This is a genomic window from Maribacter sp. PR1, from assembly GCF_028464145.1.
In the GTDB taxonomy this organism is placed as follows: Bacteria; Bacteroidota; Bacteroidia; order Flavobacteriales; family Flavobacteriaceae; genus Maribacter.
The window spans coordinates 288,356-390,344 of sequence record NZ_JAQPCG010000007.1 but is presented as its reverse complement, the minus strand read 5'-3'; the positions used below and the strand labels follow the sequence as shown (position 1 = coordinate 390,344).

At 39.3% G+C, this 101,989-nt stretch carries 89 protein-coding genes and 3 pseudogenes (1 of these 92 only partly in view); 38 read left to right on the top strand and 54 right to left on the bottom strand.

What is annotated here, in order from left to right; all coding sequences use genetic code 11:
* Positions 1-390 precede the first annotated feature (390 nt).
* Entirely contained in the window at positions 391-1,203 is an 813-nt protein-coding gene (locus tag PP182_RS16305) for a sialate O-acetylesterase (RefSeq protein WP_036379427.1), read from the top strand.
* Positions 1,204-1,323: 120 nt separating this feature from the next.
* On the opposite strand, the gene PP182_RS16300 is transcribed toward PP182_RS16305, so the two are convergent.
* On the bottom strand, positions 1,324-1,917 hold the full coding sequence (locus PP182_RS16300) for an RNA polymerase sigma factor (protein ID WP_036379429.1): 594 nt from the start codon (positions 1,915-1,917) through the stop codon (positions 1,324-1,326).
* Between the two features lie 125 nt (positions 1,918-2,042).
* Between PP182_RS16300 and PP182_RS16295 the strand changes: the two genes are divergently transcribed.
* From PP182_RS16295 to PP182_RS16285, 3 genes are all read left to right on the top strand, one after another.
* Positions 2,043-3,194: a FecR family protein gene (locus PP182_RS16295; protein ID WP_036379431.1), complete on the top strand. Its 1,152-nt coding sequence runs from the start codon at positions 2,043-2,045 to the stop codon at positions 3,192-3,194.
* A gap of 122 nt (positions 3,195-3,316) precedes the next feature.
* Positions 3,317-6,739 carry a SusC/RagA family TonB-linked outer membrane protein gene (locus PP182_RS16290; protein WP_051947145.1) on the top strand — a complete coding sequence of 1,141 codons (3,423 nt, stop codon included), beginning with the start codon at positions 3,317-3,319 and terminating at the stop codon, positions 6,737-6,739.
* Positions 6,740-6,755: 16 nt separating this feature from the next.
* The gene (locus PP182_RS16285) at positions 6,756-8,177 is read left to right on the top strand and encodes a RagB/SusD family nutrient uptake outer membrane protein (protein WP_036386028.1); all 1,422 of its coding nucleotides are present in this window, start codon (positions 6,756-6,758) and stop codon (positions 8,175-8,177) included.
* 300 nt (positions 8,178-8,477) lie between these two features.
* On the opposite strand, the pseudogene PP182_RS16280 reads toward PP182_RS16285, so the two are convergent.
* A pseudogene (locus tag PP182_RS16280) lies at positions 8,478-8,618 on the bottom strand (ATP-binding protein); the annotation flags it as partial.
* A 286-nt stretch (positions 8,619-8,904) separates the two neighbouring features.
* On the opposite strand from PP182_RS16280, the gene PP182_RS16275 reads away from it, so the two are divergent.
* Positions 8,905-9,210, top strand: coding sequence for a transposase (locus PP182_RS16275; RefSeq protein ID WP_394297317.1), 306 nt, complete (start codon positions 8,905-8,907; stop codon positions 9,208-9,210).
* A gap of 52 nt (positions 9,211-9,262) precedes the next feature.
* Here the strand turns inward: PP182_RS16275 and PP182_RS16270 are convergent, their stop codons facing one another.
* From PP182_RS16270 to PP182_RS16215, 12 genes and pseudogenes are all read right to left on the bottom strand, one after another.
* Entirely contained in the window at positions 9,263-10,108 is an 846-nt protein-coding gene (locus tag PP182_RS16270; RefSeq protein WP_394297318.1) for a glycoside hydrolase family 3 N-terminal domain-containing protein, read from the bottom strand.
* Between the two features lie 283 nt (positions 10,109-10,391).
* Positions 10,392-11,501 carry a formylglycine-generating enzyme family protein gene (locus tag PP182_RS16265; RefSeq protein WP_036379437.1) on the bottom strand — a complete coding sequence of 370 codons (1,110 nt, stop codon included), beginning with the start codon at positions 11,499-11,501 and terminating at the stop codon, positions 10,392-10,394.
* A gap of 54 nt (positions 11,502-11,555) precedes the next feature.
* The gene (locus PP182_RS16260) at positions 11,556-13,199 is read right to left on the bottom strand and encodes a sulfatase family protein (protein ID WP_036379439.1); all 1,644 of its coding nucleotides are present in this window, start codon (positions 13,197-13,199) and stop codon (positions 11,556-11,558) included.
* A gap of 6 nt (positions 13,200-13,205) precedes the next feature.
* On the bottom strand, positions 13,206-14,945 hold the full coding sequence (locus PP182_RS16255) for a sulfatase family protein (protein WP_272652315.1): 1,740 nt from the start codon (positions 14,943-14,945) through the stop codon (positions 13,206-13,208).
* 108 nt (positions 14,946-15,053) lie between these two features.
* Positions 15,054-15,936: pseudogene (locus PP182_RS16250) on the bottom strand (IS481 family transposase).
* Positions 15,937-17,146: 1,210 nt separating this feature from the next.
* On the bottom strand, positions 17,147-19,405 hold the full coding sequence (locus tag PP182_RS16245) for a xanthine dehydrogenase family protein molybdopterin-binding subunit (RefSeq protein WP_272652314.1): 2,259 nt from the start codon (positions 19,403-19,405) through the stop codon (positions 17,147-17,149).
* Between the two features lie 17 nt (positions 19,406-19,422).
* Positions 19,423-19,887, bottom strand: coding sequence for a (2Fe-2S)-binding protein (locus tag PP182_RS16240; protein ID WP_272652313.1), 465 nt, complete (start codon positions 19,885-19,887; stop codon positions 19,423-19,425).
* A gap of 112 nt (positions 19,888-19,999) precedes the next feature.
* Positions 20,000-20,899, bottom strand: coding sequence for an alpha/beta hydrolase (locus tag PP182_RS16235; RefSeq protein WP_272652312.1), 900 nt, complete (start codon positions 20,897-20,899; stop codon positions 20,000-20,002).
* A 68-nt stretch (positions 20,900-20,967) separates the two neighbouring features.
* A complete protein-coding gene (locus PP182_RS16230) occupies positions 20,968-21,432 on the bottom strand; it encodes a cyclophilin-like fold protein (protein WP_272652311.1) in 465 nt (154 codons plus the stop codon).
* A 120-nt stretch (positions 21,433-21,552) separates the two neighbouring features.
* Positions 21,553-22,047, bottom strand: coding sequence for a cupin domain-containing protein (locus PP182_RS16225; protein ID WP_272652310.1), 495 nt, complete (start codon positions 22,045-22,047; stop codon positions 21,553-21,555).
* A gap of 10 nt (positions 22,048-22,057) precedes the next feature.
* Entirely contained in the window at positions 22,058-22,654 is a 597-nt protein-coding gene (locus PP182_RS16220; protein ID WP_272652309.1) for a sugar O-acetyltransferase, read from the bottom strand.
* A 28-nt stretch (positions 22,655-22,682) separates the two neighbouring features.
* Positions 22,683-23,474, bottom strand: coding sequence for a hypothetical protein (locus PP182_RS16215; protein WP_272652308.1), 792 nt, complete (start codon positions 23,472-23,474; stop codon positions 22,683-22,685).
* Positions 23,475-23,576: 102 nt separating this feature from the next.
* On the opposite strand from PP182_RS16215, the gene PP182_RS16210 reads away from it, so the two are divergent.
* The 5 genes from PP182_RS16210 (at position 23,577) to PP182_RS16190 (ending at position 31,266) form a co-directional block, all read left to right on the top strand.
* Positions 23,577-24,419: a helix-turn-helix domain-containing protein gene (locus PP182_RS16210; protein ID WP_272652307.1), complete on the top strand. Its 843-nt coding sequence runs from the start codon at positions 23,577-23,579 to the stop codon at positions 24,417-24,419.
* 637 nt (positions 24,420-25,056) lie between these two features.
* A complete protein-coding gene (locus PP182_RS16205) occupies positions 25,057-25,542 on the top strand; it encodes a GbsR/MarR family transcriptional regulator (RefSeq protein ID WP_272652306.1) in 486 nt (161 codons plus the stop codon).
* Positions 25,543-25,561: 19 nt separating this feature from the next.
* Positions 25,562-26,683: an efflux RND transporter periplasmic adaptor subunit gene (locus tag PP182_RS16200; RefSeq protein ID WP_272652305.1), complete on the top strand. Its 1,122-nt coding sequence runs from the start codon at positions 25,562-25,564 to the stop codon at positions 26,681-26,683.
* A 28-nt stretch (positions 26,684-26,711) separates the two neighbouring features.
* Positions 26,712-29,852, top strand: a complete 3,141-nt coding sequence (locus tag PP182_RS16195) for an efflux RND transporter permease subunit (RefSeq protein WP_272652304.1) — start codon at positions 26,712-26,714, stop codon at positions 29,850-29,852.
* A gap of 10 nt (positions 29,853-29,862) precedes the next feature.
* Entirely contained in the window at positions 29,863-31,266 is a 1,404-nt protein-coding gene (locus tag PP182_RS16190; protein WP_272652303.1) for a TolC family protein, read from the top strand.
* A gap of 17 nt (positions 31,267-31,283) precedes the next feature.
* On the opposite strand, the gene PP182_RS16185 is transcribed toward PP182_RS16190, so the two are convergent.
* The gene (locus PP182_RS16185; protein ID WP_272652302.1) at positions 31,284-32,252 is read right to left on the bottom strand and encodes a YpdA family putative bacillithiol disulfide reductase; all 969 of its coding nucleotides are present in this window, start codon (positions 32,250-32,252) and stop codon (positions 31,284-31,286) included.
* Between the two features lie 173 nt (positions 32,253-32,425).
* Here PP182_RS16185 and PP182_RS16180 point away from each other — a divergent pair, with 173 nt between their 5' ends.
* Positions 32,426-32,851 (top strand): CBS domain-containing protein, encoded by a 426-nt coding sequence (locus PP182_RS16180; RefSeq protein ID WP_272652301.1) that lies wholly within the window; start codon positions 32,426-32,428, stop codon positions 32,849-32,851.
* Positions 32,852-32,914: 63 nt separating this feature from the next.
* Here the strand turns inward: PP182_RS16180 and rpe are convergent, their stop codons facing one another.
* The 12 genes from rpe to tamL all read right to left on the bottom strand — a co-directional run bounded on the left by rpe (position 32,915) and on the right by tamL (position 50,966).
* Positions 32,915-33,580: a ribulose-phosphate 3-epimerase gene (rpe, locus tag PP182_RS16175; protein ID WP_272652300.1), complete on the bottom strand. Its 666-nt coding sequence runs from the start codon at positions 33,578-33,580 to the stop codon at positions 32,915-32,917.
* A 71-nt stretch (positions 33,581-33,651) separates the two neighbouring features.
* On the bottom strand, positions 33,652-36,747 hold the full coding sequence (locus PP182_RS16170; RefSeq protein WP_272652299.1) for a VPS10 domain-containing protein: 3,096 nt from the start codon (positions 36,745-36,747) through the stop codon (positions 33,652-33,654).
* 192 nt (positions 36,748-36,939) lie between these two features.
* Positions 36,940-39,558, bottom strand: a complete 2,619-nt coding sequence (locus PP182_RS16165; RefSeq protein WP_272652298.1) for a c-type cytochrome — start codon at positions 39,556-39,558, stop codon at positions 36,940-36,942.
* 67 nt (positions 39,559-39,625) lie between these two features.
* On the bottom strand, positions 39,626-40,084 hold the full coding sequence (locus PP182_RS16160) for a tRNA (cytidine(34)-2'-O)-methyltransferase (protein ID WP_272652297.1): 459 nt from the start codon (positions 40,082-40,084) through the stop codon (positions 39,626-39,628).
* A 2-nt stretch (positions 40,085-40,086) separates the two neighbouring features.
* Complete coding sequence (locus PP182_RS16155; protein ID WP_272652296.1) at positions 40,087-40,299, bottom strand: VF530 family protein; 213 nt, start codon at positions 40,297-40,299, stop codon at positions 40,087-40,089.
* An 8-nt stretch (positions 40,300-40,307) separates the two neighbouring features.
* Positions 40,308-42,290 carry a type I pullulanase gene (gene pulA, locus PP182_RS16150; protein WP_272652295.1) on the bottom strand — a complete coding sequence of 661 codons (1,983 nt, stop codon included), beginning with the start codon at positions 42,288-42,290 and terminating at the stop codon, positions 40,308-40,310.
* A gap of 237 nt (positions 42,291-42,527) precedes the next feature.
* Positions 42,528-43,391, bottom strand: coding sequence for a sigma-70 family RNA polymerase sigma factor (locus PP182_RS16145; RefSeq protein ID WP_272652294.1), 864 nt, complete (start codon positions 43,389-43,391; stop codon positions 42,528-42,530).
* A 160-nt stretch (positions 43,392-43,551) separates the two neighbouring features.
* Positions 43,552-45,768: a polyribonucleotide nucleotidyltransferase gene (locus PP182_RS16140; RefSeq protein ID WP_272652293.1), complete on the bottom strand. Its 2,217-nt coding sequence runs from the start codon at positions 45,766-45,768 to the stop codon at positions 43,552-43,554.
* Between the two features lie 197 nt (positions 45,769-45,965).
* Positions 45,966-46,235, bottom strand: a complete 270-nt coding sequence (rpsO, locus tag PP182_RS16135) for a 30S ribosomal protein S15 (RefSeq protein WP_272652292.1) — start codon at positions 46,233-46,235, stop codon at positions 45,966-45,968.
* Positions 46,236-46,332: 97 nt separating this feature from the next.
* Positions 46,333-47,208, bottom strand: coding sequence for an acetyl-CoA carboxylase, carboxyltransferase subunit beta (accD, locus tag PP182_RS16130; RefSeq protein ID WP_272652291.1), 876 nt, complete (start codon positions 47,206-47,208; stop codon positions 46,333-46,335).
* Positions 47,209-47,237: 29 nt separating this feature from the next.
* Positions 47,238-48,305, bottom strand: a complete 1,068-nt coding sequence (gene fbaA / locus PP182_RS16125) for a class II fructose-bisphosphate aldolase (protein ID WP_272652290.1) — start codon at positions 48,303-48,305, stop codon at positions 47,238-47,240.
* 60 nt (positions 48,306-48,365) lie between these two features.
* Positions 48,366-50,966, bottom strand: a complete 2,601-nt coding sequence (gene tamL, locus PP182_RS16120) for a translocation and assembly module lipoprotein TamL (protein ID WP_330098002.1) — start codon at positions 50,964-50,966, stop codon at positions 48,366-48,368.
* A gap of 75 nt (positions 50,967-51,041) precedes the next feature.
* On the opposite strand from tamL, the gene PP182_RS16115 reads away from it, so the two are divergent.
* The gene (locus PP182_RS16115) at positions 51,042-51,764 is read left to right on the top strand and encodes a TrmH family RNA methyltransferase (RefSeq protein WP_272652288.1); all 723 of its coding nucleotides are present in this window, start codon (positions 51,042-51,044) and stop codon (positions 51,762-51,764) included.
* Positions 51,765-51,778: 14 nt separating this feature from the next.
* Here PP182_RS16115 and porT read toward each other — a convergent pair whose 3' ends face one another.
* Together porT and ubiE are read right to left on the bottom strand one after the other, a co-directional pair.
* Entirely contained in the window at positions 51,779-52,498 is a 720-nt protein-coding gene (gene porT, locus PP182_RS16110; RefSeq protein ID WP_272652287.1) for a type IX secretion/gliding motility protein PorT/SprT, read from the bottom strand.
* A 22-nt stretch (positions 52,499-52,520) separates the two neighbouring features.
* Complete coding sequence (ubiE, locus tag PP182_RS16105) at positions 52,521-53,255, bottom strand: bifunctional demethylmenaquinone methyltransferase/2-methoxy-6-polyprenyl-1,4-benzoquinol methylase UbiE (protein ID WP_272652286.1); 735 nt, start codon at positions 53,253-53,255, stop codon at positions 52,521-52,523.
* 228 nt (positions 53,256-53,483) lie between these two features.
* Between ubiE and trkA the strand changes: the two genes are divergently transcribed.
* Together trkA and PP182_RS16095 are read left to right on the top strand one after the other, a co-directional pair.
* Positions 53,484-54,833, top strand: a complete 1,350-nt coding sequence (gene trkA / locus PP182_RS16100) for a Trk system potassium transporter TrkA (protein ID WP_272652285.1) — start codon at positions 53,484-53,486, stop codon at positions 54,831-54,833.
* Position 54,834: 1 nt separating this feature from the next.
* A complete protein-coding gene (locus tag PP182_RS16095; protein ID WP_272652329.1) occupies positions 54,835-56,328 on the top strand; it encodes a TrkH family potassium uptake protein in 1,494 nt (497 codons plus the stop codon).
* 76 nt (positions 56,329-56,404) lie between these two features.
* On the opposite strand, the gene PP182_RS16090 is transcribed toward PP182_RS16095, so the two are convergent.
* Positions 56,405-57,595, bottom strand: coding sequence for a pyridoxal phosphate-dependent aminotransferase (locus PP182_RS16090; protein WP_272652284.1), 1,191 nt, complete (start codon positions 57,593-57,595; stop codon positions 56,405-56,407).
* A 13-nt stretch (positions 57,596-57,608) separates the two neighbouring features.
* Positions 57,609-58,709 (bottom strand): fatty acid desaturase family protein, encoded by a 1,101-nt coding sequence (locus PP182_RS16085; protein WP_272652283.1) that lies wholly within the window; start codon positions 58,707-58,709, stop codon positions 57,609-57,611.
* 123 nt (positions 58,710-58,832) lie between these two features.
* Between PP182_RS16085 and rsmG the strand changes: the two genes are divergently transcribed.
* Positions 58,833-59,468, top strand: a complete 636-nt coding sequence (rsmG, locus tag PP182_RS16080; RefSeq protein ID WP_272652282.1) for a 16S rRNA (guanine(527)-N(7))-methyltransferase RsmG — start codon at positions 58,833-58,835, stop codon at positions 59,466-59,468.
* Positions 59,469-59,656: 188 nt separating this feature from the next.
* Here the strand turns inward: rsmG and PP182_RS16075 are convergent, their stop codons facing one another.
* The 7 genes from PP182_RS16075 to PP182_RS16045 all read right to left on the bottom strand — a co-directional run bounded on the left by PP182_RS16075 (position 59,657) and on the right by PP182_RS16045 (position 66,163).
* The gene (locus PP182_RS16075) at positions 59,657-60,034 is read right to left on the bottom strand and encodes a hypothetical protein (RefSeq protein ID WP_272652281.1); all 378 of its coding nucleotides are present in this window, start codon (positions 60,032-60,034) and stop codon (positions 59,657-59,659) included.
* A gap of 147 nt (positions 60,035-60,181) precedes the next feature.
* Positions 60,182-60,313 carry a hypothetical protein gene (locus PP182_RS16070; RefSeq protein ID WP_272652280.1) on the bottom strand — a complete coding sequence of 44 codons (132 nt, stop codon included), beginning with the start codon at positions 60,311-60,313 and terminating at the stop codon, positions 60,182-60,184.
* Between the two features lie 713 nt (positions 60,314-61,026).
* Positions 61,027-61,542, bottom strand: a complete 516-nt coding sequence (locus PP182_RS16065; RefSeq protein WP_272652279.1) for a DinB family protein — start codon at positions 61,540-61,542, stop codon at positions 61,027-61,029.
* Positions 61,543-61,653: 111 nt separating this feature from the next.
* Positions 61,654-63,282: an L-glutamate gamma-semialdehyde dehydrogenase gene (pruA, locus tag PP182_RS16060; RefSeq protein WP_272652278.1), complete on the bottom strand. Its 1,629-nt coding sequence runs from the start codon at positions 63,280-63,282 to the stop codon at positions 61,654-61,656.
* A gap of 85 nt (positions 63,283-63,367) precedes the next feature.
* Positions 63,368-63,754, bottom strand: a complete 387-nt coding sequence (apaG, locus tag PP182_RS16055) for a Co2+/Mg2+ efflux protein ApaG (RefSeq protein ID WP_272652277.1) — start codon at positions 63,752-63,754, stop codon at positions 63,368-63,370.
* Between the two features lie 4 nt (positions 63,755-63,758).
* The gene (locus PP182_RS16050; protein WP_272652276.1) at positions 63,759-64,889 is read right to left on the bottom strand and encodes a DUF3667 domain-containing protein; all 1,131 of its coding nucleotides are present in this window, start codon (positions 64,887-64,889) and stop codon (positions 63,759-63,761) included.
* Between the two features lie 26 nt (positions 64,890-64,915).
* Positions 64,916-66,163: a type IX secretion system plug protein gene (locus PP182_RS16045; protein WP_272652275.1), complete on the bottom strand. Its 1,248-nt coding sequence runs from the start codon at positions 66,161-66,163 to the stop codon at positions 64,916-64,918.
* Positions 66,164-66,315: 152 nt separating this feature from the next.
* On the opposite strand from PP182_RS16045, the gene PP182_RS16040 reads away from it, so the two are divergent.
* From PP182_RS16040 to PP182_RS16005, 8 genes are all read left to right on the top strand, one after another.
* Positions 66,316-67,668: a Na(+)-translocating NADH-quinone reductase subunit A gene (locus PP182_RS16040; RefSeq protein WP_272652274.1), complete on the top strand. Its 1,353-nt coding sequence runs from the start codon at positions 66,316-66,318 to the stop codon at positions 67,666-67,668.
* 3 nt (positions 67,669-67,671) lie between these two features.
* Positions 67,672-68,937 (top strand): NADH:ubiquinone reductase (Na(+)-transporting) subunit B, encoded by a 1,266-nt coding sequence (locus tag PP182_RS16035; RefSeq protein WP_272652273.1) that lies wholly within the window; start codon positions 67,672-67,674, stop codon positions 68,935-68,937.
* 2 nt (positions 68,938-68,939) lie between these two features.
* Positions 68,940-69,689 (top strand): Na(+)-translocating NADH-quinone reductase subunit C, encoded by a 750-nt coding sequence (locus PP182_RS16030; RefSeq protein ID WP_272652272.1) that lies wholly within the window; start codon positions 68,940-68,942, stop codon positions 69,687-69,689.
* 1 nt (position 69,690) lies between these two features.
* On the top strand, positions 69,691-70,338 hold the full coding sequence (locus PP182_RS16025) for an NADH:ubiquinone reductase (Na(+)-transporting) subunit D (RefSeq protein WP_272652271.1): 648 nt from the start codon (positions 69,691-69,693) through the stop codon (positions 70,336-70,338).
* 21 nt (positions 70,339-70,359) lie between these two features.
* Positions 70,360-71,124 carry an NADH:ubiquinone reductase (Na(+)-transporting) subunit E gene (gene nqrE / locus PP182_RS16020; protein ID WP_272652270.1) on the top strand — a complete coding sequence of 255 codons (765 nt, stop codon included), beginning with the start codon at positions 70,360-70,362 and terminating at the stop codon, positions 71,122-71,124.
* A 2-nt stretch (positions 71,125-71,126) separates the two neighbouring features.
* Positions 71,127-72,434: an NADH:ubiquinone reductase (Na(+)-transporting) subunit F gene (gene nqrF / locus PP182_RS16015; protein WP_272652269.1), complete on the top strand. Its 1,308-nt coding sequence runs from the start codon at positions 71,127-71,129 to the stop codon at positions 72,432-72,434.
* A 72-nt stretch (positions 72,435-72,506) separates the two neighbouring features.
* On the top strand, positions 72,507-72,872 hold the full coding sequence (locus PP182_RS16010) for a Na(+)-translocating NADH-quinone reductase subunit F (protein ID WP_272652268.1): 366 nt from the start codon (positions 72,507-72,509) through the stop codon (positions 72,870-72,872).
* Complete coding sequence (locus tag PP182_RS16005) at positions 72,872-73,876, top strand: FAD:protein FMN transferase (RefSeq protein WP_272652267.1); 1,005 nt, start codon at positions 72,872-72,874, stop codon at positions 73,874-73,876. The genes PP182_RS16010 and PP182_RS16005 overlap by 1 nt, the downstream gene beginning before the upstream one ends.
* Here PP182_RS16005 and PP182_RS16000 read toward each other — a convergent pair whose 3' ends face one another.
* The 3 genes from PP182_RS16000 to gpmI all read right to left on the bottom strand — a co-directional run bounded on the left by PP182_RS16000 (position 73,877) and on the right by gpmI (position 77,116).
* A complete protein-coding gene (locus tag PP182_RS16000; protein WP_272652266.1) occupies positions 73,877-74,641 on the bottom strand; it encodes a class I SAM-dependent methyltransferase in 765 nt (254 codons plus the stop codon). It lies immediately after the preceding gene.
* Positions 74,642-74,745: 104 nt separating this feature from the next.
* A complete protein-coding gene (gene map / locus PP182_RS15995; protein WP_272652265.1) occupies positions 74,746-75,564 on the bottom strand; it encodes a type I methionyl aminopeptidase in 819 nt (272 codons plus the stop codon).
* A gap of 31 nt (positions 75,565-75,595) precedes the next feature.
* Positions 75,596-77,116, bottom strand: coding sequence for a 2,3-bisphosphoglycerate-independent phosphoglycerate mutase (gene gpmI / locus PP182_RS15990; RefSeq protein ID WP_272652328.1), 1,521 nt, complete (start codon positions 77,114-77,116; stop codon positions 75,596-75,598).
* Between the two features lie 226 nt (positions 77,117-77,342).
* Here gpmI and PP182_RS15985 point away from each other — a divergent pair, with 226 nt between their 5' ends.
* Both PP182_RS15985 and PP182_RS15980 read left to right on the top strand, forming a co-directional pair.
* Positions 77,343-77,735 (top strand): ankyrin repeat domain-containing protein, encoded by a 393-nt coding sequence (locus PP182_RS15985; protein WP_272652264.1) that lies wholly within the window; start codon positions 77,343-77,345, stop codon positions 77,733-77,735.
* Between the two features lie 293 nt (positions 77,736-78,028).
* On the top strand, positions 78,029-78,415 hold the full coding sequence (locus PP182_RS15980; protein WP_272652263.1) for an ankyrin repeat domain-containing protein: 387 nt from the start codon (positions 78,029-78,031) through the stop codon (positions 78,413-78,415).
* 96 nt (positions 78,416-78,511) lie between these two features.
* On the opposite strand, the gene PP182_RS15975 is transcribed toward PP182_RS15980, so the two are convergent.
* The 10 genes and pseudogenes from PP182_RS15975 to PP182_RS15930 all read right to left on the bottom strand — a co-directional run bounded on the left by PP182_RS15975 (position 78,512) and on the right by PP182_RS15930 (position 89,071).
* Entirely contained in the window at positions 78,512-78,679 is a 168-nt protein-coding gene (locus PP182_RS15975; RefSeq protein ID WP_272652262.1) for a DUF6747 family protein, read from the bottom strand.
* Between the two features lie 159 nt (positions 78,680-78,838).
* A pseudogene (locus PP182_RS15970) lies at positions 78,839-79,602 on the bottom strand (M48 family metalloprotease).
* A 42-nt stretch (positions 79,603-79,644) separates the two neighbouring features.
* The gene (locus PP182_RS15965; RefSeq protein WP_272652261.1) at positions 79,645-80,373 is read right to left on the bottom strand and encodes a M15 family metallopeptidase; all 729 of its coding nucleotides are present in this window, start codon (positions 80,371-80,373) and stop codon (positions 79,645-79,647) included.
* A gap of 88 nt (positions 80,374-80,461) precedes the next feature.
* Complete coding sequence (locus PP182_RS15960) at positions 80,462-81,637, bottom strand: gliding motility-associated C-terminal domain-containing protein (protein ID WP_272652260.1); 1,176 nt, start codon at positions 81,635-81,637, stop codon at positions 80,462-80,464.
* On the bottom strand, positions 81,637-82,173 hold the full coding sequence (locus PP182_RS15955; RefSeq protein WP_272652259.1) for a hypothetical protein: 537 nt from the start codon (positions 82,171-82,173) through the stop codon (positions 81,637-81,639). Before PP182_RS15955 ends, PP182_RS15960 begins: the two co-directional genes overlap by 1 nt.
* Entirely contained in the window at positions 82,167-82,418 is a 252-nt protein-coding gene (locus tag PP182_RS15950) for a hypothetical protein (protein ID WP_272652258.1), read from the bottom strand. Before PP182_RS15950 ends, PP182_RS15955 begins: the two co-directional genes overlap by 7 nt.
* 219 nt (positions 82,419-82,637) lie before the next feature.
* The gene (locus PP182_RS15945) at positions 82,638-82,904 is read right to left on the bottom strand and encodes a hypothetical protein (RefSeq protein ID WP_272652257.1); all 267 of its coding nucleotides are present in this window, start codon (positions 82,902-82,904) and stop codon (positions 82,638-82,640) included.
* Positions 82,905-83,019: 115 nt separating this feature from the next.
* Positions 83,020-84,591 (bottom strand): exosporium protein, encoded by a 1,572-nt coding sequence (locus PP182_RS15940; protein WP_272652256.1) that lies wholly within the window; start codon positions 84,589-84,591, stop codon positions 83,020-83,022.
* Positions 84,592-84,819: 228 nt separating this feature from the next.
* Complete coding sequence (locus PP182_RS15935; RefSeq protein WP_272652255.1) at positions 84,820-85,980, bottom strand: gliding motility-associated C-terminal domain-containing protein; 1,161 nt, start codon at positions 85,978-85,980, stop codon at positions 84,820-84,822.
* On the bottom strand, positions 85,973-89,071 hold the full coding sequence (locus PP182_RS15930) for a hypothetical protein (protein WP_272652254.1): 3,099 nt from the start codon (positions 89,069-89,071) through the stop codon (positions 85,973-85,975). Before PP182_RS15930 ends, PP182_RS15935 begins: the two co-directional genes overlap by 8 nt.
* A 293-nt stretch (positions 89,072-89,364) precedes the next feature.
* Here PP182_RS15930 and PP182_RS15925 point away from each other — a divergent pair, with 293 nt between their 5' ends.
* From PP182_RS15925 to PP182_RS15900, 6 genes are all read left to right on the top strand, one after another.
* Complete coding sequence (locus tag PP182_RS15925) at positions 89,365-90,108, top strand: hypothetical protein (RefSeq protein WP_272652253.1); 744 nt, start codon at positions 89,365-89,367, stop codon at positions 90,106-90,108.
* Complete coding sequence (locus PP182_RS15920) at positions 90,098-90,871, top strand: hypothetical protein (RefSeq protein ID WP_272652252.1); 774 nt, start codon at positions 90,098-90,100, stop codon at positions 90,869-90,871. The genes PP182_RS15925 and PP182_RS15920 overlap by 11 nt, the downstream gene beginning before the upstream one ends.
* Before the next feature lie 47 nt (positions 90,872-90,918).
* The gene (locus PP182_RS15915; protein ID WP_272652251.1) at positions 90,919-91,425 is read left to right on the top strand and encodes a DUF6702 family protein; all 507 of its coding nucleotides are present in this window, start codon (positions 90,919-90,921) and stop codon (positions 91,423-91,425) included.
* A 62-nt stretch (positions 91,426-91,487) separates the two neighbouring features.
* A complete protein-coding gene (locus tag PP182_RS15910) occupies positions 91,488-93,797 on the top strand; it encodes a M1 family metallopeptidase (RefSeq protein ID WP_272652327.1) in 2,310 nt (769 codons plus the stop codon).
* Between the two features lie 82 nt (positions 93,798-93,879).
* On the top strand, positions 93,880-94,218 hold the full coding sequence (locus PP182_RS15905) for a Sec-independent protein translocase subunit TatA/TatB (RefSeq protein ID WP_272652250.1): 339 nt from the start codon (positions 93,880-93,882) through the stop codon (positions 94,216-94,218).
* A gap of 11 nt (positions 94,219-94,229) precedes the next feature.
* The gene (locus tag PP182_RS15900) at positions 94,230-94,805 is read left to right on the top strand and encodes a phosphatase PAP2 family protein (RefSeq protein WP_272652249.1); all 576 of its coding nucleotides are present in this window, start codon (positions 94,230-94,232) and stop codon (positions 94,803-94,805) included.
* On the opposite strand, the gene PP182_RS15895 is transcribed toward PP182_RS15900, so the two are convergent.
* Entirely contained in the window at positions 94,768-95,409 is a 642-nt protein-coding gene (locus tag PP182_RS15895; protein WP_272652248.1) for an O-methyltransferase, read from the bottom strand. The genes PP182_RS15900 and PP182_RS15895 overlap by 38 nt on opposite strands.
* Positions 95,410-95,470: 61 nt before the next feature.
* Here PP182_RS15895 and PP182_RS15890 point away from each other — a divergent pair, with 61 nt between their 5' ends.
* The 3 genes from PP182_RS15890 to PP182_RS15880 all read left to right on the top strand — a co-directional run bounded on the left by PP182_RS15890 (position 95,471) and on the right by PP182_RS15880 (position 98,503).
* On the top strand, positions 95,471-95,953 hold the full coding sequence (locus PP182_RS15890) for a GNAT family N-acetyltransferase (RefSeq protein WP_272652247.1): 483 nt from the start codon (positions 95,471-95,473) through the stop codon (positions 95,951-95,953).
* Between the two features lie 120 nt (positions 95,954-96,073).
* Positions 96,074-97,342: a kynureninase gene (kynU, locus tag PP182_RS15885; protein ID WP_272652246.1), complete on the top strand. Its 1,269-nt coding sequence runs from the start codon at positions 96,074-96,076 to the stop codon at positions 97,340-97,342.
* Positions 97,343-97,351: 9 nt separating this feature from the next.
* Positions 97,352-98,503 (top strand): MFS transporter, encoded by a 1,152-nt coding sequence (locus PP182_RS15880; RefSeq protein WP_272652245.1) that lies wholly within the window; start codon positions 97,352-97,354, stop codon positions 98,501-98,503.
* Between the two features lie 9 nt (positions 98,504-98,512).
* On the opposite strand, the gene PP182_RS15875 is transcribed toward PP182_RS15880, so the two are convergent.
* Positions 98,513-99,193: a hypothetical protein gene (locus tag PP182_RS15875; RefSeq protein ID WP_272652244.1), complete on the bottom strand. Its 681-nt coding sequence runs from the start codon at positions 99,191-99,193 to the stop codon at positions 98,513-98,515.
* A 74-nt stretch (positions 99,194-99,267) separates the two neighbouring features.
* On the opposite strand from PP182_RS15875, the gene PP182_RS15870 reads away from it, so the two are divergent.
* The 4 genes from PP182_RS15870 to PP182_RS15855 all read left to right on the top strand — a co-directional run bounded on the left by PP182_RS15870 (position 99,268) and on the right by PP182_RS15855 (position 101,588).
* On the top strand, positions 99,268-99,900 hold the full coding sequence (locus PP182_RS15870; protein WP_272652243.1) for an RNA polymerase sigma factor: 633 nt from the start codon (positions 99,268-99,270) through the stop codon (positions 99,898-99,900).
* Entirely contained in the window at positions 99,900-100,082 is a 183-nt protein-coding gene (locus tag PP182_RS15865; RefSeq protein ID WP_272652242.1) for a hypothetical protein, read from the top strand. The genes PP182_RS15870 and PP182_RS15865 overlap by 1 nt, the downstream gene beginning before the upstream one ends.
* Positions 100,083-100,096: 14 nt before the next feature.
* The gene (locus tag PP182_RS15860; RefSeq protein WP_272652241.1) at positions 100,097-100,927 is read left to right on the top strand and encodes a mechanosensitive ion channel family protein; all 831 of its coding nucleotides are present in this window, start codon (positions 100,097-100,099) and stop codon (positions 100,925-100,927) included.
* A gap of 112 nt (positions 100,928-101,039) precedes the next feature.
* Positions 101,040-101,588 (top strand): ClpP family protease, encoded by a 549-nt coding sequence (locus PP182_RS15855; RefSeq protein WP_272652240.1) that lies wholly within the window; start codon positions 101,040-101,042, stop codon positions 101,586-101,588.
* A gap of 208 nt (positions 101,589-101,796) precedes the next feature.
* On the opposite strand, the gene PP182_RS15850 is transcribed toward PP182_RS15855, so the two are convergent.
* On the bottom strand, positions 101,797-101,989 hold the 3' end of the coding sequence (locus PP182_RS15850; RefSeq protein WP_272652239.1) for a cryptochrome/photolyase family protein. It continues 1,340 nt past the right edge of the window; the window shows 193 of its 1,533 coding nt (coding positions 1,341-1,533); the start codon falls outside the window, past its right edge; its stop codon occupies positions 101,797-101,799.

Here is a 101,989-nt window from a genome sequence, read left to right as displayed (position 1 = left end):
CATTGGACTATAAAACAATAGAGGAATTTGAAAACGAAATGTATAACCAAAAATCAGAGGCATCAGAGGCATGACTCTTAACTGGTTGTCCATTTTTTTGTTGCAAGTCCAAGTTCAAATCTGCTTAAGACATACAGGGAGTAATAGAGATTAACAAAATAAAGTAGCATCCTCTTTGAAAACTCTTTCATATATTTCTTTTGGTAACTTCTTCAGAATCAATAAAAAGACGGGCTTCTATCTTAGGAAGGTTGTAGCTTTTCTGATTCTTTATTTGATTACGGTGCATGAAGAAATATTTACTTCATCTTAAATGAAAGATTCTGCTATATTTGTCAGAAATCAAAACAATACATTTATTATGATTACATGTAATAAACAAACTATGCTATGATGGCATTAAGACTATTTATTATTTTGACATTGTTACCAGTTTTGTATGGCTATTCTCAAGATTTAAAGGTTAAGTACGCTGAGAATTTATCCAAAGATGAACAATACTGTGTTATATTGATGGGTGGCCAATCAAATATGGTTGGGAGAGGAAAACAAATTGATTTGGATGAAATGATGTTTTCCAATATTTCTTTTTTCGATTTTGGTCTAAGTCCCGGCTTGATAAACCCAAAAGATAATTTTGGACCAGAAATTGGAATTTCTATGCAATTGAGCAAAAACAATCCGAACAAAAAATTTATTTTGATCAAATATGCAATTGGCGGAGCTTCATTATTGGACTGGGCACCCAACTACAGTAAAGATAAGGCTGAAATAACGGGGAATCCTCAATTCGGTAGCATGTACAATAGGTTGATAAAACTCACAGATAGTCTCACTGAGGGGCTCAATGCAAAAGTCAAAGCTCTAATTTGGATGCAGGGAGAACGTGATGCTCGAATTCCTGAGGCTGGTAAAGATTATTATGGCAACTTTGAAAAATTAATCAATTCGGTTAGAATAGATTATGAAAACCAAGAGATGCCTATAATTTTTGGGAAGATTAATCCACCCAAAGCTTGGTTCCCAGCATTAGACAATGTCGTTGATGCACAAATTCGCATTAGTGAAGAAATACCAAATACTTACTTCATTGATACGGATAGTCTCGAAAAACTGAACGATGACATTCATTATTCTTCAAACGGACAAATTAATTTAGGCATTAAATTTGGAGAAAAAATATCAGAGTTATTGAAAAATTAGAATATGCAAACAAGTCATAAATTTTGTTGTCACTCAATTGATATTCATTGTACTTTTCTGTTATTCTGTTCAAACTTTGAAAGTGTTTCTTTCTTTGAACCTAATCAACTTAGGGTATTTTTAGTTCAACGGCAATTTTAAACGTTTTCCCAATATGAGAACAAGAATCCCAGAATATTTTTCTCCAAGGTTTTTTCGAAGTATACCAAATGCTTTGGTAATCTGTGCTTCCACAGTTTTTACCGATATATTGAGATGGTTCGATATTTCTAAATTTGTCAGACCTTCTCTTCGGCTCAAATTAAAAACCTCTTGACATTTCGGGGGTAATTTCTCAATTTCTCTGATTACTAATACGATTAATTTTTCCAGCCTACTATAGTCCTCCGTTCTGGCAGCCTTTTCAAGGTTTTCGTAATATTTCTGTTCCAACAACAAGTTGGACTGCCGTTTTTTGTATTGGTTTATAAATTCATTGTGGATAGATCGGAATAGATAATTCTGCAGAGAGGTCGTAACATTCAATTTCCGTCTTTTCTCCCATGTACGCAAGAATACATTTTGTAATATATCCTCGGCCATTGCATGGTCGTTGGCCAACGTAAGTGAATATCCGAATAGCCTTCTACTATATCTATCTACTAAACAGATGTAGGCATCCTCGGTTCCTGCCTTCAAGCCTTCGATTAGCAGTCTCTCATCTGAATACTTCATAAAAAATCAAAGAATTTATTTCCTTTAATAAAGGATGTGAAATATTACAAATATGAAAAAAATATTGATATTAAGTTAGGGTTTTATCAAATGGATTTGTCTTCATTACATAAATGTGAATTGTTGTGGTAAGTTCCAAGATTGAAAATCATATTGTTAAATACCTCCTCAACGAGTCAACATCAGGAGAATTGGATCAACTGTCTCAATGGATTATGGAGCCTAAAAATCAAAAAAAATTTCAAAAATATATACAATCCCATTATAAAATTACTATTTCCTTGAACAAACCTGATGTCGAAAAAATAAAGAAGAACCTTTTAAGTGAGATTAAAAAGGATAAAACAAGATTAATGAAACAAACGGCCAGGAAACTTATGGCATATGCATCCGTGGGCATACTGTTATTAGGTCTTGGATATAATATTCTAAAAGATCATCTAGATAGGAGTGGACATCAGGAACCCCTAAATATAGGACAATCAGTGATCATTGAAACTAGTAACGGGGATGTTCAACCATTATCGGAGGAAGGAAGTAAAATAATCCGTAGTAAAGATGGTAAGGTACTTGGTAAGCAAAATGGTGCACAGCTGGTCTATTTACATACGCATAATTTAAAATCATTATCCTACAATACTATCCGTGTTCCCTACGGCAAGCGGTTTAATGTGGTTCTTTCAGACGGTACCCGTGTTTATTTGAATTCAGGCACTTCTTTAAAATATCCTGTCGAATTTTTAAAGGGGCAAGATAGACAGGTGTTCCTATCTGGGGAGGCCTACTTTGATGTCGCCGAAGATTCCGCCCGCCCCTTTAAAGTTCATGCCGATGAAATTGAGCTGGTTGTATTGGGTACTATGTTCAATATATCTTATTATCCAGAGAATCCCGAAATCCAAACAGTTCTTGTAGAAGGGTCAGTTGAAATCAAGAACCGTAAAATGATAGACTATCAGTCAATTAAGCTCAAACCAGGGAAAATGGGTAAATGGAACAAGAAAACCCAAAAAATGTCTATCGAAAGTGTAGATACCTATATTCATACGGCATGGATGCAGGATAAATTGATCTTCAGGTTTGCCACTTTCAAGAGTATTAGACATGCTTTGGAGAGAAAGTATAACGTAACCATTAAAAATCTGAACGGTGATTTAGACCAACAGCGTTTTGATGCCTCTTTTGATATAGAATCTATTGATGAAGTGTTGCAATCATTCAGTAGGAGCTATGATATGGATTACAAAATTGTAAACAACGAAATAATTATTGAATAATCCAAAAAAAAGACGTTATGCAAAACAATAAATAGCCTCTTCAAATAAAAAACCGAAAAATGTGCCAGCATTTTCCGGTTCGGTAAAAAGATTTATAAAAATTAAATAACTAACTCGAAATTATGAAAAAATTCATAGAACCAAACAATTTGCGTAAGCATATTTCGCTATCAAAGTTGAAAATGAAACTAACCATACTTTTCTTAATTCTTACCCTATTCCAAATCAATGCGAATTCTTATTCACAGAACAAAAAGATTTCCTTGAATATGCAAAATGTCACTATTGCCGATGTGATTCAGGAAATAGAGGCTATATCTGATTTTAAGTTCTTATTGAACCGACGAGATGTGGACCTTGATCGCAAGGTTTCAATTGAGGCAATAAAAGAACCCTTGCCATCGGTTTTAACAAAATTGTTTGAAGGTGAAGGGTTGGGTTTTAAAGTGTTTAAGAAACAAATAATCCTACATGGGGTAGCAAATAAGTTGGAATCAACACCCAAAATGCCATTACCTATGAAGACAAGTATTCTTCTGTTCCAGGAATTGGTTTCTGGATCGGTCAAAGATGGTAATGGACAACCATTGCCGGGTGCTAGCATTGTAGAAAAGGGTACCGCGAATGGAACGCAATCTGACTTTGATGGTAATTTTTCGTTGGAGGTCACCAATGAAAATGCCACCTTGGTGATTTCTTATATAGGGTTTGCAAAAAAAGAAATCGAGGTAAATGGAAGAACCAGTTTCGATATCATATTAGAGGAGAGTGCCGCAGGCCTTGATGAAGTGGTTGTTGTCGGCTATGGTACCCAACGTAAGAGTGATTTTACCGGTGCCTTGAGTTCTTTGAAGAGTGATGACCTTAATCCCGGTACCAATGTGTCCGTTGATCAGTTGCTGGTGGGCAGAGCAGCAGGAGTACAGATAAGCCAGACAAGTGCGGAACCTGGAGGAGGAATTTCCATTAGGGTGCGAGGTGCAAGTTCTATATCAGCTGGCAATGAGCCATTGTACGTCATCGATGGTTTTCCAATCGACAATTCACAAGGGCTTTCTGGATCTGACCCCAATACGGGTATGGGCACCAACGTAAACCCTAGGAACCCCTTAAATACCTTGAACCCCCAAGATGTAGAATCTATTGAAATTCTAAAAGACGCATCAGCAACAGCAATCTATGGGTCTAGGGGCGCCAATGGAGTTGTCTTGATTACAACCAAAAAGGGGTCAGCACAAAGACTGACCGTAAATTATGATGAATCGGTAGGGTTTCAGCAAGTTCACAATAGAATAAATCTTCTCTCTGCATCAGAATATATTGATGTTATCAACGGTATTGCTGTAGACAATGGCAATGAGCCTGTGTTCACCCAAGTAGACATCCAACAAATAGGTGCCGGTACTGATTGGCAGGACCAAATTTTCAGAACAGCCATTATACAAAATAGAAATTTATCAATTTCAGGAGGAAGTGAAAATTCCAAGTTTTTTGTCTCTTTAAACCAATACAATCAAGATGGGGTGGTCAAAAATACCGGTATTAAAAAATATATCGGCCGAGTAAATTACGAGAGCACACTTGGCAACAAGGTCAGAATGGGCCTCAATCTTAATACAAGCCATATCAAGGACAAAAATAGTGTTGATGGCGTTGGATTCAATTACAGTTCGGGGCCCATTTTTTCAGCACTTTCATATGACCCCACTGAACAGGTATTTGATGAGAATGGCAATTTCAGCGAATCTTCCCAATTGACCGTGAACAACCCTTTGAGCTTAGTTGAGGGTGTGTTGAGCGAAAACCTCACAAACCGCACACTCGGGAATATATACTTTCAGTATGAAATCAGTAATTTATTGAATGCCAAACTAAGTTTTGGGTCAGATAGGTCGAACTCCCGAAGAGATGTTTATAACTCTACTTTGACCGTGAACGGAAGGGCACAGGGCGGGGTTGCCAATGTCTCGACATTAGAACGCAACAGCAACCTCGTTGAATTTACCATGAATTATAATAAGAAGTTTGGTTCTGAAAGTAATTTGAGCGTTTTGGCCGGTGCTACCTATCAAGATTTCAGTGTGAGGGAATTTTCGGGAACCATTGGAGGTTTTCCTGATGATATAATAGAAACCAACAATCTATCATTGGGGGACACTGGAAATGACAACCTAAGAAGCCTGAAAGAAGAAAATGTGCTAACCTCGTACCTAGCAAGATTTAACTATAATCTTATGGATCGCTATCTCTTTACGGCAACGGTTCGAACTGACGGTTCTTCTCGTTTTGGAGAGAATAACAAATTCGGTTATTTTCCTTCGGCAGCTTTTGGTTGGAAACTTTCAAATGAAGTCTTTGTACCTGATTTTTTTGAGGAACTGAAACTTAGGGCGAGTTGGGGTCAGACGGGCAATCAAGAAATAGGCAACTACAGTTCCTTACTTACTTTCAGCAGTAGTACAAACGCCGTTTTTGATAATCAACCTATTACCACCACAAGACCTTCAAGGATTTCAAATCCCGATTTGAAGTGGGAGACTACAGAACAGCTCAATATTGGTTTGGATATGTCTATACTAAAAGGAAGGCTACGTACCTCGGTAGACTTTTTTGTCAAAAACACAAGAGATTTACTCTTTGACTTGCCTTTACCTTCGGCATCCGGCTTTAATTCTATCTTATCGAATGTCGGAAAAATACAGAACAAAGGTTTCGAGGCATTGATCAACAGCATAAATGTATCTTCACCCGACTTTATGTGGACTACCGCAGTAAATTTTTCTATGATCAAAAATGAAGTATCCGATTTGGGCAGAATAGATGAGATTCCCACGGGAAACATAGCTGATATTGGAAACAATGCCATAATCAGGAGAGGTGAGCCGTTGGCATCCTATTTCGGCTATGAGGTAACGGGCATTTTTCAAGAAGGCGATGACATTGCCAATTCGCCGCAACCTACAGCACAACCTGGATTTCCAATCTTTAGAGATGCTGATCAAGATGGCACAATCGACCCCGATGACCAAATCATTTTAGGGGATCCATTTCCTGATTTTACATATGGGATAAACAACAGTTTCAGTTATAAGGGCTTGACCCTGGATATTTTCATACAAGGTCAAGAGGGGGTTGAGCTCTTAAATGTCAATGCCATTCAAAGCCTCTATCCTGGTACGTTTAGGTTGAACAGATATGCACATCAATACTTGGATAGATGGACTCCCCAAAACACAAACACTATATGGCCTTCGGGTACCAATCCTTCATCATACGGTGGAGGAAGGGTCAATTCACTGGTTGTCGAAGACGCGTCCTATATAAGGTTAAAAAGCATAAACATCAGCTATCAAGTACCTGTTGACAACATAAAGTTCTTGTCTTCTTTAAAGCTCTATTTGACAGGACAAAACTTGTTGACCATAACAGATTATTCAGGTTTCGATCCAGAGGCCAATTCCTTTGGAAGAAATAACACCAAGGTTGACTATAGCAGCTACCCCTTGGCAAGCAGCTGGATTTTGGGTGTAAACATTGGATTATAAAATTAAATTTACTAATATGAAATCACTATATAAATACTATGGAATTGCGGTGCTGGCCCTATCGGCATCGTGCACTGATATCTTGGAGGAAGAAACATTCTCCGAACTGGAACCCGAAACATTTTTGGCCACTGAGAAAGGAATTAGGTCGTTGCTTGGTTCCGCATACAGTTCAATACAAGTGCAACCCGGCATACCCCAGCAAGGTATTTATGCATTATCGGGACTTTCTTCGGGAGAAGTGTCAAGCTTAAACGGGAGCATTGAAATATTTTATAGGCAGCTTTCCGATTTCACATGGGACAGCAATAATAGACATATTTTAGGGCAGTGGGACCTATATTATGCAGCTATCAGAGATGCAAACGTGGTGTTGAGCAATATTGACAATGGCCCATTTAGTGAAGATTTCAAAACTCTGATTACCGCCGAGGCTCGCTTTATTAGAGGGTATAGCTATTCTAAGCTATATAACCTTTTTGGCCCAGTGCCCTTGTATAAGGATTTATTTAACGAAGACCTTTTACTACCCAGAAGTACAGAGGCCGAAATAGAATCGTTCATCGAACAAGAATTGATTTTTGCGTCAACAAACCTTCCAATTAGAGCAATTGAAGAAGGTAGGGCGACCAAAGGAGCTGCGCTTGGCACCTTATGCAAACATTATTTGAATACCAAAGAATGGCAGAAAAGTGCGGAAAAGGCAAACGAAATCATCTCTTTGGGGGTTTATGAACTTTTGCCCGATTACGAAGAAGTTTTCAGTTTGGACAATGAAATCAATGATGAAATGGTATGGGCACTGCCTCACGTAGCTCCTGATGCTGGCAACCAAATAAATGCGCTCACTTACCCAAGTGATTTTCCTAGACCGGGAGACCTTAGGCTGTATCCGGTCATCATATTTTTTGAAGATGAATTTGTATTATCGTTCGAGGATAATGATGCTAGGAAAAACTTGATTGTTACTGAATACACCAATACGGCCGGGGATGAGATTCAGCTTTTTGGCAACGACCGTTCTTTTCCTGCTAAATATCCCATGGATCCCAATGGATCGGGAGATGGGCAAGGAAACGACATCCCTGATATTCGTTACTCAGATATTTTGTTATCGAGAGCTGAGGCTTTGAACGAACTCAACGGACCTGTTCAAGAATCAATCGATTTGATAAATCAGGTTCGCAGCAGAGCCGGAGCAAGTGAAATCTCACTTGCTGATTTTTCAAAACAAAGTTTGAAGAGTTTCATATTGGATGAAAGAAAAAGAGAATTTTTCTGGGAAGGCAAAGGAAGGGAAGACCAGCTTAGACAAGATGTATTCATATCTAAAGCTGTTGAAAGAGGTAAGCTTGCCCAAACGTTTCATGTATTGTTCCCAATTCCTCAGATCAATTTAGATGCAAATCCAAAATTGGTGCAAAACGAGGGTTATTGATTTTTGTAGAACATTTTTATTTCGAGCACAGTGGAAAAGGAAAATTCGTTGCATTTAGAGAAGAATTAACAATCTTTAAGGACGGAATGATTGAAATGGTTTCCAAAAAATAGATGCTGAGCTACAAGCTTAAATTGTGTGATTCGCACACATAGCTTCAATAAATCCCCCCACGGATTTAGAACAAAGGAAGGGTTTGAAATGGGTCTGGATAAGCCCGCGTAAACTGACCCACCTTCGCCGGATGAAACCGACCAGGGCAAATGGACTGCCCAGATTTGATCTATCCGTGGGTTAAACTTAGTTTTTATTTTTCAATTTTCTTCTCATTGATTCTCCTTTTATATCTATTCTGTAGGCTGTATGCACCAAACGATCGAGGATGGCATCGGCTAGTGTTCTCTCCCCGATGATGTCGTGCCATTTTGATACGGGCAATTGTGGACTATAATTCTGTGTTTTTATCTCAGAATAACCGTACATGGTACCATTCACATTTTTTAGTAAAATAGGCTCTACCCATCATAAAATAAAGGGTTTGATAGAACTTGTAATCAGAAAACCTTTATAGGAAAAATACTTTCAAAACAATCCTTTCTACTTATTTTATCATATAACTTCTTAATGAGAAGTGATTTAAACTTTTTTTGGATCGAAAGATAGGGCTACGGACATTTGTGTCGCCAAACATAAATACCATAGCCCATGTACAAAAGATACCATAGAAATGGAGATAGTTCCGCACATACCTTTACCGAAAAGGGGTTTTGCCCCAACGGCTCCCTTGTACGAGATTGTCAATGCGATACTCTACAAGTTGAAGACGGGCGTGCAATGGGAGTACCTGCCCACGAGCTCGCTGTTCTCCCAAAAGGTCCTGAGTTGGCAATCGGTCTACCACCATTATCGCAAATGGTGCCGTTCAGGGACATTTCTGGATTGTTGGATCGGTATTTTAAAACGGTACAGGGACATGTTCGACCTCTCCAGTGTCGATCTTGACGGCAGCCACACTGCCATCAGGGGAGGCTAGGCCGTGGAATACCAAGGCCGCAAAAAGGGCAGGACCACCAATGCCCTCTTCCTTACCGATAGGCAGGGACTGCCCTTGGCCATCTCGGAACCGGTATCCGGTAACCACAATGACCTTTTTGACATCGAGGTACTGCGTAGGCTCCATAACCAAAATGGGCGTCATGCCCTCCTTCTTCGGGACCACCCCCAGGCCAGTGTTTCACCATCGCATTCACGCTTTGGTAGCCCCAACCGCCATCACCGGAAGATTGAAATCCATCCACATAGGCCCTGGCCATATCGGTGGCCAATTTAGGGTCCTCACCCATGGTACCATCAAAACGGGACCAACGGGGTTCCGTGGCCAAATCAATTTGGGAGGAGAGTGCCGTGGCAATGCACAAGGCACGATATTCCTTGGAAGCAATCTCCCCAAATTGCTTCATCAATCCAGGATCAAAACTGGCCGCAATGCCCAAGCTACTGGGCCACATGGAAATCTGTCCGCCCGATCCTGCATTGAATTCCGCATAGGAATCGCTGCCATGCCTTGGATACGAACTCGTGTTCACCGGAATGCCCATGCCGATACCTTCCACAAAGGCTTGCGCATTGTTGTTCCATTGCGCAGCAACTCCGGGAGATTCCACGCTGGTAATCAATACATGCCGTAAGTTGTCATACTTTAAAAAAACTTGTTGGGCATCGGAAAGGTCACTTGCCTTTGCCCCACTTTCCGCAAAAGGCTTTACATTGTAGGTCGCCGGACCAAAAAAACGGTTCCCACCTCCTGGAATGGATTGGTGGGCACTGTACAACATCAATCCGGCAATTCGCTCAATGCTCATCTTGGAAGCCAAGTCCTGGGCTCGTTCCTCAACGGGCAATCGCCAATCCTCATAGGAATCCAGTCCCATTTTGATTTAGATCCTTGAAGGCCAATTGATCTACTTCAAGGATGAGAACCCCGGATTTAGAGCAATACCCTAAACTTTTCCCAACTTGTTGGTGTACAAGATTGAATTCTCCTTTATTCTCTTCGGTAAATTTTGGACCACTGCAGCCCGTCAAGAGTATAACTGAAACAGCAATGCTAAAATAGAATGGGCGCTTTTAGGATTTCATATTGGTGTATTTTGTGTTCAAAGACTGTTTTTTGGCTTTCCGTTTTTAGGATTTTTGGGAGGAATCATATAGATGCTATTTGTTTCTGGGCATTTTTACCGGCATTACTGTCCTAAACCCTAAATGCTCCATTCCCGAATCAGGACTGGTGGCCATACGGGCACTTATCCGGTAGCTGGCACAATAGGAGGCACTGCATAGGAAAGACCCGCCCTTGATCACTTTTTCCTTGGCATATGGGTTCGAGGGATTATAGGCCTCAAAAGCCCCTTTAGGGTTTTGGGTAACCTCGTTTTTGTCCGCAAGTTCCTTATAATAATTCGTGTTGTACCAGTCGCTAGTCCATTCCCAGACATTTCCGGCCATATCGTAAAGGCCAAAGTCGTTCTTGGGATAGCTCATCACGGGGGCCCTACGCTCAAATCCATCCTCTTTGGTATTGTTCAACGGAAATTCCCCTTCCCACGAATTGGCATGGGAACTCAACTGCGAGACATCGCTTCCCCAAAAGAACAGCTCGTCCTTTTTGCCTGCCCGTGCGGCATATTCCCACTCGGCCTCGGTGGGTAATCTCCTTCCCGCCCACTTACAATAGGCCAGGGCATCCTCAAGGGCAATGTGCACCACAGGCTCATTTTCCTTGTCCTTAATAGTGCTTTCCGGCCCGTTGGGATGTTTCCAATTGGCACCTATCTTCCATTCCCACCATTGCGAATAATCATATAGGTTAGTCACACTGGATTTGGTTTTTTTGAACACAAGGGACCCTGGCTGCAAAATGGAGTCATGGGGTTTGGGAGTGCCCTCTGGCAATTGTTTCTTCATTTCCTCCCAATCAATTTCCCGTTCTGCGACAGTTACGTAACCGGTCTCATCCACAAATTTGACGAACTGTTCATTGGTGACCTCATGGATGTCCATAAAAAAACCGTCAACGTGCACCTGGTGCGCCGGCTTTTCATGCATCATGGCCATTTTGTCCTTAGCGACGGCACCCTCCATAAATTCTCCACCTGGTATCCAAACCATACCTTCTGGTGCTTCGGTCGGTGAATCTGTTAATTTTGGAGGCCCCTCTATTTCTGTTATGCCAATGGATTCATTTGCTCCATCTGTTTTGGTCCTGCACCCTATCAGGAAGACAAACAGGATAATAAAAAGTGCCGATTTATGCTTTAATACCATTGTTCTTGGTTCTATGAAGATGTTTTGACCTGGACTATATGGTTAATTTCGTGTTTATAAATATTCTTGGTACAACCTTTTTCTTTTTTCGGGGGAAAGTTTCCAATATTCAACCAATGGGTTGGCTTTGACCTTTTCATAATATTCCTCAATGAATTGCCGGTTTTGGGCATCGTTGTCCCCGTATTTCACCCTTAATTGTTCAAGTTCCTTGTGAAGCTCTTTTTGGATGCTTGCATAGGATAGATCTCCATATACATTGTTCAGTTCATTAGGATCCTTTTGGAAGTCGTATAATTCCCATTTATCCAAATCATAGTAGAAATGGATCAACATGTATCTATCGGTGGTAATTCCGTAATGCCTTCTTACATCGTGCTCGGAAGGATGTTCGTAGTAGTGGTAGTAATGGGCTTTTCTCCAATCCTTAGGTGTGTTTCCCTCTAAAATGGGCAGCATGCTTTTCCCTTGCATGTCCGCTGAAATTTCGGTTTGTGCGATATCCAAAAAGGTTTCGGCAAAATCCAGATTGGAAACCAGGTCCTTATTGGTCGTTCCTGGGCTGACCTTACCGGGCAACTTTACCAGTAATGGAGTTTGCAAAGATTCCTTATACATCCATCTTTTATCAAACCAGCCGTGTTCCCCCAAATAGAATCCTTGGTCGGAGGTATAAATAACAATAGTGTTCTCATCGAGCCCAGCTTCCTTTAAATAATCCAATACTTGGCCAACCCCTTTGTCCACGCCGGCAATACAGGCCAAATAATCCCGCATGTAACGTTGATACTTAAAACGGGTCAGATTGTCTCCCTTAAGATTAGCTTTCTTGACCTTTTCGTTGATAGGCCCATAGATAGAATCCCATTTTTTCTGTTGTTCCTCTGTAAAACCAGCTTGGGGTTGGTCCGTTATTTTAATATCCTGTGCCATTTTCATGGCTTCGGAAATGGACATATAGTTCATGGCGGCTACCTCCCTGTTTCCTGAGTAATCATCGAACAAAGTCTTTGGTTCTGGAATCTCTACATTTTCATACATGCCCAACTCATTTGGTCCCGGCTGCCATGGTCTGTGTGAGGATTTGTGTCCCAAAAACAGCATAAAGGGCTGGTCATCGGATTTGATGGCGTCAATCCATTTGATGGCTTTCTCCGTAATGATTTCCGTAGTGTATCCTTCCAATTGATATTGTCCCTCATTATTGATGAAAAGGGGATTGTAATAGGATCCCTGACCTGGTAGAATGTCGATATAATCGAATCCTTTGGTCGGTTTATCGCCCAGATGTAGTTTACCGAGCACCCCGGTTTTGTATCCCGCCTGTTGGAGCAATTCACCAAAGGTTTGTTGGTCAAAGTCGAATTTGGTACCGAACCTATTGTCGATAAATCCATTTTTATGACTGTACTTGCCCGTGAGTATGGTAGCCCTTGATGGCCCACAAATAGAATTGGCAACCAGACAATTCTCAAAGAGCATGCCTTCCTTGGCAATCCGATCAATATTGGGAGTTGGTGCTACTTGGGCCAATCTACCGCCATAGGCACTGATGGCCTGATAGGCATGGTCATCACTGATAATGAAGACAATATTGGGCCTTTTTTGGTTTTCATCTTTTTGTTGGGCCTGTATTTTGGTAATGCTGAACGACCACAACATTACGAATACCAGTATGATTTGAAAAGGATTCTTCATGTTATTTTATTTAAACTTATAGATGATTTCTGTTGGCTTATATCCTATACGATGCGCATTGACTTGAATGGTCTGCCCTTTTTTGAGTGATATGTTACCACCGGTGTAAACATTCCACGGCTTGGGCACGGTCACTGTTTTTTTGTTGTTATGTGGCATTAGGTAGAAAAAGTCCCAAGTTTTTATGTCCCGTACCAAGGTGGAATCCGCTACATTGTCCTTGAATATTCGATAACCTATGGAGGCACCATCGGTGGCACATGAAAGTGTTACACCTTCCTTGCTTTTTTTTATGACTGGTTTTTCGGTCATAGGGGCATCATCCTTACCTTTCCACCACATGTTCCTGACCATTTCTTTTTCTGGAATTTTACCGGTGTCCCCAACAACTTCCAGCCAGTTAAAAAGTACTTCTTTCAACTCGTTTTTCTTGTCTTGGTATGCGGGGTCGTCTGCTAGATTGTGTACTTCGTCCGGATCTTTGGTGGTATAATAGAATTCTTCTTGCGGTTTTGGCGTATTGAACCAGTCCGAAAGGTATGGATTGGTAATCTTGCCTGCATCCCTCATATCAATGATTTCCTGCATGCTGACCATTTGTCTTCTGTAGGCCAAATCCTGGTATTTGGGCAATTCGGGATGAAAATTATAAACGTACCTAAAGGTCCCATCGGTCACAGAGCGAACTCTATCATATTTATCCGCCATTCTATCCCTGCCGGCAAATACATATTGGTTCTTTTCACTTCCCGATTTTGGGCCCAAAAATGGCTTGCCCTGCAAGTAGTCTGGAATATCAGCCCTGGCAATGGATAACATACTGGGGGCGAAATCAACGGAACTGATCAAGTCATTGTTCACGGTACCGGCCATTTCAGATCCTGGATGTTTCACAACAAATGGGATATGGGTGCCTCTCTCCAAGATTTCACGTTTCATCCAGGGCAAATTGCCTCCATGATCACTATAAAAGATCACATAACTATCATCATAGACCCCATCTTTTTTTAGTTGTTGGATCAATTCTCCCACATCACTGTCCATTTGCTCAATCCGAGTATACAAGGCAGCCTTGTCGTGCCTCATTTGTTCCGTATTCTGGTAATAAAGGGGCAGCACCATTTTAGATGGATCGTAGTAGAGGGAATCTGGAGGAGAAATGATTTGGGACTCATGCGAAATGGCAAAGTTAAAGACACTGAAGAAAGGTGGCCCAGCCTTCCTGTTTTGGTAGGAGGCACCAATACTGCTTTCGTCCCAAACGGTCACGGGCTCCTCAAATTGATAATCTTCTTTTGCGTTGTTCGATGTGTAATACCCAACTTTTCTCAGATACTCGGGAAAAGCCTTGACTTTTGGTGGTAACACGGCCGAATAGCTGGGGACCCCTTCGGGCATCAATTTTGAGTTGTTATGAGTAGTTCTCATATGGGAAGTCCCGATGGAGATCTGGTTCATTCCCGTAATGATAGAGGACCTACTTGGGGCACAGACCCCAGCAGTCGTATATACCCGCGTATACCTAACGCCATCCCTTGCCAGTGCGTCAATATTGGGAGTCCGCACAGTGGCATCCCCATAAACCCCGATATAGGGGGAAATATCTTCACAAACGATCCAAACAATATTAGATTTGGTCTGGGAAAATGTGTGCGCGGTGAAAATAAATATAAGAAGAATCGTAAATCGTTTGGTAATCGTTCTTAAAAATAATGTTACAGTATGCGAAAAAGAATCAAAAATCATGTTGTACAAGATTGGCTTCACTAATTAGAGCGATCCATTTTCCTTTTATAGACAAGATTTTGATTTTTTTTTCTAGTGTGCTACTTCAGCTAAAATGGCAATAAACTCTCATTCTTTTAAGTGAAACATTAAAATCTCATAGGGTGTCTTTCCCTTAAATGCACCTTGTGTTCTATAAAGTTATAAAAGTCTTCCCATTGTTTTATTTTCTTGTTCAAATCAACATCATCAGAATAATCTAGTAGTTGATAAAACTCTTTCTTGTCCGTGAGGTGTGATCGTTCCACCTTTCCGTGAGCTGTGGTCTTCCTGGCTCTATGTAACGGTGCTCCATGCCAAGGTCCTTCACGTGCCAATTGAACCTAGATTGGAACTCATGTCAATTGTCTGTCTGGACTGCATGGATTCGGAAAGGGAACTTATTGGCAACATAATCCATAAAGTCAATGGAACTTGACTGGTTGTGACTTTCATATACTTTCAATGCCCTGATACGCGTGTAATCATCAATGGCCGTGTACTGATATCGTTTTATCTTTTTTCCTTCGTTGGTGTGGAAAATCAAGAATTTAACATCCACTTGGACATGGTGTCCCGGAGTTTCCTTGGCGTAACGTTTAGGTCCCATCGCTTTTCTGGTAACTGCTCGTTTGAGCGGTTTGATACCGTTTCTTTTAAGGGTCCTATAAACACTTGATTCAGAAATATTGATGTCATGGTATCTTTCCAAGTACCATTTGATACGCCATGCGCCAAGTTTGTATTTCCTTCTAAGGTCCAATATCAGATCAACCGTTTTTTGATTGATTCTATTGGGGTAGGTATCCGCTTCCCTTTTTTTCCTTAAAAGACCCTCTGTCCCATACTAATCATACTTTCTTTTCCAGCTAAAGAAAGTGCTCCTGCTCACATTGAACATCTCACAGGTTTCCTTGACCTTTCCATAATCTATTGCAAAGTCCAATACCCTCAGTTTGAACTTCCATCTCAAAAGTGTCTCTTTAAATATTATCAAAATAGTACACTTTTAGTTGACGTAGTCACATACATGAACAAGTAACAGGGAGCCTTCAGGAGGTCCTACATTCTACATAAATAATATACAACCTAAAGTCTCACTTAAAGGGGAGGGATTTTCCCTGGATAAATATAATAAAATCGAGCACTTATGTATATTAGTTAATACTTAATCTGACAATCTCAATATATTAGTTTAACCCTTGAATTAGTGGAAACGCCAGACATAGTATATCATCTTCGTCGGGTCAAAGTGAGTGTAGCTGGCCAGTGAAAGTGAGCCACTTTTGATTTGTGCTGTTTGTAAAGTCCCAAAGGTCTTTTTTTGCCAAAGAGGACCATGGCGAACAAGCAGGTAGACGTGCAAAAATAAATAGATATTCAAATTCTACACCTGGGGTGTGAGCAAGCGGCGGATAAGCCAGAAGTTAGGCATCTTCCGAACACGGTGGACAAGCACATCGATTTCTCTAAGCTTTACCGCTTGACGACATATGAGGTGGAGAATATTTATACTCCTTGATGGGCTAAAATCAAGCTCTTCTGATATGAAATGACTTATTTAAAATGATTTCAATATCTTTCTTTAAAAAGTTCGAATTCTGTCCTGCCGAGGTCACTACAATCAGAAACCACGCCTTTTTGGCGTGGTTCTTTGTTTTTCGAATAAACTGAAGCTTTTGCTACAAGTTTTGGAGAGAAACAAAGAATTAGGACGATAGTCCGTAGTTTTTATTTGCAAAGGGGAGCTCACTAGGGATATGCAATCCCTCCGGGGTCACATTTTTTGTAAAGCTCTTTAAACCAAGTGTTTAAAGAGCTTTTTCTTTTACCTAAATATTGAGTTTTACTAGTATCCTTCTTGTTTTCAGTACTTTAAAGGTTAGAACTTTTAATGAATCTATCTTTCATATCACTGCCAGAAATTAATTGATGCTTCGAGGACTGTTAATGTAGTATTCCCTAAAAACAGGAAAGGCTACAAATTGGTTAAGATTGTATATCGTCTAGCGTAGTATCGTGAAAAAGCAGTTAAAAGCAATAAATGAAAAAAACTCAAATAGAGTGCCTTAAATAGTTCAATTCTTGAGGCCATTTTTTGAAATTTGAATCCGCAAATAAATGAACGCCTTACAATCGCCGTTTTTAAAGGGTCACCCTCTTCTACGTGTGATGTAATCCCATTATCCCACTACTTCCTTTTTCGTTATAAATGGCTGACTATAATGCCGTTGCCCCGTGGCTTTATACAAGGCATTGGCCACCGCTCCAAAAACAGGGGGAAACGGAGGTTCACCCATTCCGGTTGGGTCAATTTCATTCTGCACAAAATGCACGTCGATTTCTTTTGGTGCTTCTTTCATACGGATCATCTGATATTGGTGGAAATTGTTTTTCTGAGGTACTCCGTCCTTAAAGGTCAATTCTCCAAAAAAAGCGTTACCGACACCATCGGTTATGGCACCTTCCGCCATGTTCGTGGCCGCATCGGGATTTACCACTACCCCGCAATCAATGGCGCAAACTACTTTTTCAACCACTGGTTTACCGTTTTCCATCTTTAAATCCAGCACATGCGCTGCATATGAGTTATGACAAAAATAGGCCGCGACCCCACGATGTTTCGACTCGTCTTTTTGTTTCCAAGCCGATTTTTCCTGTACCAATTCCAAAACTCCCGCATAGCGCTGGGCGTCGTACTGATTATCTTCCCCAACCGGGTTTTCCTTGGCACGTTTTAGCAGGTCTAAGCGAAATTGGATAGCATCCTTGTTCATGGTTTCCGCCACTTCATCCAAAAATGCCTGTTCGGCACCGGCCATGAAATTGGAACGGGGAGCTCGAAAAGCACCTACTGTAATATTGGAATCAATGGACCATTCTTCGGCCAAATAATTATCAATGGCCCCTGCTGGAAAACGATTGGCGAACAATGGGCTTTCTGGTATACCGCCCGCCTTTATATGCAAGGCAGTTAAATTGTTGTTTTCATCAAAAGCCGCGCGATAGGTTGCGTGATAGGTTGGGCGATAAATACCGGTCGTCATGTCATCCTCACGAGAATACACTAACTTAATAGGAGCATTTACTTTTTGGGATATGAGGGCAGCTTCCACCACAAAGTGGGCATAGCCCTTTCTTCCAAAACCACCTCCCATTCTTGGTAGTTCCATTTCAATATTTTCCTTCGGTATTCCCAAACTGCTCTCTAGCGTAGGAATGATAAAGGATGGAATCTGGATGGGTGCCGCAATTTTTACTTTATTACCTTCCACATGCGCAAAAGCATTTATAGGCTCCATACTATTATGGGCAAGAAATGGCGCCGAATAGCTTCTTTCCAAAATCTTTGCCGCTTTTTTGAAGGCTGCTTCAGGATTTCCATCCTTTCTGACAATATTTCCAGGTATGGATGCAAGGGCTTCCATCTGTGCTTTGTGGCCCTGTGTGGATTCCAGTCCCGCAGGGGTATTTCTTGTTTCCTTTCCAAAAAAACCATTGACAATTTCAGTAGTTGCAGTGATCGGCTTCCATTCTGCATTTAATTTCTTTTTGGCCTGCATCACTTCCCAAGTCGAGTTACCTACTATTGCCACCAATTCAGGAAAAGCGTTGGTGTCAAAACCGTGTTTTTTAAATCCCTCCTTGAAACTTTTGATAGTTATTACATCCTTGATTCCTGGCATGGCTTTGACCGCCTCGTCATCAACCGATTTCAAGGTCATTCCAAAAGCCGGAGGATGTACGATCATAGCAATCAGCATGCCGTCCTTTTGATAATCCATCCCAAACATGGGTTCACCGGTTATAATCTTTTTCGCATCCACATTTTTATGGGAACGGCCTATGAGCTTAAAGTCTTTAACTTCTTTTAATTGCACTTCTACAGGCACGTCAAGCGTTGCAGCAACCGAAGCCATTTCGCCGTAACCGGCCGATTTTTCTGAAGCTGCGTGTTGTAACACTCCTCCTTTAGTAGTGATTTCTTCTGCGGGAACCTGCCATGTTTTTGCAGCCGCGGCCATCAACATCTGTTTTGCTGTTGCACCTGCCATTCGAAGAGGTATCCATCTTGCTTTTATTCCCGTGCTGCCTCCTGTAAGTTGAAAGCCATATTTTTCTGCATGATAGGGTGCCTGCTCTACCACCACGTTTTTCCAATCCACATCCAACTCTTCCGCCACCAACATGGGCATCGATGTTCTAATATTTTGACCGAATTCGGGATTTGGTGTGTATACGGTCACCATCCCGTTATCCCCAATTTTGAGATACGAATTCATCTCGAACCATTCGTTGGGCATTTCTGTACCGGACATCTCTTTTGCCTGTTCCGGCTTACAGGAATTTAAAAAACTGAATCCGAGTACCAATCCCCCACTTGCCAAACTTGTATTCCTAATAAAAGCCCTACGTCCAATATGCGTGTTTATCTTTGTCATCTTCTGATTTTTTCTAATTAAACGTTTTCGGCATTTACGGCCGTTTTAATTGCCTTTTTTATTCTGGTATACGTTCCGCAGCGACAGATGTTGCCGTTCATGGCCGATTCGATTTCTTCATCTGAAGGATTTGGAGTTCTTTTTAACAAGGCGGAAGCTGACATTATCTGTCCCGCCTGACAATAGCCACATTGTGGCACATCAATTTCCAACCAAGCTTGTTGAACTGGATGATTGCCATTCTCGCTCAAACCTTCAATAGTAGTAATCTCTTGCTCACCTACCGCGGAAACAGGCAGTTGGCATGAACGAACGGCATTATTACCTAAATGCACAGTACATGCCCCACATTGGGCGATACCGCAACCATATTTAGTCCCTACCAATTTTACGTGGTCCCTTAGTACCCAAAGCATAGGTGTTGTTGGGTCCACATCAACTTCCTGTGTTTGCCCGTTAATTTTTAGATTGAATTTTGCCATGATTTTAGTGTAAGTGGATGAATAGACTCAAATTACGAAAAATATGTAGTTCATATTATGTATTGTTTATTAGAACAATCTGAAATCAAAAGAATTAAGCTAGTTCCTATTTTCATTTCAAATGCCTTTCCAGAAACGCCATAACTTTAGTACGAATGTTTTCTACATCGAACATTTCTCCGAAATGCGGCGCGTTAGGGACGATTATCAATTCGTTTTCCACACCTTTTACCGTTAGCCAAGCACTTAATAATTGGGACTGTCTCGGGGAAACCAAATCGTCCTTTTCACCATGTATAATTAAAAAAGGAGGGTCGTTCTCGTCTACATAGGTTACCGGACTAGCAACTTTTGCAAGGTCAGGTCGGTCAAGCGGTGCTGCACCTATCAGCAATGCCTCAGGTGATTTGGGGTCAATGGCTCCGGGAAATAGGATCAGTTCCGATGGTCCGTAAAAATCTACAACCGCTTTAAATGAAAAATCATGGGATGTGCCGGGCATAAAGAAGTCATCAACTTGGTCATTGTTCGATAGGCCTTGAAACGAAGCCAAATGTCCTCCAGCGGAAAAACCCATCAAGGCAAATCGTTCTGTGTCAAAACCATACTTTTCAGCATTATCGAATAAAAAGGAAACCGCGCGGTTACAGTCCTGAATCTGGGCCGGAAAAATGGCCTGTGTTGCAAAACGGTAATCTATGGATGCCAGGGCATATCCCTTATTTATGATTTCTGCAACGGTATTTTTCATATAACCGATGTCGGCATACTTGTCGTTACCGATCCAGCCTCCACCGTGAATAAATACAATCAAAGGAACTTTACCCTCTACATTGGATGGCAAATAAATATCCAAAAGATGCTTCGGCAAGGTATCATTGTTGTAGGCTAAGTTGCTATGCAAAATGGTACCTTCAGGAAAAATAGAAATTACCGGATTGGCAGTTTGGCCCAATGCTAATTGAAATACCTGTAAGGCCAATAGGAAAATTATGCGTTTTGTTATTTTCATTGTAATTACATTTTCAGTTCGTTGGGTAATTTAATTGAGTTTAATCATACTATGCTTTCCATTGAACTCTAATTTTTATCTATGGTAACGCTTACGTTACCAGCACCAAGAACTTTTTGAAGTCCTACTGTATCATCGATGCTTCCAAGCCTGGTATAACTATACGAAGTTGAAAATGATTTGTAAAACAGTACTAGAGTGTTTGAACCATATAACATCAAGTCACCATTATGTATAGTCCCTGGATTTGAGGATTTGGTTGGAAGTTTAGTGGGCAAATCATAATATTTTTCGTTGGCGTTCAGGTCGGTCATAGTTATGGTCATTGGTAGCATGTCCTTAAATGCTTTTGCCGAAGAATTATCCCAAAGTATGGCGGTAAAAGTCTTTGAATTTACCGTTATTGTGATTGTTTCGTTTATCATTGTGTCCTTGTTTTCCGTATTAATAGGGGCATTTGCTTTTTCGCAAGGTGATGGATTGCCCATTATAAATGAAGTAAATATTAAAACCATCAAAAGGTTAGATTTCATGATATCTATTATTTTTAAATTCCTAATCGCCCAGTCATCCTTTCTCCAGCTTCGGTATATCTTGCGCCTTATGGGACTTTAACTTATGAATGAGCACCTAACTGATAATCTCCATTTGTTTCAGTTGTTAGATGTATACTGCTCATCCGTCACAGGCTCAAGCCATGTAACGAATCCATTTTCTGTTTTTGGCAAGATATACATCTGTGTAAGACTGTTGTTTTCAGTAGCGCCATGCCAGTGCCTTGTATTTGCGGGAACCTTAATTACATCTCCCTTTTTCATGGTTTCCCTTGGCTGTCCTTCCAGTTGATGATATCCCAGACCATCGAGCACGATAAGGATTTGTCCGCTTGGATGTAAGTGCCAATTTGATCTTGCGCTTTTCTCGAAATAAACATTCCCCACGAGGGTGTTGTAGATAGAATCATTTGCAACTAAACCATAATTATAAGCGTTGCCTGTGAAGTTAGCAGCATTCCCCGCTTCACCCTTAGGAAAAATTGCTTGTTCCGAAGAACTCGATTCAGTGTTTTCTGATTTTTCAACTTTTGTTTTGCAGGCCTGACCTATAAATAATAGTAGGAAAACTGCGAGTGCCAGTATTCTTCTCATTTTATCTTTTTTAAATTTTCTTAATGATTTTTGCGGGAGTACCGCCTACAACTACATTATCGGGTACGTCTTTAGAAACGACCGAACCTGCTGCAACCACCGAATTCTCCCCTATGGTTACGCCCTGTAAAATGGTGGCATTGGCACCGATCCACGCATTCTTCTTTATATGAATGGATCTAGGAACAAGCCCATGTCTTTCGCTGGGCGAAATCGAATGTCCTTCAGTAAGTAAACTCACTTTCGGCGCTATGAGCACACCATCTTCAATGGTTATTCCTCCTAAGTCCAAAAAGACACAATCAAAATTGATGAAGACGTTTTTGCCAATTTTCGTGTGCTTGCCGTAATTGATATACAAAGGGGTAAAAACCGCAACGCTTTCGTCAATTTGGCTCCCAGTAATCTTAGTCAACAAATCTTTGATTTCTTTTGGGTCTGTCGCGTTATTCATCTGTACGAGCAACTTTTTGGTCAGGTAAGACTCTTCACGCAATCTATAGGCTTCAGGATCGCTGGGGAGAATGATCTCTCCATTTTTTAATCGTTCAAAAATATCTTTAGCTGCCTGCTTTGGACATTCTTTTTTGTTAGCTTCCTTTTGCATTTTTTTAGTTTTGACTATGACGTTAGTCTTAAATTTTTCGTCTCGGTTTTCGCCTATTTTCACCGCCGAAACTATGTACCAATGAAATATTCCAATTAAAATCATCTTCGGGAACTATTTCGGTATCTATTGCCTTATTCAATATGGCCGAAACCGAAAGTGGGAAATCCCTTTTGATAAAAGAAATAAAACCCACTACATAAAAACCCTTTAAATCTTCCGTAAGTAGATAATAGGCTTGGGGCGACACGTTAAAATACAACTTTTCTGAAATATTGAGATTGTTGAAAGATGTATTCAATGCCATATAATGGGTGTTTTTAACTCCTGCATCAAAGCCGTGGCCATACAGATAGTAAACCCCTAGACCCACTTTGTCCGAAATCTTATAGTTTGGTGCCACCTCGGCGGCAAGGTACCGCCGCGACTCCAAAATGTCCTCGGACCGACCATCCCTAATAGCATTGGCCGTTCCAAAAATCAGGGCAGGGTGGGCCCCTAGACGCAATGAAAACCTTTCTTTTTCAATCGCCTTATACCGTAACCAGAAAATAAAGGTCCAAGGCTTACCTTCTAAGTCAAAACGCATATCCGGTTCAAAGCTTAATTTTCCTTTCGTAAATTTTAAATCGATTAGAAGAGCAGGTTCTCCCAAAGAAAAAGAGGGTACCAACGAAATTCCATTATGGGTAACACTTGCCGTTCCTCTGAAATCATCTAGGAACGGTTCTTTTTTCTCTTGCGCCCATGTATTCATACTGCAAAGCAAAACTAGCAACGGTACCAATGGATTTTTCAGAATACCAAAATCTCTCGTCATAATTAGTTTTGTTTCTTTACTCACAAAGTTAAAAATCCTGAACCCTTATTTGTTACACCAATTGCTCACATAATATCAAATATTGCTTATTTTAGAAAAATTATGAATGAATTGAAGGAGCAAGAAAATAATAGGCCACGCATTGTACATTTGGAACTTTCGCAGGAAACAGGATTTCCCTTAGATTTCAATACTTATTACCACACCCATTTGTATTGTCACCAAGGAGGCATATCCTTTTTGTTTAACAACACACAGATGAAATGCAAGGGAGGTGAATTTTTATTTTGGTTCGCAGAAAGTCAATTGAAAGATTTGGAATTTTCAAGAGCGTTTAAAGCAACAATTTTGTTGGTAGAAAAAGATTTTTTGAACCAAAATATTCCTGATCAAAGTTGGAGTATCGATGCCGTCCTTCATTCCCGTCAATATCCCATAAAACAGTTGAACGATAAGAGTGACAGAAAAAGGGTATTATCGAATTTTAAATGGTTGCACGATAAATTTCAAGATAGGGAACATCGCTTTTATGACGAAGTATTGAATCTGCAAATGCGATTGTTCATTCTTGATATGTGGCATACCTTTGCAAACGAATATGAGCGCAGAAAACGCACCTTGCAAAGTGGTTCATTATACGAGCGTTTTGTTCACTTGGTCCAAGAGCACTGCATGGCCGAAAGGGAAGTACAGTTTTATGCCAGTTTGCTTAGTGTTACCCCTAAATATTTGAACTTTGTCTGTAAGCAGAATTCCGGTGTCACAGCTTCCGAATGGATTCAACGATACACAAAGGAGCGCATTGTACTATTGTTAAATAACAAAAATCTCAACATAGCAGAAATTGCAGAAAAAATGATGTTTTCAAGTCGTTCGTTTTTCACGCGTTATGTAAAAAAGGTTTTGGGTATTACGCCAACCGAGTATAGAAATCGATTGGAGTAAAATTAAAATGTTTTTTAGGTTTGTACCTAATTTTGAAGATGGTTTGGACTGGTTAACCACTACAATTATTATAAACCAATTTAATTATTCTAGCCTTTTAAACGGCCGTTTCGTAGGACTATCTCATGAAACCACTTAACTCATTCTCAGTGTGTCCCAGTCGTGGTCTCTTTTAGTAGATTCGTTAATTGATCTTTTGCGGGAACAAGAAAGTATATTTAAGCGGTCCTTTAGACTTACTGTTAATAGGCTTTTTATCTTTTCAAAAAATACGGGTCACACTATCCAAATTATTTGTAACAAAAGTCGAGAAAGTTAGTTACAAAATAATTGACTTTATATGTCAGTAAAATATCGACGACCAGTTTTAATTACTCATATTGAAAAGCTCAACTTATGAGATTTTGAAATAATCAGATCGATATCTTTATTCAAAAAGTTAGAATTCTGTCCAGTCGAGGTCACTAAGTTAAATCCCAGTTCATATTTATGAATTGGGATTTTTTATGCGATAAAATCTTTGATTGTTTATTATTTAGGCTTTCTTCTTACGAGTAATCCAATTAACTCAATTTTAAGATAGTTGGTTCGGAACAAACCGAACTGATCATTTAATTTTGGTACTTAACCTGCATGAATGGACCTTTGTTCGAAACATAAAAAGAATTTAATTGAGGAGGCCGGTCTCTATTTTGAAAAGCGGCACAATTTACCACCCTTGTCTGCCAGGGTATATGGTATAATGGTTTTGTCCTCCTTGGAGGGTTATACCTTTGAAGAGCTTATGGAAATTACGCAGGCAAGTAAGAGTTCTGTTTCTACCAGCCTTAACCTTTTACAACAGTTAAAATTTGTAGAGTACTATACAAAGCCGGGGGAACGAAAAAGATATTTTAGGAGTTCCGGTAGCTTTATACAGAATATGCTTAAGGAACAGTATGGGACTATCAAAGCTGATCTTGAACTTACTGAAAAAATAAATGATTTTAATAAAAAAAATAATCCAGAGAATTATAGAAAAAAGGGATATCTAGGAAGCATTTTTCATGTTTTTCTGGAGCAGGAGAAAAAAAACATTGAACAGACCCTTGAAAGGATTAAGGATTTTAAAGAACAGAACTAAAAATTAATACCCGATCTAAATGAAAAAAAAATACTTTCTAATTCTATTATTTCCGGTAATTCTGCTGATTTCTTGCGGCGGGGAGTCTTCTGGAAACAATAATAGTCAAGCAGCAGCTCCATCTTTTCAGGTCATTGAAATACCCACAAAGGATATTACTTCTTTTACTACTTACCCAGCAAGTGTAGAAGGAATAATTAATAGTGAAGTACGTGCTAAAATCTCCGGATACATAATCGATGTACTTGTAGATGAAGGCCAAAAAGTACGAAAAGGGGAAACCTTGTTTAAATTGGAAACACAATCCCTAAGCCAAGACGCTGCAGCGGCCGCGGCCAATGTGAACGCTGCCCAAGTGGAGGTTGATAAATTGATGCCTTTAGTAGAGAAAAACATCATTAGCAATGTGCAATTGGAAACTGCAAAAGCCAAATTACAGCAGGCCAAAAGCAGCTATAATTCTATTAATGCTAACATCAATTATGGAAGCATTAAAAGCCCTGTAGATGGTTTTGTGGGTTCTATACGTTTTAGGCGTGGAGCACTTGTCAGTCCAACCAACACCCAACCTTTGACTATTGTTGCGGATATAAGTGAAGTATTTGCATACTTTTCGATGAATGAGAAGGATTATCTTGATTTTATTCAGGATACCAAGGGGAACAATATCGATGAAAAAATAAAAAATCTGCCGGAAGTGGAGTTGATTTTGGCTAATGGAAGGGTTTATAATGAAAAAGGAAGAATAGAAACTATAAATTCTCAAGTTGATCAAGCAACTGGAGCGATAACGTTTAGGGCCAAGTTTGATAATCCCTCTCGAATCCTAACCAACGGGAACAGTGCCAGAATAAGAATACCTAAAAAGTATCGGGATATTATAGTAGTACCCAAGGAAAGTACTTTTGAACGACAGGGCAATGTCTATGTTTACCAAGTTAATCCGGATAGTACTGCCGTCGCCAAGAGTATTGATGTGCTTAATGAGGTAGAAAATCTATACTTAGTTGAAAGTGGTATACATAAAGGAGACCAAATTATAGGGTTGGGCATTGATAAATTAAGGGGCGATTCCAAGATTATTCCTCGTCAAATTCCTTTTGATAGTGTGGCAAAGCCAATTAGAAAATTATTTAGATAAGAATTGAATCACCGAAAATAGTTAAAGTATGCTAGAGAAGTTTATTGAACGACCAGTGCTTTCAACGGTAATTTCAATTATTATCGTCATTTTAGGATTACTTGGATTAACGACTTTACCCATAACACAATACCCCGATATTGCTCCCCCAACAATTAGTGTAAGCGCAAATTACCCAGGAGCCAATGCTGAGACCATTTTGGAAAGTGTTATTATTCCGTTGGAAGAACAAATCAATGGAGTAGAGGGGATGACCTATTTAACATCCACGGCAACCAATAGTGGAACGGCGACTATTGACGTTTTCTTTGATCAGGAAGTAGACCCGGATATTGCTGCCGTTAACGTACAGAACCGGGTGGCAAGAGCAAATTCACTTTTACCTCAGGCTGTAATCCAGACCGGTGTCACAACGCAAAAACAACAGACAAGTGCGCTTATGTTCATGTCGTTTTATAGTACAAATCCTGATTACGATGAAACCTTTGTCCAGAATTACTTAAAAATTAACGTTATCCCTGAAATACAAAGAGTAGATGGTGTAGGTAACGTAAATGTATTTGGGTCAAAGGACTACGCGATGCGAATATGGTTACAACCCGAAAAGTTGGCTGCCTATAGTTTAATTCCATCTGATGTTGTTGCCGTACTTAGTGAGCAAAGTTTGGAAGCAGCAGCCGGTTCTCTTGGTGAAAATGATGGAGAAGCTTTTAGTTATGTGATTAAATATGGTGGACGATTTAAAACACAAGAGCAGTACAGCAATATAGTAGTTAAAGCTTTGGACAATGGTCGATTTCTACGACTTTCCGATATCGCCGAAATCGAACTGGGAGCACAGTCTTATTCCGCTAGCTCCATGACAGCTGGGTACCCTGCGGTTAACATGGGTATTTATCAGACGAAGGGTTCCAACGCCCGTGATATAATTCTTGAAATTGAAAATAGGCTGGAACAAGTTAGACAGGATCTACCCGCTGGTATTAATATTTTTGTGCCTTACAATACCAATAATTTCTTGAACGCTTCCATTGAAAAAGTGGTTAGTACTTTAGTCGAAGCCTTTTTATTGGTTTTCTTGGTCGTATTCATATTTCTACAGGATTTCAGGTCGACTTTAATTCCCGCAATAGCGGTCCCCGTGTCAATCATTGGAACATTTTTCTTTCTTAACCTTTTTGGATATTCTATTAATTTATTGACACTTTTTGCCTTGGTATTGGCCATTGGTATCGTAGTGGATGATGCAATAGTTGTCGTAGAAGCTGTTCATGCCAAACTCGATGGGGGAGCTAAGGATGCAAAGAAGGCAACCGTAACTGCGATGAGCGAAATATCCGGAGCTATTATCTCCATTACTTTGGTGATGGCCGCTGTTTTTATTCCTGTAACCTTTGTACAGGGACCTACCGGGGTGTTTTACGAACAGTTTGGGGTTACTTTAATCGTAGCGATAATAATTTCAGCCGTTAATGCCCTTACCTTAAGTCCTGCATTGTGTGCATTGTTTTTAAAGCCACATACTGAAGAAAAGGATGCTAAGAAGAATTTTATGCAGCGTTTCTTTGATGCCTTTAATTCAGGCTTTAAAGCAACGACGCAGAAATATGGACGTTCGGTCCATTTCCTATATACCCATAAATGGGTTACCGTCTTAATTTTGGTATTGGCACTTGCAGGTATTTGGTGGTCGTCCAGTGTGGTGAAAACCGGTTTTGTTCCAGATGAAGATCGGGGAATCGTATTTATGAATATTGAGTTACCTCCGGGCTCCTCTATAGATAGAACGCATGAGGTAAACGAGGAACTGTATTCAAAAATAAAGCAAATTCCTGGTGTACTGGATGGTTCAGTTATTGAAGGGAGAAGCTTTCTTGGAGGAGCAGGGAGTAATTATGGATTAGGATTTGTTCGATTAAAAGATTGGGATGAAAGAGGTGCTGACTCCTTGTCCATGGAAGCAATCACTGCGAAAATGTTCGGGGTTGCCGCCACAATTCCAGAAGCCAATATTGTATTTTTTTCTCCCCCTAGTATCCCTGGTTTTGGCCGTTCATCTGGTGTAGAGGTAAACCTTTTGGATCGTACCAGTGGAAGTTTTACCGATTTGGACAACATAAACAAAGAGTTTATTGCCAATCTATCACAGAGACCTGAAATACAGTATGCGCAATCATCATTTGATACCGGATATCCCCAATATGAACTTGAAATTAATGTCCCTAGGGCGAAGGAACTTGGGGTATCGGTGAGTAGTATTTTCGCTACCCTTCAAGGGTACATCGGGAGTATATTTGCGGCGGACTTCTCCAGATTTGGAAAGCAATATCGTGTGTATGTACAAGCATTGCCCGAAGATAGATCAGATCGGGATAATCTTGATCAGATGTTCGTTAGAACAAATGCAGGAGTAATGACCCCCATTACCGAATTCATCAGTTTAGAACGGGTTTATGGACCTCAATCGGTTACTAGGTTTAACCTATTTAATTCGACCAAGATAACCGCTGCCACCAATCCAGGTTATAGTTCAGGTGACGCGATTAAAGCCGTAGAGGAAGTCGCAAAGTCCTTGCCTACTACCTTTTCGGTTGCCTATTCCGGATTGACAAGGGAAGAAGTGAATGCCGGTAATCAGACCACAACCATCTTTTTGCTATCTCTCGTTTTTGTATATTTTCTTCTCGCCGCACAGTACGAAAGCTATTTGATACCGTTCTCAGTGCTTTTTTCTTTACCACTGGGTGTCTTTGGAGCTTATTTTACCACTCAATTGGCCGGACTTCAAAATAATATTTATTTTCAGATTGCTCTGATAATGCTCCTTGGCTTACTAGCCAAAAATGCGATTCTAATTGTTGAGTTTGCCCTACAGCGGCGAAAGCATGGCCTTAGTATTTTAGATGCGGCTGTAGAAGGAGCTGAATCAAGATTACGACCTATTTTAATGACCTCATTTGCCTTTATTCTTGGTTTGATGCCATTAGCTTTAGCCAATGGGGTAGGTGCGGAAGGAAACAGGTCTATTGGAACGGGAGCTGTAGGTGGTTTATTGATCGGTACCGTAATTGGTGTTTTTGTGATACCGACCCTGTTTATTTTCTTCCAATGGTTACAGGAAAAAGTGTCAGGGACACCAAAATTTGAAAAAGTCCAAGAAGCCGAATAATAAGATGTATATGGGATTATCAAAATATATGAAAGTTGGTTTTATTGCTATATTGCCTTTGTTCTTAGTGTCATGCTTTTCGGCCAAAACCTATGAAAGACCGGAAGATATAATTTTGGATGCACAATACTTTAGAACGGACTCTTTACAAAAGGACAGTATTTCCTTGGCAACAATTTCATGGAAAGAATTATTTACGGATTCATATCTTCAAGGATATATTGAGGAAGGCCTAGAGAATAATATTGATATTAGAAAGGCCATTCAACGCATACTTATTTCCGACGCTTATTTAAGACAAGGTAAACAGGGATATTTTCCAACATTGAATGCTACAGCCCAATATTCTCATAATGAGCTATCATCCAATAGCCAATTTGGAGGGCAGTTTGATGCTTTGGACCAGTATCAAGTGAGTGGAGGCCTATCTTGGGAGGCGGATGTTTGGGGAAAAATAAGGAGTAATAAAAGAGCTTTCGAAGCCAGTTATTTACAATCCGTAGCCGCTCATAAAGCCGTTAAAAGTACTTTAGTGGGCAATATTGCCACTTTGTACTACCAACTTCTATCGTTGGATGAACAGATACGAATAACGAAGCTGACCATTGAAACCCGATCTAGCGGTTTAGAAACTACCAAAGCTTTGAAGGAGTCCGGAAATGTTACAGAGGTAGCCGTTAAACAAACTGAGGCCCAGTTATATACTGCTGAAGCTCTTCTAATTGATTTGGAAAACTCAGTCCAACTTATAGAAAATAGTTTGTCCTTGATTTTGGGGAGTGAACCTAAAGAAATAATAAGAAGTTCCTTGGAAGAACAGGTCATTAGTACTCCTTTAAAAGTCGGGGTACCCACTCAATTACTAGCCAATAGACCCGATGTTCTGTCCGCGGAATATGCATTGATAAACTCTTTTGAGCTAACTAATGTTGCGAGAAGTAATTTCTATCCTTCCTTAACGCTAACTGCCAATGGAGGACTTCAAAGTCTGGATTTTAACAAATTGTTCGATTCTAGCTCTTTGTTTGCCAGTATAGTGGGGGGACTTACACAACCTATTTTTAATGGGCGAAGAATTAGAACGCAGTACGAGGTTAGCAAAGCCCAACAGGAACAAGCGAAATTGGATTTTGAATACGTATTATTAAAGGCATCAAAAGAGGTTTCAGATGCTTTGTATTCCTATAGAGCAGCTATGAACAAGATACGGGTGAAGGAAAAAGAATATGAAGCTTATATGTTGGCTCGTGATTACTCCCAAGAATTATTGGATAACGGATTGGCCAATTATTTAGAAGTTTTAAATGCAAGACAAAATGCATTAAATACCAATCTGGACCTTATCGCAACAAAAAACAACAAATTACAGTCTATTGTAGATTTGTATTTAGCCTTGGGAGGTGGGTGGAACTAAGTCATAAATGGCAACTTCTATTTTTTGTCCAATATAGCTTCAATAATCATTTTCGCATGGATTCTTGAGTTTTCAATAAACCACTTATGGGTTTCCATACCCCCACAGATTACTCCTGCCAAATAAAGATTTTTGACATTGGTCTCCATGGTTTCCTGATTGTATTCCGGCAGTTTTTTTTCGTCATTGGAAAGGTTTACGCCTAATTTTTTCAAGAACTTAAAATTGGGTTTGTAGCCAGTAAGGGCAAGAACAAAATCGTTTGGAATACTTGTCGTTTCTCCTTTCGAATTGATAATTTCGATTGAATCTTCTTTAATGGACTTCACGGTGCTGTTAAAGTAAGCTTCGATACTCTCTTCCTCTATTCTATTAATAATATCAGGTCTTACCCAATATTTTACCCTTTGACCTACTTCAGGCCCTCTTACAATTAGTGTAACCTCTGCGCCTTTTCTCCAACATTCCAATGCTGCATCGATAGCACTGTTGCTCGCTCCTATGACTGCAATTTTTTGACCGGCATAATAATGAGGGTTGTCATAATAATGAGACACTTTTTCCAATTCTTCCCCTGGAATATTCAGTAAATTGGGTAGGTCATAAAAGCCAGTAGCTACAATGACGTTCTTACCCGTATACTCGGCCTTGTTGGTTTTTACAATAAAGGAACTATCAATTTTATTTACATTTAGTACTTTCTCAAAAAGATGGATATCCAATTTATTGGAGGTTACAATTCTTCTGTAATATTCCAAGGCTTCGTCTTTTTTAGGTTTCGCCTCTTTGCTGATAAATGGAATTTCATCTATTTCTAGTTTTTCGGAAGAGGAGAAGAACTGCATGTTCGAAGGATAGTGGAATAAGGAATTTACTATGGGACCTTTTTCCAGAATCACATAGGAAAGCCCTTTCTTCTTTGCCTCTAGGCCACAAGCTATGCCTATGGGCCCTCCTCCAACAACTACAATATCCAATAAACTCATTTATGCTTTTTTAATCTGTAGAATCATAACTTTTCCAAATACAAAACTAGGTATTTTTAATAAGAATAATTTCGGTGATTAAGGGGTCGATAAAAAGTTTTTTGAACATGATTTTTATCATGCTTTAAGGGCTTTATTTAAACGAAATTTAGATAACATTTAAAACCAATACGATGAGCTTAAGACACAGAGTACCCGTTTCAACGATAATGACCCAAAAAATCGTCACATTAAATTGTAATGACGACTTGGAAACTGCCGAACGTTTGTTCAAAGAAAATAATATTCGTCATATTCCTGTGGTAGAAGGAGAAAACATCAAAGGAATGCTGAGCCTAACTGATTTGTTACGTATCAGTTTTGCCGATGGCGCTTACGAGGATGATTCTGATGTGGAAACCGTTGTTTATAATATGTTTAACATATCCCAGGTAATGGCAAAAAATCTGAAGAGTATTTCTTCAGGTACGACAATTAAGGAAGTCGCCGAAATATTGGCACATAATGAGTTTCATGCACTACCGGTAGTAGACGAAGATAAACTAGTAGGTATTGTTACAACAACAGATTTAATTAAATATTTATTGGAACAATATTAAAAATATAGAGCTATTTTTAAGAAGTGACTAGGCCATTTATAAGTGGTTTAGTCACTTTTTCAATTAATGGATATCCGTAGCTTTTATAAGATCTAAAATTGTCTGCGTAGGATTATCACTTTTAAAAACAAAACTTCCTGCCACCAGAACATCGGCTCCCGCTTCTACCAACTTTTTTGCATTCGCGGAGGTAACACCACCATCTATCTCTATTTCTGTTTTTGCACCCTTTCTCGTTATTAATTCTTTTAAGGCCTTTATCTTATTATAGGTGTTCTCTATAAAAGATTGTCCACCAAACCCAGGGTTTACGCTCATGATCAATACAATATCAATGTCATTGATGATATCTTCAAGTAGCTTTATATTGGTATGTGGATTCAAGGCCACACCCGTCTTCATTCCATTAGCTTTAATAGTTTGTAATGTTCGGTGCAAATGGGTACAAGCTTCATAATGTACGGTTAGGATTTTAGCACCCAAAGCGGCAAAAGTTTCAATATATCGATTGGGATCAACAATCATCAAGTGAACATCCAAAGGTTTCGTAGCATATTTCTGAATAGCCTTAATTACGGGCATCCCATAGGAAATGTTTGGAACAAAAACACCGTCCATCACATCAATATGATGCCAATCCGCTTCGCTTTTATTGACCATTTCAACATCACGTTGTAAATTTCCGAAGTCAGCTGCTAACAGTGATGGGGCAATCTTGGTCTTGGTCATTTTTCAGGTATTAACGAGTTCTCAACAAAAATAAGTATTTGTTCGCCGAACATGGGCAAATGTATAACTTCTTACTCCAAGGTGGGTACGCCCTTACTTTTTAAAAGTATGTTTACTTTGCTTATGTTTTGGTCCAATATACTTTGTAATTTGTTCAATTGTACCTCTAAATCATTAGATAACTCATTGAATACTTTATATGCTCCATCAGTAGGCTTTGCTTCGCCAGATTCTACACTTCTTCGCAGTGATGCCAACCTATTATTCAATTTAATAGGGAAGTTCAATGGATCTTGATTAGACTGGTTTTTTACTTGGTACAAATCTTCCTCTACGTCCTTAAGGGCTTCAATAAAAGGTGCGATTGTTTTGTTGTACTCCTTTGCAGTGAATTTTGATTTTTTTTCCTCAAAAACTGATTTAATCTCTCGAATTTTAATTACCGCTGCATTTGCCGCACTTGTTTTGTTCATTATCTTATTGGCCAACTCAAATTGTTCGTCTAAATCTGCCTTTGTAATGCCCTTTAGATTAGGGTTCATTTCAATTTCAAATTCATACGTTTTTGCAAAAGCTCCGGTTTTCATTTTTACCTTATACGTCCCAAGCGGGGCTTTTGGTCCTCTTGCCGGTCTTGCGCTCCAAATAATCATACCTTCAAAAGTAGTTGCTCCCGGATATCTCAAATCCCAGGTGAATGTATTTATGCCTTTGGCCGTAGTCGGTTTAGAGGATCCTCCCCTTAACCAATAGGGTAAATCGGGGTCAACTTCATATTCAGGTTGGCTTCCTGAAAAGCTATCTATTAATGAATCCTTGGAATCATATATTTCAATGGTAATCGTATCTAACTGCTCTTTTAAGTAATATTGAATGGTAGCATCGGTTATGCCTCTGATAGCATTTTCTGGTTGAAAAAGAACGGCTTTCTGTTCTTTCATGTCCGGAGCATACTGTCTTAGTGGTTGTATATCGTCCAATATCCAAAAACCCCGGCCGTGGGTGCCAAGAACTACATCATTATCCTTTATGACCAAATCCCTTACAGGAGTATCCGGCAACTCTAATTGTAGGCTTTGCCATAAGTCTCCATCGTTCATGGAAAAATAAACGCCATGTTCCGTTGCTAGAAAAAGTAGACCTTCTCTTTCAGGGTCTTCCCTAACCGCTCTTGCAAAATGTCCATCGGATATTCCATTTATGATTTTTGTCCAGGTCTTACCATAGTCATGAGTTTTGAACACATATGGTTGTCTATCATCTACTTGATATCTATTAGCGGCTACGTATAGCGTACCTGGATTATGTTTTGATTCGTCTATAATACTTACCCTAGAAAATTTAGGTAGTTCCTTTGGGGTTATATCTTTCCAGTTCTTACCACCATCACGGGTTATGTGAATTTTACCATCGTCAGAACCGGCCCAAATGGTATTGATATCATGAAAGGATGGAGCTAATGCAAATACCGTAGCATAAATTTCTGGTCCGTTCATATCCATGGTAATAACGCCACCGGTTTTACCCAAGGTTGTGGGGTCCGCATACGTTAAGTCGGGACTAATTTTTTCCCACGACTGTCCATCATCAGTAGTTTTCCACACGTGTTGTGAACAGGTGTACATGACATTTGGATCTTGAGGGGCAAACATTATGGGGAAAGTCCACTGCCAGCGTTCTGGCAAAGCACTTGCTGGCTCTCCGGAGAAAAATCTTGGATATACCTGTATATCACGAGTTTGTCCATTACTTCTATCGTATCGTGTTAGTAATGCTCCTTGGCTACCGGCATAAAAAATATCCGGTTTCGTAGGGTGTTGTGTTATCCAACCACTTTCACCGCCCCCAACGGCATAATACCAACCATGATTGGGGCCTCTGGCTTGCATGTGTTCCCAATCATCACTCGGAATGGCCAAGGTACTATTGTCCTGTTGTGCACCTGCGACGTGATAGGGCACATCACTGGTTGCCATGACGTGATATAATTGTGTGGTAATATAATTTTCCTCTGTCCAAGTTTCACCTCCGTTCACACTTACAATACCTCCACCATCGTTAGAAGAAATCATACGTTTTGGATTGTTAGGGTCGATCCAAAGGTCATGGTTGTCGCCATGGGGAACCTTTATTTCTTTATCAAAGGTTTTACCGCCATCGGTCGATTTCCAAAAATCTACATTGAGGCCATATACGGTCTCTTTATCCAGGGGATCAGCATAAATTCTGGAATAATAAAAAGCGCGTTGTCTTAATTTACGTTCGTTATTGGTCATTTCCCAGGTTTTTCCACCATCGTCCGAGCGAAAAACACCGCCTTCATTGGCTTCGACTATGGCCCAAACCCGATTGGAATCTACAGGCGAAACCGTTACTCCAATTTTTCCCAACGGGCCTTTTGGCATACCCGGATTTTCCGTCAAATCGGTCCAGGTTTGACCTCCATCTATCGACTTCCATAATTTACAGTCGGGTCCTCCTCCCCACATTTTCCATGCCTTTCTTTGTACCTGCCAAGTACTTGCGTAAAGTACGCTAGGGTTGTTTCTGTCAATAATCAAATCTACCGCACCTGCTTTGTCACTTACATATAAAACCTTTTCCCATGTAGTTCCTCCATCAATACTTTTAAAAACACCTCTTTCTTCATTGTCTCCATATGGATGACCAAGGGCGGCAACATAGACAATGTCAGGATTCGTCGGGTGAATTCTAATTCTTGATACGGCCTGGGTTTCTTCGAGACCTAAATGTTTCCATGTTTTTCCGCCATCCGTTGTTTTGTAAACCCCATCGCCTTGGGTTATACTTCCCCTCAGCTGAACTTCTCCCATACCAATATAAATGATGTCAGGATTCGTTTCAGCAATAGCGACAGCTCCTACGGACGAGCTCGTAATTTGCCCATCTGTAACCGGTTTCCATTCATTACCGCCATCCGTTGTTTTCCATAAACCTCCTCCAGTTGCACCAAAATAGTATTCGTTAGGCCTACTTGGACTACCTGCCGAACCTAATGAACGTCCGCCACGTTCTGGGCCAATGTTACGCCATTCCAATTTTTCATAGAAGGAACTATCGATAGGAGGATTATTATCTTGGGTCCATCCCAATGTGAAACAAAAAACTAAAGTGAAAAACAAGGTAAGTTTTGATATTGAGTACATGAAAATTGAATATTATATTTTATATGAAAAGTAATAAATGTCCAACTAAAAATAGGTATTTAGGTACTAGATAGGAAGAAAATACAAGTGTATTGAAAGTTTCTTTTTCAATTTTTAGGAACTTGATAATATTCACCTGTGTTTTCTAGTACATTCTATTAAACTGAAAAGCAAATTATAGGTTTGACAACGCTATTTATAGCTTTCATGATTTTCATCACCACCAGATTCTAAATATTTGAACAGGTCTTTGACTTCTTGTCTGTTTAGTCGGTTTAACAAGCCCCCTGGCATAGGTGAAATAGGGGATGGCCCTCTTTCTTGGACTTCTTCTTTTTTTATGATTACCGTATACGTCTCGTTGTATGGGTTAGGCATTAAAATTATTTCCTCCTCGTTTTCAGACTTTACCCTTCCCGCTAAATTTTTACCATCTTTAAGTTGAAATAAAGTATGTGCATATTGATCAGAGATTTCATCATTTGGACTAGCAATGGCGTTAATCAGGTCATAAGTACCAAACTTGCTGTATGCCTGGGTAAGGTCCGGTCCAGCAGCTCCACCTTCGCCACGCATTCTATGGCAAAGTATGCACAAAGCCGCTTCAAAAGCTCTTTTTCCATCTTCGTAGGAACCACCCTTCAAATCTTCGTTGTATACGATATCCTGTAAATCTCCAGCTGTATATATTTGTCCTGGTCCCTTTGGTTGTGGTAAACCTGCTACTGCATCAGAAGGGGAATATTCCCCGGAAATCTGTTTGAAGTATTCCTTATCAGCGTCGGGCACATGCGACATCGCTCTTTGCCGTACATTTTCCATATAGGCTTTAAAACTCATTCCTCCTTTACTGCCCAAAACATCATAAAACCATGAAAAATATTTTTCCCTAAGCGCTTTAGTCCATCCTTTTTCCGCATTACTTAACAACATACCGTAGTATATCGCCTCACTTGGAGGCATCTTGGCAATCACTTCCCTTATGACCTCTCCATATTGTTCGCTGCGCAAAGTAGTTTCCTCATCCAATAATTCTACGCTTTCAGAAACTGTTTTTTCCTCAGTATGTTTTAATAACTGGTTAACGAGACCCTCTGTTATGCCATCGGCTTTCAAATACAGCAGAATTTGGCTCAACTCTTTATTCACACTGTTGTCGGCATGGGGAAAATATCGATTTAGTTTTTTTGCAATCCTAGTAGAGACCGAAGGGTTTGGTTCTCCCATTCTTATAAAGGAAAGGGAATAGGCCCTTAGAAGTGCCAACTGGTTTTCCTTTCCAAGGTTTTCCAAGTTAATGGGATTTAATTTTTGATAAATAAGTTGTTGGTTGTTTGGGTCGTCCGTTCTAGCTACCGCTATGCTGGCATTAATAAGCTTTGTTTGGTCGGTTTCTGAAGTAAATCGGTTTTCCCACATATTAAAAGGGGAATTTTCCAGGACCATTCGGGCTGCGTACCGTATAAAACGATCTTCATTGCTTAAATTATCCCATGCCATTTCTATTCCTTCTTCACTTGGGTTTTTCTGAAAAGACTCCAAGGTATGACGAAGCTCCCGAAGTTCTTTGTTTTCATCATTTGATATAGTTTCGGATGAGGTTTCACCTTCATAGGACAATCGATAAAGGTGCGAATCTAAATTCCTTCCACCGGTGGCAAAGTATAAGTTTCCATCTTGTCCGGCAATCATATCCGTTAAGGGTAATGGAGTACCTGAGAAAAACTCCTCTCTTTTGGCTTCATAACTACTTCCTTTTGGAATTAAATCGATGAAATATACCGTGCCAAAACTCCAATCCATAACTAAGAGGCCATTTTTATACTTGGCAGGAAATTTTAAGGATGACGCTGAAAGGACTGCGGTGGGCGAACCTTGCTCAAGATTATGTACGGCGGGCAGGTTATCTGGGTAGTAGGCGGGCCATTTTCCGGAACCCGTTCTCCAACCGTATTCGCTACCTGGCGTAACATGACAAATGCGTGTAGGCCTGTACCATGGCATTCCGATATCCCATTCCATGTCCGAGTCGTAAGTAAATAATTCTCCATCATTATTAAATGCGATATCAAATGGGTTTCTATACCCAGCTGATAATAATTCCCATGCTGTGCCTTCCGGATTGAACTTTGCAACCCAACCGCCAGGTGCCTTAATGTCATTTGCGTGTCCTCGGGCATCCAAATAGGGAGTAATTAGGTTGTCTTCGTTCCAGTTGTTGGGTAATCTACTGTTTTGCTTTAGCTTTTCCGGTACCAATGTGTGGTTTCCGGCAATAAAATAAATTTCTTTTTCATCCGGTGATAAGACCAAACTATGAGGGCCATGCTCACCATTTCCCTGCAATTTTAAAAGCATTTTACTTTGATCTAAAATGCCGTCACCATCCGTGTCCTGAATTCTATAAATACCACTGCCATATTCGGTATCGTCCTCCCATCTTTTATTTACCGAAACGTATAAACTATTGAACGCCCAAAGCAATCCATGGGCTTGACCAATTTCAATGTTTAAAGGGGTTACCTCTTTTTTGGAAAGGTCTCCTCCTTTTTCGGGAGGAGTAAAGGAATATATTTTACCGTATTGATCGCAAGAATATATTAAACCTTCCGGACCTTTTGCCAGTGCCACCCAAGACCCTTGCTCATTGGCACTTGGATGATATATTTCTTCAAGAGAAAAACCTTCGGGGATATTGAATTTGATTTCGGAGTCCTCTTTTGAAATGTCCTGATTGGACTCATTTTTACATGCGTTATTTAACACAATTGCGATAACAATTGCGATTATCTGAAGTACCTTTTTGTTCATGGAAAATTAAGTTGGTCTGTTAACACCTAAAAGATACAAAACTTACCAAGAATATTTTTAGCGGTTTTTATAAATTCTGAATTTGTCGCACTCCTTCATAAGTGGTTACAGCAACGGCATTGGATAAATTTAAACTCCTGATTTGGGGACTAAAAAGCGGAATTTTATAGGTTTGGCTCTGGTATTTGGTAAGAATTTCTTCGGAGAGACCGGAAGATTCCTTACCAAATATCAAAAAGGTTTCATCTTCATATTTTGCATTCCAATAGTTTTTGGTTCCATGTGAAGAAAAAAACATTAGTTTTTTGTCGGCATTCGCTTTAAAAAAATCAGAAACATTATCGTAGAAAATTTTATCTAGATGTACCCAATAGTCCAAACCGGCCCTTCTTAGCCTTTTATCCGAAATTTCAAAGCCAAAAGGTTTAACCAAGTGTAGTGTGCACCCCGTTGCTAAGGCAAGTCTTCCGATATTTCCTGTGTTATTCGGTATCTCTGGCTCAATTAAAACTATATGAAGGCCCATATTTAATTCAAGGTTTTTAAATAGAGGTTTTCGACTTTTCGCCTTGCCCATGGTGTTCGCCTGAGAAACTTTAGGCTGGATTTAATAGAAGGATCTTTTTTAAAACAATTTATGTTTATTTCATTTGATAACTCTTCCCATGTATAAACTTGGGTAAGATGTTCTAAGATGGTAACCAATTTTATACCATGTAAGGGATTGTTTTTTTGGGTCATGAGCGATCTTATTTTGTAAAAGCTACTAGCATGGATATAGGAGGCACATCTATATAGTCCTTAATCACTTTTGAACCTTTAAAATCAAATTCCTCTTTGTATACAGCTAACTGATAGGGTTTGTTTAATTGATATCGATAGGGCGATTTATTAGCATTGTAAACTACCAAGATTTCTTTCCAATCATCTTGGTTTGCATGGTTGCCAATTGTATAGGAAACTAGGGCATCCTCGACTATTTGAAATTTCAGATTATTCTGAACTTCCTCAGCACTGGACATGTGGAAGGCCGGATGGCTTTTACGAAGAGATATTAGATTTTTAAAGTATTGAAATACAGCCTTATTTTTTACTTTCAAGCCCCAGTCTATGCGATTAATACGGTCAGGTAAATTATAAGAGTTATGTTCTCTATCCTTAGACCTTAAAAATTCGACTCCGGCATGCAGAAATGGAATTCCTTGAGATGTCAATACAACGGCATTGGCCAATTTATGCATGGCTTTAAGTTCAACTTCACTAGACTCGGGTTTTGAAATCATTAATTTGTCAAACAAGGTATGATTATCGTGGCAAGATGTATAAGAAATAGATTGCCAAGGGGTCAAAGTCCAAGGCGCATGCGAATAATTAACACTGTCATAGTTAATTTGGGAATGTTGGATGCCACCAACAATTCCGAATTTAATCGATTCTTCTTTGTTTTCGCCTCCATTTACAAATCCTGTATCCATATCCTTAAAAACAGAACCTTTTAATCCGTCTCTGATATCGTCGCTAAAGGCAGCTATTTTTGGAAGTCTTTGCATATTTTTTTTCAAGGCTCTATTATTTTGAGGTAGGGGAGAACCCTTTGCTGTCCATCCCTCACCGTATAAAAGGGTATTAGGATTAATTTTAGTAATCTTTTCGGCAATTTCGTTCATGGTTTCAATATCGTGAATACCCATGAGATCGAACCGGAAACCATCGATATGATATTCTTTGGTCCAATATGTGAGCGATTCTAGCATGAATTTTTTCATCATCACCCTTTCCGATGCCGTTTCGTTCCCACAGGCAGCGGCATCCGAGTAACTGCCATCTTCCATATGGCGATAATAGTAACCGGGAACTTCCTGATTGAATAATGATTCTTCCGTTTTCCCAGTATGATTGTATACTACATCCATCACTACCCCTATTCCATTATCGTGAAATGTTTTTATCATTTGTTTATATTCCTTGATTCTTACTTCAGCATTAAAGGGGTCAGTTGAGTAGGAGCCCTCAGGAACATTATAATTTTTGGGGTCATAGCCCCAGTTGAATTGTGGAGTATCCAAGTTTGCTTCGTCAATGGAATAATGGTCAAACGATGGAAGTAGATGTATATGAGTAATACCTAAGACTTTTAAATGATCAATTCCCGTTTTTATATTTTCAGGTCCTACTGTACCACCTTCCGCCAAACCAATAAATGTTCCCTTTTTTTTTGCCCCCGAATTGGGGTGAATCGTCATATCCCTTATATGTAATTCGTAGATTATGGCTTCATTGGGTGATTTCAATACAGGTCCCATATCATTTTTCCATCCTTTTGGATTTGTGGTGTTCATATCCAAAACCATGGCTCTAATTCCATTTACCCCAGTAGCCTTTGCATAAATGCCTGGAGTTTTATCCAACCATTTATCTTTTGTTTTTGTTTGAAATGTATAATAAGTCCCATTTAAATCTCCAGTAATAGTTCTATTCCATACACCATTTTTAAGAGGCTTCATAAGATGGGTTGCTATAGGCTCAGAATTGTTCCCTTTGTCAAATAAATCAATCCTGACCTTAACTGCTGTCGGGGCCCATAGGTTAAAAGAAGTTTCGGTTTTGCTGTATTGTACCCATAAATTGCTATTTTCTGCGGTGGGGTAGTTGTCGTAGTTTTTTAAATTGATTTTGGGATTACAGGAGATAATCAATAGTGTAGTGATTAGGAGAATTGAAAATAACTTCATTAGTAGCTTACTTACGGTCAAGATAAGAAAGTTATCCAAATCGGCGATGCGAAGAAATTACTGTTTTATATTCAAAATGTGGATGAAAGATTTAAAATGAAAAAACTCCGGTAATCAGCCGGAGTTTATTCATCAATCAAAAAACGAACAGTCATGATAAACTGTTGTTACCGTTAAAATTACAACTAATATGCCAATATTCCAATTTAAGGAATCTTTAACGTGTAATTTTTCTAGTTAGCCAAGATAAGTCTTTAGTATCTTACTTCTAGATGTATGTTTTAGCCTACGTATGGCCTTTTCTTTAATTTGTCTCACCCTTTCCCTTGTAAGGTCAAAAGTCTCTCCAATCTCCTCCAGGGTCATAGAATGCTGACCTGCAAGACCAAAATACAATCGAATAACGTCAGCCTCTCTTGGGGTTAACGTTTCAAGGGCACGCTCAATTTCCGTACGTAAGGATTCGTGCAACAATTCCTTATCGGGATTTGGCGATTCACCACTACGCAATACATCGTAAAGGTTAGAATCCTCACCATCAATTAATGGAGCATCCATAGAAACGTGACGACCAGAGTTCTTCAAAGATTGTTTTACGTCATCTACGGTCATGTCCAATTCTTTTGCAATTTCTTCAGCAGAAGGCATACGTTCGTGCGCTTGTTCCAAGAAAGCAAAAGTTTTATTGATCTTGTTAATAGATCCAATTTTGTTCAAAGGCAGTCGTACAATACGGGACTGTTCTGCCAATGCTTGTAAAATAGATTGACGGATCCACCATACGGCGTAGGAGATAAACTTAAATCCCCGCGTTTCGTCAAAACGCTGTGCAGCTTTGATTAGGCCAAGGTTTCCCTCGTTAATCAAATCCGGTAAAGTAAGACCTTGGTTTTGATACTGTTTTGCAACGGATACCACGAATCTAAGGTTGGCTTTAGTTAGTTTTTCAAGAGCGATCTGGTCGCCTGCCTTGATGCGTTGTGCCAACTCTACTTCTTCATCAGCGGTAATCAAGTCAACTTTTCCAATTTCTTGTAAGTACTTGTCCAAGGATGCGGTCTCCCTATTGGTGACCTGTTTTGTAATCTTAAGCTGTCTCATGAATAAAAATTAAGTTCAATTTGCATAGACTGCATATACTTATACGTAAAAATCTTTCGAATGTTACAATTCGAGGTAAAAAACTTTCTTTTTCCGTTGAAATACAAAAAAGCCCCAACGATATAAGTTGAGGCTTTTCTTCTGTATAAGAATTAAAAACTTAATCCCTTTTTGGTTTTCTATCACGGTTTCTGTCGTTACCACGACGATCGTCCCTACGCTTGTTATCACGGGGTGGTCTTTCCTTAAAACCTTCTGGTTTTGGCAAAAGTGCCTTTCTCGATACTTTGTCCTTGCGTGTTCTGGAATCTATCCCAAAGTATTTTACATCAAAGACATCACCCATGTTTACTACATCGGAAACATTCTCCGTTCGCTCCCATGCCAATTCTGAAACATGCAGTAGTACTTCGTTACCAGGAGCATCCATATATTCAACAACGGCACCAAAATCCAACATTTTAATGACTTTTACTTCGTAAACGCTACCTACTTCTGGTTTGAACATTAAAGAGTCAATTTTGGCAAGTACAGCATCTATACCTTCTTGGTCCGTTCCAAGAATTTCAACGATACCTTCTTCGGTAACAGGATCTTCATTGATTACGATAGTCGTATCTGTTTCTTTCTGAAGTTCTTGTATCACTTTTCCTCCTGGTCCGATCAACGCTCCAATAAATTCATTTGGAATGATACGTGTAACCATTTTTGGTGCGTGCGCTTTAACGTCTTCGTTTGGCGCTGCAATAGTGTCAGTAAGTTTTTCGAGTATATGTAAACGACCGTCACGAGCTTGTTTCAATGCTTTGACCAAAATCTCATAGGACAATCCTTTCACCTTAATGTCCATTTGGCAAGCTGTTATACCATCCGCAGTCCCTGTTACTTTAAAGTCCATATCTCCTAAGTGATCTTCGTCACCCAAAATATCGGATAGTACCGCATATTTACCAGATTCGGTATCCGTAATCAATCCCATAGCGATACCGGAAACAGGTTTTTTTAATTGAACACCTGCATCCATTAGAGCCATTGTACCGGAACAAACCGTCGCCATTGAAGAAGAACCGTTAGACTCCAAAACTTCGGATACAACCCGTACCGTATAAGGACAGTCCTCAGGCACCATTCCTTTCAATGCTCTTTGCGCCAAGTTTCCGTGACCAACTTCCCTTCTGGATGTTCCACGAATAGGTCTTGCTTCCCCCGTTGAAAAAGGAGGAAAGTTATAGTGTAGGTAGAAGCGCTCTTCACCTTCGTAGGAGGGCATATCTATCTGATTGGAATCTCTAGAGGTTCCAAGTGTTACTGTTGCAAGAGCCTGAGTTTCTCCACGAGTGAAAATTGCAGAACCGTGTGTGGAAGGAAGGTAATCTACTTCGCACCAAATTGGCCTTATTTCATCTGTTTTACGGCCATCCAAACGTAAACCTTCATTTAGGGTAAGGTCCCGTACAGCGGCTTTTTCAGCTTTGTAGAAGTACTTGGAAATCATTCCGCCATATTCCTCTTGCTCTTCTTCCGAAAACGATGCTTTTACTTCTTCCTTGATTTCGCTAAAGGCCGCGCTTCTTTCATGTTTGGCAGAACCTGCTTGTGCAATTGCGTAGACCTTATCATAAGCCATGTCATGAATTTTTTTGGCTAATTCTTCATCCTCGCTTTCTGGCTCATATTCCCGAACTTCTTTTCTGCCAAATGATTCGGCCAATTTCATTTGAGCGGCACATTGTACTTTAATGGCTTCATGGGCAAACTTGATAGCTTCGGTCATTTCCTCCTCGGAAATCTCATCCATTTCACCTTCTACCATCATCACGGAATCCGCAGAAGCACCGATCATCATATCGATATCCGATTCCGCCAGTTGAGCTCTCGTAGGGTTAATGACGAACTCACCATTTACACGACCTACCCTGGCCTCGGAAATAGCACATTCAAATGGGAAATCTGATAACTGTATAGCTGCTGACGCTGCCAAACCTGCCATAGCATCGGGCATTACTTCATCATCATGTGACATGAGTTGAATCATTACCTGTGTTTCGGAATGATAATCTTTTGGGAAAAGAGGACGCAATACACGATCCACTAAACGCATGGTCAATACTTCACCGTCGCTTGGTCTCGCCTCTCTTTTGAAAAACCCTCCTGGGTAACGACCTGCAGCAGCAAATTTTTCGCGGTAGTCTACCGTCAACGGAAGAAAATCCACATCACTTTGTTTGTAGTTGGAAACAACTGTACATAATAACATACATTTTCCAGATTGCACAACAACAGAACCATGGGCCTGTTTTGCCAATTTTCCGGTTTCGATAGAAATTTCCCTACCGTCACCAAGGTCTATGACCTCTTTAAATACTTTTGGAATCATAAAATTTGATTAAAACCTGAATCTATTTTCAGGTTCGTTAAACAATGGTCTTTCCGACATGTCTTATGGTCGGAGTTGTTGTGTTGTTGTATGGACCAATGAAAAACTATGTGTAGCTTTTTGTGTTTGTCTATTTTTACTCCTTAGACTTGGAGCATATTTGAAAAAAGGGGATGGCTAGCCATCCCCTTTTTTATTTATTTTCTAATACCAAGCTCTTTAATAAGCTCTCTGTATTTTACGATATCTTTCTTTTTAAGATAATCCAGTAAGCTTCTACGCTTACCTACCAATCTTACCAAAGATCGCTCTGTATTGTAATCTTTGTGGTTGTTTTTAAGGTGACCGGTCAAGTGATTGATTCGGTGTGTGAACAAAGCTATTTGTCCCTCTGTAGAACCTGTGTTCTCTGCTTTACCGCCATGTTTCTTAAATATGTCGGCTTTTACTTCTTTGGTTAAATACATTCCAATATTATTTTAAATGATTTTTATGTATCCGATTGATTTTCAATCAGGGCGCAAAGATATATCTTTTTTTATAATCTTTAATGAATTTTTCGAATTAAGCCTCTGCCTCTATTTTTCGAATGGGATTATTCTGGATGAGGTCTATATATAGGTTGATGTTCTTTTTTAAATTCTTTCTGTGGGAAATAAAATCCAAAAATCCATGTTCCAATAAAAATTCTGAAGATTGAAAACCTTCCGGTAATTCTTTACCCGTGGTATCCTTTACAATTCTTGGACCTGCAAAGCCTATCAATGCACCAGGTTCTGCAATATTGATATCTCCCAACATAGCATAGGAAGCCGTGGTACCTCCGGTTGTAGGATCAGTACATAAAGAGATATATGGTAAACCAGCTTCTGCAAGTTGTGCTAATTTAACCGAGGTTTTTGCCAATTGCATCAGGGACAAAGCCGCTTCCATCATTCTTGCTCCTCCAGATTTGGAAATCATTACAAAAGGAACTTTTTTCTTAATGGCATGGTCGATTCCCCTAGCTATTTTTTCACCGACCACACTACCCATGGATCCCCCAATAAAAGCAAAATCCATACAACAGATAACGATATCCTTTCCCAAGGATTTTCCATATCCAGTACGAACGGCATCTTTTAAACCCGTTTTTTTCTGGGCGGCCTTTAATCTGTCACCGTACTTTTTAGTATCCTCAAACTTTAGAGGGTCTTTAGAGGAAAGTTTGGCATCTAATTCAGTAAACTTGTTATTGTCAAATAGAATCTGAAAATATTCCTTACTTCCTATACGGACGTGATAATCATCCTCCGGACTTACATAAAAGTTTTTGGCAAGGTCTTCCGATTCTACAATTTTTCCGGTGGGAGACTTGTACCAAAGACCCTTTGGAGTGTCTTTTTTTTCTTCTGTCGAAGTTTGGATTCCTTTTTCCTTTCTTTTAAACCAAGCCGTCATGTCTTCCATTTTAAATTTATTCTCGAAATTTAAAGCGTATTCACGTTATTTAAGTCTTCAAAGGCTTTCTTTAAACGCTCCACAAAGGATGTTTCACCGTGTCTAAGCCAAACCCTAGGGTCGTAGAATTTTTTATTAGGTTCGTCGGCACCTTTAGGGTTGCCTATCTGAGACTGTAAATAGTCTTTGTTATCCTGAACATAGTCCCTTACACCTGCCAGAAACGCATACTGTAAATCGGTATCAATGTTCATTTTAATAACCCCATAGCTGATACCTTCCCTGATTTCCTCAACGGTTGAACCCGATCCCCCATGAAAAACAAAATCGATATGATTAGGACCTACACCGTATTTTTCTGATACATACTCTTGAGAGTTCTTAAGAATTTTCGGAGTCAATTTAACGTTACCTGGTTTGTATACCCCGTGAACATTTCCGAAAGCAGCGGCGATTGTAAACCTATGGCTTACTTTTGAAAGTTCTTCGTAAGCATAAGCAACTTCTTCTGGTTGCGTGTACAATTTTGAATCGTCTACATCCGAATTGTCTACACCGTCCTCTTCTCCTCCAGTAATTCCCAATTCTATTTCCAGGGTCATCTCCATTTTGCTCATTCGCTGAAGATATCCCTTACAAATCTCAATATTTTCTTCAATCGGTTCTTCTGAAAGGTCGATCATATGAGAACTGAACAATGACTTTCCAGTTTCAGCATAATGTTTTTCACTGGCATCCAATAGACCGTCAATCCAAGGAAGTAATTTTTTAGCGCAGTGGTCGGTGTGTAAAATCACCGTTGCTCCATAAGCTTCCGCTAATTGGTGTACGTGCTTTGCGCCCGCTACCGCACCTTGTATTGCTGCATTCTGCCCTTCATTGGAGAGTCCTTTTCCAGCATTAAATTGAGCACCTCCATTCGAAAACTGAATAATTACAGGTGCGTTTAGACTAGCGGCAGTTTCTAAAACTCCGTTGATCGTATTTGATCCTATTACGTTAACTGCCGGTAATGCAAAACCTTTTTCTTTTGCATATTTGAAAATATCCTGTACCTGATCTCCGGTAGCAACTCCCGGCTTAATATTGTGAGCCATAATCTCTTTGGTCTATTTAGTTCTTAAAAATGTGCAACAAAAGTAATAAAACAATTATACTTAGAAGGGATAGTTTATGCCAATTTGCAATACGGAATTTGCAAAATTGTAGTCCCTAAACCACCTTTTAGATGGAATTTCGGCCGGATTATACGTCTTAAACCCTAGGTCCAATCGAAATAAGAAGTAAGTAAAGTCATAGCGTAAACCGAACCCCGAACCTAACGCGATATCCTTTAAAGACTCCAAACCATTGAAGGTAGCATCTTCGTTCTCCACATCGTCAAATACATTCCAAATATTACCGGCGTCTGCGAAAATAGCACCGTTTAAATCTCCAAATAAAGGAAATCGATATTCCAAATTAAGGGCAAGCTTTAGATTTGCTTCATTAAAATCGTTCAATGCAGAAGTTCTTCCAGGGCCCAAAGAATATGGGAACCAAGCTCTATTATCATTGGAACCACCGGCAAAGTAACTCCTTACAAATGGTATATTATTGGAATTGCCATAAGGTATTGCAATTCCGAAAAAGCTTCTTGCTGCCAATACGTTGGATCGGGAGAGATCCCAATACTTTACATAATCGAATTCAGTTTTAATGTATTGAGAGAAGGGAACATTAAATACAAGTAATTGCCCATCCTCATTTTCATTAAAGGGCACCAAATTGGAAAATCCGGATAAGAGGTTCCCTGCACTTTCTATCTTAAACCTGAATTGATAAAAATTGTTATCTAAAATACCATTACGGTTGTTTTTGTTAAAGGTATAGTTGGTGGTGAAAATCAGGTTGTTTTCTGTAAGCCTTTGTCTTCGCTCCTCAATTCTACTCACTTGCCTTGTGTCATCCGAAAAAATTGGGGAAACAGTTCCATTCAAGATGGCTTCGGTAAATTGAGTAGTTCCTTCGGGTGTATCTGGGTTGTCGTCCGGGACTATTAACCTTGGATTATCGGTTCCTTCCACGGTCTCGAAAAAAGACGCTAATTCTGGAAAAGTTTGGGAGGAATCCCCAGGGTCATTTGGGTCTAAATATCCGTCATAAGCATCTGCGATTTCATCCAATTGCTCGTAGGTGTTTCTGTAAACACTAAAGAACCGGTTTCTATTTACATTTCTTACAAATTGTATATTAAGTAGTTCAACAGCATGTTTTTTAAAGTCGTCCGGTGACCAATTGTAGCCTAAAATCGTATTGAAAGTTTGCTTATCGAGACCAATATTTTTTTGGAAACTGGTGCCAATTGCAATTCTCGTCTTAGGTAAAGTATAATTAGGAATAATATTGGATGTATTGATAAAGGGGAACCATATTCTTGGAAAATCTAGGGAAATATCCCCCCCAATTTCCGAGAAAAATTCATCTTGGAAAATTTCGGTGCTTAATAAACCAAAAGTACCATCAGCTGATATACTTAGATTTTCTGCACCTTTAAATATATTTCGTATTAAAAGAGAAGCGCCCATACCAACTCCTATCCTACGTAAGTTAGATCTGCTTACCTCAAAATTTGTACCTAAAGAATACTTTGGCTTTGGTGCAAGATAAATATTGGTGTTCACCTGATTTTGGGTGCTATCTTCTTCAAAGATGATATTTGGATATTTGAAAATATTCAAACTATTCAACTGCCTTGAGCTTCTAATCTTGTCTAAATCCCTATAAACACTGTCTTTTTCAAAGAAAATCGCATCATCTAAAGTCTTTGGCTTTATTTTAAATTTACCAGAATAATAAATGGTCAAATCCTTATAGATAACAGAATCGAGAGGTGCGTTGTTGGTTGTGGATAGAAAATTGGTAAAGACCTTAATTTTGTTAATTCTTTCAACTTTATACTCTGATGTAGTAACTTGATTTTCACCTCGTCTTCTGAGGTCACCAATGTTCAAGTTGATATTCATTTTTTGGTCATCAGCGGCTTTTACGGTATCTCTCTCAATGTCAAAAGTGATAGAACTTTCTTGAAAATTTCTAATACCGTTATTCCTGAAAATTGTAGTTAATCTTTCCCGTTCCAAGGTGAAATTGTTAAGGTCGAATTGATCACCTCTTTTTATGAGGGATTCACCTGCATTTAAAAAATAGAGAGAGTCAATTGCTTTGGATGAAATGTCATTGGAAAGGGAATCTATCATGTAAGGTTTGCCCAAAGAAATAACATAGTCAACTCCAGCTTTTCCTTTTTGGCTTGTAGAATCAATAGTATAGGTAGTACTATTGTTAAAGTATCCTTTACTGTTGTAAAATGCACTTAACCTTTCCAGACTTCTTCGGGTTTGTGTGGTATCTAAAATAACTGGAGCCTCACCAATATCTTTTAGCCAAACACTTAATCCTTTGACCAAGAATGATTCCCCGAGTCTATCAACCTGTTTTTCCGACAGTATATTCGTTAATCTTTTTTTTCGATTGGGTTTTTCATTCAACCAGGCCTGGTATAATGAATCAGGGTTTTCCTTTGCCAAATTGTAAAGATTCAGACGAAGCGGATATCCCAAAAGAGCTGTGTTTGTCTTTTGATAAATAAGACTATGAACATCCTCGTTTTTAACCTTGGCAGAGTCCACCAATATGGTGTTTTTTACCACTAAATATTCGTCCTTTTCAACCTTTTTTAAAGAGTTACAGGATGTGAAGGATATTGCCAGTAGCAAGATTAAGCTTATTTTAGCTATGTAGTTTTTATAGCATGCTACGGTCCTCATAGAAATCAAAAATACATCATTTGAATGGTTGTAAAAAGCGAATTGAAACTTATAAAAAACCTACAGCAAAAAAAGTACCGAAATGAATACGATATGTTCGTTATGGAGGGTAAAAAGGCTGTTGAGGAAATTTTCAATGCTGGTTTTAAGGTGTTCAAATTGATTTCTACTGGGCAACTTTTAGATTTAAACAAGGACATTTTTGTAGAGGAAATATCCATGAAAGCACTGAAACAAATCAGTAGCCTTAAAAACCCTAATGGTGTTTTAGGGGTGTTTTATAAAAAAGAAGCGGCCTTAATGGAAATAAATGACTGGGCAGTTGCGCTAGATGGGATTCAAGATCCTGGAAATTTGGGTACAATTATAAGGTTGTGCGATTGGTTCGGTATAAAAACCTTGATTTGTTCCAATGATACTGTGGATTGCTACAATCCCAAAGTACTGCAGGCCACTATGGGGTCAATTGCAAGGGTCAATGTGCATTATTTGGAATTGGAAGACTTTTTAGAGAATATAGCATTACCGGTCTTTGGTACTTTTATGGATGGTGAGAATGTGCACGATTCACATCTTCCTGAAAAAGGGGTGTTAGTTATGGGAAATGAGGGAAATGGTATATCTCAGCTAGTTAAAAAACTTTGTAACCATACATTAAGAATACCTCAATTTGGTGAAGAATCTACAGAAAGTCTAAACGTAGCTACCGCAACCGCTATATTTTTAAACGAAATAAAAAGGGCCTAATTACTATATCTGCTTTATTCAAATGTAAAATTGATGAAGATTCCCCTTGTTTTCATGGAGTCTATATTTCCGGTCCATGGACTATTGGGGTCATTGTCTCTAATCAGTTCGTCGGTAAGTGCGAAAACACCTCTAATGGAAGGGCTAAATTTAAAGTATTCCAAATAAAAATCGATTCCAAAACCTAGTTCATAATTATAAACCCACTTGGTCATCCGAAAAGTACCCGTTCTGTTATCGTCCAGGCTAGCCTCGTTACTACCTAAATTTAGCGACATTGAACCTCCTCCTATTAAAAAGGGTTTCCAATTGCCCAATCTTTTTGTGCTAATTTTCAATAGTAAAGGAAAATTTATGTAAGTTGATTTTACTTCTCTTATGGCATTTGCCGAAACTTGTTCGTTTTGCGGAATTTTGGTAAAGCCTAGATTTCTAGACGTATAATGTAATCCTGGTTCCAAACGAATGTCCATATGATTGTTAAGTCGCATTTCTCCTATGAGCCCAACATTGAACCCTATAGTTTTGTCTATAAGTACATCATCCAAAGGTCCAGGTAGATCATCTATGTAATCAAATTTGAAATCGTATTGGTTGAAACCTAAAAAGTAGCCCCAGTTAAGAAACTTTTTATCCTCGTTTTCCTTGTTAAGAACTGGATTTTCGTTGAACTGCGCATGTAATGCAGGATTTAACGTCAAAACTCCAAAACATATGAATAGCCATTTCTTCATTTAATTAGATGTCAATCGTTGTTTAGCCCTCTTTTTTGCCGACATATATAGATGCTACACCAAAAGTTTGGGGCTGGTTTACTACATCTATAAACCCGATTTCCCTTAAAATATTGTTGAAGTTTTCTCCGTGTGGAAATGCGGCTGCAGATTCACTTAGATAACTATATGCGGAATTATCTTTTGAAAATAGTCTTCCAATAGCGGGTAGGATGTATTTCGTGTAGAATCGGTACCCTAGTTTAAATGGGGTTTTGGTGGGTACCGATGTTTCCAATATTGCCAAAGTGCCACCAGGTCTTAAGACACGGAGTATTTCTGCTAATCCAATTTCTAGATTTTCAAAATTTCTTACGCCAAAGGAAACCGTCACGGCATCAAATGAATTGGTTTCAAAGGATAGATTTTCACTGTCACCAACAATCATTTCAATGATCGGAGATAGGTTTTTTTCTTGAATTTTTTTCTTACCCACATCTAACATACCAGGGGAAATATCCAAGCCGACTATTTTTTCGGCACCTGTATTTACCATGGCGATAGCCAAATCTCCAGTTCCGGTAGCAATATCCAAAATTGTATTAGGGGACTCCTTTTTTAAAAGGGCCACGACTTTCTTACGCCATTTAACATCGATTCCAAAAGAAATAACCCGGTTCAACCCGTCATAATCTGTAGATATTGTATCGAACATTTGGGTAACCTGAGCCTTTTTTCCCAGATTAGAACCCTTGTAAGGTGTTACTTTTTTTGGCATTTGCAAAATTTTGGGCAAAGATACAATTTAGGGGAGGTATCTTATGATTTTCGGAAAATTCCTTTATCGATTAATTAACGCTTAAAAGCTTGAAAATAAATTGAAAGCTCATAAAATTATGTAATTTTGTACGCATTAAATTACTTACTTATAAAACTTAGCTACTGTCCCATGGGGTACAGAGACTGAAAATAAATTAATTTTCAGAGAGCTAGCTTAAGACTTTAAATGAAAATAATAATTGCTGGTGCGGGTGAAGTTGGATTTCATTTGGCGAAACTACTTTCTTACGAATCCCAAAATATAACACTAATAGATACCAATAAGGAAAGTCTGGCATATGCTGACAATCATCTGGATATTCGTGTGCTTAGAGGTGACGCAACTTCTATTTCAATCCTTAAGGATGCTTCGGTACAGGAGTCTGAACTTGTTATTGGGGTTACTTCTTCAGAGACCACAAATCTGACTTTATGCATGTTGGCAAAACAATTGGGTTGTAAAAGAACCATCGCGAGAATTTCCAATACGGAATTTATAGATAATAAGGAATTACTGAAATTTTCGGAACTGGGTATTGACGAACTGATTTCACCTGAGGAGCTCGCAGCTACGGAAATTCAATTGCTTTTGAACAAATCTGCATTTAATGACACCTACGAATTTGAGGAGGGTGAGCTGATTATGGTAGGAGTTTCTCTGCCTAAATCCGCACCTTTCGTTGGAAAAATGGTGAAGGAGGCCGCCAAGGTTTTTCCAGAATTGCATTTTATGCCGATTGCCTTACAAAGGTTGGGTACCCAATACACCGTAATCCCCAGGGGAGACACCTATTTTAAAGAAGGTGACCAGGTTTACTTTATCACCGTAAAGGAAGGTGTGGACGAACTTTATAAACTAACGGGAAAAAAGAAAGAAGATATAAAGAACGTAATGATATTAGGTGGTAGTAAGGTCGGTTTTAAAACGGCGAGAGACCTTTGTTCCAAACGTTTTAATGTCAAATTGATAGAGAAAAATAAAGAAAAGGCTTTTGATTTGGCGGATGACCTTCCCAATGCACTGGTTATCAATGGTGATGGAAGGAATGTTGAGCTGTTAGATGAGGAAAGTTTGGATTCTATGGATGCTTTTATAGCGGTAACGGGTAATTCCGAAACCAATATAATGTCCTGTCTGGTAGCCAAATCGAAATACATAAAAAAGACAATTGCCCTGGTGGAGAACATGGATTATTTTCAGTTATCCCACTCTATTGGAATTGATACGCTTATTAATAAAAAGCTGTTGGCGGCCAATAATATTTTCCGACATATTAGAAAAGGAGAGGTAGTTGCATTGATGCGGTTGAACAACCTTAATGCGGAAATATTGGAGTTTATTGTTAAGCGGGATTCCAAGGTGACAGGTTCCATGATTCGGGAACTCGACTTTCCAAAAGATGCCACTATCGGTGGTGTGGTTAGGGACGGAGAAGGTATTATTGCCTTAGGAGGTTTTACGATCAAGGCAGGTGACCGAGTGGTTGTATGTTGCCATCCCGAGCAAATTCCAAAAATTGAACGAATGTTCCTTTAGAATGCGCCTGAATTCAAGAATTATTTTTCATTTGATGGGACTGTTATTGCTTTGCAATGGCGGTTTTATGCTATTGGCTGCCTTAATCAGTGGCATATATGCGGATGGGGCAACTCTAAGTATTACCCTTGCATCCGTCACTACTATGTTTGCAGGTGTATTTGCCATGTATTATACTAGAGGTCACCGTAAGGAGGTCAAACAAAAAGAAGGATATATTATAGTAACATTTGGTTGGCTTGTCATGTCCATTTCAGGAATGCTACCTTATATTTTTTCCAGTGCTATTCCAGATATTACCAATGCCTTTTTCGAAACAGTTTCAGGGTATACGACTACAGGCGCATCCATAATGGATGATATCGAGTCCATGCCGGAAGGAATTTTATTTTGGAGAAGCTTAACCCATTGGATAGGTGGTATGGGGATTATTGTATTGGCGATTGCAATACTACCTCTATTAGGAATAGGAGGTATGCAGTTGTTTTCCGCTGAGGCTCCAGGGCCAAGTGCGGATAAACTACACCCCCGAATCACGGACACCGCAAAGAGGCTTTGGCTTATATATTTTGGGTATACAGTCGCTGAGACCATATTATTAAAAATCGCCGGGATGTCTTTTTTTGATGCGGTAAACCATGCTTTAGCGACATTGTCCACTGGTGGATTTTCAACCAAGAATGCGAGTATCGCTTATTGGAACGACCAACCCTTGATTCAATATATCATAATTCTTTTTATGTTTTTGGCAGGTAGTAATTTTGTCATGAGTTATTACGCATTTAAAGGTAAGATTCAGCGGATTCTTATGGACGAGGAATGGAAATACTATGCCCTTGCAATACTTATATTTTCAATTGTAGTATCTGGAGTAATATATTTTAATGCCAACATTACGGAGGACACCCCGGGATATCCTATGGTTCTTGGAAAAGCGGAGAGTTCGTTCAGGCATGCCACATTTCAGGTTATATCCGTAATAACAACAACAGGTTTTGTTAGTGCCGACTTTACACAATGGACTCCTTTTTTAACTGTCTTTTTCTTTGGATTGTTTTTTATGGGTGGATCGGCTGGTTCTACTTCTGGCGGAATAAAAATAATGAGGCACCTATTAATTATTAAGAATGGACTTTTAGAGTTTAAACGAACCTTACATAGTAATGCCATTATACCTGTACGCTATAATAATAAAACGGTTAAGGAAAAGATAGTGTACAACATCATAGGTTTTTTTGTGCTGTATATGTTGTTGTTTATTATTGGGGCTTTGGTCTTGGGTATGTTGGGCTTGGATTTTGAATCTGCAGTAGGAGGAGCAGCGTCCTCTTTGGGTAATGTGGGACCGGCGCTAGGTAGCTTAAATCCGGTAAGTAATTTTAATGGATTACCTGACTTGGCAAAATGGTGGTGCGGATTTTTGATGTTAGCAGGTAGATTGGAACTTTTTACAGTGCTCATCCTGCTTAATCCATATTTCTGGAAGAGAACATAATATTTAAAGTTAAATGTATTGCATAAAAAAAGCACTCAAATAATAATTGAGTGCTTTTTTATTTTTGTTCCTTCTATTATGAAATCGCTTTTTTGATTCTGGAAATCGCTTCTTCAATTTCCTTTACCGAGGCAGCATACGAAATTCGAATACAGTTGCCATTCCCAAAAGCATCACCTGTTACGGTGGCTACATTTGCATGTTCCAATAAATACATGGCGAAGTCAGATGCATTATTGATTTTAGTACCGTTCAAGGTTTTACCAAAATAGGCGGTAACATCCGGATATACATAAAAGGCTCCCTCTGGTTCATTGCATTTGAAACCAGGGATATCGTTCAATAAATCCAGAATAAGTTTTCTACGTTTTTTAAACTCATCCACCATATATTTAATACGGTCAGGAGATTCCTCTAAAGCAGTAATTACAGCCCTTTGAGCAATACAGTTAGCTCCACTGGTCACCTGTCCTTGTAATTTGTTACAAGCTCTGGCGATATAGTTTGGAGCACCAATGTAACCTATTCTCCAACCTGTCATGGCAAAGGCTTTTGCTACACCGTTCACGGTTACCGTTCGGTCATACATATCCTCAAACTCTGCCATGGAAGCATGTTTGGTAACACCATAATTTATATGTTCGTAGATTTCATCACTAACCACAATAATTTGAGGATTCTTTTTAAGAATATCGGCAAGTCCTCTAAGCTCTTCTTTACTGTAAATAGAACCGCTAGGGTTGCACGGCGAACTGTACCAAATCATTTTGGTATTTGGGGTTATGGCCGCCTCCAGCTCTTTTGGGGTCATTTTAAAGTCGTTTTCAAGAGAGGTTGGAACTTCTACAGGAACACCGTCCGCCAATTTTATAATATCCGCATAGCTCACCCAGTAAGGGCATGGAAGTATAACTTCATCTCCCTTATTGATGACAGCTTGAGCAACATTGTATAAGGCTTGCTTGGCTCCCGTGGAAACTACAATTTGAGAGGGTTCATAGCTTAAATTATTATCGCGTTTGAACTTTGTTATAATTGCACTTTTCAACTCCGCATAACCATCAACGGGTGTATAGGCGTTATAATCGTCTCTAATAGCTTGGATGGCCGCATCTTTTATGTAATCGGGGGTGTTGAAGTCGGGTTCTCCCAAACTTAACCCGATAATATCCTTACCTGCTGTTCTTAGTTCACGGGCTTTAGCAGCCATTTCTAATGTTGCGGACGGAGTAAGACTATTTATTCTATCCGAAAGTTGATTGCTCATATCTTAAAAATTACTAGTACTGTAAAGTAGGCTGTTTGCCCAATTCCTTTAAATGTTTGAAGTGCGAAATTATAGCTTTTCTAGTAGTTTTATATTCGTGATATGGTAAATTAAATTCCTTTGCAGTCTGTTTAACAATTTTTGAAATTTTTGTGTAATGGACATGACTGATGTTTGGAAATATATGATGCTCTACTTGATGGTTTAGGCCTCCCGTAAACCAATTGACTATCTTGTTTTTAGTTCCAAAATTAACTGTGGTAAACAATTGATGAATTGCCCAGGTATTTTTCATAGATCCTTTTTCGTCCGGCAATGGCGTATCCGCATGGTCAACGATATGCGCTAATTGAAAAACCACACTCAGGATAACTCCCGCTACATAATGCATTAAAAAGAATCCAATTAGAATTTTCCACCAAGCAATGTCCAAAACCAACATAGGTAATACAATCCAAATAGTAACGTATAGTATTTTGGTGATTATCAATGTACTCCAATTGATAGTCGCACTAGGCAATTTGCCATAAGATAACTTACGCTTCATATAGCGATACATTTGCTGAAAGTCCGTAGTAATCGCCCAGTTAAAGGTCAGCAATCCATAAAGGAGTACCGAGTAGAAGTGTTGAAATTTATGATATTTTTTCCATTCCGCGTGCTTGGAGAATCGTAAGATTCTGCCAGCTTCCATGTCTTCATCATGCTCATGTATATTCGTGTAGGTGTGATGCAGTACATTGTGCTGTACCTGCCAATTGTATACATTTCCGGCAAGTATGTAAATACTACTTCCCATAATTTTGTTCACCCATTTCTTGTTGGAATAGGACCCGTGGTTACCGTCATGCATTACGTTCATACCAACACCTGCCATTCCAACGCCCATGGTAATGGTTAGAAGTACATTGGCCCAAGTTGGTAATCCTAAAGTTAAAATAAGGAAATAGGGGGCTAAAAACAGGGTAAACATGACAATAGTCTTTAAATGCAGTTTCCAATTGCCTGTTTTTTTAATTTTATTGTTTTTGAAATAGTCATTGACCCTACTATTCAAAGTTTTGAAGAATTGGGTAGAATCTTTTCTGGGGAATCTGATGGCTTTGTTTTCCATAACCGGTAATCTATAAGTTTTTATTTATAACGCAAAGTATTTACAAATAATTGGATGGGTTGATTAAAAAGGAAATCTTTGCAAGAATGAATTTACAATTTTTTAGATAATACAAATATAAGCATGACAAGTGAAACCGTTTTTAAATATTTTCCCAATTTATCGGAAGTGCAGCAAAAGCAGATTATTCTTTTAGAGGAACTTTATAAAGATTGGAACCAAAAAATAAATGTAGTCTCTAGAAAAGACATAGATGAATTATATCTAAGACATGTGTTGCATTCTTTGGGAATTGCCAAAGTTCAGGAATTCAAAAATGGTTCCGATATCATGGATGTAGGCACAGGTGGTGGTTTCCCTGGGATACCTTTGGCCATATTGTTTCCTGAGGTTAATTTTACTCTGGTAGATTCCATTGGAAAGAAAATAAAGGTGGTGGACGAGGTTGTAGAAGGACTTGGCCTCAAAAATGTAAAAACTAAAAATATGAGGGTTGAAGAAATACCCAATAAGTTCGACTTTATTGTTAGTAGAGCGGTAGCCGCTATGCCTACGTTTGTTCACTGGGTGAAAGGAAAAATTAAGAAGGAGTCCCAACATGAAAGAAGAAATGGAATCCTGTATTTGAAAGGTGGAGACTTGGAAGAGGAATTAAAAACCTATAGAAATGCCGAAATTATGAATCTCACAGATTATTTTGACCATGATTTTTTTGAAACGAAGAAAATTGTTTATCTCCCCTTGAAATTTAAGGGTTAGAATCCTAAAGGCTTAATAAACAATAATAACTTGGTAATATTTCTTGGTATACGACCTAAGTAAATTGGAAAACACTTGAAATTCAAATCATTTTCTGTAAGTTTTAAATTAGAAAACCAAATAATGGACCTAAGTTTTATTTTAATTTACGGAATTGAGCTTTGCGAATAAGAGTTTCAATATAAAAATTAGTCTAATTTGCAAGCAAAATCAGTAGGTCTAAAAAGAACAAACCTTTTTTCAATGCCATTTAACCTAAAATTCTCGTCCCCCAAAAATCCAACAGAAGTTCCAGAACAATTTAGAATTGGTATAACTTTGCTTGCCAAGGGGTTACAATCGTTGTAAATAAATATTGTTTGTCCATCACTTTTGGCCTGTTCAATATAGCAGTATACGGCATCTGCGGAAGTATCGTTTTTTCTTCTCTGAATTTCAGACCTTAACCATTCCAAGTCTTCAATTGGATTTTCAACATCACATGCAGAAATAACCGTCACATCATCATTGTTGCAGCCAAAGGCTAGAAGTCCTACTAATATAGCGGCCAATGAAATCCTTTTCATATCAATATTTTTGTAAGGATGAGGTTTCTGCTTTTTGGTTGCGCAAAATTAACCTCAAATCAGGGTTCTTATTTAAGCCGAATTAATAAAGGTAGAATTCTATTTACTCCGAGGCGGTACTACTCCGTTGGATTTCGCAAAGGCTATTTATTGGTTTTTGTGTTCTCCATTTTGCCGGATAATTAGAAGAGTGCCTTCTAGTTGATTCTTCTTCATAAATCCAAAATCTACTTCACTTCCTAAATCATCACTTTCCGCTTCGACCACTTTGTATGGCATCCAGGAACTAGACTTTAAAAGCTGTTATAACTTTATACTTACCTGTAATTTTTCCAAAAGCCAAGATATTTATTCTTCAAGTGGGGTGCCCTCTTTTTTTGTTCCAATAAATAACTGGTGCTCTTTACTTGAAGTAATTTATCTGAAACAGGTTTATTTCCTTTTGTGCCCTAAAGTTAATTCCATTTTAAGCGAAAGCTTCTGCAAGTTGTGTAACTTAATCTGAGTCCACCTTGTTCATTACGTGAAACAAAATATTTATAAAGGCTTTAATCGGGAAAGTATAAAGGTATTTTTTATTAAAAGGACGGTAACTTGGAAGAGGACTTAAAACCTATAGAAATGCCGAAGTATTTAATTTAAGAGTTTATTTTGGCAATGATTTTTTTGAAACGAAAAAAGTAGTTACCCCCCCAATAAATATTAGAGATTAACTTTAGCTTTAAAGACTTAACATGCTGTTATAACAGGTTCGACATTTCTTTGCGTATCTGGTTAGAAAGTTCCACACATGTGAACTAAAATTATGCTTTTTAGATTTCGAATTTTGATATTTTTTATTTATTGTTTTCATAACCTGATATAGTATAATTAAAATTAATTAATTTACAATAAATTAACGTTAAATTTACATTGATATTGTGATTTATAAAGTCATATGAACAAAAAAGCGCCAGAAAGGCGCTTTTAAATTTTTTTGAAATTGTCCTTTTCTATTCACTCCATGGTGGAACTACTCCGTTAGACCTTGCATAGGCTATTAATTGACCCTTGTGTTCTCCATTGTGCTCCATGATTATCAGAAGTCCTCCCAATTTATTCATCTTCATAAATCCAAAATCGACTTCACTTCCTAAATCACCACTTTCTACTTCGCCTACTTTGTCCAGCACCCAAGCATTGGATTTTTTTAGAGCCGTAATAATATTGTCTTTTCCCGTAATTTTACCTAAAGCCATGATGTCAACGTCTTCAGGTGGGGCAAACCCCATTTTTGAACCAATAAAATAATTGGCACTGGCTACATGGAGAAGTGCATCTGCAACGGAATTTACACCTTCCATTGGTCTCCAATCATATTGGTCTTCAGAGAAAGCTTCGGCAAGTTGTATAACTTGATCTTGGTTTCCTTTAAGGAGTCCTTGAATCGTGTTCTGTGTTAAATTCTCTTGGGCGTATGTAAGTCCGATGGCAAAAAACATACACAAGAGTGAAAATAATTTTTTCATTATAGTGGTTTTAAAAGTTGAAAGGTGTTTCCGGTTTATCCGGAAACACCTTTAAATGTAATTAAAATCTACTTTAGAATTTTGATTTTTAGTTAAAATAACTTTTGTAGGCTAGCCCATAAAAGGATATCGATAATCTTCCGGAGTTACAAAAGTTTCTTTGATCAATCTAGGAGATACCCATCTTAAAAGGTTTTGTGCCGAGCCGGCCTTATCGTTTGTTCCAGATGCCCGTGCGCCGCCAAATGGTTGTTGGCCAACTACCGCACCTGTTGGCTTATCATTGATGTAAAAATTACCTGCACTGTTCTGAAGCGCCTTGGTTGCTTCGTCAATTGCGTATCTATCTTGGGAAATTACGGCACCTGTTAATGCATATTCAGAAGTGCTATCTACCAACTCCAATGTTTTGGACCAGTCTTGATCTTCGTAGGCATAAATGGTAACTACAGGCCCAAAAAGCTCTGTTTCCATTGTGGTGTAGTTCGGATCCGTAGTTAATATGACCGTTGGTTCTATGAAATATCCTTTGGATTTGTCGTACCCTCCCCCAACAATAATTTCAGTGCTATCGTCTTTTTTGGCCTGATCGATATATTTGGCAAGCTTATCAAAAGCACCTTCGTGGATTACAGCGGTGACAAAGTTGCTCATGTCTTCTGGCGACCCCGGTTTATTGAACGATAAAACATCCTTTTTAACCAGTTCAAGAATTTCTTTAGCTGTAGATTTTGGGAGATAAACCCTGGAAGCTGCGCTACATTTTTGCCCCTGAAACTCAAAAGCCCCTCTGGTTATGGCCGTTGCAACTTGTTGTGGCTTGGCAGATGGATGTGCGATTATAAAATCCTTTCCACCTGTTTCGCCTACAATCCTGGGGTACGTTTTGTAAGTATGTATATTATTCCCAATTTGTTTCCAAAGTTCTTTGAATACGTGGGTAGAACCCGTAAAATGTATACCTGCAAAATCTGGGCTCGCCAAAATAGTCTCGGTAATCATGACGGGGTCACCATAGACTACGTTAATTACGCCGTCTGGCAGGCCTGCTTCTTTGAACACATCCACGATTACTTTGGCCGAAAATATTTGACTATCACTAGGTTTCCAAACCACTACATTTCCCATCATTGCGGCACTTGCTGGTAAATTTCCAGCAATTGCAGTGAAGTTAAAGGGAGTAATGGCATAAACAAAACCTTCTAAAGGACGATATTCGACACGGTTCCATATGCCTTCAGAAGAATCTGGTTGTTCCTCATAGATCTGCGACATATATTCCACATTGAACCTTAAAAAGTCAATCAGTTCACATGCCGAATCTATCTCAGCTTGGTGTATGGTTTTTGATTGGGCGAGCATTGTCGCCGCGTTTATCTTAGCGCGGTATGGACCAGCAATTAACTCGGCTGCCTTTAGAAAAATGGCAGCCCTTTGTTCCCATGTCAAATTCGCCCATGCATTTCTTGACCCCAAGCAGTTGGAAATAGCATTTTCAACATGTTGCTTATCCGCCAAATGGTATGTTCCCAACGTGTGTTTGTGATCGTGTGGAGGGGACATAGGTTTGGTATTGTCTGTCCTAACCTCATTGGACCCAATATACATTGGTACGTCCACCATACTATTATAATAAGATTTATATTGTGCTAAGACTTCATCACGCTCGGAAGAACCTGGAGCATAACTTTTTATTGGCTCATTAATGGCAGCCGGTACCTGGAAAAATCCTTTACCCATGGTCAACTTTATTTTTTAAATTAGTAGTTGTCCAAATTTACTAAAAGGGTATTGTACTAAAAACTAAATTCAGGTTAAAACCTATCTAGTTTAATGCGAATGGAGCACTAAATTTAAAAGTAGGGATGTAAACCCTGAAGTTTTCGGTTGAGGAAAAGTTGATCATGTTGTAATGTCCCTTCATAGCACCAATTGGAGAGGTCAATAAACAGCCCGAATTGTAGGTATGTGATTCTCCAGGTTTTATGACCGGTTTTTTACCGATAACGCCTTCACCATCCAAAGTCTCTATATCATTTAGGGAATCATAGATTCTCCAATGCCGAGAAGTTAGCTGTACGGAGTCCTTACTCTGGTTTTCTATGGTAATAGTATAGCCAAACGCATAGTGCATTTTATAGTTTTTGAAGAAAGTGCCTTCAAAATTAGTTTTCACCGAAATTTTAATGCCTTTGGTAACTTGTGTTGTCATAATTTTAAAAAGTAATCATACTGCCCGCAAACAATAGTGCCGCTCCTATAATAGCTAATATAACGAAAATAGTGTTCAAGAATATATATTTAACAATAGTTTTAAATCTACCCTGCTGGTAAAAATTTCGCATGGCCTTATAGAGGTAAACTGCAAAAATCAAAATAAAAATACCACTAGTGTCAATCTCAAAAACAGAATCGATCAAATAGCTAACAATGAGCAATATAAAGAACAATGATTGATTGTGAAAACTAAATATTAAATGATCGGTATAAGTGTACTTTTTTCTGATATAGACCAGCCAAATAAAGATGGAGAATACTGGTAAATAAAAGAATGTCATAAAAGGAAGTTTAGAGAGAACGGAGCTTAAATAGGCCCCGGGTTGTCTTTTGACCCGAACTAAACTTTGTGCGGTATTAAAGGATATTTTGTTATGCCAAGTGTCTTCTATCCCATATTTGGTTTTTGCATCATCAAAAACATATAAAGTGTCCTTTTGTATTAACGTTGTGAATATTTCCTGTTTGCGAAATAGGGAACTAAAAAAGGGTTTTTTTGAAGCTGTTAGAAGTTGTTTTTTAGGGTCAGCAATTATAAGGGAATCCCTGACCTTTAACTGTTCTGAAATTCGATCATTTAATTCTAAGGAGTCTAGTTCGGCCATTGCTTTTACCCTTTCTTCCTCACTATCCCCGAAATCTAAATCTTCAATCATGGAACTACCAAAATTTACGGGAAGTTCGTTTGGTCCGGATCCAAACCTATCCAATCGATCAAAATCTCCCGATAAGCCAATGAGCAAAAAATAGATAATGGCCAAGCTTAAAAGAAACCTGAAAGGATTTGTATACGAAATTCGTTGACCAACAATGTAATCCTTGGTAATTTTTCCCGGTCGAAGGAGTAGTGCCGCAAGTGTTCTTAATAATCTGGAGTCGTAGGAAATAATATTGGAGAAAAACTCTTCGAAGAAATCTACTAAGGTTAATTTTTTTGTGCTATTGGCCTGGGAACAGTTTGGGCAATATTTATCACTTATATCCAAAGGATGGCCGCAGTTTAAGCACTCTACTCCCCTGAATTTTAATTTATACCGGCCTGTTGTATTAACACTTGGTTTGGTTTCCATAGGACCTCTTTATCAAATGTCAGCATTTAATTACTGATGGTTCTGGAATTTGTGGAACCGACTCCAATTATACTGTCGTAAAGATCTCCAAAATTTCTGTAATACACTAGGATAAGATAATTGTTCTCCGTAAAATGAAAATTACCGCCAACCGCATTCAAGTTCAATGCTCCAGCATCATTCTGGGTAACGTACTTGTAATTATAGAAACCCTGTTTCATTTCTAAAGTGGCTTCCATCATGCCGTTGTCTTCATTGTAGGTCATTTTATTCTCCTGCGTAAGGGCATAGTTGTTGAATTTTCCAAAGATATAGACGTTGTCAAGGGCTAAGGTTTCTGTATAAGGAAGACTAAAGTGCACTTTAGTGTATTCGGCCTCTCTGGAAGCATTTTCGCCTTGTAGGGTTCTTATCACAAAATCACCATTAATATCGGGAAAATAAGTATACGGTTCATTTGCCCTATAATCATCGCTGAAAAGATAGTGGTTGTATAGATCTCCTATCTCTATTCTAGCAATCTGTGAGCTGGGTGCCCGCAAATCACTAGTGTCGAATAATAAATACTCATTTCCGCCAAAAAAAGCGGTCTCCTGATCATATTTGTATACCAATTCGGATCCCAAGGTAAATTGTGGTTTTATATTGTAAATGGCAGTATCCCAATAGTTATTTTGTATAAGTGCTACCTTAACCTCTTGTTTAGGGTTTACCAATCTAAAATTTCCTGCATTGATTCTGAATTGTACGACCTGTTTTTCGTTTAAAAAATTAAAATCCCTTGAACGTTTTACTTGAGCAGCTACTTTTACAACATCCTTATATACGATGAACCTTCTTGAAAACTGTAGCTCGTAGCTACTATTGTAAATTTCCAAAAGGTAGTTGCCGGTAACTTTGAAGCGTACATTTTCGTTGGGGATGGAAAGCTGATAATTGGAGTACGTTTCCAAGGTTGTGTAGCTATTTTCATAATTTATGATTCTTTGGTTGTCTATACCATCCAAATACTGGGATTTTAATAGACTTGATGGAGTCCAATCATAATCGCAATGAATGATTTTGTAATAATAATCCTGTTCATTGGCCATTAAATCATCAAATTCCAAATAAATCGACTCCCCGATCTGTACCACTGGAAACTGATCGTCCGTAGGTCCTCTAAAGACAATTGATTTTATGTTTTGTGGAGGATTTTTTTCCACTTGAACTTGGCCCGAAAGACTTTGTAGGCATAGAAAGCCGAGAAGGGTTTGTTTAAGGAATAAACGCATTTAACAATCAATTTTGGCTTAAAGGTAAACAAAAAGGATGCCTAAAAAATTAACATCGATGGAATGCCGAAATTATGGGACAATTATTATGAAAACTTTTCATTAAGTAGTAAATTCGCACCAAATTTTGTTAACCTAAGGTCTACAATAATATGTCAAAAGACATTCGAATTAAAAAAGGACTGGACATCAATTTGGTAGGAGCTGCCGAACTGACTACTTCAAAAGCAGTCTTGAGTAATGTTTACACAATAAAACTTGATGATTTTCACGGGATAACCCCAAAAATGCTTTTGAAAGAAGGTGCCGAGGTGAAAGCTGGTGAACCTTTGTTTTACAATAAGAGTATCGAGGAAATGTTGTTCGTGTCTCCGGTTAGCGGAGAGTTGGTGGAAATTGTTAGAGGTGCAAGAAGAAGGATTCTTGAGCTGAAAATTTTGGCCGATAAAACTCAAGAGGTTGTTGAACACAAGAAACTGGATCTGGAGCAAGCTGGCGGAAAAGATGTGAAGGTGGCTTTATTGAAATCGGGGTGTTGGCCTTTCATTAAGCAACGTCCTTATGATGTAATTGCAAATCCAGATACTAATCCAAAAGCAATCTTTATATCGGGTTATGCTAGCGCACCTTTGACTGCGGACTTGGATTATGTCCTAAAAGGAAAAGAAGCAGAGCTCCAAACTGCTATTACTGCCTTAGGAAAACTTACGCCAGGAAAAGTGCATGTATCTGTGGGCAAGTCAGGGGATTCACCATTGGCCGGTCTTAATGGAATAGAACTACACAAAGTTTCAGGGGTACACCCTGCCGGTTTGGTAGGTACCCAAATAAATAAAATCGACCCCATTAATAAAGGGGAATTGGTTTGGACCGTTTCTCCCCAAGATTTAATTATAATTGGTGAGTTTTTGTTGACCGGTAAGTTTAATGCAGAACGACAGATTGCTCTTGCAGGCTCCTCTGTAAAAACTCCAAAATATTATACGACGAAGATAGGTGCTGAAATTTCTACGTTCCTTTATGCCAGCGGGGTAAATGAAGAGAATTTTAGGGTCATCAATGGGGATGTGTTAACGGGTTCTAAAAGCAGTCCCGATGGTCATTTGGGTTATTATAACAATACCGTGACCGTTATTCCCGAAGGGGATGATTATGAGCTTTTTGGTTGGAACAAACCTGTATTTAACAAAGTCTCTACCACAAGAGCACTTACTTTTTCTTGGTTGCAGCCTAAAAAGAAATATGATTTGGATACCAATACGAATGGTGAGCATAGGGCTTTTGTTGTAACAGGTCAATATGAGGAGGTTTTTCCAATGAATATTTACCCATTACAATTATTAAAAGCCTGTATGGTTCAGGATTTGGACGAAATGGAACAGTTGGGGCTATATGAAGTAGCGCCAGAGGATTTTTCTTTAACCGAATTTATATGTATATCCAAGCAACCACATCAGAAAATTATTCGAGAAGGTCTGGATTTGTTACAAAAAGAAATAGGATAAGATATGAGCATTAAAAGTAAATTGCATGAATTGAAACTGAAGTATCAGGGTAAAAAGATGGCACCCGCCTTCAATGCCTTTCATACTTTTTTGTTTACTCCAAATGAAACTACACATGCAGGAGGTACTCACGTTAAAGCTGCGGATGACTTAAAAAGAACAATGAACACGGTTATAATGGCACTTATTCCTGTGTTGTTGTTTTCAATGTTCAATGCGGGATATCAGCACTACGCCGCAATCGATGCGGCCAATGGTTCGCCAAGAACACTTTCTTTTTTTGAAAACTTTTTAACCTGGGATAATTTTTGGATTGGTATTATAAAGGTCCTGCCCCTAGTGGTTGTTTCCTATGGTGTTGGTCTTATCGTTGAATTTATTTTTGCGGTAATTAAAGGTCACGAAGTTGAAGAGGGTTATTTGGTAACAGGTATGTTGGTTCCATTAATAGTACCTGTAGATACACCCTTGTGGATGTTGGCCGTAGCTGTAGTGTTTGGTGTTGTTATTGGTAAGGAAGTTTTCGGTGGTACAGGCATGAATATTTTAAATCCTGCCTTGACCATACGTGCCTTTTTATTTTTTGCCTATCCTACCTGGATGAGTGGTGATAAGGTATGGGTTCACGGTGCTGTAGAAAGAGCCGGTGGACCTGATGCTATTTCCGGAGAGACAATTTTAGGTTCGTTGGCACAAAATTCAGAGGTAAGTTACTCTATATCCGATATGTTCTTTGGTTTTATTCCAGGTTCTGTAGGGGAAACTTCTACTTTACTAATATTGATAGGAGGACTATTTCTAATTTTTAGTAAAATAGCTAGCTGGAGGATTATGCTCAGCGCCGTAATAGGTTCCTTGGTCATGGGACTTATTTTTAATCAAGTGGTTGAATTGGGTTGGATTACCGAGACTAGCAAATTTTATGGTTTAATGAGTTTCGATTTTTGGAAACACCTGATTGTAGGTGGACTGGCCTTTGGTATCGTCTATATGGCGACCGACCCGGTTACTGGGTCTCAAACCAATCGTGGAAAATGGTTTTATGGATTTTTTATCGGTTTTATTTCGGTAATGATCCGTGTCTTTAACCCGGCATACCCAGAAGGTGTTTTCTTGGCCATATTGCTAATGAATGTTTTTGCGCCGACTATCGACCATTATGTGGTTAAAGCAAACATCAATAAGAGAATGAAAAGATTAAAGAATGCTGTTGTACTTCCAAAAGATACGGACGGCAAAGCGGAAGAACTTAAAGCAGAAACGGTTTAATTATGGCAATCAATACAGACAAAAACGTGTACACCGTAGTGTTTGCTGCGGTCATGGTAATCGTGGTAGGTTCCATCCTTGCCTTCTTGGCAACCGGTTTAAGTGGTAGAATTAATGAGAATATGCGTTTTGAAAAGCAACAAAATATTCTTTATGCCATGGGAGTCAACGAGAATGTGGATGAAGGGAGCGTAAATTTTGTGCCTACGGATGTTGTAGAAGATGAATTTTCACAATATATAACGGAGCAAATTGTAATAAAGGGTGATGAGGTCGTTGATAATAGCGAGGCTTACTTGATTGATATGAAGAAACAATTGGCCTTGGCAAAAAAAGGGGAAACTCCGGAATTACCATTGTTTATTGGAGAAAAGGACGGCAAAAAATTCTATGTAATACCAATGTACGGTAAAGGTCTATGGGATGATATTTGGGGATATATCGCTTTGGATAATACTATGGTGGTCCAAGGTGTTTTCTTTGATCATAAGGGAGAAACACCTGGTTTAGGTGCCAACATCAATCAGCGCTATTTTATGGATGATTTTTCGGGAGAGAGCATTATGTCAGGTACCAGATATGCCGGAATCAATGTAGCTAAGGGCAACAACGACCCTTTAAACAATAATAAGGAGGATAATGAAGTGGATGCTCTGGCCGGTGCCACAATTACAGGAAATGGGGTTTCTGCGATGATTAAGGAAACGGTAAACCTCTACAAAGACTATTTAAAAACTATTAGAACAAATTAATATGGCACTTTTATCAAAAAAGGATGCAAATCTCATTAAGGATCCATTAGCGGATAACAACCCGATTACCATTCAGGTTTTGGGTATTTGCTCTGCACTGGCTATTACGGCCGAACTAAAGGCCTCCGTGGTTATGGCGATTGCCGTAATGTTCGTTTTGGGTGTGGGTAATGTGGTTATTTCAGCAATGCGAAATATTATACCGTCCAAAATTCGAATTATTGTTCAGCTAATCGTGGTGGCAACTTTGGTAATTGTTGTGGATCAAGTACTGAAAGCATTCGCATACCCACTGAGTAAAACTTTATCGGTATTCGTGGGTCTTATCATTACCAATTGTATTATTATGGGACGTTTTGAAGCCTTCGCTTTAGGGAATGGGCTTTGGAGATCATTTTTAGATGGTATTGGAAACTCGTTGGGGTATGGTATTATCTTGGTAATCGTTGGCTTTTTTAGGGAATTATTAGGTTCTGGTACCTTATTTGGATATCCAGTTTTTGGTGACCCCATTGAAAAGACAGGTTTGTATGCCTTTGGTTATGAGAATAACGGGTTTATGATAATTCCACCCGCGGCATTGATAGTCGTAGGTATTATTATTTGGGTGCAGCGTACTAGAAATCCTGCATTGGTAGAAGAAAATTAAAATATACTTATATCTAGTATTATGTTAGAACATATAGAATTATTTTTTAGGTCCATATTTATCGATAATATGGTGTTTGCCGTATTCTTAGGGATGTGTTCCTACTTGGCTGTGTCCAAGAAAGTGGCAACGGCAGTTGGATTGGGGGCCGCAGTTATATTCGTATTAGCGGTTACGGTGCCATTAAACTGGTTGTTGGATAGATATTTGCTTCAAGAAGGTGCGTTGTCGTGGTTGGGACCTGAATACGCAGATTATAATCTTAGTTTTCTGTCATTTATCTTATTTATAGCGACGATTGCGACCATGGTGCAACTCGTGGAGATTGTGGTGGAAAAATTTTCACCTTCACTGTATAATTCCTTAGGTATATTCTTGCCGCTGATTGCCGTAAACTGTGCTATTTTAGGAGGTTCGTTGTTTATGCAATCCAGACAAATAGAAACATTCGGTCTTGCGTTCAATTATGGATTAAGTTCCGGTATAGGTTGGTTCTTGGCCATTTTATCGATTGCCGCTATTCGCGAGAAAATAAGGTATTCGAACGTCCCGGCACCATTAAGGGGATTAGGAATCACTTTTATAATTACAGGGTTAATGGGTATTGGTTTTCAGAGTTTTGGTGGAATGTTGACCGGAGGCGATGATGCCGCGGAGGAAGCTCAGGAAACTGTAATTATTGAAACTCCAGTAGAGGAGAATAATGATGCTTCAAAGAAAGAAATAACTGAAAATAATTCAGAGATCGACGAAAAAGAAATCTCTTATAACAACATAAAAAAATAAGTATGATTTTAGCTGCAAGTACTGGCGGTACGATACTAATCACCGTGGTCTCCTTTTTAATTCTTCTTATGATATTGGTGGCTTTGTTGTTGTTTACAAAAGAAAAGTTATCACCTTCTGGCCCAGTGACTATTACCATAAATGGTGAAAAAAAGATTGAAGTAGGTTCTGGAAGTTCTTTGCTTTCCACTTTGGGTAATCAAAAAGTCTTTTTACCATCTGCCTGTGGTGGTGGTGGTACCTGTATACAATGTGAGTGTCATGTACTTTCCGGTGGGGGTGAGGCCTTACCTACGGAAACGCCACACTTTTCTAAAAAGGAGCTTAACCAAGGTGCCCGTTTGGCATGTCAGGTTAAGGTAAAACAAGATATGGAAATTACCATACCCGAAGAGGTTTTTGGTATTAAGAAATGGGATGCCACGGTGGTAAGAAACTATAATGTGGCATCGTTCATAAAGGAGTTTGTAGTTGAGATTCCTGAAGATATGGGCTATAAGGCTGGTGGATATATTCAGATTGAAATTCCAGAGTGTGAGGTTAAATATTCGGATATTGATATAACTGCGCACCCAGAAGAACATGAAAAACCGGATAAATTTCAGGCAGAATGGGATAAATTCAACCTTTGGCCATTGGTAATGAAAAATCCAGAGACCGTGGAAAGGGCGTATTCAATGGCTTCTTATCCGGCTGAAGGACGTGAAATTATGTTGAACGTACGTATTGCTACCCCACCATGGGATAGATCTAAAAATGGATGGATGGATGTGAATCCAGGTATAGCTTCCTCTTATATTTTTAATTTGAAAAAAGGAGACAAATGTGTTATTTCAGGACCATATGGTGAGTTCTTCATTAATGAGTCCGATTCTGAAATGCTGTATGTTGGAGGTGGTGCTGGTATGGCTCCAATGAGATCCCATTTGTACCACCTGTTCAAAACATTAAAAACTGATAGAAAGGTGACCTATTGGTATGGCGGTCGTTCCAAAAGAGAATTGTTTTACTTGGATCATTTTTATGAACTGGAAAAAGAGTTTCCAAACTTTAATTTTTACTTGGCGTTGTCCGAACCTTTGGAAGAGGATAATTGGAAGGTCAAGGAAGATATAGATGCACCTGGTGATGGCTTTGTAGGTTTCATTCACAATTGTGTGATTGATAACTACTTGAGCAAACACGAGGCACCTGAAGATATAGAATTGTATTTCTGTGGTCCCCCATTGATGAACAAAGCTGTTCAAAAAATGGGAGAGGATTATGGAATACCTGATGAGCATATTAGATTCGACGATTTCGGAGGATAGAAAATAGAATATTGTATTAAGAGAACTAAAAACCGGTATGTTACATATCGGTTTTTTTGGAATAAGATGTAAATGAAACCATTAACGGATCAAGAGCTTCATAATTTGGCCATGAATTTAGTTGGAAAACAGCTAGAAGATGATGGCTATGAATTTTTGTCCATCAATAGTGAATTAAGGAAAAATCCCCAATTTGTTTGCATTAAGGAGAGAAAGATGAGTTTTGTTGTCGTTAAGGCTATAGAGTACCCTGGGGACCCACAAGATTTGGATTTTTTCAGGGCAGATTTGAATAAAATGCGAGATCATGCCCTAAAATTTGAAGCAAGAACTTATTATGCGCCCGTAGGATTGGTTAATGCGAAGGATTATAATTTACCGGTCTATCTAGACGAAGAATATATTGTGGATTATGACGGGTTAATTGAGATTGAGTAATGAAGAAATGGATTGTTTTATTAGCTCTTGGGTTTGTTTCCTGTCAATTCGGAAAAAATGGCATTGTTCGGAACCAAAATACAGGCGCTGCCCTAGGAACCTCATATAATATTATTTATTTGGCTGATGATGAGTTGGATTTTCAAATGGAAATAGACTCCGTATTTAGCGTAGTTAACCAATCCCTTTCCACCTATATACCAGATTCAGATATCTCTAAAATCAACAAGGGTGATTCGTCGGTTGTAGTTGATAAAATGTTTAGGGAGGTTTTTGAACTCTCTCGTAGTATACATGAGGCTACAAAAGGCTATTTTGACCCCACGGTTGGTACTTTGGTGAACGCATGGGGGTTTGGACCAGGTCGTGAACTTAATATGGATAGTCTATCGGTCGATAGCTTACTGAATTACGTAGGTTTTAATAAAGTTTCCATTACACCCCAGAATAGAATTGTCAAGGAAAACACCAATATTTATTTTGATTTTAATGCAATAGCGAAAGGATATGCCATCGATAGATTGGCTGACTTTTTAAATAGTAAGGGGATTGATAATTTTTTGGTGGAAGTTGGTGGAGAAGTAGTGGCCAAAGGTATTAATCTGGAAAAAAACAAACCCTGGGTTGTAGGTATCGATGACCCACAAGTTGAAACAGGTCGGCAACTTAAGTTGTTGATTAATTTGACCGACAGAGCCTTGGCATCCTCTGGTAATTATAGAAAATTTAGGATTGATAGTACATCAGGAAAAAAATATGTCCACACGATAGACCCATTAACTGGATACACCAAAAATTCGAACACGTTAGGGGTTACAATATTAGCAAATAATTGTGCAACTGCAGATGGATATGCAACGGCCTTTATGGCGATGGATTTGGATGAAGCCTTTAAAGTGATAAACTCGAATAAGGACTTGGAAGCTTACATTATCTACCTCGATGAAAAAGGAAATACTCAAGAGTTTTTAACAAGCGGATTTAAAAAGCTTTTGGTGAAGTAGTTACTTTTTAACCAGGGGGATTATTTCTCCTTCGGCTAATCTGTATTTATGTACTTCTTCCTTCGATAATTTGGAAGAGTAGACTATTTCATCAACTTTGAATCCAATAGAACGTAATTTATCAAAGTAGTCCCGCCCATATATACGAACATGGTCATATTGTCCAAAAATTTCAGCGCGTTTCTTTTTGTCGACAATAGAATCATCTTCGAAAGTCGTATTCCTTTTTAAATCCTGTGGTATCTGAAAAATTCCCCAACCTCCGGGTTTAAGGACTCGATATAATTCTTTCATTGCTTGGGTGTCATCTGGTATATGCTCCAATACATGATTACAAAGAATAACATCAAAGCTATTATCTTTAAAAGGCAGGTTGCAAATATCCGCTTTTATATCCGCCAAAGGAGAATTTAAATCGGTGGTCGTGTAATTTAAATTCGGGAGTTTCTTAAATCGTTTATAAAAGGCCTGTTCTGGGGCAAAATGTAGCACTTTTAGGGAATCTGTAAAGAAATTGGTTTCGTCTTTTAGATAAAGCCATAAAAGTCTGTGTCTTTCCAAGGATAGGGTAGAAGGGGAAAGCACATTTTCCCTAGGGTTTTCGTAACCATAAGGAAGAAAGCTTCTAAATGTTTTACCATCTATAGGATCCTTATATATACTCCCTGAATAATAAATGGACAACAGGGGCCTAATCCAATAGCTCAATTTGATTAAAATTGGTCTAGGTATAAGATTAAGGAAAAACTTGAAAATTTTTTTCATTTACTCGATAATCGAGATATTATTTAAACCAAGTGCGCACAAGTGTTATTTAGATAAAGCTTTTCAATATTATGAAGAATATTAAAAGTGTTTATCTATAGATTCTAGGATTGCAACTTCGTCTGTCTAAATTCATCCTCCTCATCTGATGTGATACCGAGGGCATCATATATGTATTTAAAGGTTGAAAGCAACTCAGGTTTACCGTTTACAATTGCGACATCGTGTTCAAAATGGGCGCTGGGTTTACCATCTGCGGTAAGAATGGTCCAGCCATCTTTGAGCTGTTTTATGTTTTTTGTGCCCATGTTGATCATGGGCTCTATGGCGACTGTCATACCCTCGGCAAATTTTTTGCCACGACCTCTTTTGCCATAGTTGGGCATTTCGGGACTTTCATGTAATTTCTTGCCAAGTCCATGACCAACAAGTTCACGGACTACTCCATATCCAAAGCTTTCACAATAGTTTTGAATGGCATAGCCTACATCTCCAACCCTATTACCCACCTTAAATTCTCTAATTCCAATATAAAGTGATTCTTTGGTGACCTTTAGCAATTTTTTGACTTCCGGAGCCACTTCACCAACTTCGAAGGTATAAGCGTGGTCTCCATAATATTCATTTTTTAAGGCACCACAATCAACAGAAATGATATCTCCGTCTTTAAGTGGTTCTTTATTGGGAATCCCATGAACCACCTGTGCATTTGGACTCATGTTCAGTGTATTCGGAAAATCGTACATTCCCAGAAATCCGGGTTCTGCACCATGGTCCCTAATAAAAGTCTCCGCCAGCTCATCTAAATAGAGTGCATTGACACCAGGTTTTATCTCCGAAGCCAACATCCCTAAAGTTTTGGATACAATTAGGGCACTTTCGCGCATCAATTCTATTTCTTCTGCCGATTTAATCTTTACCATAATTGCAAAAGTAAGGTAATTAAAGGATTGGTTAATCCACCAAGGATTTTTGGGTCATATAGGAAGATTGCTTAACCCCCATTAATTTTAATATAGTAGGAGCGATATCGCCCAGAACTCCATCTCGTATATGTTTAATATCCTTGTCAACTAGTATCAGTGGAACGGGATTCGTAGTATGTGCGGTATTAGGTGTACCGTCTGGATTAATCATGGTTTCACAATTCCCGTGGTCCGCTATTACGATAACCGAATAATCATTTTCTATAGCAGTCGTAATAACATCTTTTGCACATTTGTCTACAGTTTCACAAGCTTTTATTGCAGCTTCCATTACACCGGTATGACCTACCATGTCCGGATTGGCAAAATTCAAGCAGACAAAATCGACTTCACCTTTTTCAAGTTCAGGAACAATGGAATCCCTAATCTCATAAGCACTCATTTCTGGCTGTAAATCGTAAGTGGCCACCTTAGGCGATGGGCATAATAATCTTTTTTCACCATCAAAGGGAACTTCCCTACCTCCGCTAAAGAAAAAGGTTACGTGAGGGTATTTTTCGGTTTCGGCAATCCTAATTTGTTTTTTACCTGCGTTGGCCAATACTTCCCCCAAGGTTTCCCTAATGTTTTCCTTATCGTAAACTATATGGACACCTTTAAATGAATCGTCATAGTTCGTCATAGTAACATAGTATAAGTCTAGTTTGTGCATATTTTGTTCATGCATGTCTTCTTGACTTAAAACCTGGGTAAGTTCACGGCCCCTATCCGTCCGAAAATTGAAGAAGATGACTACATCCCCTTCTTTTATTTGGGCGACAGGATGACCTTGGTCATTCGTCATTACTATGGGCTCAATGAACTCATCCGTTGTGCCATTATCATAACTCTCTTGAATGCTTTTACTTATATCCGACGACCTTTCACCTTCTCCATTTACCATTACATCATAAGCCTTTTTAACACGTTCCCAACGTTTATCGCGATCCATGGCAAAATACCTCCCCACAACTGAGGCAAGTTGGGCATTTTTCCCTGGGCAATATGAAACTAAGTCTTCCAAGAAGCCTTTACCACTTTTTGGATCTACATCTCGACCATCTGTAAAGGCATGGATGAACATATTTTCAATCCCAGTGTCAGAACCAGCGGAAATTAACCCCTTTAAATGATCAATGTGACTATGAACTCCACCATTGCTTAATAAACCAAGGAAATGAACCGGTTTATGGTTTTCTTTGGCATATGAAAAGGCATCTTTTAGTGTTTTTTCATCCTTCAAGGTGTTTTCCTTAACGGCCAAATTTATTTTGGCCAGATCTTGATAAACGATTCTACCGGCGCCTAGGTTCATATGGCCCACCTCACTATTGCCCATTTGACCTTCGGGAAGGCCAACATTCATCCCGTCCGTAAGTAAATTCGAATTGGGGTATTTTGTATATAAACTATCTATAAATGGAGTATTTGCTTTGTCCACAGCCGAAACATTGGGGTCTGGAGATTTACCCCACCCATCCAATATCATTAAGATTACCTTTTTGTTCATCTCTTTTGCATAAAATTCGATGCTCAAAAATAATAGGATTAGTTAAGTATAACTAGCATATGCTGGGTCTTTTTGAATTGGATTGCGATATTGTTAAATGTTTTAACGATAAACTGAGTCTTCTGTTAAAATTTCGTTATTTAAGTGTTAATCCTGTAACATTTTACTATTGAAGCAGTCTATATTTATATAATCAGAATCTATTCATCAATTAAATTCATTCATCATGAAAAAAACAATCCTAACATTGTCCATGGGGGTTCTCTTTATGGGCAACGGTCTTATGGCCAAAGAATCATTTTCAGAAAACCAAATTACTATTGAAGACAGCTTTAAAGCCTATGAAATTAGTTCATTTTGTAAGGCCGTCATGCAAGGTGATATTGATACTGTGGAGCGCTTGATTGAACTAGGGGAGGATATTGATCAAAAATCCTTAGGTATGACCCCTGTCATGTTTGCCGCACGTTATAATAAAGCTGAAGTACTTCAATTGTTAATTGATAATGGCGCCAATTTAAAAATTAAGAGCAACCAAGGCTTTTCTGTGACCAAATATGCGGAGTTGTCCAATGCAAAGGAGGCTATTGCTGTCTTGGAAAATGCTATGGGAAGTTAAAAAACTAACAAAACCATCAATCAAAAATGATTAAGGCCTGGTCCAATAATTCGATTAGGCCTTTTCTTTATAAACCTCGCTTGTTCACGAGCCGCTGGTGGATATGGGTATTGTTTCCAAATGAAAAAGAGCATTAATATTGATAATGAGATATTTACCTAATTCAACCATTAAGACAAACTTTCTTAATTGTTAAATTTTTATTATTCTTTTCTTAAAATGAAAAATTCATAATAATTGATACGTAATTTTGATGATATAATAAAAAATTACAATTTTAAAATACTCATATTATGAAAAAATCAATTTTATTTCTTTTGTCAATCGGTATTTTGACCCTCTCGAATTCCTATGCAAATACGGATGTTGCGAACCCTAAGGTTAACCAGGCCCTTATTACTGTTAATGATAATATTAGTTCGCTTTGCAAAGCCGCAATGCAAGGAGATGTCGAAAAGGTTAGAAGCCTAATAGCAACTGGGGAAAAGGTTAATGAAAAATCTTTGGGAATGACACCTGCCATGTATGCGGCGAGATACAACAAACCGGAAGTCCTAAAAATTTTGATGCTGAACCAAGCCAATTTAAATATTAAGAGCGATCAAGGATATACAGTAAAGGAATATGCAAAGATGTCCAAGGCAACGCAAGTATTAGCTATATTGGATTCAAACTCTTAAAACATATTTATCATAATTAGTAAAAAAGCCCATCGATGTCGATGGGCTTTTTTAAAATATACTACTCTAAATAGTGTTCAAGTAAAAGAGTATACGTTAAAATTCAAAACCATTTACTGCTCTATAGGTAAAGGCGTATACAGCCATAAACAACATTAGTGCACAGAATACAGAATAAACTTTTAAAAGTACAACCAGTATTTCCGGTTTACAGTTTTCAAAAGCGCCAACATAAAGATTTTTAAAGTGTGTAAGTGTTCCCATTATAGTGTCTCGTTTAGCTATCGAAAAAATTCGATAGATGTTACTAAATCAAAGCTATAAGGGTCAAATTATATGGTGTAAGTGATTCGGGAAGGCTAAATATAGTAAAAAGAAAAGGTGACAGGTACATTATTTACGTTTAACCGCAAAAATTAACGTTTAACCCTCACCTTGATATTTCTCAATGGCTTCCTTTATTTTTTCAATTCTATTTTCTGGGGCTGGGTACGTGCTTTGGAACTCCGGAACTCGATTTGAACCAGCAGCGGCTTTAAGGAGTTTTATCACTTTAATCATCTCATAGGGGTATATCCAGCCTGTATCGTAAATAATACGCCTAACTCGTCACTTTCCAATTCGTCATCACGTCCATTGGACAATAGGGTGTTTTGTCCTATGCTACCCTCGACGTTCCCCATATCTGCACCTAGGCTGGCACCCATAGTCGATGTTTGCCAAAAACTACTTTCCGCAATTCTTTCGGTGGAGTGTCGTCCTACAACATGTCCTATTTCATGACCTAATACCCCAGCGAGTTGAGCCTCGTTCCATTGTGAGAAAAGGGCATAAGTGATAAAGCACTGACCTCCGGGTAGGGCAAAGGCAGTTATGGTTTGCTCATCTGCCGGGAGGTGAAAATCGTATGGGTATGGTGTTTTCCTGGCAATGTTATCAATCAACTTATCTCCAACCACATCTACTAAGACTTGTATTCTTTCATCGGGATATGGGCCTCCGTGTTGCTGTGTCATTTCTGGAGCACTTTGAAGCCTATGGCAATTTCCTGCTCCGTTGACCTATTTATGGTTTGGGGACGCCCGGTACAAGGGTTTTCCTCCTTGTTGTTGCATTTTTGAATAAAGGCGAAGGCAGCGATAGCCAAACCGATAAAAATTCGGATTTTTCCAACTTCCTCTTCTCATAGGGTTAGTGTTCAAACGAATATAACCCTATATACAAAAGAGTTACAGAAGGTCTCTATTAATGTCTAGGATATTGTTTTGAATATAACGTCTTAAAAAAGCTCGGGTAAAATGTTCTGCACCATAAAACTGTTCCGTCTCAAGTAATGCTATTATGTTTTTCCCTCTAAATGCTTCCAACATGGGTATGGATAACGGTGCATAACTGTAGTGCCAGGGTTCGTATTTAAAACCTCTCCTTTTGGGTTCGTCTGTATAGACCAAGTGATAACCATAGGTTTCGGAATTTTCATCCATCCATAACTTAAAGTCCTCATAGGGACCTCCGTTTCCATATTTTTCAGGATCCAAAACATCACCCTCTACTTTTCTATAACCGTCTATAATGTCGGCATCCGTACCCCAATGATGTCTACTGGTTCCGGGTATGGTAGAGTATTCAATAATTTTCTCTATAGCTGCAATGGGTTCCATGCCCTCATCGGTATAGTTGATAAACTTACGTTCAAAGATTCCTTCTTGTCTACTAAAATCCCGATAGCTAGAAACAATTTTTAAATCGATTCCGTCGGAATAGGCCGCCTTTTTCATTTCTAGAAAGGCATCATGCGCTTCTTTTCTAAGATTGATTCCTTCCCCGTACAATTTGATATCTTCTTTGCCCATTAATTCAAGAACGGAATATTCTTCTTCCTGGATAAAAAGGTTGGGTAATAATGAAATAGCCACTGTCGCGCTACTACTTTTTTGGATAAAGGACCTTCTCTTCATGTTCGGGTTTCTAGAAATTTATTTGATATTAAAATTACTCAATTAATTTTATTCGGTTCGGTAACCTAGTAAAATTGTGTACGACTGTTTACTGATAGGTGGTTAAGTATAAGTATCCCTGGTGTTTTATATTAAGGTCGTTTAAGCTTATGATATAGAAATAGATTCCTGATGCCAATCCGGAATTTCTGGCAATAGCGGTCTCTCTATTTGAAATTCCATCAAATTCATTATTGTAATTGGATTTGGAGTAGACCAGTACACCGTACCTGTTGAAAATCTGAATGGAATTATTTGGAGAATTTTCGATTCCATCGATTACCAAACGGTCGTTAACTCCGTCGCCATTGGGAGTCATATAATAATTGTCCAAATCTATGGACGATAAACTTTGCAGCAGGCCTTTGTTTCCTCCCAGGGTTATAATTTTATACTCATTGGGTACAAAAAGGTCAGATGTTATTTTTCCTTGACTTAGATTTCCCGAGAAATCGGTATTTCCTAAATCCTCCCATATTTTATTCTTGACATTCCAACCCACAACTTTGAGTTCGGAAATATCATCGACTAGCATACCGATATTACTGTCCTCGTTCCAAGTAAGCTCCACATTAGATGCTTTCTCGCCTTCTAAATGCCAGAATTCAAAGTTGCTAACGGAGAGAAATTCAGTTTGTAGATTTTCAGTATTGAAGGATTCCCCAAAAACACTAGGGCTATTGGGGTTCTCGTAATAGTAGGCACTTTTGGCATAGTCGTTTATTGCATTTGATGATAAGGTCAAAGGACGTAGTTTATCTCCATTTCCAATGGGAAAAGTAAAGGTGTCCTTCCCTTGAATGGAGGCATAGCCTTCTATATGGTTGAAGTTACCCTCTCCAACGTAAAAGGATTCATTTAAAAAACTCAAGTTGATCTCGGATTGAACTCGAGGGGTATGTACCTTTCCGGATATTAGGTTGAGATTATTGAGTATACCCATTGTATTTTCCAAATATAACCCCTTTTCCACGGCTACCTCCAAATCAAAGAACACCGGATTTGAACTTCCTGAAAGTACCAGTTCACTATCTTGACTATAAAAACCTACCAATCCCATGTTTTGATTGAAGGCCCCATCGTTAATGACATTCATATGAAAGCCTACAAGACCGGTGTCGTGAATTTTTATGCTGCCATAGTTGTGTACGGCCTCTTGTCCCCATCCCAATAAACAGGAGAGGAGGACCAAAAGAAAAATCCGATATTTTAAAAAACCCTTCATTATCTATATGCTTCAAAAATGACTACGATGCCATCCGAGTAATTATCCGTGTTTAACGTAAATCCATTCGTATTGAAACTGGTGACTCTTGCCGTTGTCAGACCGAATTTATCACCATTCTGATTGGAGTATCGAAGTCCAATGGAATGTGAACTTGAGGCATATCTAGAGATATCGTTGATGGAATTACCACTACCACCGATATAGATTACTTGTTCTGCAATGGAACCCCCATCATTTCTGGCAAAGCCGCGCATGTTACCAAAAGCGTTTGCTAATCCCGAATTGTTATTGCCTACTCCATTGTCGGTATCCATATTAAAATCTTCCACATTGGCATATGCTGTAAATGATATAGAGGTAGGTTCAAATGGTATACCGGTAATGGTAACGTTTCCTGCAGATGTAATTCTGAAAGTACCTACATAAACTCTTGGGAGATTGTCTACATAGGTTTTGGTAGTTGCGTCTTGTGCATCGGTCGGATTCCCGAGATCAATAATCTTTGAATTGTTCGCAGAGTTACCTTCTACCAATACTTCCTGAAGCGTCTGATCTTCCAGGGCAGGATCCCCAGTGGGACCTTTATCTCCGGTTTCACCTTTATCCCCGGTCTCTCCTTTATCACCAGATTCGCCTTTGTCTCCGTCCGGTCCTTTATCTCCTGTCTCTCCTTTATCTCCATCTGGTCCTTTATCACCAACATCACCCTTTTCGCCCTTATCTCCGGTTTCACCTTTGTCTCCAGTTGGGCCCTTATCGCCGACATCACCTTTTTCACCCTTGTCTCCGGTTAGACCTTTGTCTCCAGTCTCTCCTTTGTCGCCAACCTCTCCTTTATCTCCGGTTTCACCTTTGTCTCCATCTGGTCCTTTATCACCAGTAGCGCCCTTGTCACCTACGTCACCTTTTTCGCCCTTGTCACCTTTATCTCCGGTTTCACCTTTATCGCCAGTAGCGCCCTTGTCACCGACGTCACCTTTTTCACCCTTATCTCCGGTTAGACCTTTGTCACCGGTCTCTCCTTTATCACCAGTTTCGCCTTTGTCTCCGTCCGGTCCTTTATCTCCTGTCTCTCCTTTATCTCCATCTGGTCCTTTATCACCAACATCACCCTTTTCGCCCTTAGCTCCGGTTTCACCTTTGTCTCCAGTTGGGCCCTTATCGCCGACATCACCTTTTTCACCCTTGTCTCCTGTTTCACCTTTATCTCCGGTTTCACCTTTATCGCCAGTAGCGCCCTTGTCACCGACGTCACCTTTTTCACCCTTATCTCCGGTTAGACCTTTGTCACCGGTCTCTCCTTTATCACCAGTTTCGCCTTTGTCTCCGTCTGGACCTTTATCACCGACATCACCTTTTTCACCCTTATCCCCCGTCTCTCATTTGTCACCAACATCACCTTTGTCTCCTGTTTCACCTTTGTCTCCATCTGGTCCTTTATCACCAACATCGCCTTTATCACCTTTGTCTCCTGTCTCTCCTTTTTCTCCGTCTGGTCCTTTATCACCTACATCACCTTTTTCACCCTTGTCTCCGGTTTCTCCTTTATCTCCTGTCTCTCCTTTGTCTCCGTCTGGACCTTTATCACCAACATCGCCCTTTTCACCCTTATCACCTGTTTCACCTTTGTCTCCTGTCTCTCCCTTATCACCCACATCACCTTTATCGCCGTCAGGTCCTTTATCACCGACATCACCCTTATCCCCGGTTATACCTTTATCACCTACATCACCTTTTTCACCTTTGTCCCCGGTTGGACCTTTATCACCAACATCACCTTTGTCTCCGGTTTCACCTTTGTCTCCAGTTGGACCCTTATCGCCGACATCACCTTTTTCACCCTTGTCTCCGGTTAGACCTTTGTCTCCTGTCTCTCCTTTGTCACCGACGTCACCTTTATCTCCTGTCTCTCCTTTGTCTCCTGTCTCTCCTTTGTCCCCGGTTGGACCTTTATCACCAACATCGCCTTTGTCACCAGTTTCACCTTTGTCCCCGACGTCACCCTTTTCACCCTTATCTCCGGTTAGGCCTTTGTCTCCGTCTGGTCCTTTGTCTCCAGTCTCTCCTTTGTCACCAACATCGCCTTTGTCTCCTGTTTCACCTTTGTCTCCATCTGGTCCTTTATCACCAACATCGCCTTTATCACCTTTATCTCCTGTCTCTCCTTTATCTCCAGTTTCTCCTTTGTCCCCTGTTGGACCCTTATCACCAACATCACCTTTGTCTCCAGTTGGACCTTTATCACCAACATCACCTTTTTCACCCTTGTCTCCGGTTTCACCTTTGTCACCAGTTTCACCTTTGTCGCCTACATCACCCTTTTCTCCTTTGTCACCAATAACGCCTTTGTCCCCGGTCTCTCCCTTATCTCCGGTTAGACCTTTGTCACCGGTTTCTCCTTTATCTCCTGTCTCTCCTTTGTCTCCGTCTGGACCTTTATCACCAACATCACCTTTTTCGCCCTTATCTCCGGTTGGACCTTTATCACCAACATCGCCCTTTTCACCCTTGTCACCTGTTTCACCTTTGTCTCCAGTTGGACCTTTATCACCTACATCACCTGAATCTCCTTTTTCACCTTGTGGACCCGTTAAATCTGAAGAGGTAAAAGAGGTTCCGTCACTATAGTTTATCGTAAAAGTGCCATCGTAATTATCGACAAAGGAAAAGGTTCCAGCCTGTGTGGAATTACATAAATTGTTCCATTGAGCACCATCAAAATGGTGTACACAGTTCGTATCCGTGTTGTAGACGATGGCTCCCCTAAGCGGGGTTATACTTTCCATTTGGTCCGTTGTAAGTCGGGTCAAAACAAATGCCTTGTCCGTACTTTCCAACTCGACAATGGAAGCCGAATTAATATTATTGGGATTTTGTCCTATTTTAACTTGTCCAATCGAATATTGGACAAGAAGTAGGAATAAAGGAAACAAAATTCTTTTTGGGAACATATTCTTTTGATTTGGAAACATACTTTGTCATAATAAAGGTATTGACCAAACGCTTGGATGTATAGGATATGTTGTGAAGTGATGTAAAATTGTTGTGAATAACTAAAGGGTTTCCGGACACAGCATTATTCTGCTCTTGGTCGATAAAGCGGGAAGATTAAAAGTATAGAAAATCTTCCATTTTAACCGATGAAATGAAGCTCAGAACTCATAAAAATAGTAGGATTATTACCTGGCCAAATATAAAAAACCTTGATAGCTTAAGTCCAGGTCCAGCATGTCGATAGTGAAAAAATAAACACCCTCAGGTAGGCCGTCCTCCCGAGAAATAACAAAGTTGTTGATATTGGAGACGCCTACAAATTCATTGACATAATTAGACTTTTCAAAGACTTTTAGTCCATATCGATCATAAATCCTGACCATGTTATTGGGGGATTGCTCCAGTTCCTCCACATAAAAACTATCGTTGATGCCGTCCCCATTGGCAGAAACGAGAAAGTTGTCCAAGGTCAATACTTCTTTTTCCAAAGGTTCATAGGGTATTTTGGATACACCCAAAGTAAGGATCTCGTAGTCGTCGGGGGTGAATGATTTCGTAGTCACAAAACCTTGTTCCAACGAGCCCGTAACCGTGGAAGCCTCGAGATTAATCCAGCGTTGTGAAGCCTTGCTCCAGCCCACCACTATTATTTTTGTGGCATCGTCCGTTAGGGTGGACAAATTGCTTCGCTCGTTCCAGCTGATGGACACCGTGGAAGGCAAGCTGCCCTCCAAACGCCAGAATTCTGTGCTCGAAACCGCTTCTACATCGATATCCAGTTCCGAAGTATTGAAATTGCCGGGGAATACAGCTTGGCTATTTGGATCATCAAAGAAATAGGCACATTTGGCAAAAGGGTTGGCACTTTCGGAGTTTAAGGTCAACGGGCGTAAAAAATCCACATCCCCCACCGGAAACATAAAATTTTGTTGGTTGGTGATTGCGGCATATCCGTTTACCTTGGTGAGGTCACTTTCCCCATTGTAAAAGGCATTTGCCAAAAAATTATAATAGACGGCACTGTTGGATTTTGGTGTATAGATATCCCCGAGAATAAAATTGGTGTTATTGCGGGTATCCAAACCAAGGGTAAGAATCAAGTCATTGTCTACCGCTACCTCTACATCGTAAAACAAGGGAACCACATTGCCGAATACCGCTAAATCGGTTCCATAGAAACCGGCAAGTCCGCTATTGTCATCAAAAGGGGAGTCGTTGATCAGATCGGTATGGAAGCCCAAGTTGCCCCCTTCATGAATACGAATATTACCATTGTTGAACAATGCTGTTTGTGCACTCAAAGACATCAGCGAAAAGAATAGAAATATGTTCAGGTATTTATTCATTTTCCTTGGCTAACATTTTTTTGATTTCTTCCACCTGCGATTTTAAGGATTCCAATTCCTTAGAAAGTTCTTGATTTTCCTGCTGTAATGTCTCAATTTTCTTTTCCTGTTCTATGGTGTGGAGAAAAAGTTCCTCTATTTTTTCCAGGTTTTGCAAATTTGATTTGCTCAAGTTCCAAGCGCCTTCTTTTTTGGCTGCTGCCGCTGAAGTTATTCCAGGCAAATGATTGTTTTTCTTGATAAAACTTTCAATTTCTTTTAAAGATTGAAATTGATAATCACTGTTTAAGGCGGACACTCCTAAAAAATATTTTTGGAAGACATAATCTGGTACTCCAATAGCATTATCATTCGAAAGAAAACTTCCGTCTGCTCGAATATTACCAGCAACATGTAAATTTTCTTGAGGAACCGTAACTCCAATTCCAACATTGCCACTTCCTAGAATTCTCAAGCCTTCATTGCCACCAGCTGAAAATGCGATTTCATCTTCATCAGGTTGAAACATGCCATCATTTTTTGTTGTGCTGTTAAAACGGTATGTAGGCAAAGCGGCAGACCCTCCTGTGTCCGGACCAGAAAAGGACCCTGCTCTAATTTGATTAGCAACTTGGAGTTGAGCAGTAGGGGTAGCAACACCAATCCCCAAGCTATTTCCATCCCAATTAAGTTGAGCAACATTTTCATTAACACCCCCATTTCCATCGGAAAATAAAATTGCTCCGGTATTCGCCGGATTGGTTAAATTTCCCCACTGTACGTCTGTACCGTTGGTGATTAGCACCTGTCCGTCCGTACCTTGCTGAATCTTGTCCGGTGTTACGTTGTCGTCCAGTATCTTAATGGTGGTCACGGCATCGTCGGCCAGTTCGAGTGCGTTGCCGGTCGTACCGTCCCCGTCTATTGTGGTTCCGGTCACGGATGCTCCTGCTGGCGCGCTTCCCCACTGTACGTCTGTACCGTTGGTGATTAGCACCTGTCCGTCCGTACCTTGCTGAATCTTGTCCGGTGTTACGTTGTCGTCCAGTATCTTAATGGTGGTCACGGCATCGTCGGCCAGTTCGAGTGCGTTGCCGGTCGTACCGTCCCCGTCTATTGTGGTTCCGGTCACGGATGCTCCTGCTGGCGCGCTTCCCCACTGTACGTCTGTACCGTTGGTGATTAGCACCTGTCCGTCCGTACCTTGCTGAATCTTGTCCGGTGTTACGTTGTCGTCCAGTATCTCGTCGGAGGTTACCGCTCCGGTGGCGATGTCGTCCGCCACTATTGTGTTCAGTGCTATCTCCGCCGATGATACGGCGTCCAGCGCGATGGTGAGAACCCCTGTGTTGTCGATGGTCGCGTCTCCAATTAGAGTCCTTTCCTGAGGTATATTAGTTGCATCTCCAATTAGTATTGTACCGTCTGTCAATGCTGAAATTCCGGTACCATCAGTTCGATCGTCTGCAATTATCCAATTGTTTACATCATCTTCCCATTTTAAAATTTGTCCATCTAGTGCTCCCATTTGGTTCAAATCCTCTGCGAGAATGGTAGCGTTTGCTATTTTGGCGGAATTGACTGTATTGGCGCCAATAACTGTTGCGTTGGTCGGTCCGGAAACATCTCCTGCAAGTGGGTTTACCGAGAATTGGTTGGCAGGACTAAGGCTCAGCCCAGCACCTTCGGTATAAGTAGTTCCCCCGGCATCAGCCGAGGGTGCCCAATCCGCACCGTTCCATTTTAAGATTTGACCATTTGAAGCGCCCATTTGATTGAGATCCTCTGCAAGAATGGTAGCGTTTGCTATTTTGGCGGAGTTGACTGTATTGGCGCCAATAACTGTTGCGTTGGTCGGTCCGGAAACATCTCCTGCAAGTGGGTTCACCGAGAATTGGTTGGCAGGACTAAGGCTCAGCCCAGCACCTTCTGTATAAGTAGTTCCCCCGGCATCAGCCGAGGGTGCCCAATCCGCGCCGTTCCATTTTAAGATTTGACCATTTGAAGCGCCCATTTGATTGAGATCCTCTGCAAGAATGGTAGCGTTTGCTATTTTGGTGGAGTTGATAGCATTATTAGCAATGGTCAATGATACATCATTAAAAGCTGCATCAGTACCTCCTGTAATATTGATATCACCTGAAGTAATGTCACCTGTTCCACCTACTCCGCCTACGGCATTATCCACGTATACTTTTACTGCATTTTGAGTCGGATATAATGTTGTGGAAGATCCTAAGGCAACGTTATCTGATTTGTTGGCATTATCTTCTTTAAGGACTAATGCAGTATTGAGCTCTGTATCAGTAGTAAAACTATTTAAATCAATATCTAGTCCACCGTCTTCAAGACGAAGAATATTGTTTTGTAGTGTTAGTTGTTGATCATCAGATCCAATGAGTCCCCCTAAATTCACACTTCCTCCTCCTGGGGTGGTAGACGGCGTTATAGTTAATGTCGTGTCCGCTTTATTAAAGGTTAAATCAAACAATTCATTTTGATTCTTCCAAATGGGTATACCATTTTCATCCGTAGCCATTACGAAATTTGGATCGCTTTCGGCTATATCAAACGACGTTATACTTCTATCTTTTATCTCATCAGACCCAACGGTATTGTCCCTTAATTCGCTTTCGCCCACCGAATCTGGGGCCAATTTATCTTCTCCGATAGAATTGTTGGCTATTTGATTAGGACCAACAGCAGAATTAGCGATATGTACCGTACGTATATTACCTGGAGCTATTTCAAAATTGTAATTGCTTCCCTCTTGTGTAATTACGATGGTTTCCGTGGGAGCTTCAGGATTATTGACAATATTGTTGGTGGAAAAAGTTATGTTGGCGGCATCACACAGATTTATCCATTGTGCACCATTGTAATAATGAATACATTCTATATCGGTATTGTATACCATCCCCCCCGGCAAGGGTGTTATGGCTTCCATTTGTGCCGTGGTGACCTTGGAAATGACAAGGACCCTAGAATTACTCTCCAGTTCCAACACCGAGGCCGGATCTATCGTTTGTGGGTTATCCCCAATTTTTATTTGTCCAAAGGTATACGTGGTACCCAAGGACAGGAAGAGACTTAGTAGAACTAGACGTTTCATATAGTGTGGTTTATCTAAAAAATACCGGGAAAACAAAAATAGGATTATCTCTTTGCCAAACCTTTTTTTATGGTTAAAAAGATGACTCTATAGGATGAAAAGTAATGTAAATCCGTTTAGTAGTAGAGTTCCTTGAATTCGTAGAATATGATGCAGCCCAAAGGTTGCCAATACCTAGTCAAGAAATTAACAAAAGTTTATTTAAGGTATTTTTTTTAAAATGGCTACATGTCCGTACTTTATGGGTCACTAATTCGGATATGCAAATTTGGGCATCTCCTTACAGAACGCATATGATCAAGAATTTACTGTCACTGTTTTTAATTTTTTATGTCACCTTATCCTTTGCGCAGGATGATGGGAGAGCCTTGGTCAAAGGGCACGTGCTCTATAAAAATGTGGATGTGGCCAATGAATATGTCATTAATTCTACGAGTGAGGAAGCTACGGTTACGGACGAGGACGGAGAATTTGCCATACGGGTAAAGGTGGGGGACGAGCTTGTCTTTACCGCGGTCAATTATCAATATCAAGTGTTGGAAATAACCCCGGAGATCTTGGCAAAGAACCGAATTATAGTGAGTGTCAATGAAAAGGTGACCGAATTGGACGAAGTCGTGGTTACCCCGGAAAACGAAGAACGTTATCTACAGGTAAAGAACGAGGAATTTAAAGAGGTGGAATATGAAATCGATCGAACGACCGAAGTAGAGAACATAGCACTTTCCAGAACCGAAAGAGGAATGCAGGACGGTCTTAATTTTGTAAACATCTTTAAGGCCATCTTTAAATCCAAACCCGATATGGCCACGGAAGGCCCAAAATTACAGGTGAGCGAGGTACTTAGAAGGGTTTATGACAACCGCTTCTTTGTAGAAGATTTAAAATTACCTCAGAACCAAATAGAGTCCTTTCTAACCTACTGTGATGAAAAATTACCTGCACGGTCATTACTTAAAAAGGAAAATGAATTTCAATTGATAGATTCCTTGGTGAATCTGAGTAAATCGTTCCGCGAAGAATTGAATGAGGAGTAAATTCCTGTTATGTGTATTGTTCCCGGTCGTTCTTATGGCACAGACGGGGGAAGTTAAGGACCTAGAGGGTAGGGTAACCAGTACCGATGGGGACGTAGCGGCCACCCATGTACTCAACACCACTACTCAAAGGGCCGGAATAACGGATATCCATGGTTTTTTCTCCATTCAAGTACGGGTAAACGATACCTTAGTTTTCTCTGCGGTTCAGTTTAAGAAGAAAGAAATTGTAATCACCCCATCCATCTTTACTAGTAAAAACCTTATTGTACCCCTGGATGACGCCTTGGAGCAATTGGACGAAGTGACTGTTACTCCCTATAACCTCTCCGGTGATATTATCAAGGATATTGGCGTTCTTGATACGGAGCCGGTGGTTACGGCTTCTACCCTAGGGTTGCCCAATGCCTATGTTAGGGTTCTGACAAAGGCCGAACGGGAGTTGTTCGAGGCTACATCGGGTGGAGGGTTTATTCCACTAAATCCTATACTCAATGGAATTTCCGGAAGGACCAAAATGCTAAAAAAACGCTTGGAACGCGATAAATTATATAGCCGAACTGAGCGGGTGCGAGAATTTTATGCCGATTCCCTATACCGAACCCAATTAAAAATTCCGGAGAATAAGACGGATGACTTTTTCTACTTTTGTGAGGTGGACACTACGTTCCAACACGTAGTAGATACCCATGACCTTTTTCAGATTTGGGAATATTTGGAAAAACGGAGTTTAGTCTATAGAGCGTATAATGATTTGGACTAGGGAGTTTTGGCATATCGTTTGCGTATTAAAACAATAAACAAGTAAAGATGCGACGTTTTAAAAAAGTTTGGTTCTTATTGCTATTGCCTTTAGTGGCCTTTACCGTTGCCCATAAATTCTATATCAGCGTAACCAACATAGGCTATTCCGAAAAGGACGATGCCCTTCAGATTACGACCAGGATTTTTGTGGATGATATGAATGCCGTCCTAAAGGAACGCTATGGTATTGATTCCAAGTTGGGAACAAAAAAGGAAACCGAAATGGACAATGATTATTTTGAAAAGTATCTGCGTTCCAAATTTCTTGTGGAAGTAGATGGTAAAACAACGGAATATACGCTTTTGGGAAAAAAATATGAGACGGACATGATTATCTGTTATATGGAAGTGCCCAAGGTAAACCTGAAGAAAGTATCCTCAATTGCCGTTATCAATGAATTGCTCACGGATTTGTTCGATGAACAGCAGAATGTGGTCCATTTTAAAGTCAATGGAAAGAAAAAGAGCTATGTCCTCCTAAAAAGCGATACTAAAGGAATGTTAAATTTATAACGTATGTTAAGAAATTCTTTAAAAAACTTTAATTTCCCGCGCATTAAAAACTAACATAGATGATGAGAAGATTTAAGTACACTTTTGCCTCACTTTTATTCTTGTTTGCCGCTGTTTCCTTTGCACAGGAAGACGAGCAACAGAAAAAAGAACCAGGGCATTACAATCAAAGTAAATTCAAGCAATTATACGAAGAGTTTGCAACTCCAAATACCTATCGTTCGGCATCTGGAGCACCGGGCCCTGATTATTATCAGCAGCAGGCCGACTATAAGATGGATATTAGGTTAGACGATAAGAATGCAAAAATATATGGGGAAGAGACCATTACCTATACCAACAATTCACCGGATGATCTGGAGTATCTCTGGTTGCAACTGGATCAAAACGTGCGTGCCAAGGATTCTAAGGCACCATTAAGAAATGGAGGAGGAGTTCCTTTGGCAGAACAACCAGGAGGTTTTGCCTCAAAATATATGGGAGAACCTTTTGATGGTGGTTTCAACATAGATTATGTTAAGGATGCTTCAGGTAAAGCTTTGCCATATACCATAAATTTTACCATGATGCGTGTGGATATTCCCGCACCGCTAAAAAGTGGGGAGCAGTACACGTTCTCCGTAAAATGGAACTATAATATTCCCGACCATACGGTAAACCGTGCACGATCTGGATTTGAATATTTTGTAAAGGATGGTAACCGGGCCTATGTTATTGCCCAGTTTTTCCCGAGAATGGCCGTTTACAGTGATGTGGAAGGATGGCAAAACCATCAGTTCTGGGGAAGTGGTGAATTCGCCCTAACCTTTGGGGATTATGAGGTTAACATTACCGTTCCTGCAGACCACGTATTGGATGGAACCGGTGTTTTACAAAATAGAAAGGAAGTCTATTCCAAGGAAATGATGAGGCGCTACGAGCAGGCTAAAAAGTCGTATGATAAACCTGTGGTTATCGTAACCCAAGAGGAAGCCGAAGCGGCTGAAAAAGGATTTTCGGACAAAACCAAAACTTGGAAACTAAAAGCTGAAAACGTACGTGATTTCGGTTTTGCCACCTCCAGAAAGTTTATCTGGGATATGCAGGCGGTGAAAATGGGCGATAGGGATGTAATGGCAGTATCCATGTATCCGAAGGAAGGTAACCCGCTATGGGAAGAATATTCTACCAAAGCCGTAGCACATACCTTAAAATCATACTCATCGCACACTTTTGATTACCCTTACCCAAAAGCTATTTCTGTACATGCGAAAAATCAAGGGATGGAATATCCAATGATTTGTTGGAATTACGGTAGGCCCAATGAAGATGGTACGTATTCCGATAGGGTTAAATATGGAATGATCAGTGTAATTATCCACGAGGTAGGACATAACTTTTTCCCGATGATCGTAAACTCCGATGAGCGTCAATGGGGGTGGATGGACGAAGGTTTGGATACCTTTATGCAGTACATGGCGGAGCAGGAATTCGGTGAGGAATTTCCCGATGCCATTGCTCCTAACAGCAACTATCCCTCTAGAAGGGGAGATCCTGCAAAAATAGTTCCCTACATGAGTGGTGATCAGAGTACGATTTCGCCCATCATGTCCAATCCGGAAAACGTTTATCAACTAGGGCCCAATGCTTATGGGAAGCCAGCTACGGCGTTGAATATTTTACGTGAAACGGTAATGGGAAGAGAACTTTTTGACCATGCTTTTAAAACCTATGCCCAAAGATGGATGTTCAAGCATCCTACTCCCGAGGATTTTTTCAGGACCATGGAAGACGCATCGGCGGTTGATTTGGATTACTATTGGAGAGGATGGTTCTATACTACGGACTATGTGGATATCGGTGTAAAAGGAATTAAGAAATATTACGTTAGCGATAAGCCGACCAAGAAAATGCAGGAATATATGGCTGCTCGAAATATGACAGAGGCAGATTTGCCACCTTTGGTATATCTTGCAGAAGAGGGAAGCGAGGATTTTGATCCGAACCTAAAAGGAAAGTCCCCTTCCGAAAGTTCCACTACGCTTAAGGAATTTATGATGGACAATATGACAGCAGCTGAGCGAGCGGCCGTAAAAGAGCCTAAATATTTCTATGAAGTAACTTATGACAAGCCGGGAGGAATTCCAATGCCGTTAATCGTTGAGTATACCTATGCCGATGGAACTACGGAGAATATTACCTATCCAGTGGAAATCTGGAGAAAGAACGATGACGAGGTAAGTTTGGTTATTTCTGCCACAAGTGAATTAAAAGGTATCGTTGTAGATCCTAAAATGGAAACTGCAGATATTGATACTACAAATAACTCTTGGCCTAAACAAGAGGAGCAAAATGACTTTGATAAGTTCAAGGAAAATATCAAAGGGAAATAATAAGCATTAAAATTTTTGTAAAAAGCCCTGTTCTTTAACAGGGCTTTTTTATTGCGCGACTAAACTTGATTATATTTGTAGTATGATTGCAACACATTTTTTATTCATTAGTGGTGCCGAAATATTCTTCATCATGTTCATTGTGGTGATGGTTTTTGGAGCGGATAAAATTCCTGGGATAGCCAAAGGCTTAGGTAAGGGTATGAGACAGTTAAGGGATGCTACGGATGATATCAAGAGGGAGATACAGCGAAGTGCCGATAAACAAGGGATAGACACCAGTGTTATTACGGATATAAAAAAGGACATCGATGATGTAAAGGACAGCATCGATAGCGGCATCAGCAAGGATATCAAAAAAGAGTTTGGTGAGGTGAGTAAGAAAATTGGTGACGTATCGGGCACTATTAAAAGAAAGTAAGGTCTATTAATATGTTAGATCGGCTTTTAGAATGGGACCGAGATACATTTATTTACCTTAATAATTTGGGTATTGAACAGTATGATACTTTTTGGTCTACCGTTACTAAATTCCCGACTTGGATTCCTTTATTACTCTTGTTTGGTTTTCTTTTCTTTAGAAAATTTACTTGGCGCCAGGCCTTAACGATTATAGCAACCCTCTTTCTCATGGTGTTTTTCGTGCACACCTTAACGGACTTGACCAAGTTGGTCGTTGCACGATTAAGGCCAAATAATAATGAGGAGATAAATACGCTGATCCGTATATTAAGAGGCCCAACTGGATTTAGCTTTTTTTCCGGTCATGCTTCGGTATCCTTTTCCATTACCACTTTTGTAGTACTTTTTTTGAGGTATTTTTTTAAATGGTCCTATCTATTTTTTATATGGCCCGTGCTGTTTGCAATGAGCCGAATTTACTTAGGAGTACATTTTCCTATAGACGTAATTATTGGGGCCATGGTAGGTATATTATCGGCATGGATTTTCTACAAATTGTATTTGCTCCTTATTTTACCCTACTTAACGTCAATCCGTCACGAATAGGTAGCAGTACGGTATCCAATTTAGGATGATTGCTCAACTTTTTGTTATAGTCCAATAGGATTTGGGTGGTCTTATCTTTTTTGTCCAGCGGTTCTACCACCTTTCCGGACCATAGGACGTTGTCGGAAAGAATAACACTGCCAGGCCGGGTTTTTGGGAGGACCGTTTCCAAATAATTGTCATACTGCTTTTTCTCGGCATCAATGAAAATTAAATCAAAAGTTAGGTCCATATTGGGAATTAGGTCCAATGCATTGCCAACATGCTGGTGAATCCGCTCCCCGTAACCGCTTTTATCAAAATAGGAACGTTGTATGTCATACAATTCAGCGTTTACGTCAATAGTGTGTAATTGCCCATTTTCTTGTAGTCCCTCAGCCAGACAAATAGCCGAATAGCCTGTATAGGTGCCAATTTCAAGAATATACTTTGGATTTATTATTTTAGAAAGAAGACTTAAAACCCTGCCCTGAAAATGCCCCGTCAGCATTCTTGGCTGTATCACTTTTAAATGGGTTTCCCGTGTAAGTTCCTTTAAAATTACAGGTTCTTTTTGGGAATGGTCCGTTAGATAATCCTCTAGTATCTGTGATAGAAAATGCATCGCTGACTTTTTACAAAAATACCTTTTTAAGCGTTATTTTTATGAAATGTTAAGGTTTTAGATGGAAAATGATATTATCATTCGTAAAGCGGAAATCAAAGATTTACAGACCCTTTTAGGTTTTGAACAGGAGGTTATTCTTGCAGAAAGACCTTTTGACCCAACGATAAGAAAAGGCAAAATAAATTATTATGATCTAGAAGAACTGATTCAATCCAATGAAGCCCTAGTGCTTATTGCATGTTGGGGAGATAAGGTGGTAGCCAGTGGATATGCATTAATCAAAGAGGCACGTCATTACTTGGACCATACGAATTATGGATATCTGGGCTTTATGTATACCCTTCCCGAATTTAGGGGTAAAGGTGTGAATGGAAAAATTATAGATGGACTCAAAAAATGGGTTTGGAGCAAGAATATTGGAGAAATTCGACTAACGGTATACAACGATAACGAACCTGCTTTAAAAGCCTATGAAAAAGTGGGTTTTAAAAGGCATATCATTGAAATGCGTTTAGATACTTCTGACGAAAACAAATTCTAATACGTACTTTGATTTCTTTTCTTCCTATATCTGTATTTTTACCGGATAATCTTAATTTGATGAGATTATTGAATTACTTTTCTGTCTTGCACAGCTGAGAGTTACCCTAAAAAAATAATTATGGAATTTAAAAACACCTTGGCCTTTGCTCAAGATTTAGATAAAAAGGATACACTTGGAAAGTATCGTAATGCGTTTACTTTTCCAAAGGTAAATAGCAAGGAGGTAATTTATTTTACGGGTAATTCTTTGGGACTTCAACCAAAACGTTCCAGGGAATTTGTGGACGAAATAATGACCGATTGGGCGGAATTAGGAGTTGAGGGCCATTTCTATGCTGATAAACCCTGGTGGGATTATCATGAACGACTCATAAAACCCTTGTGCAAAGTTGTCGGTGCATTTCCCGAGGAGGTTACGGTGATGAATACCTTGAGCATAAACCTTCATTTACTGATGGTTTCTTTCTATACGCCTAGCCCAAAACGATTTAAAATCATATGTGAGGAAAAGGCATTTCCTAGTGATCAATATATGCTCCAAAGTCAGGTTCGTTTTCATGGGTTTAAAGCTGAAGATGCGATTGTTGAAGTAAAAAAAAGAGAAGGAGAGCACTTTTGGCGAACGGAGGATATTATTGCCAAAATTGAGGAAGTAGGGGATGAATTGGCTTTAGTGCTCATTGGAGGAGTCAATTATTATAACGGACAGGTTATGGATATGGGAGCTATAACCAAGGCAGGAAAGGTGGTAGGAGCCAATGTAGGATGGGACTTGGCGCATGCTGTTGGGAACGTTGAACTAAAACTACATGATTGGAATGCGGATTTTGCGGCGTGGTGTAGCTATAAATACATGAACAGTGGACCGGGAAATGCCTCGGGAGTTTTCATCCACAAAAGGCATTTAAATAAGAAGGATATCCCAAGGTTTGAAGGTTGGTGGGGAACAAAAAAGGAAGAACGTTTCTTAATGAAGCCAGAATTTGATCCCATGGAAACTGCAGATGCATGGCAAATAAGCAACCCTCCCATACTTTCCATGGCACCCTATTTGGCCTCCTTGGAACTTTTTGAAGAGGTGGGAATGGATGCCCTGATTGAAAAAAGAAATAGGATCACGGCTTACCTGGAATTTATCTTAAAGGAAATTGATAATGAAGTTGATAGTAGTTTCGAAATAATTACCCCAAAGGATAGAGGATGTCAACTTTCTGTCTTTCTACATGGGGAGGGCAAGGGTATATTTAACTATTTGATGGACAATGGTGTAATAACGGATTGGAGGGAACAAAACGTCATACGATTGGCACCAGCACCATTTTATTGCTCTTATGTTGATATGTATCAATTTGGACAAATATTGAAAGAGGGTATCCTAAAGAAGTAGAAACTGTATATGAAATCGCTTCGACTAATTTTTGCAAATGCTCGTTACTTTGGTCCTTCTTGGGTGTTTGCAAGTATCAATATTCTTTTTGGGACCTGGGCCATTTATATACCAACGGTAAAGGAAAATTTGGGTATCGACAAGTCCCAATTGGGCATTGCTATTTTCTGTTTATCACTTGGGGTATTCATCGTTTTTCCTTTTGCTTCCACCATAATCAATAGAATAGGAGTGGGGAAAGCTACTTGGTATGGAGTATTGATTAGTTGTTGTACATCTATCTTACCCCTTTTAAGCCCCAGTTATTATACGTTGATGGTGAGTTTGTTTTTGTTCGGAGCTTCAAATGGTTTTACGGATATATCCATGAATACTTTGGTTACTGAATTGGAAAAAAAGGATGGCGCTAAATTTATGTCGGCCTCACATGGCTTTTTTAGTTTGGGAGGCGTTTTGGCAGGACTTGGAAGTTTTTTAATTGGTCCATTGGATAACCCTGTACTCCATATGGGTATTGCAATTGCCTTAGTATTTATAGTGAATTTGCTGTATTATAAGAATTATGTGAATGAAATAGCGGCGACCATAGAGAAGGAAACCTTCAGCTTAAAGCTTTTAAAGCCATTGTTGCTACTTGGGTTGATATCCTTCATCGCCATGGGTAGTGAGGGTGCCATTGTAGACTGGAGTGGTCTTTATCTAAAAGAAATTAGTTTGGCTCCAGAAGCTTTATGGGGCGCAGGTTTTTTGGGGTTTCAAGTCACTATGACCTTGGGTCGATTCTTAGGTGATGGGATTAGCGGAAGTATAGGGTCCGTAAAAATGGTAGCACTAGGTACCTTATTAAGTATTATAGGTTATTTGTTGGTTTTAACGACTTCAACATATTTTGCTATAGTAGGCTTTGCTATTTGTGGTCTCGGTTTTTCTGCAATGGTCCCAGAATTATTTAGGATTGGCGGCAATGTAAAAGGTGTGGATTCCTCTAAGGGTGTTTCTTTTATAGCGGGAGCGGGATATTCAGGATTCCTATGTGCACCTCCTATTCTGGGTTTTTTGGCCGATAACTATTCCCTAAAGACAAGTTTTATGGTCTTGTTGGCCGTAGCCTTGTTTATATTGGGGGCTACGGCGATTTTAAAGAAGAGAAGGAGTCAATAATTTTAATTTTTACTCTGTCATAACTTCTATACCCGTAAAGTACAACTGAAAATTACCTTCACCCATTTTGTGCATGGTAGCTATATCCAAACCGTTATAGCTCTTATAGTCTTCCCAACTGGTTACCATATTAGGTTCCGATTGATTTCCTCTTCTAAAAACCCACTCCTGTATCACATAGTCATCTCCAAAATAAAAATCATAGGCATCACCCGGAGTATACCCACCTTCGTCGCCATATACTATAGTTAGTTTGTTCATATTCTCCTTACCCATGGGCGACTGGATGGAATCCGTAAGCTCATAAGTAAAACTATTTTGGTCCCATACCAATTGGTAGGGAGCCAGCATCCAATATTTATCGTTAATAAAACCAGCATCGGTTTTTGCGATAACACTGTCCATTTCCTTTCGATTATAGCTTATTGTGTCTTCATGGGTCATAAAGACAACATCGTTTGTTTTGGGTTCCCATAACCAGGTACGTTCAAAATGAGAGGAATCTCGGTCAACGTTAAACGTAAACTTAATACGCTCTACATCCTTCCAATTTTCATAACCATTAGCATTGGCAATTTTCTCCAAAACGGCGGTTTCAGTTTCAGTGTCTGATTCTTCTTTGGGTTTATCTTCCTTACAACTTAAAGTTATTAATAAGATAAGAATCAATAGTGATGGATATTTTTTCATCTTCAGCGTATTTATCCCTAAAGGTATTAATTAATGATAGTTTCCCCTATTTTTGATTTAAAAATCGGTTAAGAGTGACTTTTTTAAAGAAACTGTGTCTCATAATTATAGGAAACCAATTCACAAAGGAATTGGACTCAGAATCTCCTTTTAAGGAGGTTTCTGATGAGGATTTGGTGAAGCAAATTGTTATGAATAGGGACACTATGCTTTTTGGGGTATTATATGACCGTTATGCCAAAGTGGTTTATAATAAATGTCATGGATTTGCAAGGTCACAGAAAGAGGCAGAGGACCTTACCCAGGATGTTTTTCTTATGCTCTTTGTAAAGCTTTCCTCGTTTAAAGGTAGATCTAAATTTTCTACATGGTTATATTCTTTTACCTATAACTTCTGTGTAAACTATGTGAATAGGGATAAGGGAAGAAAGATGAGGGATAGTTCAAATTCCTTGGATAAAGATGAAATGGAACTTTCCATGGAGGTTACCGATGAGCATCTATTGGAGCTTCAAGTATTGAAATTAAAGAAAGTGCTAGAGTTGATTCCGCCAGAAGATAAAAGTATTTTATTGTTAAAATATCAAGATGGCGTATCGATAAAGGAACTGGAAGACTTAATGGACCTTGGTTCATCTGCTGTTAAAATGAGATTGAAACGGGCCAAGGCAAGAGTAGTGGAACTGTACAAAACTATACCCGAATAATGGAACAGAATAAAAATCCATTTAAGATATTACAGGGAGATCTTAAGGATGTGCCACCAGAGATGCGTAAAAAGGTAATGGCCGATGTGGCCAGAGCCAAGCTGATTATGGATATGGCTCGTCTGTTCACGTCCAATTATGGCGCATTGATTAAGGGACTTTTAAAAACCAATAAAAAATAATTAACAAACAACCTATGGAAACAATCAGCGAATTTAAGGATACCCTTATTGCAAGCTTTGAGGTCTTATTGCGTTCTGTTGTAGAAATGATCCCAAGAATCTTTATAGGTCTTATAGGCTTACTTGTAGCCTGGCTTATAATAAAATTGATATTATTTGTTTTAAAAAGAGTGCTCAAAGCTGCTAAGATCGATGTTCTTTCACAGCGCGTAGCGGATGCTAAACTTTTGGGGGACAAGCAAATAGAAATAGACCTTTTAAAGGTTATGTTGACTACTGTTAAGGTCTTGCTTGTACTTATGTTTACAATGGTTTTGGCCCAAACAATGGGGCTTCATGCGCTTTCTGACGGTATATATTCCATTTTAGGATATTTACCCACTTTATTCAGTTCTCTATTAATATTGGTTGGAGGGCTTTATTTGGCCACTATTATAAAGAAAGCAGTACTCAACCTATTCGAGGCCATGGGTATTGGTGGCTCTAAAATGGTAAGTAACGCGCTGTTCTTTTTAATAACATTTTTTGTTTCTATTACGGCATTGAATCAAGCCGGTGTCAACACGGAGATAATCACCAGTAATTTTACATTGATACTGGGCGCTTTTCTTTTAGCATTCGCGCTAGCCCTGGGTCTTGGATCTAGGGAAGTGGTAGGTGACCTGCTCCGAACCTTTTATTCTAGAAGAATCTATGAAGTAGGGGATAGAATAAAAATAAAAAACCTGGAAGGGACCATAGAGGCCATAGACAGTATTTCCATGGTGCTAAAGACCAATAAGGGCAAAGTTGTCGTACCTATTAAAAAAGTAGTTGAGAACAAAGTAGAAGTAAATCGGCGTTGATTTTTTTAAGAGAGTAATTTAATAGCATTTTGTTTATCTGCCGAAGGTGATTTTTCATGAACGGGTTTCCCAATTATTTCCTTAATTTTGATTTCCAATAATAATTTAAAATATGAGTGCTAAAAAAGGAAAAATACAAGAAGCTATCGATGAAAAGATGTTAGAGGAAAGAAAGGTCTTTCTCTGGGGGCAAGTGGATGACGATTCGGCAAAACATGTCATAGATAGATTGTTGTACTTGGATATGCAGAACAATAAAGAGATACAATTATATATCAATAGTCCAGGAGGATATGTTACCTCCGGCTTTGCTATGTACGATACCATAAAATCATTGAAAAGTCCTGTTTCTACCATATGCACAGGTTTAGCGGCTTCCATGGGTTCTATCTTATTATCGGTAGGAAAAAAAGGAAGACGTTTTATTCAGCCGCATGCTCAGGTGATGATACATCAACCCAGTGGAGGGGCTCGGGGACAAGCCTCTAATATCGAGATACAGGCCAAGGAAATCATAAAGACCAAGGAATTGAGTGCTCAAATATTGGCCGATAACTGTGGACAAAAATTTGAAAAGGTATTAAAAGATTTTGATAGGGATTATTGGATGAATGCCGAAGAGTCTATCGAATATGGAATTGTAGACGGTATTTTGAAGTAGATAGTAATAAGTACATACAAGGAAGACCTTTTCAATTTTTGGGAAGGTCTTTTTGCTTTCCGGAACCTTGTGATCCGTATAAAAAAAAGGTCCTTCGCAATCGTGTTGTGAAGGACCTTCTTGGATATATATAGACGCTCTCGCGGAATAGTCTATTTATATACGTATGAAATTAATACTTTGGTTGATGCATTGATAAAAAAATCTGTTAAACTTTATCAAGATTCTCAATAATTTCTCGAGATTTAGTCCTTATATAGTTTATCTCACTGGAATCCTTTTTATCCAAAAGGCTCATCATCATACTCATTCTTTGATTATTTTTAAAATACTCTTTTTTTTCGTCCAAAAAATTCCAGTAGAGGACATTAAAAGGGCAGGCGTTGTCACCCTTTTTTAAG

What these genes read in the sequence shown, in the direction of transcription:
- PP182_RS16305 (WP_036379427.1), top strand. Translation starts at nt 391, where the DNA reads ATGATGGCATTAAGACTATTTATTATTTTGACATTGTTACCAGTTTTG.
- PP182_RS16300 (WP_036379429.1), bottom strand. Translation starts at nt 1,917, where the DNA reads ATGAAGTATTCAGATGAGAGACTGCTAATCGAAGGCTTGAAGGCAGGA.
- PP182_RS16290 (WP_051947145.1), top strand. Translation starts at nt 3,317, where the DNA reads ATGAAAAAATTCATAGAACCAAACAATTTGCGTAAGCATATTTCGCTA.
- PP182_RS16285 (WP_036386028.1), top strand. Translation starts at nt 6,756, where the DNA reads ATGAAATCACTATATAAATACTATGGAATTGCGGTGCTGGCCCTATCG.
- PP182_RS16275 (WP_394297317.1), top strand. Translation starts at nt 8,905, where the DNA reads ATGGAGATAGTTCCGCACATACCTTTACCGAAAAGGGGTTTTGCCCCA.
- PP182_RS16270 (WP_394297318.1), bottom strand. Translation starts at nt 10,108, where the DNA reads ATGGGACTGGATTCCTATGAGGATTGGCGATTGCCCGTTGAGGAACGA.
- PP182_RS16265 (WP_036379437.1), bottom strand. Translation starts at nt 11,501, where the DNA reads ATGGTATTAAAGCATAAATCGGCACTTTTTATTATCCTGTTTGTCTTC.
- PP182_RS16260 (WP_036379439.1), bottom strand. Translation starts at nt 13,199, where the DNA reads ATGAAGAATCCTTTTCAAATCATACTGGTATTCGTAATGTTGTGGTCG.
- PP182_RS16255 (WP_272652315.1), bottom strand. Translation starts at nt 14,945, where the DNA reads ATGATTTTTGATTCTTTTTCGCATACTGTAACATTATTTTTAAGAACG.
- PP182_RS16245 (WP_272652314.1), bottom strand. Translation starts at nt 19,405, where the DNA reads ATGACAAAGATAAACACGCATATTGGACGTAGGGCTTTTATTAGGAAT.
- PP182_RS16240 (WP_272652313.1), bottom strand. Translation starts at nt 19,887, where the DNA reads ATGGCAAAATTCAATCTAAAAATTAACGGGCAAACACAGGAAGTTGAT.
- PP182_RS16235 (WP_272652312.1), bottom strand. Translation starts at nt 20,899, where the DNA reads ATGAAAATAACAAAACGCATAATTTTCCTATTGGCCTTACAGGTATTT.
- PP182_RS16230 (WP_272652311.1), bottom strand. Translation starts at nt 21,432, where the DNA reads ATGAAATCTAACCTTTTGATGGTTTTAATATTTACTTCATTTATAATG.
- PP182_RS16225 (WP_272652310.1), bottom strand. Translation starts at nt 22,047, where the DNA reads ATGAGAAGAATACTGGCACTCGCAGTTTTCCTACTATTATTTATAGGT.
- PP182_RS16220 (WP_272652309.1), bottom strand. Translation starts at nt 22,654, where the DNA reads ATGCAAAAGGAAGCTAACAAAAAAGAATGTCCAAAGCAGGCAGCTAAA.
- PP182_RS16215 (WP_272652308.1), bottom strand. Translation starts at nt 23,474, where the DNA reads ATGACGAGAGATTTTGGTATTCTGAAAAATCCATTGGTACCGTTGCTA.
- PP182_RS16210 (WP_272652307.1), top strand. Translation starts at nt 23,577, where the DNA reads ATGAATGAATTGAAGGAGCAAGAAAATAATAGGCCACGCATTGTACAT.
- PP182_RS16205 (WP_272652306.1), top strand. Translation starts at nt 25,057, where the DNA reads ATGGACCTTTGTTCGAAACATAAAAAGAATTTAATTGAGGAGGCCGGT.
- PP182_RS16200 (WP_272652305.1), top strand. Translation starts at nt 25,562, where the DNA reads ATGAAAAAAAAATACTTTCTAATTCTATTATTTCCGGTAATTCTGCTG.
- PP182_RS16195 (WP_272652304.1), top strand. Translation starts at nt 26,712, where the DNA reads ATGCTAGAGAAGTTTATTGAACGACCAGTGCTTTCAACGGTAATTTCA.
- PP182_RS16190 (WP_272652303.1), top strand. Translation starts at nt 29,863, where the DNA reads ATGGGATTATCAAAATATATGAAAGTTGGTTTTATTGCTATATTGCCT.
- PP182_RS16185 (WP_272652302.1), bottom strand. Translation starts at nt 32,252, where the DNA reads ATGAGTTTATTGGATATTGTAGTTGTTGGAGGAGGGCCCATAGGCATA.
- PP182_RS16180 (WP_272652301.1), top strand. Translation starts at nt 32,426, where the DNA reads ATGAGCTTAAGACACAGAGTACCCGTTTCAACGATAATGACCCAAAAA.
- rpe (WP_272652300.1), bottom strand. Translation starts at nt 33,580, where the DNA reads ATGACCAAGACCAAGATTGCCCCATCACTGTTAGCAGCTGACTTCGGA.
- PP182_RS16170 (WP_272652299.1), bottom strand. Translation starts at nt 36,747, where the DNA reads ATGTACTCAATATCAAAACTTACCTTGTTTTTCACTTTAGTTTTTTGT.
- PP182_RS16165 (WP_272652298.1), bottom strand. Translation starts at nt 39,558, where the DNA reads ATGAACAAAAAGGTACTTCAGATAATCGCAATTGTTATCGCAATTGTG.
- PP182_RS16160 (WP_272652297.1), bottom strand. Translation starts at nt 40,084, where the DNA reads ATGGGCCTTCATATAGTTTTAATTGAGCCAGAGATACCGAATAACACA.
- PP182_RS16155 (WP_272652296.1), bottom strand. Translation starts at nt 40,299, where the DNA reads ATGACCCAAAAAAACAATCCCTTACATGGTATAAAATTGGTTACCATC.
- pulA (WP_272652295.1), bottom strand. Translation starts at nt 42,290, where the DNA reads ATGAAGTTATTTTCAATTCTCCTAATCACTACACTATTGATTATCTCC.
- PP182_RS16145 (WP_272652294.1), bottom strand. Translation starts at nt 43,391, where the DNA reads ATGAGACAGCTTAAGATTACAAAACAGGTCACCAATAGGGAGACCGCA.
- PP182_RS16140 (WP_272652293.1), bottom strand. Translation starts at nt 45,768, where the DNA reads ATGATTCCAAAAGTATTTAAAGAGGTCATAGACCTTGGTGACGGTAGG.
- rpsO (WP_272652292.1), bottom strand. Translation starts at nt 46,235, where the DNA reads ATGTATTTAACCAAAGAAGTAAAAGCCGACATATTTAAGAAACATGGC.
- accD (WP_272652291.1), bottom strand. Translation starts at nt 47,208, where the DNA reads ATGACGGCTTGGTTTAAAAGAAAGGAAAAAGGAATCCAAACTTCGACA.
- fbaA (WP_272652290.1), bottom strand. Translation starts at nt 48,305, where the DNA reads ATGGCTCACAATATTAAGCCGGGAGTTGCTACCGGAGATCAGGTACAG.
- PP182_RS16115 (WP_272652288.1), top strand. Translation starts at nt 51,042, where the DNA reads ATGGTTGTAAAAAGCGAATTGAAACTTATAAAAAACCTACAGCAAAAA.
- porT (WP_272652287.1), bottom strand. Translation starts at nt 52,498, where the DNA reads ATGAAGAAATGGCTATTCATATGTTTTGGAGTTTTGACGTTAAATCCT.
- ubiE (WP_272652286.1), bottom strand. Translation starts at nt 53,255, where the DNA reads ATGCCAAAAAAAGTAACACCTTACAAGGGTTCTAATCTGGGAAAAAAG.
- trkA (WP_272652285.1), top strand. Translation starts at nt 53,484, where the DNA reads ATGAAAATAATAATTGCTGGTGCGGGTGAAGTTGGATTTCATTTGGCG.
- PP182_RS16095 (WP_272652329.1), top strand. Translation starts at nt 54,835, where the DNA reads ATGCGCCTGAATTCAAGAATTATTTTTCATTTGATGGGACTGTTATTG.
- PP182_RS16090 (WP_272652284.1), bottom strand. Translation starts at nt 57,595, where the DNA reads ATGAGCAATCAACTTTCGGATAGAATAAATAGTCTTACTCCGTCCGCA.
- PP182_RS16085 (WP_272652283.1), bottom strand. Translation starts at nt 58,709, where the DNA reads ATGGAAAACAAAGCCATCAGATTCCCCAGAAAAGATTCTACCCAATTC.
- rsmG (WP_272652282.1), top strand. Translation starts at nt 58,833, where the DNA reads ATGACAAGTGAAACCGTTTTTAAATATTTTCCCAATTTATCGGAAGTG.
- PP182_RS16075 (WP_272652281.1), bottom strand. Translation starts at nt 60,034, where the DNA reads ATGAAAAGGATTTCATTGGCCGCTATATTAGTAGGACTTCTAGCCTTT.
- PP182_RS16070 (WP_272652280.1), bottom strand. Translation starts at nt 60,313, where the DNA reads ATGCCATACAAAGTGGTCGAAGCGGAAAGTGATGATTTAGGAAGTGAA.
- PP182_RS16065 (WP_272652279.1), bottom strand. Translation starts at nt 61,542, where the DNA reads ATGAAAAAATTATTTTCACTCTTGTGTATGTTTTTTGCCATCGGACTT.
- pruA (WP_272652278.1), bottom strand. Translation starts at nt 63,282, where the DNA reads ATGGGTAAAGGATTTTTCCAGGTACCGGCTGCCATTAATGAGCCAATA.
- apaG (WP_272652277.1), bottom strand. Translation starts at nt 63,754, where the DNA reads ATGACAACACAAGTTACCAAAGGCATTAAAATTTCGGTGAAAACTAAT.
- PP182_RS16050 (WP_272652276.1), bottom strand. Translation starts at nt 64,889, where the DNA reads ATGGAAACCAAACCAAGTGTTAATACAACAGGCCGGTATAAATTAAAA.
- PP182_RS16045 (WP_272652275.1), bottom strand. Translation starts at nt 66,163, where the DNA reads ATGCGTTTATTCCTTAAACAAACCCTTCTCGGCTTTCTATGCCTACAA.
- PP182_RS16040 (WP_272652274.1), top strand. Translation starts at nt 66,316, where the DNA reads ATGTCAAAAGACATTCGAATTAAAAAAGGACTGGACATCAATTTGGTA.
- PP182_RS16035 (WP_272652273.1), top strand. Translation starts at nt 67,672, where the DNA reads ATGAGCATTAAAAGTAAATTGCATGAATTGAAACTGAAGTATCAGGGT.
- PP182_RS16030 (WP_272652272.1), top strand. Translation starts at nt 68,940, where the DNA reads ATGGCAATCAATACAGACAAAAACGTGTACACCGTAGTGTTTGCTGCG.
- PP182_RS16025 (WP_272652271.1), top strand. Translation starts at nt 69,691, where the DNA reads ATGGCACTTTTATCAAAAAAGGATGCAAATCTCATTAAGGATCCATTA.
- nqrE (WP_272652270.1), top strand. Translation starts at nt 70,360, where the DNA reads ATGTTAGAACATATAGAATTATTTTTTAGGTCCATATTTATCGATAAT.
- nqrF (WP_272652269.1), top strand. Translation starts at nt 71,127, where the DNA reads ATGATTTTAGCTGCAAGTACTGGCGGTACGATACTAATCACCGTGGTC.
- PP182_RS16010 (WP_272652268.1), top strand. Translation starts at nt 72,507, where the DNA reads ATGAAACCATTAACGGATCAAGAGCTTCATAATTTGGCCATGAATTTA.
- PP182_RS16005 (WP_272652267.1), top strand. Translation starts at nt 72,872, where the DNA reads ATGAAGAAATGGATTGTTTTATTAGCTCTTGGGTTTGTTTCCTGTCAA.
- PP182_RS16000 (WP_272652266.1), bottom strand. Translation starts at nt 74,641, where the DNA reads ATGAAAAAAATTTTCAAGTTTTTCCTTAATCTTATACCTAGACCAATT.
- map (WP_272652265.1), bottom strand. Translation starts at nt 75,564, where the DNA reads ATGGTAAAGATTAAATCGGCAGAAGAAATAGAATTGATGCGCGAAAGT.
- gpmI (WP_272652328.1), bottom strand. Translation starts at nt 77,116, where the DNA reads ATGAACAAAAAGGTAATCTTAATGATATTGGATGGGTGGGGTAAATCT.
- PP182_RS15985 (WP_272652264.1), top strand. Translation starts at nt 77,343, where the DNA reads ATGAAAAAAACAATCCTAACATTGTCCATGGGGGTTCTCTTTATGGGC.
- PP182_RS15980 (WP_272652263.1), top strand. Translation starts at nt 78,029, where the DNA reads ATGAAAAAATCAATTTTATTTCTTTTGTCAATCGGTATTTTGACCCTC.
- PP182_RS15975 (WP_272652262.1), bottom strand. Translation starts at nt 78,679, where the DNA reads ATGGGAACACTTACACACTTTAAAAATCTTTATGTTGGCGCTTTTGAA.
- PP182_RS15965 (WP_272652261.1), bottom strand. Translation starts at nt 80,373, where the DNA reads ATGAAGAGAAGGTCCTTTATCCAAAAAAGTAGTAGCGCGACAGTGGCT.
- PP182_RS15960 (WP_272652260.1), bottom strand. Translation starts at nt 81,637, where the DNA reads ATGAAGGGTTTTTTAAAATATCGGATTTTTCTTTTGGTCCTCCTCTCC.
- PP182_RS15940 (WP_272652256.1), bottom strand. Translation starts at nt 84,591, where the DNA reads ATGTTCCCAAAAAGAATTTTGTTTCCTTTATTCCTACTTCTTGTCCAA.
- PP182_RS15935 (WP_272652255.1), bottom strand. Translation starts at nt 85,980, where the DNA reads ATGAATAAATACCTGAACATATTTCTATTCTTTTCGCTGATGTCTTTG.
- PP182_RS15930 (WP_272652254.1), bottom strand. Translation starts at nt 89,071, where the DNA reads ATGAAACGTCTAGTTCTACTAAGTCTCTTCCTGTCCTTGGGTACCACG.
- PP182_RS15925 (WP_272652253.1), top strand. Translation starts at nt 89,365, where the DNA reads ATGATCAAGAATTTACTGTCACTGTTTTTAATTTTTTATGTCACCTTA.
- PP182_RS15920 (WP_272652252.1), top strand. Translation starts at nt 90,098, where the DNA reads ATGAGGAGTAAATTCCTGTTATGTGTATTGTTCCCGGTCGTTCTTATG.
- PP182_RS15915 (WP_272652251.1), top strand. Translation starts at nt 90,919, where the DNA reads ATGCGACGTTTTAAAAAAGTTTGGTTCTTATTGCTATTGCCTTTAGTG.
- PP182_RS15910 (WP_272652327.1), top strand. Translation starts at nt 91,488, where the DNA reads ATGAGAAGATTTAAGTACACTTTTGCCTCACTTTTATTCTTGTTTGCC.
- PP182_RS15905 (WP_272652250.1), top strand. Translation starts at nt 93,880, where the DNA reads ATGATTGCAACACATTTTTTATTCATTAGTGGTGCCGAAATATTCTTC.
- PP182_RS15900 (WP_272652249.1), top strand. Translation starts at nt 94,230, where the DNA reads ATGTTAGATCGGCTTTTAGAATGGGACCGAGATACATTTATTTACCTT.
- PP182_RS15895 (WP_272652248.1), bottom strand. Translation starts at nt 95,409, where the DNA reads ATGCATTTTCTATCACAGATACTAGAGGATTATCTAACGGACCATTCC.
- PP182_RS15890 (WP_272652247.1), top strand. Translation starts at nt 95,471, where the DNA reads ATGGAAAATGATATTATCATTCGTAAAGCGGAAATCAAAGATTTACAG.
- kynU (WP_272652246.1), top strand. Translation starts at nt 96,074, where the DNA reads ATGGAATTTAAAAACACCTTGGCCTTTGCTCAAGATTTAGATAAAAAG.
- PP182_RS15880 (WP_272652245.1), top strand. Translation starts at nt 97,352, where the DNA reads ATGAAATCGCTTCGACTAATTTTTGCAAATGCTCGTTACTTTGGTCCT.
- PP182_RS15875 (WP_272652244.1), bottom strand. Translation starts at nt 99,193, where the DNA reads ATGAAAAAATATCCATCACTATTGATTCTTATCTTATTAATAACTTTA.
- PP182_RS15865 (WP_272652242.1), top strand. Translation starts at nt 99,900, where the DNA reads ATGGAACAGAATAAAAATCCATTTAAGATATTACAGGGAGATCTTAAG.
- PP182_RS15860 (WP_272652241.1), top strand. Translation starts at nt 100,097, where the DNA reads ATGGAAACAATCAGCGAATTTAAGGATACCCTTATTGCAAGCTTTGAG.
- PP182_RS15855 (WP_272652240.1), top strand. Translation starts at nt 101,040, where the DNA reads ATGAGTGCTAAAAAAGGAAAAATACAAGAAGCTATCGATGAAAAGATG.